General features: G+C 65.7%; 115 protein-coding genes (2 of these 115 cut by a window edge). 55 read left to right on the forward strand and 60 right to left on the reverse strand.

Translation table 11 applies throughout. The annotated features are described in order from the left end of the window. A protein-coding gene (locus MRY80_RS04735) for a phosphatase PAP2 family protein (protein WP_293288559.1) crosses the window boundary here: on the reverse strand, positions 1-119 show its beginning. It extends 652 nt beyond the left edge of the window; 119 of the gene's 771 nt are visible here — the first part of the coding sequence; its start codon is at positions 117-119; its stop codon lies beyond the left edge, outside the window. A 142-nt stretch (positions 120-261) separates the two neighbouring features. On the opposite strand from MRY80_RS04735, the gene uvrB reads away from it, so the two are divergent. The 4 genes from uvrB to MRY80_RS04755 all read left to right on the forward strand — a co-directional run bounded on the left by uvrB (position 262) and on the right by MRY80_RS04755 (position 5,101). Next, entirely contained in the window at positions 262-3,270 is a 3,009-nt protein-coding gene (gene uvrB / locus MRY80_RS04740; RefSeq protein WP_293288561.1) for an excinuclease ABC subunit UvrB, read from the forward strand. 23 nt (positions 3,271-3,293) lie between these two features. Next, positions 3,294-3,875 carry a hypothetical protein gene (locus MRY80_RS04745; RefSeq protein ID WP_293288563.1) on the forward strand — a complete coding sequence of 194 codons (582 nt, stop codon included), beginning with the start codon at positions 3,294-3,296 and terminating at the stop codon, positions 3,873-3,875. Between the two features lie 93 nt (positions 3,876-3,968). Further along, positions 3,969-4,313 carry a hypothetical protein gene (locus MRY80_RS04750; protein ID WP_293288565.1) on the forward strand — a complete coding sequence of 115 codons (345 nt, stop codon included), beginning with the start codon at positions 3,969-3,971 and terminating at the stop codon, positions 4,311-4,313. Between the two features lie 107 nt (positions 4,314-4,420). Further along, the gene (locus MRY80_RS04755; RefSeq protein ID WP_293288567.1) at positions 4,421-5,101 is read left to right on the forward strand and encodes a DUF922 domain-containing protein; all 681 of its coding nucleotides are present in this window, start codon (positions 4,421-4,423) and stop codon (positions 5,099-5,101) included. Positions 5,102-5,832: 731 nt separating this feature from the next. Here the strand turns inward: MRY80_RS04755 and MRY80_RS04760 are convergent. Further along, the gene (locus tag MRY80_RS04760) at positions 5,833-7,098 is read right to left on the reverse strand and encodes a CBASS cGAMP synthase (protein ID WP_293288569.1); all 1,266 of its coding nucleotides are present in this window, start codon (positions 7,096-7,098) and stop codon (positions 5,833-5,835) included. Positions 7,099-8,084: 986 nt separating this feature from the next. On the opposite strand from MRY80_RS04760, the gene MRY80_RS04765 reads away from it, so the two are divergent. Together MRY80_RS04765 and MRY80_RS04770 are read left to right on the forward strand one after the other, a co-directional pair. Continuing rightward, on the forward strand, positions 8,085-8,669 hold the full coding sequence (locus tag MRY80_RS04765) for a hypothetical protein (protein WP_293288571.1): 585 nt from the start codon (positions 8,085-8,087) through the stop codon (positions 8,667-8,669). Positions 8,670-8,971: 302 nt separating this feature from the next. Further along, positions 8,972-9,751, forward strand: a complete 780-nt coding sequence (locus MRY80_RS04770; RefSeq protein WP_293288573.1) for a hypothetical protein — start codon at positions 8,972-8,974, stop codon at positions 9,749-9,751. A 261-nt stretch (positions 9,752-10,012) separates the two neighbouring features. Here the strand turns inward: MRY80_RS04770 and clpS are convergent, their stop codons facing one another. The 3 genes from clpS to MRY80_RS04785 all read right to left on the reverse strand — a co-directional run bounded on the left by clpS (position 10,013) and on the right by MRY80_RS04785 (position 11,396). After that, entirely contained in the window at positions 10,013-10,327 is a 315-nt protein-coding gene (gene clpS, locus MRY80_RS04775; RefSeq protein ID WP_293288575.1) for an ATP-dependent Clp protease adapter ClpS, read from the reverse strand. Between the two features lie 69 nt (positions 10,328-10,396). After that, positions 10,397-11,002, reverse strand: a complete 606-nt coding sequence (locus MRY80_RS04780; RefSeq protein WP_293288577.1) for a rhodanese-like domain-containing protein — start codon at positions 11,000-11,002, stop codon at positions 10,397-10,399. 31 nt (positions 11,003-11,033) lie between these two features. Continuing rightward, on the reverse strand, positions 11,034-11,396 hold the full coding sequence (locus MRY80_RS04785) for a Kazal-type serine protease inhibitor domain-containing protein (RefSeq protein WP_293288579.1): 363 nt from the start codon (positions 11,394-11,396) through the stop codon (positions 11,034-11,036). Between the two features lie 122 nt (positions 11,397-11,518). Between MRY80_RS04785 and MRY80_RS04790 the strand changes: the two genes are divergently transcribed. The 3 genes from MRY80_RS04790 (at position 11,519) to MRY80_RS04800 (ending at position 13,147) form a co-directional block, all read left to right on the forward strand. Further along, on the forward strand, positions 11,519-11,893 hold the full coding sequence (locus MRY80_RS04790; RefSeq protein WP_293288581.1) for a hypothetical protein: 375 nt from the start codon (positions 11,519-11,521) through the stop codon (positions 11,891-11,893). Between the two features lie 304 nt (positions 11,894-12,197). Beyond that, positions 12,198-12,413 carry a cold-shock protein gene (locus tag MRY80_RS04795; RefSeq protein ID WP_293288583.1) on the forward strand — a complete coding sequence of 72 codons (216 nt, stop codon included), beginning with the start codon at positions 12,198-12,200 and terminating at the stop codon, positions 12,411-12,413. Positions 12,414-12,661: 248 nt separating this feature from the next. Further along, on the forward strand, positions 12,662-13,147 hold the full coding sequence (locus MRY80_RS04800) for a BA14K family protein (protein WP_293288585.1): 486 nt from the start codon (positions 12,662-12,664) through the stop codon (positions 13,145-13,147). Between the two features lie 75 nt (positions 13,148-13,222). Here the strand turns inward: MRY80_RS04800 and MRY80_RS04805 are convergent, their stop codons facing one another. Beyond that, positions 13,223-13,867 carry an MBL fold metallo-hydrolase gene (locus tag MRY80_RS04805; RefSeq protein WP_293288587.1) on the reverse strand — a complete coding sequence of 215 codons (645 nt, stop codon included), beginning with the start codon at positions 13,865-13,867 and terminating at the stop codon, positions 13,223-13,225. A 140-nt stretch (positions 13,868-14,007) separates the two neighbouring features. Continuing rightward, the gene (locus MRY80_RS04810; protein WP_293288589.1) at positions 14,008-14,898 is read right to left on the reverse strand and encodes a branched-chain amino acid aminotransferase; all 891 of its coding nucleotides are present in this window, start codon (positions 14,896-14,898) and stop codon (positions 14,008-14,010) included. A 225-nt stretch (positions 14,899-15,123) separates the two neighbouring features. Between MRY80_RS04810 and MRY80_RS04815 the strand changes: the two genes are divergently transcribed. The 5 genes from MRY80_RS04815 (at position 15,124) to MRY80_RS04835 (ending at position 19,071) form a co-directional block, all read left to right on the forward strand. After that, entirely contained in the window at positions 15,124-15,636 is a 513-nt protein-coding gene (locus MRY80_RS04815; RefSeq protein WP_293288591.1) for a MarR family transcriptional regulator, read from the forward strand. A gap of 9 nt (positions 15,637-15,645) precedes the next feature. After that, positions 15,646-16,356 carry a response regulator transcription factor gene (locus MRY80_RS04820; protein WP_293288592.1) on the forward strand — a complete coding sequence of 237 codons (711 nt, stop codon included), beginning with the start codon at positions 15,646-15,648 and terminating at the stop codon, positions 16,354-16,356. Positions 16,357-16,470: 114 nt separating this feature from the next. Continuing rightward, a complete protein-coding gene (locus MRY80_RS04825; protein WP_293289606.1) occupies positions 16,471-17,832 on the forward strand; it encodes an ATP-binding protein in 1,362 nt (453 codons plus the stop codon). Positions 17,833-17,951: 119 nt separating this feature from the next. After that, positions 17,952-18,482, forward strand: a complete 531-nt coding sequence (locus MRY80_RS04830) for a dihydrofolate reductase family protein (protein WP_293288594.1) — start codon at positions 17,952-17,954, stop codon at positions 18,480-18,482. Between the two features lie 94 nt (positions 18,483-18,576). After that, positions 18,577-19,071: a phosphoglycerate mutase family protein gene (locus MRY80_RS04835; RefSeq protein ID WP_293288596.1), complete on the forward strand. Its 495-nt coding sequence runs from the start codon at positions 18,577-18,579 to the stop codon at positions 19,069-19,071. 59 nt (positions 19,072-19,130) lie between these two features. Here the strand turns inward: MRY80_RS04835 and MRY80_RS04840 are convergent, their stop codons facing one another. From MRY80_RS04840 to MRY80_RS04850, 3 genes are all read right to left on the reverse strand, one after another. After that, on the reverse strand, positions 19,131-19,493 hold the full coding sequence (locus MRY80_RS04840; protein ID WP_293288598.1) for a tRNA-binding protein: 363 nt from the start codon (positions 19,491-19,493) through the stop codon (positions 19,131-19,133). 16 nt (positions 19,494-19,509) lie between these two features. Next, positions 19,510-20,010, reverse strand: coding sequence for a YbjN domain-containing protein (locus MRY80_RS04845; protein ID WP_293288600.1), 501 nt, complete (start codon positions 20,008-20,010; stop codon positions 19,510-19,512). Between the two features lie 336 nt (positions 20,011-20,346). Next, positions 20,347-20,604, reverse strand: a complete 258-nt coding sequence (locus MRY80_RS04850; protein ID WP_293288602.1) for an accessory factor UbiK family protein — start codon at positions 20,602-20,604, stop codon at positions 20,347-20,349. 128 nt (positions 20,605-20,732) lie between these two features. On the opposite strand from MRY80_RS04850, the gene lgt reads away from it, so the two are divergent. The 6 genes from lgt (at position 20,733) to MRY80_RS04880 (ending at position 26,381) form a co-directional block, all read left to right on the forward strand. Beyond that, complete coding sequence (gene lgt, locus MRY80_RS04855; RefSeq protein ID WP_346433386.1) at positions 20,733-21,584, forward strand: prolipoprotein diacylglyceryl transferase; 852 nt, start codon at positions 20,733-20,735, stop codon at positions 21,582-21,584. Continuing rightward, the gene (locus MRY80_RS04860; protein ID WP_293288606.1) at positions 21,581-22,669 is read left to right on the forward strand and encodes a class I SAM-dependent methyltransferase; all 1,089 of its coding nucleotides are present in this window, start codon (positions 21,581-21,583) and stop codon (positions 22,667-22,669) included. The genes lgt and MRY80_RS04860 overlap by 4 nt, the downstream gene beginning before the upstream one ends. A gap of 78 nt (positions 22,670-22,747) precedes the next feature. Next, positions 22,748-23,536 (forward strand): peptidoglycan editing factor PgeF, encoded by a 789-nt coding sequence (gene pgeF / locus MRY80_RS04865; protein WP_293289607.1) that lies wholly within the window; start codon positions 22,748-22,750, stop codon positions 23,534-23,536. A gap of 35 nt (positions 23,537-23,571) precedes the next feature. After that, positions 23,572-24,723, forward strand: coding sequence for a Xaa-Pro peptidase family protein (locus tag MRY80_RS04870; RefSeq protein ID WP_293288608.1), 1,152 nt, complete (start codon positions 23,572-23,574; stop codon positions 24,721-24,723). 42 nt (positions 24,724-24,765) lie between these two features. Continuing rightward, positions 24,766-25,308 carry a hypothetical protein gene (locus tag MRY80_RS04875; RefSeq protein ID WP_293288610.1) on the forward strand — a complete coding sequence of 181 codons (543 nt, stop codon included), beginning with the start codon at positions 24,766-24,768 and terminating at the stop codon, positions 25,306-25,308. 134 nt (positions 25,309-25,442) lie between these two features. Continuing rightward, the gene (locus MRY80_RS04880; protein ID WP_293288612.1) at positions 25,443-26,381 is read left to right on the forward strand and encodes a ribose-phosphate pyrophosphokinase; all 939 of its coding nucleotides are present in this window, start codon (positions 25,443-25,445) and stop codon (positions 26,379-26,381) included. Here the strand turns inward: MRY80_RS04880 and chrA are convergent, their stop codons facing one another. After that, positions 26,382-27,713 (reverse strand): chromate efflux transporter, encoded by a 1,332-nt coding sequence (chrA, locus tag MRY80_RS04885; protein ID WP_293289609.1) that lies wholly within the window; start codon positions 27,711-27,713, stop codon positions 26,382-26,384. It abuts the gene before it with no gap. Between the two features lie 201 nt (positions 27,714-27,914). Between chrA and MRY80_RS04890 the strand changes: the two genes are divergently transcribed. From MRY80_RS04890 to ychF, 4 genes are all read left to right on the forward strand, one after another. After that, positions 27,915-28,676: a YHYH protein gene (locus tag MRY80_RS04890; protein WP_293288613.1), complete on the forward strand. Its 762-nt coding sequence runs from the start codon at positions 27,915-27,917 to the stop codon at positions 28,674-28,676. A gap of 150 nt (positions 28,677-28,826) precedes the next feature. Continuing rightward, positions 28,827-29,468 carry a 50S ribosomal protein L25/general stress protein Ctc gene (locus tag MRY80_RS04895; protein WP_293289611.1) on the forward strand — a complete coding sequence of 214 codons (642 nt, stop codon included), beginning with the start codon at positions 28,827-28,829 and terminating at the stop codon, positions 29,466-29,468. Between the two features lie 32 nt (positions 29,469-29,500). Further along, on the forward strand, positions 29,501-30,274 hold the full coding sequence (pth, locus tag MRY80_RS04900; protein ID WP_293288615.1) for an aminoacyl-tRNA hydrolase: 774 nt from the start codon (positions 29,501-29,503) through the stop codon (positions 30,272-30,274). Positions 30,275-30,278: 4 nt separating this feature from the next. Then, complete coding sequence (gene ychF / locus MRY80_RS04905; RefSeq protein ID WP_293288617.1) at positions 30,279-31,382, forward strand: redox-regulated ATPase YchF; 1,104 nt, start codon at positions 30,279-30,281, stop codon at positions 31,380-31,382. Positions 31,383-31,459: 77 nt separating this feature from the next. On the opposite strand, the gene MRY80_RS04910 is transcribed toward ychF, so the two are convergent. The 9 genes from MRY80_RS04910 to MRY80_RS04950 all read right to left on the reverse strand — a co-directional run bounded on the left by MRY80_RS04910 (position 31,460) and on the right by MRY80_RS04950 (position 40,466). Continuing rightward, complete coding sequence (locus MRY80_RS04910; RefSeq protein ID WP_293288619.1) at positions 31,460-31,669, reverse strand: DUF2892 domain-containing protein; 210 nt, start codon at positions 31,667-31,669, stop codon at positions 31,460-31,462. Positions 31,670-31,758: 89 nt separating this feature from the next. Further along, complete coding sequence (locus MRY80_RS04915) at positions 31,759-32,421, reverse strand: Crp/Fnr family transcriptional regulator (RefSeq protein WP_293288621.1); 663 nt, start codon at positions 32,419-32,421, stop codon at positions 31,759-31,761. Positions 32,422-32,446: 25 nt separating this feature from the next. Further along, on the reverse strand, positions 32,447-33,139 hold the full coding sequence (locus MRY80_RS04920) for a DUF599 family protein (RefSeq protein ID WP_293288623.1): 693 nt from the start codon (positions 33,137-33,139) through the stop codon (positions 32,447-32,449). A gap of 17 nt (positions 33,140-33,156) precedes the next feature. Then, positions 33,157-33,696, reverse strand: a complete 540-nt coding sequence (locus MRY80_RS04925; RefSeq protein ID WP_293288625.1) for an adenine phosphoribosyltransferase — start codon at positions 33,694-33,696, stop codon at positions 33,157-33,159. 105 nt (positions 33,697-33,801) lie between these two features. Continuing rightward, a complete protein-coding gene (locus MRY80_RS04930; protein ID WP_293288627.1) occupies positions 33,802-34,656 on the reverse strand; it encodes a cytochrome c1 in 855 nt (284 codons plus the stop codon). 32 nt (positions 34,657-34,688) lie between these two features. After that, positions 34,689-35,972, reverse strand: a complete 1,284-nt coding sequence (locus MRY80_RS04935; protein ID WP_293288629.1) for a cytochrome b N-terminal domain-containing protein — start codon at positions 35,970-35,972, stop codon at positions 34,689-34,691. A gap of 1 nt (position 35,973) precedes the next feature. After that, a complete protein-coding gene (gene petA, locus MRY80_RS04940) occupies positions 35,974-36,519 on the reverse strand; it encodes a ubiquinol-cytochrome c reductase iron-sulfur subunit (RefSeq protein WP_293288631.1) in 546 nt (181 codons plus the stop codon). A gap of 192 nt (positions 36,520-36,711) precedes the next feature. Continuing rightward, positions 36,712-38,622, reverse strand: coding sequence for an ABC transporter ATP-binding protein (locus MRY80_RS04945; protein ID WP_293288633.1), 1,911 nt, complete (start codon positions 38,620-38,622; stop codon positions 36,712-36,714). Beyond that, complete coding sequence (locus tag MRY80_RS04950; protein ID WP_293288635.1) at positions 38,619-40,466, reverse strand: ABC transporter ATP-binding protein; 1,848 nt, start codon at positions 40,464-40,466, stop codon at positions 38,619-38,621. The genes MRY80_RS04945 and MRY80_RS04950 overlap by 4 nt, the downstream gene beginning before the upstream one ends. A 457-nt stretch (positions 40,467-40,923) precedes the next feature. On the opposite strand from MRY80_RS04950, the gene MRY80_RS04955 reads away from it, so the two are divergent. Then, a complete protein-coding gene (locus MRY80_RS04955) occupies positions 40,924-41,388 on the forward strand; it encodes a tRNA (cytidine(34)-2'-O)-methyltransferase (protein ID WP_293288637.1) in 465 nt (154 codons plus the stop codon). A 3-nt stretch (positions 41,389-41,391) separates the two neighbouring features. Here MRY80_RS04955 and MRY80_RS04960 read toward each other — a convergent pair whose 3' ends face one another. Beyond that, entirely contained in the window at positions 41,392-41,835 is a 444-nt protein-coding gene (locus MRY80_RS04960) for a hypothetical protein (protein ID WP_293288639.1), read from the reverse strand. Between the two features lie 72 nt (positions 41,836-41,907). Here MRY80_RS04960 and MRY80_RS04965 point away from each other — a divergent pair, with 72 nt between their 5' ends. Further along, positions 41,908-42,336: a MarR family transcriptional regulator gene (locus MRY80_RS04965; RefSeq protein ID WP_293288641.1), complete on the forward strand. Its 429-nt coding sequence runs from the start codon at positions 41,908-41,910 to the stop codon at positions 42,334-42,336. A gap of 12 nt (positions 42,337-42,348) precedes the next feature. On the opposite strand, the gene MRY80_RS04970 is transcribed toward MRY80_RS04965, so the two are convergent. The 3 genes from MRY80_RS04970 to MRY80_RS04980 all read right to left on the reverse strand — a co-directional run bounded on the left by MRY80_RS04970 (position 42,349) and on the right by MRY80_RS04980 (position 44,011). Continuing rightward, positions 42,349-43,230 carry an AraC family transcriptional regulator gene (locus MRY80_RS04970; RefSeq protein WP_293288643.1) on the reverse strand — a complete coding sequence of 294 codons (882 nt, stop codon included), beginning with the start codon at positions 43,228-43,230 and terminating at the stop codon, positions 42,349-42,351. 84 nt (positions 43,231-43,314) lie between these two features. After that, positions 43,315-43,791 carry a GNAT family N-acetyltransferase gene (locus MRY80_RS04975; RefSeq protein WP_293288645.1) on the reverse strand — a complete coding sequence of 159 codons (477 nt, stop codon included), beginning with the start codon at positions 43,789-43,791 and terminating at the stop codon, positions 43,315-43,317. Positions 43,792-43,801: 10 nt separating this feature from the next. Further along, positions 43,802-44,011, reverse strand: coding sequence for a hypothetical protein (locus tag MRY80_RS04980; RefSeq protein ID WP_293288647.1), 210 nt, complete (start codon positions 44,009-44,011; stop codon positions 43,802-43,804). A 183-nt stretch (positions 44,012-44,194) separates the two neighbouring features. On the opposite strand from MRY80_RS04980, the gene hemF reads away from it, so the two are divergent. Genes hemF through MRY80_RS04995 form a run of 3 tightly spaced genes read left to right on the forward strand, consistent with a single transcriptional unit; the run spans position 44,195 to position 45,851 of the window. Beyond that, the gene (gene hemF / locus MRY80_RS04985) at positions 44,195-45,109 is read left to right on the forward strand and encodes an oxygen-dependent coproporphyrinogen oxidase (RefSeq protein WP_293288649.1); all 915 of its coding nucleotides are present in this window, start codon (positions 44,195-44,197) and stop codon (positions 45,107-45,109) included. Between the two features lie 13 nt (positions 45,110-45,122). Continuing rightward, a complete protein-coding gene (locus tag MRY80_RS04990; RefSeq protein WP_293288651.1) occupies positions 45,123-45,635 on the forward strand; it encodes an MOSC domain-containing protein in 513 nt (170 codons plus the stop codon). Positions 45,636-45,668: 33 nt separating this feature from the next. Further along, on the forward strand, positions 45,669-45,851 hold the full coding sequence (locus tag MRY80_RS04995; RefSeq protein WP_293288653.1) for a DUF1059 domain-containing protein: 183 nt from the start codon (positions 45,669-45,671) through the stop codon (positions 45,849-45,851). Here the strand turns inward: MRY80_RS04995 and MRY80_RS05000 are convergent. Genes MRY80_RS05000 through MRY80_RS05010 form a run of 3 tightly spaced genes read right to left on the reverse strand, consistent with a single transcriptional unit; the run spans position 45,843 to position 48,321 of the window. Next, positions 45,843-47,105: a CCA tRNA nucleotidyltransferase gene (locus tag MRY80_RS05000; protein WP_293288654.1), complete on the reverse strand. Its 1,263-nt coding sequence runs from the start codon at positions 47,103-47,105 to the stop codon at positions 45,843-45,845. The two genes, MRY80_RS04995 and MRY80_RS05000, sit on opposite strands and share 9 nt — an antisense overlap. Continuing rightward, entirely contained in the window at positions 47,102-47,746 is a 645-nt protein-coding gene (locus MRY80_RS05005; protein ID WP_293288656.1) for a CoA pyrophosphatase, read from the reverse strand. The genes MRY80_RS05000 and MRY80_RS05005 overlap by 4 nt, the downstream gene beginning before the upstream one ends. After that, positions 47,743-48,321, reverse strand: coding sequence for a DUF1285 domain-containing protein (locus tag MRY80_RS05010; RefSeq protein ID WP_293289613.1), 579 nt, complete (start codon positions 48,319-48,321; stop codon positions 47,743-47,745). Before MRY80_RS05010 ends, MRY80_RS05005 begins: the two co-directional genes overlap by 4 nt. 197 nt (positions 48,322-48,518) lie before the next feature. On the opposite strand from MRY80_RS05010, the gene MRY80_RS05015 reads away from it, so the two are divergent. The 5 genes from MRY80_RS05015 (at position 48,519) to MRY80_RS05035 (ending at position 56,743) form a co-directional block, all read left to right on the forward strand. Continuing rightward, positions 48,519-49,532 (forward strand): MoxR family ATPase, encoded by a 1,014-nt coding sequence (locus tag MRY80_RS05015; protein ID WP_293288658.1) that lies wholly within the window; start codon positions 48,519-48,521, stop codon positions 49,530-49,532. A 3-nt stretch (positions 49,533-49,535) separates the two neighbouring features. Next, entirely contained in the window at positions 49,536-50,468 is a 933-nt protein-coding gene (locus MRY80_RS05020; RefSeq protein WP_293288660.1) for a DUF58 domain-containing protein, read from the forward strand. Next, a complete protein-coding gene (locus tag MRY80_RS05025) occupies positions 50,468-53,317 on the forward strand; it encodes a DUF4159 domain-containing protein (RefSeq protein ID WP_293288662.1) in 2,850 nt (949 codons plus the stop codon). Before MRY80_RS05020 ends, MRY80_RS05025 begins: the two co-directional genes overlap by 1 nt. Positions 53,318-53,321: 4 nt before the next feature. Continuing rightward, positions 53,322-55,406 carry a hypothetical protein gene (locus MRY80_RS05030; RefSeq protein ID WP_293288664.1) on the forward strand — a complete coding sequence of 695 codons (2,085 nt, stop codon included), beginning with the start codon at positions 53,322-53,324 and terminating at the stop codon, positions 55,404-55,406. A gap of 239 nt (positions 55,407-55,645) precedes the next feature. Continuing rightward, complete coding sequence (locus MRY80_RS05035) at positions 55,646-56,743, forward strand: tRNA-dihydrouridine synthase (protein ID WP_293288666.1); 1,098 nt, start codon at positions 55,646-55,648, stop codon at positions 56,741-56,743. Between the two features lie 18 nt (positions 56,744-56,761). Here the strand turns inward: MRY80_RS05035 and MRY80_RS05040 are convergent, their stop codons facing one another. After that, the gene (locus MRY80_RS05040) at positions 56,762-57,715 is read right to left on the reverse strand and encodes a dienelactone hydrolase (protein WP_293288668.1); all 954 of its coding nucleotides are present in this window, start codon (positions 57,713-57,715) and stop codon (positions 56,762-56,764) included. 59 nt (positions 57,716-57,774) lie between these two features. Continuing rightward, on the reverse strand, positions 57,775-58,533 hold the full coding sequence (locus tag MRY80_RS05045) for an SDR family NAD(P)-dependent oxidoreductase (protein ID WP_293288670.1): 759 nt from the start codon (positions 58,531-58,533) through the stop codon (positions 57,775-57,777). Positions 58,534-58,630: 97 nt separating this feature from the next. Between MRY80_RS05045 and MRY80_RS05050 the strand changes: the two genes are divergently transcribed. Further along, positions 58,631-59,533, forward strand: coding sequence for an AraC family transcriptional regulator (locus MRY80_RS05050; protein ID WP_293288672.1), 903 nt, complete (start codon positions 58,631-58,633; stop codon positions 59,531-59,533). A gap of 13 nt (positions 59,534-59,546) precedes the next feature. Here MRY80_RS05050 and MRY80_RS05055 read toward each other — a convergent pair whose 3' ends face one another. Both MRY80_RS05055 and MRY80_RS05060 read right to left on the reverse strand, forming a co-directional pair. Then, a complete protein-coding gene (locus MRY80_RS05055) occupies positions 59,547-60,173 on the reverse strand; it encodes a LysE family translocator (protein WP_293288674.1) in 627 nt (208 codons plus the stop codon). An 84-nt stretch (positions 60,174-60,257) separates the two neighbouring features. Next, positions 60,258-60,623: a hypothetical protein gene (locus MRY80_RS05060; protein ID WP_293288676.1), complete on the reverse strand. Its 366-nt coding sequence runs from the start codon at positions 60,621-60,623 to the stop codon at positions 60,258-60,260. Between the two features lie 129 nt (positions 60,624-60,752). Between MRY80_RS05060 and MRY80_RS05065 the strand changes: the two genes are divergently transcribed. Continuing rightward, positions 60,753-61,574: a M90 family metallopeptidase gene (locus MRY80_RS05065; protein ID WP_293288678.1), complete on the forward strand. Its 822-nt coding sequence runs from the start codon at positions 60,753-60,755 to the stop codon at positions 61,572-61,574. 47 nt (positions 61,575-61,621) lie between these two features. On the opposite strand, the gene MRY80_RS05070 is transcribed toward MRY80_RS05065, so the two are convergent. From MRY80_RS05070 to MRY80_RS05080, 3 genes are all read right to left on the reverse strand, one after another. Continuing rightward, a complete protein-coding gene (locus MRY80_RS05070; RefSeq protein WP_293288680.1) occupies positions 61,622-62,050 on the reverse strand; it encodes a DUF4345 domain-containing protein in 429 nt (142 codons plus the stop codon). Positions 62,051-62,163: 113 nt separating this feature from the next. Beyond that, positions 62,164-63,207, reverse strand: coding sequence for an AraC family transcriptional regulator (locus tag MRY80_RS05075; RefSeq protein ID WP_293288682.1), 1,044 nt, complete (start codon positions 63,205-63,207; stop codon positions 62,164-62,166). A 44-nt stretch (positions 63,208-63,251) separates the two neighbouring features. Beyond that, positions 63,252-63,767, reverse strand: a complete 516-nt coding sequence (locus MRY80_RS05080) for an N-acetyltransferase (RefSeq protein WP_293288684.1) — start codon at positions 63,765-63,767, stop codon at positions 63,252-63,254. A 257-nt stretch (positions 63,768-64,024) separates the two neighbouring features. On the opposite strand from MRY80_RS05080, the gene MRY80_RS05085 reads away from it, so the two are divergent. Then, positions 64,025-65,065 (forward strand): glutathione S-transferase family protein, encoded by a 1,041-nt coding sequence (locus MRY80_RS05085; protein ID WP_293288685.1) that lies wholly within the window; start codon positions 64,025-64,027, stop codon positions 65,063-65,065. Here MRY80_RS05085 and MRY80_RS05090 read toward each other — a convergent pair. Continuing rightward, on the reverse strand, positions 65,006-65,464 hold the full coding sequence (locus tag MRY80_RS05090; protein WP_293288687.1) for an NUDIX domain-containing protein: 459 nt from the start codon (positions 65,462-65,464) through the stop codon (positions 65,006-65,008). The two genes, MRY80_RS05085 and MRY80_RS05090, sit on opposite strands and share 60 nt — an antisense overlap. A 65-nt stretch (positions 65,465-65,529) precedes the next feature. On the opposite strand from MRY80_RS05090, the gene MRY80_RS05095 reads away from it, so the two are divergent. Further along, positions 65,530-66,432, forward strand: a complete 903-nt coding sequence (locus MRY80_RS05095; RefSeq protein WP_293288689.1) for a metallophosphoesterase — start codon at positions 65,530-65,532, stop codon at positions 66,430-66,432. Positions 66,433-66,464: 32 nt separating this feature from the next. On the opposite strand, the gene MRY80_RS27270 is transcribed toward MRY80_RS05095, so the two are convergent. The 5 genes from MRY80_RS27270 to MRY80_RS05120 form a co-directional block, all read right to left on the reverse strand. Continuing rightward, positions 66,465-67,247: a hypothetical protein gene (locus MRY80_RS27270; RefSeq protein WP_346433382.1), complete on the reverse strand. Its 783-nt coding sequence runs from the start codon at positions 67,245-67,247 to the stop codon at positions 66,465-66,467. A gap of 120 nt (positions 67,248-67,367) precedes the next feature. Beyond that, positions 67,368-68,159 carry an alpha/beta fold hydrolase gene (locus MRY80_RS05105; RefSeq protein ID WP_293288691.1) on the reverse strand — a complete coding sequence of 264 codons (792 nt, stop codon included), beginning with the start codon at positions 68,157-68,159 and terminating at the stop codon, positions 67,368-67,370. After that, the gene (locus MRY80_RS05110) at positions 68,149-69,906 is read right to left on the reverse strand and encodes a hypothetical protein (protein ID WP_293288692.1); all 1,758 of its coding nucleotides are present in this window, start codon (positions 69,904-69,906) and stop codon (positions 68,149-68,151) included. Before MRY80_RS05110 ends, MRY80_RS05105 begins: the two co-directional genes overlap by 11 nt. Positions 69,907-70,099: 193 nt before the next feature. After that, positions 70,100-71,791, reverse strand: coding sequence for a 2-isopropylmalate synthase (leuA, locus tag MRY80_RS05115; protein WP_293288694.1), 1,692 nt, complete (start codon positions 71,789-71,791; stop codon positions 70,100-70,102). A 336-nt stretch (positions 71,792-72,127) separates the two neighbouring features. Then, the gene (locus tag MRY80_RS05120) at positions 72,128-72,850 is read right to left on the reverse strand and encodes a helix-turn-helix domain-containing protein (RefSeq protein WP_293288696.1); all 723 of its coding nucleotides are present in this window, start codon (positions 72,848-72,850) and stop codon (positions 72,128-72,130) included. Positions 72,851-72,994: 144 nt separating this feature from the next. Here MRY80_RS05120 and MRY80_RS05125 point away from each other — a divergent pair, with 144 nt between their 5' ends. Then, a complete protein-coding gene (locus MRY80_RS05125; protein ID WP_293288698.1) occupies positions 72,995-73,270 on the forward strand; it encodes a DUF4242 domain-containing protein in 276 nt (91 codons plus the stop codon). Positions 73,271-73,281: 11 nt separating this feature from the next. Continuing rightward, entirely contained in the window at positions 73,282-73,923 is a 642-nt protein-coding gene (locus tag MRY80_RS05130; RefSeq protein WP_293288700.1) for an MSMEG_1061 family FMN-dependent PPOX-type flavoprotein, read from the forward strand. Between the two features lie 33 nt (positions 73,924-73,956). Here the strand turns inward: MRY80_RS05130 and MRY80_RS05135 are convergent, their stop codons facing one another. Continuing rightward, complete coding sequence (locus tag MRY80_RS05135; protein WP_293288702.1) at positions 73,957-74,181, reverse strand: hypothetical protein; 225 nt, start codon at positions 74,179-74,181, stop codon at positions 73,957-73,959. Positions 74,182-74,323: 142 nt separating this feature from the next. On the opposite strand from MRY80_RS05135, the gene MRY80_RS05140 reads away from it, so the two are divergent. After that, complete coding sequence (locus MRY80_RS05140; protein ID WP_293288704.1) at positions 74,324-76,435, forward strand: BTAD domain-containing putative transcriptional regulator; 2,112 nt, start codon at positions 74,324-74,326, stop codon at positions 76,433-76,435. 17 nt (positions 76,436-76,452) lie between these two features. Here MRY80_RS05140 and MRY80_RS05145 read toward each other — a convergent pair whose 3' ends face one another. After that, positions 76,453-77,694, reverse strand: coding sequence for a hypothetical protein (locus MRY80_RS05145; RefSeq protein ID WP_293288706.1), 1,242 nt, complete (start codon positions 77,692-77,694; stop codon positions 76,453-76,455). Between the two features lie 130 nt (positions 77,695-77,824). After that, the gene (locus MRY80_RS05150; RefSeq protein WP_293288708.1) at positions 77,825-78,289 is read right to left on the reverse strand and encodes a very short patch repair endonuclease; all 465 of its coding nucleotides are present in this window, start codon (positions 78,287-78,289) and stop codon (positions 77,825-77,827) included. Positions 78,290-78,452: 163 nt separating this feature from the next. Between MRY80_RS05150 and MRY80_RS05155 the strand changes: the two genes are divergently transcribed. The 4 genes from MRY80_RS05155 to MRY80_RS05170 all read left to right on the forward strand — a co-directional run bounded on the left by MRY80_RS05155 (position 78,453) and on the right by MRY80_RS05170 (position 82,232). After that, positions 78,453-79,676 (forward strand): DNA cytosine methyltransferase, encoded by a 1,224-nt coding sequence (locus tag MRY80_RS05155; protein WP_293288710.1) that lies wholly within the window; start codon positions 78,453-78,455, stop codon positions 79,674-79,676. Positions 79,677-79,679: 3 nt separating this feature from the next. Continuing rightward, positions 79,680-80,597: a XamI family restriction endonuclease gene (locus MRY80_RS05160; protein WP_293288711.1), complete on the forward strand. Its 918-nt coding sequence runs from the start codon at positions 79,680-79,682 to the stop codon at positions 80,595-80,597. Positions 80,598-80,758: 161 nt separating this feature from the next. Further along, positions 80,759-81,094 (forward strand): STAS domain-containing protein, encoded by a 336-nt coding sequence (locus MRY80_RS05165; RefSeq protein WP_293288713.1) that lies wholly within the window; start codon positions 80,759-80,761, stop codon positions 81,092-81,094. Between the two features lie 151 nt (positions 81,095-81,245). Next, a complete protein-coding gene (locus MRY80_RS05170) occupies positions 81,246-82,232 on the forward strand; it encodes a hypothetical protein (protein ID WP_293288715.1) in 987 nt (328 codons plus the stop codon). A gap of 220 nt (positions 82,233-82,452) precedes the next feature. On the opposite strand, the gene MRY80_RS05175 is transcribed toward MRY80_RS05170, so the two are convergent. Together MRY80_RS05175 and MRY80_RS05180 are read right to left on the reverse strand one after the other, a co-directional pair. Then, positions 82,453-83,352, reverse strand: a complete 900-nt coding sequence (locus tag MRY80_RS05175) for a cation diffusion facilitator family transporter (protein WP_293288716.1) — start codon at positions 83,350-83,352, stop codon at positions 82,453-82,455. A gap of 21 nt (positions 83,353-83,373) precedes the next feature. After that, positions 83,374-85,581: an anthranilate synthase gene (locus MRY80_RS05180; protein WP_293288717.1), complete on the reverse strand. Its 2,208-nt coding sequence runs from the start codon at positions 85,579-85,581 to the stop codon at positions 83,374-83,376. Positions 85,582-85,857: 276 nt separating this feature from the next. Here MRY80_RS05180 and MRY80_RS05185 point away from each other — a divergent pair, with 276 nt between their 5' ends. The 3 genes from MRY80_RS05185 (at position 85,858) to MRY80_RS05195 (ending at position 88,764) form a co-directional block, all read left to right on the forward strand. Further along, on the forward strand, positions 85,858-86,640 hold the full coding sequence (locus MRY80_RS05185; RefSeq protein WP_293288719.1) for an extensin family protein: 783 nt from the start codon (positions 85,858-85,860) through the stop codon (positions 86,638-86,640). A gap of 110 nt (positions 86,641-86,750) precedes the next feature. After that, on the forward strand, positions 86,751-87,065 hold the full coding sequence (locus MRY80_RS05190; RefSeq protein ID WP_293288721.1) for a DUF4342 domain-containing protein: 315 nt from the start codon (positions 86,751-86,753) through the stop codon (positions 87,063-87,065). A 121-nt stretch (positions 87,066-87,186) separates the two neighbouring features. Next, complete coding sequence (locus MRY80_RS05195) at positions 87,187-88,764, forward strand: pyruvate kinase (RefSeq protein ID WP_293288723.1); 1,578 nt, start codon at positions 87,187-87,189, stop codon at positions 88,762-88,764. Here MRY80_RS05195 and MRY80_RS05200 read toward each other — a convergent pair. The 12 genes from MRY80_RS05200 to MRY80_RS05255 all read right to left on the reverse strand — a co-directional run bounded on the left by MRY80_RS05200 (position 88,761) and on the right by MRY80_RS05255 (position 102,530). Beyond that, on the reverse strand, positions 88,761-90,440 hold the full coding sequence (locus MRY80_RS05200; RefSeq protein WP_293288725.1) for a formate--tetrahydrofolate ligase: 1,680 nt from the start codon (positions 90,438-90,440) through the stop codon (positions 88,761-88,763). The genes MRY80_RS05195 and MRY80_RS05200 overlap by 4 nt on opposite strands. Positions 90,441-90,656: 216 nt before the next feature. After that, complete coding sequence (locus tag MRY80_RS05205) at positions 90,657-93,377, reverse strand: CHAT domain-containing tetratricopeptide repeat protein (RefSeq protein ID WP_293288727.1); 2,721 nt, start codon at positions 93,375-93,377, stop codon at positions 90,657-90,659. Between the two features lie 21 nt (positions 93,378-93,398). Beyond that, on the reverse strand, positions 93,399-94,511 hold the full coding sequence (locus MRY80_RS05210) for a DUF2333 family protein (protein WP_293288729.1): 1,113 nt from the start codon (positions 94,509-94,511) through the stop codon (positions 93,399-93,401). A gap of 23 nt (positions 94,512-94,534) precedes the next feature. After that, on the reverse strand, positions 94,535-95,815 hold the full coding sequence (locus tag MRY80_RS05215) for a DUF6638 family protein (protein WP_293288731.1): 1,281 nt from the start codon (positions 95,813-95,815) through the stop codon (positions 94,535-94,537). Beyond that, positions 95,812-97,728, reverse strand: coding sequence for an AAA family ATPase (locus MRY80_RS05220; RefSeq protein ID WP_293288733.1), 1,917 nt, complete (start codon positions 97,726-97,728; stop codon positions 95,812-95,814). The genes MRY80_RS05215 and MRY80_RS05220 overlap by 4 nt, the downstream gene beginning before the upstream one ends. Before the next feature lie 28 nt (positions 97,729-97,756). Continuing rightward, entirely contained in the window at positions 97,757-97,972 is a 216-nt protein-coding gene (locus MRY80_RS05225; protein ID WP_293288735.1) for a hypothetical protein, read from the reverse strand. Further along, positions 97,965-99,107 (reverse strand): hypothetical protein, encoded by a 1,143-nt coding sequence (locus MRY80_RS05230; RefSeq protein WP_293289615.1) that lies wholly within the window; start codon positions 99,105-99,107, stop codon positions 97,965-97,967. Before MRY80_RS05230 ends, MRY80_RS05225 begins: the two co-directional genes overlap by 8 nt. A 37-nt stretch (positions 99,108-99,144) precedes the next feature. Further along, a complete protein-coding gene (locus MRY80_RS05235; RefSeq protein WP_293288737.1) occupies positions 99,145-100,233 on the reverse strand; it encodes a hypothetical protein in 1,089 nt (362 codons plus the stop codon). Between the two features lie 131 nt (positions 100,234-100,364). Continuing rightward, entirely contained in the window at positions 100,365-100,910 is a 546-nt protein-coding gene (locus MRY80_RS05240; RefSeq protein WP_293288739.1) for a LuxR C-terminal-related transcriptional regulator, read from the reverse strand. Beyond that, complete coding sequence (locus tag MRY80_RS05245) at positions 100,907-101,482, reverse strand: cytochrome b/b6 domain-containing protein (protein ID WP_293288741.1); 576 nt, start codon at positions 101,480-101,482, stop codon at positions 100,907-100,909. Before MRY80_RS05245 ends, MRY80_RS05240 begins: the two co-directional genes overlap by 4 nt. Positions 101,483-101,489: 7 nt before the next feature. Further along, positions 101,490-101,744 carry a PepSY domain-containing protein gene (locus tag MRY80_RS05250; protein WP_293288743.1) on the reverse strand — a complete coding sequence of 85 codons (255 nt, stop codon included), beginning with the start codon at positions 101,742-101,744 and terminating at the stop codon, positions 101,490-101,492. Positions 101,745-101,915: 171 nt separating this feature from the next. Then, a complete protein-coding gene (locus MRY80_RS05255; protein ID WP_293288745.1) occupies positions 101,916-102,530 on the reverse strand; it encodes a thymidine kinase in 615 nt (204 codons plus the stop codon). A gap of 107 nt (positions 102,531-102,637) precedes the next feature. Here MRY80_RS05255 and MRY80_RS05260 point away from each other — a divergent pair, with 107 nt between their 5' ends. The 4 genes from MRY80_RS05260 to MRY80_RS05275 are packed head-to-tail and all read left to right on the forward strand — an operon-like array spanning position 102,638 to position 105,606. Next, on the forward strand, positions 102,638-103,426 hold the full coding sequence (locus MRY80_RS05260) for a HugZ family protein (protein ID WP_293288747.1): 789 nt from the start codon (positions 102,638-102,640) through the stop codon (positions 103,424-103,426). After that, positions 103,426-103,977 carry an AAA family ATPase gene (locus MRY80_RS05265; RefSeq protein WP_293288749.1) on the forward strand — a complete coding sequence of 184 codons (552 nt, stop codon included), beginning with the start codon at positions 103,426-103,428 and terminating at the stop codon, positions 103,975-103,977. Before MRY80_RS05260 ends, MRY80_RS05265 begins: the two co-directional genes overlap by 1 nt. Then, positions 103,974-104,810, forward strand: a complete 837-nt coding sequence (locus tag MRY80_RS05270; protein WP_293288750.1) for an isocitrate lyase/phosphoenolpyruvate mutase family protein — start codon at positions 103,974-103,976, stop codon at positions 104,808-104,810. The genes MRY80_RS05265 and MRY80_RS05270 overlap by 4 nt, the downstream gene beginning before the upstream one ends. After that, positions 104,800-105,606, forward strand: coding sequence for an RNA methyltransferase (locus tag MRY80_RS05275; protein WP_293288752.1), 807 nt, complete (start codon positions 104,800-104,802; stop codon positions 105,604-105,606). Before MRY80_RS05270 ends, MRY80_RS05275 begins: the two co-directional genes overlap by 11 nt. A 15-nt stretch (positions 105,607-105,621) precedes the next feature. Here MRY80_RS05275 and MRY80_RS05280 read toward each other — a convergent pair whose 3' ends face one another. Beyond that, on the reverse strand, positions 105,622-106,878 hold the full coding sequence (locus tag MRY80_RS05280) for a hypothetical protein (protein WP_293288754.1): 1,257 nt from the start codon (positions 106,876-106,878) through the stop codon (positions 105,622-105,624). A gap of 113 nt (positions 106,879-106,991) precedes the next feature. Then, positions 106,992-107,507, reverse strand: coding sequence for an EipA family protein (locus MRY80_RS05285; protein ID WP_293289617.1), 516 nt, complete (start codon positions 107,505-107,507; stop codon positions 106,992-106,994). A 310-nt stretch (positions 107,508-107,817) separates the two neighbouring features. Here MRY80_RS05285 and MRY80_RS05290 point away from each other — a divergent pair, with 310 nt between their 5' ends. Next, positions 107,818-108,459, forward strand: coding sequence for a histidine phosphotransferase family protein (locus MRY80_RS05290; RefSeq protein WP_293288756.1), 642 nt, complete (start codon positions 107,818-107,820; stop codon positions 108,457-108,459). 145 nt (positions 108,460-108,604) lie between these two features. Further along, positions 108,605-108,973, forward strand: coding sequence for a response regulator (locus MRY80_RS05295; protein WP_293288758.1), 369 nt, complete (start codon positions 108,605-108,607; stop codon positions 108,971-108,973). 115 nt (positions 108,974-109,088) lie between these two features. Here the strand turns inward: MRY80_RS05295 and ctrA are convergent, their stop codons facing one another. Then, positions 109,089-109,790, reverse strand: a complete 702-nt coding sequence (ctrA, locus tag MRY80_RS05300) for a cell cycle two-component system response regulator CtrA (protein ID WP_293288760.1) — start codon at positions 109,788-109,790, stop codon at positions 109,089-109,091. A gap of 418 nt (positions 109,791-110,208) precedes the next feature. Between ctrA and MRY80_RS05305 the strand changes: the two genes are divergently transcribed. Beyond that, positions 110,209-110,219, forward strand: the beginning of a protein-coding gene (locus tag MRY80_RS05305) for a flagellar export protein FliJ (RefSeq protein ID WP_293288762.1). 376 nt of this gene lie beyond the right edge of the window; only the first 11 of its 387 coding nucleotides appear in the window; its start codon is at positions 110,209-110,211; the stop codon falls past the right edge of the window.

Raw genomic sequence — 110,219 nt, forward strand, 5'->3', positions numbered from 1 at the left:
GCGCCCCAGAGCACGGCGAGCGGCGGGTGATTGTGATACGGGTCGAGCCGGGATCGCAGCCGCGCCGTCTGCGCGCGCGCCTTCTCCGGCCTCGTGAATGCATTGTCAGTGTTCGCCATCCATGACCCAACGACAGCGCGGCGCTTTGGTTCCCTGCTTCGCCCCGCCGCACGCCCCTCCTGACAGCGCGCTGTCAGCAGCGCCCGGCATTGTTTCCGCGATCCCCTTCCCTTCGCGCCCGGCTTTTCCCATATTGGCCGCATGGCCAAATCCCCACCGAAAAAGACCGGCAAGCCGTCCGCGCTCGCGCCAAGTGGCGACAACGCGCGCAACGGATTCCAGGAAGCACCGCAGGCCCCGTTCGAAGGTGCGCCGCTATCCGGCGGCGTGGAGGAATGGGTGCGCCAGCTTGAGGCCGAAGCCGAGCGCGACGCGCGCGACACCGAGATGCGCGAGATCCGGTCGAAAGCGGGAAAGCACCGCCGGAAGGCCCAGGGGCCCGGCAGCGACGAGCTCCGCGAGGAGCTCAAGGCCGGGACAAAGAAGCGCCGCTCCGCCGGCAACGAGCAAAGCGAGGCGCTTAAGGGCGGAGCGAAAAGCAAGAAAGAAGACCGCATCTACACGGTCGGCGACAAGCGCACCGGCGGCGGCGCCTCCATCGGCGGCTCCAACGATCCGCGCGAGCGTGCCGCGGCGGGCCTGATGCCGGTCGCCGGCCTCGACGTCTCGCTGGAAGACGCCTCCAAGCTCGCCTCCACCACCGGCGTCACCGCCACGGTCGAGGCACTGAAGGCGCTGATCGACACGGGCAACCCGCTGTTCAAGGACGGGAAGATGTGGGTGCCGCACCGCCCCGAGCGGCCGGACAAGTCCGAGGGCGGCATCGAGATCGTCATGAAGTCGGCCTACGAGCCGGCCGGCGACCAGCCTGCCGCCATCGCCGACCTCACCGCCGGCCTCGGCGACGGCGACCGCTCGCAGACGCTGCTCGGCGTCACCGGTTCGGGCAAGACCTTCACCATGGCCAAGGTGATCGAGGAGACGCAGCGCCCGGCGCTGATCCTGGCGCCCAACAAGACGCTCGCCGCGCAGCTCTATGGCGAGTTCAAGAACTTCTTCCCGGACAACGCGGTCGAGTATTTCGTCTCCTATTACGACTACTACCAGCCCGAGGCCTACGTCCCGCGCACCGACACCTACATCGAGAAGGAGAGCTCCATCAACGAGCAGATCGACCGCATGCGCCACTCGGCGACGCGCGCGCTGCTCGAACGCGACGACGTCATCATCGTCGCCTCGGTCTCCTGCATCTACGGTATCGGCTCGGTCGAGACCTACACGGCGATGACCTTCAAGATGGAGATCGGCGACCGCATCGACCAGCGCCAGCTCCTCGCCGACCTCGTCGCCCAGCAATACAAGCGCGCCGACATCAATTTCGTCCGCGGCTCGTTTCGCGTGAAGGGCGACACGATCGACATCTTCCCGGCCCACCTGGAAGACCGCGCCTGGCGTATCTCGCTGTTCGGCGACGAGATCGAGGCGATCGACGAGTTCGACCCGCTGACCGGCAAGAAGACCGACGCGCTGAAGACGGTCAAGATCTACGCCAACTCGCACTACGTCACCCCGCGCCCGACCTTGAATCAGGCTGTGAAGTCCATCAAGGAAGAGCTCAAGCACCGCCTGCAAGAGCTTGAAAACGCTGGCCGTCTGCTGGAGGCGCAGCGGCTCGAACAGCGCACGCAATACGACCTTGAGATGCTCGAGGCCACCGGCTCCTGCGCCGGCATCGAGAACTATTCGCGCTACCTGACCGGCCGCAATCCCGGCGAGCCGCCGCCGACCCTTTTCGAATATGTCCCCGACAACGCCATCGTCTTCATCGACGAAAGCCACGTCACCATCCCGCAGATCGGCGGCATGTATCGCGGCGACTTCCGCCGCAAGGCGACGCTCGCCGAATACGGTTTCCGCCTGCCGTCATGCATGGACAACCGCCCGCTGCGCTTCGAGGAATGGGACGCGATGCGGCCGCAGACGGTCGCGGTCTCGGCCACCCCCGGCGAGTGGGAACTGGAACAGTCCGGCGGCGTCTTCGCCGAGCAGGTCATCCGCCCCACCGGCCTCGTCGATCCGCCCGTCGAGGTGCGCCCGGCCAAGAGCCAGGTCGACGACGTGCTCGACGAAATCCACCAGGTCACGAAGGCCGGCTACCGCACGCTGGTCACCGTGCTCACCAAGCGCATGGCCGAGGACCTGACGGAATATCTGCACGAGCAGGGCGTCAAGGTCCGCTACATGCACTCCGACATCGACACGCTGGAGCGCATCGAGATCATCCGCGACCTGCGCCTCGGCGCGTTCGACGTGCTGGTCGGCATCAACCTCCTGCGCGAGGGCCTCGACATTCCCGAATGCGGCTTCGTCGCCATTCTCGACGCCGACAAGGAGGGCTTCCTGCGCTCCGAGACCTCGCTGATCCAGACCATCGGCCGCGCCGCGCGCAACGTCGACGGCAAGGTGATCCTCTATGCCGACCACGTCACCGGCTCGATGGCGCGCGCGATGGAGGAGACCGAGCGCCGCCGCGAGAAGCAGCTCGCCTGGAACGAGGAGCACGGCATCACGCCGCAGTCGGTCAAGGCCAACATCGCCGACATCCTCGACTCGGTCTACGAACGCGACCACGTTCGCGCCGACATCACCGGCGCCAAGGGGGCCGCGAAAGACGAGGGCGCCCTCATCGGCGCCAATCTGGAAGCGCATCTCAAGGCGCTGGAAGGCCAGATGCGCGACGCCGCCGCCGATCTCGACTTCGAGACCGCCGCGCGCCTGCGCGACGAGATCAAGCGCCTCAAGGCCACCGAACTCGCCGTCATGGACGACGCGCTCGCCCGCGACACCGGCGTGGAGAACACGAAGGCGTCCAGAAAGGCCAAAGCGACAGGCCGTAAAACTCCACCGTCATCCTCGGACTTGTCCCAAGACAAGCACAGCGACGTCGTTGCAAGAGGACCCATTCCGGAGACGGACGCGCCATCCGCCGGATTCAAGAAACCCGATCTCGACGAGATGGGCTCCGACGGCGTCTCCTATTTCCGCAAGAACACGCTGGACGAAATGACGGTCGGCCGCACCGAGAAGCCGGTGGGATCGGACGTGCAGCCCGTCAAGCGCCACAAGGTGGGCGCCGGCTCCTACGAAGACCCCGCCGACGAACGCGCCCGCAAGCGCAAGCCCGGCAAGACGGGCCGGCCGGGACGCTAGGCCGGCAGGAGAGGTCACGAACCATGGATGCGCTGCCGCCGGATATCGAACAGGTGATCGTCGCGGCCAGGGACGTCTATCTGGAGCAGTTCCGCTCCGAGATCGCGGATCTGCGGGGCAAGGCGTTCATTCTGGAGCCGGTGCTTCTGGGGCCGGACGGAACCCCGGCGGTCGAAGCCCAAGGCCTCCTGCCACTGCCGAACCGGCTGGACTATCTGGACCTGACGGCCAATGCCGGGGGCATGGTCGCGTCGAAGGGTGTCGTGCGCTTCGAGCCCTTCTCCTTCCCGTATGGGAACACCGAAGTCACCCTGTCGCCGTTCATCTGGGATTCCATTTTCGTCACGGTCGGCGATGCCTGGTCGCAAGCCTACGCGACCGCGCTTTCGGACTGGTATGGCGTGGCCTTCGGAAAGGACGAAGGCGATGACAACACGGCCATGCAGAACGCCGTGCATTTCATCAGCGAGCCGATCGTCGACCCGACGGGATTCACGATCAATATCGACTTCGGCACCGCGCCCGCATCCGCGGTCGCGGACTTGCTGGAGGCACTCGAAAGCCGGGGCGCGCCGCAGGTGTCGCTGGCCACGCCGCTTGAGTGAACGCCGCGCCCCGCGCCACGGCAACATGTGAGCATCCCGCCTTTCGCCACTCCATGTTACCCTGCGTGAGGGGCGACAGGCGAGGAGGCGCTTATGAAAGGCGACGACAACCCCCATTGCCACGGCGTCGTGACCGAGCGGCGCGAGGGCGACACGTCCACCTACACGCTCACCTGCACCGGCGATTGCGAAAAGGGCGAATGCCGGGTCCGCAGCGAGAAGGACCATCACGGCACGGTCACCGAATGGTGCGCCTGCGACGATGGCGAGCGCGGCTGCAACATCTACATCTCCACCGACGCACGCGGGAAACAGCGCATCGACTGCTTCACGCTCGGCTGCGACGAGGGCTATGAATGCCGCCTGGTCGAGCTCGACAGCGCCGAAAGCGAAGGCGTCAAGATCATCCGCTGGGTGTGCGCCTGCGTGAAGGTGTGATACGCCGATCCGGCGAGAATGGCCCCTTCGCGTGACGCGGCCCCGCCGGGCGGCGATGTCCGGCGCCGGACATGCGCGCGCCGGGCCGCGACAGGCCGGAGGTTCGGGTGGCGACAGGCAAGCATCCAGGCGCGCGGCGCGCGCTCGGCCCCGCACAAGGCGGCGCGGGTGACATCGCACGGGCCGCCCTGCCCGGCGCGCTCGCCCTTGCCGCCTGCCTCGCTCTTCTAACCTGCCTTGTCCTGCCCGCCCGCGCGGCCGACATCCGGCCGAAGGTGGTCGAGACCCGCTATGCGATTGCCGGCACGACGGGCGCGGCGCTCTACGCCTCCATCGGCGAGCGCGGCCCGCGCATTCGCGGCGGCGCGTCGAGCGCGGTCGCCAAGACGGATTTCGACCTGAAATGGGGCCGCGACTATGTGCGCGACGGCAAGGATTGCGTACTCGCCGCCGCGCGGCCCTTCCTGACGATCACCTACACGCTGCCCGAACCGGCGGCCCCGCTCCCGCCGGCCGTCGCCGCCCGCTGGAACACCTTCATCACCGCCATCCGCGCGCATGAGGCCGTGCATGGCCGCTACGTGCGCGAGATGGCCGAGGAGATCTACGACACCACGGTCGGCTTCCGGCAGCCGAACGATCCCGGCTGCAAGACCATCCGCCAGGCGATCCAGACCCCGCTCAAGGCCGCCTATGCCCGCTACAAGGCGAAGAATTCCGATTTCGAACGCCGCGAAATGGCCCAGGGCGGCCCCATCCACCAGCTGATCCTCGACCTGGTGCGGTGATCCGGCGGCCCGGCGCTTTGCCCCGCGCAGCCACGACCCCGGCCCCGCCGAACACGCCCAACTCTTCGCATTTCAGGAGAGATTCCAGACGGTGAGAACGATCGAGACTACTTTCGATGAAAGAATCTCCGCTGACTATCGTACCTTTTCACCTTCAGCCTGCCCTTGGAGTGAGTTCAACTTCTCGAGCATTTCCGCAGCCTGCCATTTCGATACCCGATTTGAAGGTACCTCGCCGTTAACGAGCTTTCTAAGCCTTCGCATCACGCGGGAGCTCCTATTCGGAACAAGAAGAATTTGAGAATAAGCCTTATAAATTCCCGTTAACCCATGATCCCAATCAAATAGATAGCTTCCATTTTCATCAAAATATATCTGGGAGATAAAAAAGTCCCTTACTGCTCTCTGTAAGAATTCCTCAATTCCATATCCATTGAAAATTACCCAGTGATGCCAGATGCATATACAACAATCCCCATTTGGATATATATGCCGATCAACCTTAAAAGGAAAATACTCTTCAAGAAGTCTAACTATTGGCTCACATCTAAAATCAGAAAACAAAATCAAACGAATTCGATAGCCCGCAATTCTATTGCTCCCTACTTGCAGATGATACACGCCCGCGAATTCACAGAAACGCTCTTCCAAGCTAATGAGCATCAAGTCTGGCTGGCACTTCTTCACCAGCCTTATGCGACTTTCAAACACCTTGTGTGAATTCATGAGACCTAAACTTGATAATAGGGTCTCGTTCCAGTTCCCGCTTTTGCAACACGTTCTGTTTCAGATATTGCTCTTTCTTTGAAGCCTTCCGAAGCATACACTGGCGCTGACAATCCCTTTATTTCCTCGGCCTGTTTGACCAAAACCCTGTTAGAATCCAGAGGAACACGGCGCCCAAGCGCGCTCCGTAAATCGACTATTATTTCTTTTGCGCTCAGATTTAGACTGAGGCAACGATTCAACAACATTGAAAAATCTCGAGCAGCTGTGACAAAAACTTCACGCTCATCAGCGCTCCAATTTTGGTCGAGATAAGCCCCCTCCACTCTCGGGTTCGGTATCCTGTTGGAAAGTGTATTGGGCAATTTATCGACTACTTCGGCAATCAGAGAATCATATCTACTCTCCGTCAACTCAGCACCATTTTCACAACTATCAACAACCGCGTACATCAGCGCCACTGATGCCAGCCTCTCGCAACCCTTGGAGCAATCACGCCAAACCTTCAATATACGAGACACAACACGCACGTGGTCGCCGAAAGTCGCCACTGCCTCCTTAAACCAATCTTCGAGTAAGCGCGGATCAGAGGCTATCCAACCGCTTTCACGCGTCGCCAACCGAATTTCATCTTCGCTGATAGATTCATACGCACTCTCATCAAGTGAGAAACTCGGCGGTCTCTCGTCAAGAACCCCTTCCTTAGCAACTTTCTCAATGAGCAATTCGAACTCGCGGTCCGGCACGGCATAAAGCGCGATGTCTAGGTGAGCGTTATCCGGCAGCTTGATCCGTACACAGGAGTCCTTATTCGTTACAAGCTCCCATCCATTCGCCTCACAAAGGGGCGATAAAGCCGCTTCTGTTATTCTGAATACCAAATCGCTCGCGATTTGGGGATTGGTACTCCCATTCATGGCGACATAAGAAACAGGCAGGAACATGCCGTCATCTATGTCGATTTCTTGCGGCGGCGAAGTTTCTGGTTCTACGTGGGTATGGTAAGAAAAGCTCCCCTGAGTCCGAAACTTGGGTTTCACAAGTTCGCTCGCTGTTCTGACGTCGGCTTCATCAATAAGCACGGCAACATCCTTCTGAAAGCGCGCCGCCTCATAAGCCTCTGCGGCACCCTTGCCGAAAAAACTCCTTATTGCTTCACGAGCCTCGTCTCGCGCGGTCCTCAAAGCAGCTTCAACACTCTTTGAAACAAGTGCTGCATTGTATAGTGAGCCGTCAGTCGAATCATATAAAATGCGAGAAAAGTCGTTCATGGAGACCTCCGTTTCTCAAAAGATGGTCATCGACCCAAAGAGCTACAAGACATGATTCGTTTTCTTCCATCAAATTGGATCGTAATTCTCGCGTTGACGTGCGGAGGGATCACAATTCTTGTCGGCAGTACGACAGGGACGCTTCCGATCCCCGACACGATTTCTAGCGACAGCCCCAACCAAAATATTACAACGACCCTTAGTTGGCTACTCAAGGTCGCCAGATATTCATTGGTCGGCTCAGCGATCGTCTTATGGCTGCTTTCAATCCCTCCGGTCTGGAAACTCGTGTGGTGGATTTGCTCAAAATTTGAGTTGATGTACCCTTATATAAATGGGCGATATGAAATATATATGAGTTCAAACTGGGAAGTGATCGAACACATAACGGCAAAGAGTCAATCCTTTGACGATTGCTCGATCAAAATTACAGAACCGAAACCCACAAATCTAATCTGCGATATCGATATAGGCTTATTTCGGTACAAATTGCGGATATTGCAAAGCGACGAAGCCGGAAACGTTATTCAGTGGTCCCGCGCAATTTCAATTGACCTTATTTGGCCATGCGATGGGCTTCCTCACAGACTTACATATACCTACAATCAAGAAAACAAACCCAGCGCAATGAAGAGGACAGATGTTGAAAGCTTTTATGGCTCTGCGATAATCAATGTGTTTTCCAGCACGGAAATGCGGGGCCGATACTGGACAAACAGGAATTGGTACCGCGGTCTGAATACGGCTGGCGAGATTGTTTTCCGTCGCGAGACGGTGCCTTCCCCCAAGAAGGTACAATAAATCTCTTGAATTACTTCGTTCACACCACCCTCGCTCCAATGTGACAGACTGATCGACCTCGAGAAACAGGTTATCCTGCACAGCAGAGATGCATCTTCCAACAACCGATTCACGGACGGTTGCGCGTTGAGCGGCGGTGTGAAGCAACCCTTGCACACGCTCCTCGCTTCACCTACCTGCGTCCCATGGACACCCTCCCCCCGCAATTCATCGAAATCGTCGAGGCCGTGCGCGAGCTTTATGTCGGGCAGTTCGCCGACACCGTGGCCGGGTTTTCCGAGGAGACCCATGTGGTCGAGCCGGTGCTCTTGGACGCCGCCGGCGACGTCGCGACGGAAGGGCCGATGCGGCTGCCGTTTCGCGCCGACTACGCCTCGCTGGAGACCGGCCGGCTGGAATCCTTCGCCGCGCCGCGGGAGATCCGCTTCGAGCCCTTTTCCTTCATGGTCGGCGGCGCCGAGATCGTCGTCGCGCCGTTTGCCTGGGACTATGCCACCGTGCGCGTCTCCGGTGACTGGGACGCGCTGTCGAAGCGCCTCTTCGCCGACTGGCACCGCCGCGCCTTCGGCGACGAGGACGCCGAGGACAGCGTCAGCCTGCACAATGTCATCCACACGGCGACGACGCCGGAAGTGACCGACACCGGCTACGCCTTCGAGGCCGATTTCGGCACCGCCCCCGCCTCCACCATGAGCGACCTGCTGCTCGCCCTTCTCGCCAACGCGCCGCAGCGCATCGAGATCGGCATGGCCGACGAGCCCTCCGCCTAGCCGCGCGGGGCGCCTCGCCCCCGCGTTCGGCCCGCCGCGCCGCCGGCGTCCCTCGCCCTCCATCCCGCCCCGGAAAGGGGGTTTTTCGACACCCGCCCGGGTCGATGGCGTCGAAGAACGGCCGTGTTTCGGGGCCGCGTCTGGCCCGTTCGAGGCCGGATCGCGCGGTGCCCGCGCCCCCGTCGAGCCGCCCGCTCCGGTCCGCAAGCCTTCGCCCGCACGCCCCGTGCCGCCGCCTGCGGGCTTGACCGCGCGCGCCGATCGGCGAAGGTGGCGGCAGGCATGACGGGGGGAGCGCGCAGATGGGCATTCGGGTATACGGCCGGTCGTTCCGGTTCTGGCTCGGCGCGCTTGTCCTCGGCGCCGTCCTCGTCAATGTGGTGCTCTGGCTTGTCGGGCTCGTCGTGGCGACGCAGGGCGAGATCGCGGCGGGCGATTGCGGCGCGGCGCCGCTGGTGCGCTGCATCGACAACGCGCCGATCCCGCTCTGGGCGCAGACGGTGCTCAACTGGCCGGCCCACCTCTACGCGGGCGCACTCGACGCGGTGACGCTGGGGCGCAAAGGGCTGACCGCCGCCGCATGGGCCGCCGGCATCCTCGTCGCCGTCGCGTATTTCCTGAAGCTCGTCTTCGAGCAGGCGCCCGCCCCGCGGCCGCCCGCCGACCCGGACGCGCCCTCCTTCTGGACGACGGAGAGCTTCGCCGGCAACCTCCTCGTCGCCGCGCTGATCGTCGTCGGCCTCGTCATGGCGATCAGCCTGCTCGGCGCGATGCTGTTTCCGCGCGGCGGCGGCGGGCTGTTCTACCCGACCTGCTTCCGCTCGGGCCTGTTCTCCGTCGTCAAGTGCCCCGGCCTGCCCTTCGGCGTCGTGGTGGAGTTCGTCTTCGCCATCCCCCTGGTCGCCTTCTTCGCCCTCCTCACCCTCGTCGAGCCCAACCTCGGCACCGCCATCTCCATCGGCACGTTCTTCGCCATCATCGCCATCGTCGCCACACTCCTAACCCACCGCGCCAAAATCATTCGCCGGCGGCGCGAGGCCCGCACGGCATCATCGACGCCTGGTGGCGAAGATCCCGCGTGATCGCCGTGTCCCGTTGATGCACGTCATCGCGCGCGGCCCCGCACCGGGTTTTGGTGCGGTGAAGGGCGTGAAAGGAAACGGTCATGGGGAAAATCAACGCCGAATGGCACAGGGCGCACAAGATGCCGAAGAACCCGACGCGCGCGCAGCGCATCGCCTGGCACCGCGAGCATGCCGCCCATTGCAGCTGCCGCGCGATGCCCGACAGCATCCGCAGGATGATCGAGGAGGATGACCGGGAAAGAGCGGCGGCGGGCGCCCCTAGTCCTCCGGCTCGGTCGTGAACATCAGCGGGAAGCCGAATTTCTGGCCGTGTTCGCTCGCCCGCGTCGCCTTCGTCTCGGCGACGTCCTTCTGATAGACGGCGACCACGCAGACGCCGCGCTGATGCGCCGTGATCATCACCTTGGCGGCGCGATCCTCGCCCATGCCGAATTCGGCCTTCAGCACCATCACGACGAATTCGCGCGGCGTGTAGTCGTCGTTGATCAGGATGACCTTGTGCAGCTTCGGTCGCTCGACCTTCGGCGTCGTCCTGGTCTTCGGGGATTCATTCTTGACTGGATTGTCCACCATGCGAGCCTCTTCCAAGGGGCCGGGTAAGGTGGTCTACATAGGGCAAAAGCCGCGGCGGGGAAAGGTCGTCTACCCCTCTTCGCCCGTCACGGTCAGGCCCAGCATGCGCCAGCTCTGCATGCCGCCACGGTAGTAGAAGATGCGCTCGGCGGGATAGCCGGCGGCGATCATGGCGCGGATGGCGGTCGGCGACTGGCCGCACCACAGCCCGTTGCAGAACAACGCGACGCGGCTTGCTTCCGTGCAGTCCCAGCCGTCGAAATCCGGCTCGCAGCCCAAGTCGGACAGCCGGTCGCCGACTTCGGTGTAGGGCAGGCTGATCGCGCCGGGGATCGAGCCGCCCTGGTGCCAATCGACCGTGCGGCTGTCGACGACGATCGAATCGGGATCCTGCAGCATGGCGATCAGTTCCACCTCGCCGATCGTCGTCACGCCCGGCGCGGGAACCATCGGCTGGATGCAGAAGGGCGGGCAGGCGCGCGACGTCAGCGCGAATTCGCCGCTGATCTCGTGATCGGTGTCCTGGATACGGCGGATTTCCCGCGGCCCGTCCTTCGTCTCCACCGTCACGCTGCCCATGTCGCGCGTGATCCCGACCTTCAATTCCTCGGCCTGGCCGCGAGCGGTGTAGCCGAGCAGAACCGCGAAGGCGGCAAACAGAATGGTGCGGATCATGTTCTCCTCCCGATCGCGCAATTCATCGTCGTCAGCACGCTCCCTGCCGCACCACCCGTGCGCCCTCGGCGCCGGCCACGCAGTCATTGGTGTAGGTCGCCAGCCGCCCGCCGATCTGGGCACACACCGGCTGGTGAATCTGCGGACAGACGCGGTCGGACCGGAGCTTGTCGCAGGCGCCCGGCGAATAGGCGCGATAGCCCTCCGCCACCGCCGAGCAGGCATTGGGATAGGTGCGCTGCTGACCGTTCTCGATCCGCGCGCAAACGGGCTGGTAGACATTCGGACAGAGCCCCGCATCGGCCGGCGGCGGCGAGATCGTCGCGTCGCATCCGGCAAGCGCGAATGTCGCCGCCAGCGCAGCCGTCGCAAGAACATGTCGGATGCGGGTCATCTCGGTCCTCCGTGTGAGTCTCAGTCTACGCGCCGCCTCGCCTCCTGTCACCGGCGCAACTTTGTCACATTTCCTGGGGCGAAGGGTGGTATCGTGACGCAGGGGCAATGGGGGTCAGACCGATGACGCATCTGCATGTTCGCACCGCCGCAAGGATCATCCTTCTGCTTTCGGCGTCGCTTTTCAGCCTCGCTCCAACCGCGGCGCAAAACTGGAACGCGCGCTGCGCGGCCTATCGCGGCGAGACGCTGCTCGAGCAGAACGACTGCAACCGCATCGTCGTGCAGAGCGGCGCGTCGGAAGACCCGACGAAGGAGAGCGGCGAGTGGGTGATCCGTTACGAGTGGGCCAGCGGCGGCTCCACCGTCACGCAGAACGCCGAGGAGAGCTTCGTCATCAACGGCCGAACCGGCGAAGTGGTCGGAATTCCGGGGACCGACTGGTCGATCTGCGTCCGCAACAGCGCCTCCGGCAACACCTTCTGCACGAAATTCTGACGCCCCTGAAGCAAGCTTTGCAGACCATGCGGTGGGCCACTTCACAAAAGTTTCGCTTTACTTCCGCGCCGAAATGACGCAACGCTTGGGGTGTTCGGGCAATTTGCGAACAAACGGAAGCTGGAATTACCGCGCGCCGGCACGCTGAAGAACAAGCCGGGCGTCAGCCTTTTGGGCGACGCGAGAACTGGTCCCTTTCCCTGCATTCGACAACTGCCTGCCCCTGTCCGTGCGCATGAAGCGCGCGGTGAAGAAGTGCGGCAGAATGGGGCGGTCGCTTGGTCAAAGGAAAAGGATCCAATCCATGGCCCAGACTGGCACAGTCAAGTTTTTCAACACCGACAAGGGCTTCGGCTTCATCAAGCCGGACAATGGCGGCGCGGACATCTTCGTCCACATCTCCGCCCTGCAGGCTTCCGGCCTGACCACCCTGGTCGAAAACCAGAAGGTCTCCTTCGAGACCGAGCCGGACCGTCGCGGCAAGGGCCCGAAGGCCGTCGATCTTTCGATCGCCGAGTAATCCGGCCTCAAGGCGGCGTCAAACCGTCGCCTTTTTCATCTGATTTCATGGCGCGGACCGGTCACCGGTTCGCGCCATTGCTTATTCAGGGCAGCGCTCAGGGGCCGGAACGCCGGCGTGGCTGTCGTTCAGGTGACGTTCAGCTTGGCCATGCGAGTATGGGATCACGCGTTCGGACGCTTCGGCGTCCCGACTGAGCCGGCAAGCCCCCGGCACGTCCCCCAACGACGCGAATGGAGCATGGAACGATGAAACGCATCTCGAAATCACGGTCGCTGACCTCCCTCCTCGCCGTCGGCGCGATCGCCGCCAGCGCGATGTCGCCGATCACGGCCGCGCCCGCCGCCGCCGATGGCTGGCACCGTGGCGCGCCGCCTTGCGGCTATTACAAGGGAAAGCGCCGGTGCGGCCCGCAATATGGCCGTCCCTACCATCATCACAACGACAATGACGGCGTCGCGGCCGCGATCATCGGCCTGGCCGGTGTCGCGATCATCGCCGGCGCCCTGTCGCAGGCCAACCAGCCGCCGACCTACGAATATTACGAAGCGCCAAACGCCTATCCGCCGGCACCGGCAGCATCCGGTCCGCAGGTGATCACCTATGAGAGCTCGCTGCAGCCCTGGACGGCCGGCTGGTACCAGTGGTGCGACGCGCGCTACCAGACCTTCAATCCGCAGACCGGCACCTATCACGGATATGACGGTCTCGACCATTTCTGCGTCCCGAAATGACCTCCGACGCATGAAAGAAAGGCCCGGTCGGCACTGTCGCCCGGGCCTTTTATTTTGCGTGGCGCCGTAAACGCGTCAGGTCAGGAACGGATTGTTGCGCCGTTCCTCGCCGAACCGGCCGCCGGGCCCATGGCCGCAGATGAAGCCTATATCGTCGCCGAGCGGAAACAGCTTTTCCTTGATCGAGGCGATCAGCGTGGCGTGGTCGCCGCCGGGCAGGTCGGTGCGCCCGATCGAGCCGCGAAACAGAACATCGCCCACATGCGCGAAATTCGCCGCGCGATTGTAGAACACCACGTGGCCGGGCGCGTGCCCTGGACAATGCAGCACCTCGAATTCATGCCCGGCGAACGACACGACGTCGCCCTCTTCCAGCCACCGGTCCGGGGTCACGTTGCGCACCGCCCCCTCGAGGCCGAACATGCGCGCCTGGTCCTCAAGCTTGTCGAGCAGCATCTTGTCGGCCTTCTGCGGGCCGATGATCTCGACGTCGAGCGCGTCCTTCAAATCCATCGCGCCGCCGGCGTGGTCGATATGGCCGTGGGTCAGCCAGATGGCCTCGACCGTGACGCCGTTCTTGTCCAGCGCCTCGCGGATGTGATCGACATCCCCGCCCGGATCGACCACGACCCCGCGCTTGGTCTCGGTGTCGAACATGACCGTGCAATTCTGCTGGAATGCGGTCACTGGAATGATCAGTGCGTTGAGCGTCGCGGTCATGAAGCGTTCCCGTTTTCGTCTCTTGTCGGTCTTGGCCCTGCCCGCTACCTGCCGCGTATCTTCCGGCTCTTCAAGGGCGATAAGACAAGGGCGGCCCCAAGGAGCCGCCCCGAACTGTCTCGATGTTGGCGTCGTGCGGCCTATTCGGCGGCTTCGGCGCGCGGGTGGACCGCCTCGGTGTAGTCGCTCATCAACGTGGTCGTGATCTCGCCGACCTCGAAGGAGTAGGGGCCGATTTCGGAAACCGGCGTCACTTCCGCGGCAGTGCCCGTCAGGAAGCACTGCTCGAAACCTTCCAGTTCCTCCGGCATGATCGCCCGCTGCACCACCTCGTAGCCGCGCTTCTCGGCAAGGCCGATCACCGTGCGCCGCGTGATGCCGTCCAGGAAGCAGTCCGGCGTCGGCGTGTGGATGACGCCGTCCTTGACGAAGAACACGTTGGCGCCCGTCGCCTCGGCGATCCGGCCGCGCCAGTCGAGCATCATCGCGTCGGCATAGCCCTTGGCTTCCGCCGCGTGCTTGGAGAGCGTGCAGATCATGTAGAGACCGGCGGCCTTCGATTTCGACGGCGCCGTGCGCGGATCGGGCCGGCGATATTCCGCGATGTCGAGGCGAATGCCCTTCAGGCGCTGTTCCGGATCGAAATAGCTCGGCCACTGCCAGATCGCGATGGCGAGGTTGATGCGGTTCTTCTGCGCCGAGACGCCCATCATCTCCGAACCGCGCCAGGCGATCGGGCGCACATAGGCGTCCTGGAAACCCTGCTTGCGCAGCAATTCGTTGCAGGCGTCGTCGATCTCCTTGACCGAGTAGGGAATCTTGAAGCCGAGGATGTCGGCCGATGCGTGCAGCCGCTCGGTGTGCTCCGTCAGCTTGAAAATCTCACCGCCATAGGCCCGCTCGCCCTCGAACACCGCGCTGGCATAATGCAACCCGTGCGTGAGGACGTGGATCTTCGCGTCCTTCCACTGCACGAATTCTCCGTTCATCCAGATGTGGCCGTCTAGCTGGTCAAAGGGGACTTCAGCCATTGGGATCCTCCGTTCTTCCGTCGTGACTTTTCTCTGTGCCTTGTTATGTGAGGGACAGTATGAACCCATCGCGACGCAACAACCATGAAAATCCCGATGGCGGGCCTTTTCGAATGCTGCGCGGCACATGCCGAACCCTTGAAAGAAATTATCTGTCGTGGAAAAATATGTCAACATGACTGACATAACCAACATCACGATCTCCGGCCCCTGTCCCAGCCTTCCATGAAACCGAAAACCGCCCCCCTGCCCGCCTCCGAACTGATCGAACTCCTGTTCTTCGCCTATCGGGATTTCATCTCCGATCCCGACACAATCCTCCAGGACATCGGCTTCGGTCGCGCCCATCACCGGGTGATGCACTTCGTCGATCGTAAGCCCGGCCTGACGGTCGCCGAACTGCTCGACCTGCTGAAGATCACCAAGCAGAGCCTCGCCCGGGTGCTCAAGCAACTGGTCGATGCGGGCTATGTCGAGCAGAAGCCGGGACCCGAGGACCGCCGGCAGCGCGAGCTCTACCTGACCGGCAAGGGCCAGGGCCTGATCCGCGACCTGCGCGAGCCACAGTCTCGCCGCATAATGGCGGCATTGGAGCAGTCCGGCTGCTCGCAGGACGAGATCGCGCGCTTCTTGCTGGCCATGCTGACCGGGAACGCCAAGGAGCAGATCACCATGCTCAACGCGGCCCGGGGCGGCACCGGCTCCGCGACGGCGGATGGCGACGGTGAGTTGAGTTGATGAGGACCGATGTCAGACAGTGTTGAAGACGGCATCCCCGACGACGCCCCCCACATTCTGATCGTCGACGACGACACCCGGATTCGAACTCTCCTGACCGAATATCTGTGCCAGCACGGCTACCGTGTCACCAGCGCGGCGACGGCGGAGGAAGCGCGGCGCAAGATCGCCGGCCTCGAATTCGACCTGCTGGTGCTCGACGTGATGATGCCGGGCGAGAGCGGCGTGTCGCTGGCGCAGAGCCTGCGCGAAGAGGACCGCCAGGTTCCGATTCTCATGCTCACCGCCCGCTCCGAGACCGAACATCGCATCGAGGGCCTGGAGGCGGGCGCAGACGACTACCTGCCCAAGCCCTTCGACCCGCGCGAATTGCTGCTGCGCATCGGCAACATCGTCCGGCGCGGCGCGCCGACCTCCCAGCCCAAGATCGAGCAGATCGTCTTCGGTCCCTTCACCTTCGTGATCGCGCGGCGTGAATTGAAGCGCAATGGCGAGCCCGTGCACCTGACCGACCGCGAACAGGAGATCATGGTCCGATTCGCCGAGAGCGCCGGCGAGACCATTCCGCGCCACGAGATGTTCGCCGACAGCGCCGGCATCGGCGAGCGCACGATCGACGTCCAGATCAACCGGCTGCGCCGCAAGATCGAAGCCGACCCGGCCAATCCCCGTTACCTTCAAACGGTGCGCGGAATAGGCTACCGTCTGTCCATCGAATAACGGCAAAGGGCGGGAGCAGATATCCGCCCGAAACGGCAGACGGGCGACATGGCCACCACGGATTTCGGCCAAAACCGCACAAGACGAAACCGGATGCGCTTGCTGAGCCTGCGCATGCGCCGGATTCTGCGCGCCATCTCCTTTCCGACGCGCCGCCTGACGGGCCGGCTCACCGAGCACATGCCGCGCGGCCTCTACGCCCGTTCGCTGATCATCATCATCGCGCCGATGGTGCTGCTGCAGTCCGTGGTCGCCTTCGTCTTCATGGAGCGCCACTGGCAGACGGTCACGCAGCGCCTGTCCACTGCCGTCACCCGCGACATCGCCGCCCTGATCGATATCATCGAGACCTATCCCCACGACGCGGATTATTCGCAGGTCGTGCAACTGGCCAACCAGCGCCTCGCCCTGAACATCGCCATCCTGCCGCCCGACCCGCTGCCCGCGCCCGCGCCGAAACCCTTCTTCTCCATCCTCGACCGCATCCTGTCGGAGGAGATCACCAAGCGCATCGGCCGCCCCTTCTGGATCGACACGGTCGGCAACTCCAAGCTGGTCGAGATCCGCATCCAGCTCGACGGCAAGGTGCTGCGCGTGCTGGCGCGGCGCAGCCAGGCCTACGCGTCCAACACCCACATCTTCCTCCTGTGGATGGTCGGCACGTCGCTCGTCCTGCTGTTCATCGCCATCCTGTTCCTGCGCAACCAGATCCGGCCGATCCAGAAGCTCGCCGAGGCGGCCGAAAGCTTCGGCAAGGGCCGGCCGCTTCCCGTCGATTTCCGCCCGCGCGGCGCCATCGAGGTCCGCCGCGCCAGCCTCGCCTTCATCCAGATGCGCGAGCGCATCGAAAAGCAGATCGAGCAGCGCACCACCATGCTGTCCGGCGTCAGCCACGACTTGCGCACCATCCTGACGCGCTTCAAGCTGCAACTGGCGCTGTCGAAAGACAGCAAGCTCAACGAGGCGCTCGGCAAGGACGTCGACGACATGCAGTCGATGCTGGAGGGCTACCTCTCCTTCGCCAAGGGCGAGGCCCGCGAGGAAACGGGCGAACTGAACCTGCAGGAGGTGCTCGGACAGATCACCGCGGACGGCCGGCTGGCCGGCAAGAAGGTGAAGACGAGCCTGTTCGGCCGGCCCGACATCGTCGTGCGCCCGGGCGCCTTCCGCCGGCTGGTCACCAACCTCACCTCGAACGCGTTCCGCTATGCCGACCGCGTCGAGATCGTCGCGCGCAACGCCAAGGGGTGGCTGACCCTGACGATCGACGACGACGGTCCGGGCATTCCGACGAACCGCCGCGAGGACGTGTTCCGTCCCTTCTACCGCCTGGACGAGGCCCGCAATCTCAACGAAAGCGGCACCGGCCTCGGCCTGTCGATTGCCCGCGACATCGCCCGCAGCCACGGCGGCGACATCGTGCTCGACGATAGCCCGATGGGCGGCCTGCGCGCGGAATTGCGCCTTCCGGTCTGATCGCGATCGCCCACGACCGGATGGAACCAACGCCTGTGGCCCGGGTTGTGTGGATCAGCAACGCTGATCTGTACGCGGTCGAACCGACCGGCAACATGAACCGCAAAGGATTTCTCGGCATGGCCAGACTGGTTTTCGGAATGAACGTCTCGCTCGACGGCTATGTTGACTTCGACAAATTCGCCCCCGGCCCCCAACTCTTCGGTCACTGGATCGAAAACACGCGCGGCCTTGCCGCCAGCCTTTATGGCCGCACGCTCTACGAGATCATGCGCTACTGGGAACAGGACGATCCGAATTGGACACCGGCCGAACGCGATTTCGCGGATGCCTGGCTGGCCATGCCGAAATGGGTCGCGTCGCGCACGCTGTCCTCGATCGGCCCCAACGCCACCCTGATCAGCGACGACCTCGAGGGCGCCGTCCGCAGGCTGAAAAACGAACTGGCCGGGGAAATCGATGTCGGCGGGCCGAGACTGGCACACAGCCTCGGCGAGCTCGGCCTCATCGACGAATATCGGCTCTATTTCCACCCGGTCGTCCTCGGCGGCGGCGATCCGTTCTTTCGCGGCGCCCTTCCGCCTCTCCGGCTCGTTTCCAACGACAGCGTCGGCGACAATGTGATCCGGCTGACCTACGTCCCGGCCTGAACGGGCGACCGGCGCGCGACAGCGTACCTGCAATTTGGCCGGAAGGGCCTTCCGTGGCAGTCTCGTTCTTCCAGGGCAGGAAGTGGAGGCTATCATGCTGCGTATCGTGGTCGCCGCAGCGATTTCGGCGGCGGCAACCCATCCCGTTCCGGTCCATACCCAGGAAGCGGTCTACATCATTCGCCATGCGGAGAAGGAAACCGCCGACCAGGATCCGCCGCTGACCGCGGAAGGGCGCGACCGCGCCGCGAAATGGGCGCAGATGTTGCGGCGTGCAGACATCGATGTCGTGATCACCAGCGACGCCAGGCGAACGCGTGAAACCGGCGGCATCATCGCCGAAGAGCTGGATGTCCCGCAAACGCGACTGCCGGCGAATGACGTATCGGGGCTGGTCGACCTGATCCAGTTCGATCACGAGGAGGATACCGTCCTCGTCGTCGGACACGCGGAGATCATTCCCTCGATTGTGTCTGCACTGGGCGTGGCGGAGCCGGTCGTCGTCAGCCAGGACGACTTTGCCAACCTTTTCGTCGTCACGGGCAACGCCGAAGGCATGCCGCGAATGATCAGGCTGATCATGCCCTAGCGCGCGTCGTGCTCGTCCTTGTGTGAAAAAGAACCGGCCGGCCCCGTCGGCGTCCGGGTCTAGAGCAATCGCCGGCCGTTCGGCACGGTGTGTCCCGGCCCGGCCAGCACCACCGCGCCATCCTCGTCGTGGAAGCCGAGCGTCAGCACCTCCGAACGGATCGGCCCGATCTGGCGAGGCGGAAAATTCACCACCGCCATGACCTGCCTGCCGATCAGATCCTCCGGATTGTAGTGCACGGTGATCTGCGCCGACGATTTCTTCACCCCGATCTCGGGGCCGAAATCGATCATCATCTTGATCGCCGGCTTGCGCGCTTCTGGAAACGGCTCCGCCTCGACGATCGTGCCGGTGCGGATATCGACCTTCAGATAGTCGTCAAAGGAAATCTCGGGCGCAAGCGCCTCAAAATCCGTCGCCACGATCCGTCTCCCCGCGTCAGGCTTCGCCGACCGTCTCGAACATGGTGCTGTCGAGAGCTTCCCGCGCGGTCGCGCCCGACCACAGCACGAACTGGAAAGCCTGGTAATAGGCCTCGCAGGTCTCGATGGCGCTCGACAGCATCACTTCCACCTGCGCTTCCGTCGCCTCGGCGCCGCCGGCCAGCAGCAGCGAGTGACGGAACATCACGGCGCCTTCCTGCTCCCAGAGGTCGAAATGCCCCATCAGCAACTGTTCGTTGATCAGCGACAGAAGACGCATCAGTTCGGCGAAGCGGCTCTCATGCACCTTCACGTCGAAGCCGCAGGCGAAATGAAGCGACTCGAAGTCCTCCATCCACGCATAGGAGATGTGATAGTTGGTCCAGTGCCCCTCGACCGCCACGGCGATCTCGTCGTCGCCCGTGCGTTCGAAATTCCAGTCATTCACATGAGCGACCTGCTCGATCACATCCACGGGATGTGCGGCACGGTAGTAGTCCAGCTCAATCAGGCTCATTGCCAATCCTATTCCGTTTTCCGTCCCGGCGGACGGCGCTTCAAACCGTTCATTACGCGACACGGCGACGATGAAGGCGAACGAGTGCTGCAACGGACTGACGCGGCTGCGCTAAACTTTCATTCGCTGATACGAATCACTCAATGAATTCAGTCTATTGATCCGTGAATCAGAGGAAACCCCCTTGGTTAACAAAGGGTAAATATCGGGTGTGGATATCTTTGGCCGCTCACCGGACGCGACGGCGTAAGCGACTCTGAACGCTCGATTTTTCGTCAGAAAAAAGTTCGGCGCAGGGCTGTGAAGTTTTTGTGAATTGCGGCTCGCGACCGCAAATCAGGCCTGGTCGGCGAGCTTGCGCTCCAGCTCCGCGAGACGCGCGGCCAGCGCTTCGTTCTCGTCGCGCGCCTTGATGGCCATCTCGCGCACCGCCTCGAACTCCTCGCGCTTCACCAGATCCATGCCCGAAAGCATCTTCTCGGCCTGGTGCTGGAAGGCCGTCTCGACCTCGCGCCGCATGCCTTGCGCCGTGCCCGCCATGTCGGTCATCAAACGGGCGAAATCGTCCATAAACTTGTTGGGGCCAGTTGTCATCGCGGCGACTCCCGTGTTCTAGAGCTTCACCCATAGCTATTGCCGCGCCGCATGCTTTACAAGGCGGCGTGCGACCGATCGCCGGCCGGCCGGCGCGACGCCTTTCCGCAACGAGCCCGAAAACGATGCTGTCCCCCGTCTTCAGTCAACTCGCCATCGCCTTCCCGCAGATCGATCCGGTCATCTTTCAAATCGGACCGCTGGCGATCCGCTGGTACTCGCTGTCCTACATCGCCGGCATCGTGCTCGGCTGGCTCTACGCGCGCCGCATCGTGCGCAACGACCGTCTGTGGGGCGGCAAGTCGCCGGTGTCCGTCACCGACCTGGACGATTTCCTGCTCTGGGCGACGATCGGCATCGTCGTCGGCGGCCGGCTGGGCTTCGTCCTCTTCTACGACCTCGGCCTCTACCTGCAGGAACCCGCCAGGATCTTCGCCACATGGCAGGGCGGCATGTCCTTCCACGGCGGCCTGATCGGCACGACGATCGCCATGTTCGCCTTCGCGTGGCGGCGCAAGCTGCCCGTCTGGAGCCTCATCGACATCGTCTCGGCGGTCGTGCCGACGGGGCTGTTCTTCGGCCGCGTCGCCAATTTCATCAATTCCGAACTCTGGGGCCGCCCGACCGACGTGCCCTGGGCCGTGGTGTTTCCGACTGGCGGCGACGTTCCCCGCCATCCGAGCCAGCTCTACGAGGCCGCGCTGGAGGGCATCGCCCTGCTGCTCGTCTTGCGGCTGTGCACGCACGGCTTCCTGAAGCTGAAGACGCCCCGCTTCGTCACCGGCGTCTTCATCGGCGGCTACGGGACCGCGCGCATCTTCGTCGAGTTCTTCCGCGAGCCGGACTACCAGATCGGCTATCTGTTTGGCGGCTGGCTCACCATGGGCATGGTGCTCTCGCTCCCGATGGTCGTTCTCGGCGTTATCCTCGCCGCCTCGGCGAAACCCCGCCCGGAAACGACCGCCGCGCCGCAGGAATGACGACGCCGCTCGAAACGCGCATCCGCCGGCTGATCGCGACGACCGGCCCCCTGCCGGTCTCAGACTACATGGCCATGTGCCTGTTCGATCCGCAGGACGGCTATTACACCACGCGCGAGCCCTTCGGCGCCGATGGCGACTTCGTCACCGCACCGGAAATCAGCCAGATGTTCGGCGAGATCGTCGCCGCCTGGCTCGTTCATGCCTGGCGCCTCCTCGGCCGCCCCGCCCCCTTCGCGCTGGTCGAGATGGGCCCCGGACGCGGCACGCTGATGCGCGACATCCTGCGAACCGCGCGTGTGGACCCGGCCTTCCGGGCCGCGGCGAAAACCTGCCTCGTCGAAACAAGCGGCCGCCTGCGCGCCGTTCAGCGCGAGACGCTCGGAGCGGACGCGGCGGAATGCGCATGGCTCGAAGATCTGTCAGCATTGCCCGCCCTGCCCCTTCTCTTCGTAGCCAACGAACTGTTCGACGCCGTCCCCGTTCGCCAGATCGTCAAGACGCCGAACGGCTGGTGCGAGCGCCTTGTCGGGCTGCACGACGAGGACGGTCTCGCCTTCGTCGCCGGCCCACCGCTCGCCGAACGGTCTGTCCTGCCCGCCGGCGCCGACAGCCAACCAGATGGTGCCGTCTTCGAATATGCGCCTGCCCGCGAGGCGATCGCTACGCAGTTGGGCGCACATCTGGCGGCACAGGGCGGCGCGGCGCTGCTGATCGACTACGGCCACGCCCGTTCCGGCTTCGCCGACACGCTGCAGGCGGTGCGCGACCATCGCCCCGTTTCCGTATTCGAGACGCCCGGCGCGGCGGACCTGACCAGCCATGTCGATTTCGAGGCACTGGCCGGCGCGGCCCGCGCTTCGGGCGCTTCGGCCCACCCCGTCGCCACCCAGGGCGCGTTCCTGCTGGCCCTCGGTCTCGCCGAGCGGGCCGGCGCGCTGGGCCACGCCAAGGACGAAAAGACCCAGGCCGAAATCCGCGCCGCTGCCGAACGCCTCGCCGGAACGCGCGACGGCGAGATGGGCGATTTGTTCAAGGTCCTGTGCCTGACGGGCGCGCCCATGGCGCTCCCGCCTTTCGCGTGAATTGCGAAATCGAGCTTGTTGACATGGTCATGAAGCTGCAACAGGCTGGTGGCGATGGAGTAGATGCTTCCCATGAACATTGAACACCGGAACGCAGTGCGCCCGATACAGTCGGACCACCTGGCCGGCATGCGGAGTGTCCGCCACGGCTTCTTCACGCGTGAAGGCGGCGTCTCTTCCGGCATCTATTCGGGCCTGAATGTCGGCCTCGGCTCGGATGACGAGCCGGCCCGCATCCACGAGAATCGCGCCCGTGTGGCCGCGTGGCTCGGCCGTCCGGACCAGCCCCTGTCCACGCCGCATCAGGTCCATTCCCCGGACGCCGTCACGATATCGGAGCCGCTGGCCGAATCGGCCCGCCCGAAGGCCGACGCCGTCGTCACGGCCACGCCCGGCGTCATCATCGGCGTGTTGACCGCCGATTGCGGGCCGATCCTGTTCGCCGACGAGGAAAACGGCGTCGTCGCCGCGGCCCACGCCGGCTGGAAGGGTGCCTTCGGCGGCGTCATCGAGAACACGATCGAGGCGATGATCGCGGCCGGCGCCCGCCGCGAGGCGATTCGCGCCGTGCTCGGCCCGTCGATCAGCCAGGACAGCTACGAGGTCGGGCCCGAGTTCCAGGCCCGCTTCGTCGAGGCCGATGCAGGCCATGCACGCTTCTTTTCCCCGTCGCAGCGCGAGGGCCATTTCCTGTTCGATCTGCCGGCCTATGTTGTGGAACGTCTGCAAAAGGCCGGGGTCGACGCCACTTGGACCGGCCATTGCACCTATCGCGACGAGGGCCGCTTCTATTCCTATCGACGGACGACGCACAGGAACGAGCCCGACTACGGCCGGCAGATTTCCGCGATCGTACTGGGCGACTGATTTTCACCGATTGCAGGCAGTGAGGAGACGCGAAAATGGCATTGCATTTTGACGCGCAGGAATTCGAGGACCGCAAGAACCGCCTTCTTGCCGAAATGAAGACCGCGAAATACGACGCCATGCTGCTCTTCGCCCAGGAGAGCATGTACTGGCTCACCGGCTACGACACGTTCGGCTTCTGCTTCTTCCAGTGCATGATCGTCGAGAAAACGGGCGAGGTGACGCTGCTGACCCGCTCGGCCGACCTGCGCCAGGCCCGCCACACCTCCAATGTCGAGACGATCGTCGTCTGGGAAGACCGCGCCCAGGCCAATCCGGCTCGCGAACTGCGCGACCTCCTCTCTGACCGCGACCTGCTCGGCGCGCGCATCGGCGTCGAATATGACACGCCGGGCCTGACCGCCTTCAACGGCCGCCGCATCGACGACGCGCTGAGCACCTTCGCCACCTTGGACGACGCCTCCACCCTCGTCACCCGCCTCCGCGCGATCAAGTCGGATGCCGAGATCGCCTATGTCCGCAAGGCGGGGGCGCTCGCCGACGACGCGCTGACCGCGGCCATTCCGCTGATCAAGCGCGACGCGGACGAGAGCATGATCCTGGCCGCGATGCAGGGCGCCGTCTTCGAGGGCGGCGGCGACTATGCCGGCAACGAGTTCATCATCGGCTCCGGCGAGGATGCGCTTCTGTGCCGCTACAAGTCCGGCCGCCGCACCCTGTCGGAAAACGACCAGCTGACGCTCGAATGGGCCGGTGCTTACCGGCGCTATCACGTCGCGATGATGCGCACCGCCGTCACCGGCACCCCGACGCCCCGTCATCTCGAACTCTACGAGGCCGCCTGTTCGGCGCTGGCCGCCTGCGAGGCCGTGATGAAGCCGGGTCACACCTTCGGCGACGTGTTCGACGCCCATGCCAGGGCGATGGCCGCCGCCGACCTCACCCGCCACCGGCTGAACGCCTGCGGCTATTCGCTCGGCGCGCATTTCACCCCGTGCTGGATGGACAGGCCGATGTTCTACGCGGGCAACCCCGTCGCCATCGAGCCGAACATGGTCCTGTTCGCCCACATGATCATCGCCGATTCCGACACCGGCACCGCGATGACCCTGGGGCAGAGCTACCTCACCACAACCGAAGGGCCCGAATGCCTGTCGCGTCACAACCTTGATTTGATCGTGGGTTAAGGTAATTTCGATGCGGATGCGGGAGATGCGGGAAGGGGCAACATGACGCATATTCTGGCTCGGCTGGCCGGCATTTTGATGCCGCTCGCACTGGTCGCCGCTTGCAGCGTCTCCGACCTCGGCTTTGGCGGCAAGCAGAACGAATCCGAAGCGCAGTTCCCGAATGTCAACAACGCGCCCGCGTCGACGCCGGCTGCCGCGCCCGCCGCGACGACGGCGAGAAGCGCGACGGTCTATTACGCGCCGATCGTCGGCGCGCCGGTCAATCTGGTCGCCGCCCTGTCGAAGCGCCTCGTCGAGGTCGGCCGGGCGAACGGCATCCAGCCGGCGCCGGCCAACACGCAGGGCCTCAACCACGAGATCAAGGGCTATTTCTCCGCCTTCACCGAGAACGGCTCGACGACGATTGTCCATGTCTGGGACATCGTGACCCCGAGCGGCCAGCGCGTGCACCGCATCCAGGGCGAGCATTCCGTGCCCGGCGCGACGGCCGATCCGTGGCAATCCGTGACGCCGCAGGCCATGGAAGCGATCGCCACGACGGTCATGACCCAATATGTCACCTGGCTCAAAAGCGGCGCCTAGAAGGCCCGCCGCTACCATCCGGAAACGCTGATTCGAGTTTTTGCACTGCGAAAGCGGCCTGACGCCTTGCAAAGCAAGGCGATGGCTGTAAAACCCGCGCCAAACTATCCTCAGCATGCACCGGCAGGGCGGCAATGAAACTATTCGCTGGCAACTCCAACCGCCAACTGGCCGAGTCCGTTGCGAAATACCTGGGAACGGGCGTCGGCAGGGCCAGCGTCCGCCGCTTCGCCGACGAGGAGATCTTCGTCGAGATCCAGGAAAACGTGCGCGGCGAGGACGTCTTCATCCTCCAGTCGACGGCCTATCCGGCCAACGACCACCTGATGGAACTGCTGATCATGATCGATGCGTTCCGCCGCTCGTCGGCGCGCCGCATCACGGCCGTGGTCCCCTATTTCGGCTATGCCCGCCAGGACCGCCGCATGTCCGGCCGCACGCCGATCTCCGCCAAGCTGGTCGCCAACCTGATCACCCGCGCCGGCGCCGACCGCGTCCTGACGCTTGACCTGCATGCCGGCCAGATCCAGGGCTTCTTCGACATCCCGACCGACAACCTCTTCGCCGTGCCGGTGATGGCGCGCGACATTCGCGCCAAGCACAAGGACCTGTCGAGCGTGATGGTCGTCTCGCCCGACGTCGGCGGCGTGGTGCGCGCCCGCGCCCTGTCGAAGCGCCTCGACGACACGCTGCTCGCCATCGTCGACAAGCGCCGCGAGAAGCCCGGCGAATCGGAAGTGATGAACGTCATCGGCGACATCGAGGGCAAGGCCTGCTTCCTGATCGACGACATCATCGACTCCGGCGGCACGCTCTGCAACGCCGCCGAGGCGCTCCTGGAAAAGGGCGCGCAGAGCGTCACCGCCTACATCACCCATGGCGTCCTGTCGGGCGGCGCAGTCAACCGCATCATGGCCTCCAAACTGACCGAACTGGTCATCACCGATTCCATCCAGCCGACCGCTGCCGTGGAATCCGCGCCGAACATCCGCGTCCTGTCGATCACCGACCTGATCGGCGAAGCGATCGCGCGCACCTCGCACGAGCAATCCGTCTCCAGCCTGTTCGACTGATCAGCCGGCGACAAGGCGCATCGCAAGGCCCGCCCCAGCTGCGGCGGCCAGCACCGCCAGCATGTTCGCTCGCCGGCGGATCAGCGCCAAACCCGCGATCACGGCGATCGCCAGCGCGAACGCATCGAGATCGCCCAGTCGCGGCGCCGGCAGGCTGAGCGGACCGAGACGCAGGTCGGCATGGTCGCCGAACAGCACATGCAGCCCGAACCAGACCGCCAGATTGGCGATCACCCCGACCACCGCCGCCGTGATCGTCGCGAGACCGGCGGCGAGCCAGCGCACATGGCGCAACGCCTCCACATGTGGCGCGCCGGCAAAGATCCAGAGGAAGCACGGCGCGAAGGTGAAGAACGCCGCCACCATGCCGCCCGCCAGCCCGCCGGCAAGCGGCGAAAGCCCCTCGATGCCGGTCCCGGCCAGAAAGCCGACAAAGACGAGCACCAGCACCAGCGGTCCGAGCGTCGTTTCGGCGAGCCCCAGCCCCGCCAGCATCTCGTCCGGTTTCAGCCAGCCATACAGCTCCACCGCCTGCTGGCCGACATAGGCGAGCACGGCATAGGCCCCGCCAAAGGTCACCACCGCCGTCCGCGAGAAGAACAGCGCCGCATCCGCCAGCACATGCCCGCGACCGAAGATGGTAACCAGCGTCGCAAGCGGGATCAGCCAGACGGCGATCCACATCGCCGTGGTCGCCAGCGCGCCTCCCCGCCGCCGGTCGCCCCGGGGCTTGATCGCTCCCTCTCCATCGGCCGACGCGACGGTTGGCAGAAGCCCCGGCGCAAAGCGTGAGAACGCGATGCCGAGCAGCCCGGCACCGATGACGATCAGCGGAAACGGCGCCTTGAAGAAGGCGATCGCGACGAATCCGGCGCCCGCGACCGCCACCATCAGCCGGGTCTTGAGCGCCTTGCGGGAAACCTTGATCAGCGCCTCGGCGACGATCGCCAGCACTGCCGCCTTGACGCCGTAGAGCAGCCCCGCAACCGCCGGGACGTCGCCATAGAGGACGAACACCGCCGACAGCGCCAGCATCATCGCCAGTCCGGGCAGGATGAAGAGCAGCCCCGCCGCCAGCCCGCCGCGCACCCCATGCATCAGCCAGCCGGAATAGGTGGCGAGCTGCATCGCCTCCGGCCCGGGCAGCAGCATGCAGAAATTCAAGGCGTGCAGGAACTGCGCCTCGCCCAGCCATTTCTTCTCCTCGACCAGGATACGATGCATCACGGCGATCTGCGCGGCCGGCCCGCCGAAGGACAACAGCCCGATGCGGGCGAAAGCCCGTGCGGCCTCCGCCTCGCTGATCGCTGGCGCGATGTGTCGGTCGGGCATCGTCATCCTGCTTTCCGGATCGGTATGGCTCCCTATCGTCATGTCTTGTGACAGGCCCATGTCACAAGGCAAGGCGTCATGCCGCTGCCGGCCGGTTGCGGAACCGAACATGAAGAAAGGTTAAGTTGTAGCGCCGGTCCGCCTTTCCTACCCTGCCGCTCGTCATGGGGATGACAAAGGCTCGCAGGAGGAACGGAGCTCATGAAACGCCTGACACCCATCATGCTGTCGTCCATGCTCGTGGCAACGACGACGCAAGGCGCATTCGCCCACGACAACGAGGTCTCGATCACACGGCAGAACGGCCAGGCCTGCATCGCCACCAACGGCCTGCCGAACCATGCCACCGGACGTTTCCCCAATCGCGGCAATCCCAACCGGATCAGCGCCCAGCACGTCCGCTATTGCGTCACGCAGAATCCGGTCAAGGGCCGGTCCGCCCATTGGCAGCGCGGCTCCGTCGGCGTGGCCCTCAACGGCGTCGCGATCCGCCCGGGCACGGCCGACTACTGGGATCCGCGATCACCGCGCGGCTTCAGCCGCGACCGATCGTCGGGCTGGAACCTGGAGGGGATCGGCGCCTCCGACAAGCTCGGCATGGACGCCAACAACGCCCATGTCGACGAGCGCGGCCTCTATCACTATCACGGCGTGCCGACCGGCTATCTGAAGACCGCGTCCGACACGCTGATCGGCTACGCCGCCGACGGCTTCGAGATCCACTATGTCGGCGCCGGGGCACGATCGGGCTGGACGCTGAAGACGGGCGCCCGCCCGAGCGGCCCCGGCCAGCGCTATGACGGCACCTACAACCAGGACTGGGAATACACAGGCGGCGCAGGCACGCTCGACCAGTGCAACGGCGGCACGCTCAACGGCGAATTCGTCTATTTCGCCACCGACACCTATCCCTTCTATCCGCGCTGCCTGTGGGGACGCCCCAGCGCCGATTTCCGCCGCTGACCGCGGCTGCTTGCGCGTGCCGGCGCATTGCGCTATAGGCACGCGCATCCGCGCAGACACCCTTGGAGGCAGCGCGGGCGAAGCCGGGTGACCGGCTTTGGTTTTTCTGGAAACAGCAAAACACTCCATATGTCCTCGAAAGGAAACGCCATGAGCGAGACTTACGTGCTCAAGGCCGAGGCGCGCGAACGGGTCGGTAAGGGGTCCGCCCGAGCAATTCGCCGCGACGGCAAAATTCCGGCTGTCATCTATGGTGACAACCAGTCCCCCCTGTCCATCACGCTTCCGCTGAAGGAAGTGACGATGAAGATCCACGACGGCGGTTTCATGACCACCGTGGCCGACATCGAGCTTGACGGCACCAAGCACCACGTGCTGCCGAAGGCTTACGAACTGCACCCCGTGAAAGACACGGTGATGCATGTCGATTTCCTGCGCGTTTCGGCGAAAACCGACGTCGTCGTCGAGATCCCGGTGCACTTCATCAATGAAGAGACCTGCCCCGGCCTCAAGAAGGGCGGCGTTCTCAACATCGTCCGTCACGAAGTCGAAGTGCATTGCCCGGCCGGCTCGATCCCGGAATACTTCACCGTCGATCTCTCCGGTTTCGGCCTGGGCGACGCCATCAAGATCTCGTCTGTGGATCTGCCGGCGAAGGTCACCCCGACCATCACCGATCGTGACTTCACCATCGCCACCATCGCGGCTCCGGCCGGCCTGAAGAGCGAAAGTGGCGGCGAAGGCGAGGACGAAGGTCAGGCAGAAGCCGAGGTCGAGGCCGGCGAGGAGTAATCCCGCGCCTCGAGGCGTAACGGAACGGACCCATGCTCGTCTTGGCAGGCCTTGGCAATCCCGGACCGAAATACGCCGCAAATCGGCACAATATCGGCTTCATGGCGGCGGACGCGATCGTCCGCCGCCATTCGTCTTTCGGGCCCTGGCAGAAGAAGTTCAACGCCGAGATCTGCGAAGGCCGGCTGGAGGGCGAGAAGGTCCTGCTGATCAAGCCGCAGACCTTCATGAACGTTTCCGGCCAGGCGATCGGCGAGGCGCTGCGCTTCTACAAGCTCGGCCCTGAAGACCTGATCGTCTTCTACGACGAACTCGACCTCGCCCCCGGCAAGGTCCGCATCAAGACGGGCGGCGGTTCCGGCGGCCACAACGGCATCAAGTCCATCGACGCCCATTGCGGCAAGGACTACAGGCGCGTGCGCCTGGGCATCGGCCACCCCGGCGCCAAGGAGCGCGTCCACGGCCACGTGCTGGGCGATTTCGCCAAGGCCGACCAGGCCTGGCTCGATCCCCTGCTCGACGCCGTCGGCGAGCATGCCGGTCTCATCGTCAAGGGCGACGACTCCGGTTTCATGAACAAGATCGCGCTTGCCTTGGGAGACACCGCCATGCCGGCCGCCAGGAAGAAACCGTCACAGGCGACCCCTGCCGGCCAGAAGCCGGGCAACAATTCTGGCAAGAATCCTGGCAAGAACCTCGGCAAGAAACAAAGCCATATCCGCCAGGCGCGCGACACCGCGCCGAAGATGCCCGCCAGCGGGCCGATGGCGGACATGCTGAACAAGCTGTTTGGAAAGAAGGACTGACCCTATGGGTTTCAAATGCGGCATCGTCGGCCTGCCCAATGTCGGCAAGTCGACGCTCTTCAACGCGCTGACCAAGACCGCCGCCGCACAGGCCGCGAACTATCCGTTCTGCACCATCGAGCCGAACACCGGCGAGGTCGCCGTCCCCGACAGCCGCCTCGACAAGATCGCCAAGGCGGCCGGATCGAAGGAAATCATCCCGACCCGCATCAGCTTCGTCGACATCGCCGGCCTCGTGCGCGGCGCGTCGAAGGGCGAAGGCCTCGGCAACCAGTTCCTCGCCAACATTCGCGAGGTCGATGCGATCGTGCACGTGCTGCGCTGCTTCGAGGATGACGACATCACCCATGTCGAGGGCCGCATCGACCCGGTGTCGGATGCCGAAACCGTCGAGACGGAACTGATGCTCGCCGACCTGGAGAGCCTGGAACGCCGCATCGTCCAGATCCGCAAACGCGCCACCGGCAAGGACAAGGAAGCGACGACCCTTCTGCCCGTGATGGAGCAGGCGCTCGCGCTGCTGCAGGACTCCAGGCCCGTCCGCCTGATGCTCGACGGCATCGCCGCCGAGGACCTCGCCATCCTGAAGAGCCTCAACCTGCTGACCTCCAAGCCGGTCCTCTATGTCTGCAACGTCGAGGAGGCCGCTGCGCCGACCGGCAACGCGCATTCGCAAGCCGTCGCCGCGATGGCGGAAAGCCAGGGCGCGCGCACCGTCGTCATCTCGGCGGCGATCGAATCGGAGATCGCGCAGCTCGACGACGCCGAGGCGCAGGAATATCTCGACACGATGGGTCTCGAGGAACCCGGCCTCGACCGGCTGATCCGCGAGGGCTACGGCCTGCTCGACCTGATCACCTTCTTCACCGCCGGACCGAAGGAAACCCGCGCCTGGACCGTGCGCAAGGGCGCCAAGGCGCCGCAGGCCGCAGGCGTCATCCACACGGACTTCGAAAAGGGCTTCATCCGCGCCCAGACCATCGCCTATGACGACTACGTCACGCTGGGCGGCGAAGTCCCGGCCAAGGAGGCCGGCAAGGCGCGCGACGAAGGCAAGGAATACGTCGTCCATGACGGCGACGTGCTGCTCTTCAAGTTCAACGTCTGATCACGCCTCGACAGCGGGCCGCTTCCGTGGCCCGCCGGTCGGATCGTGCAAAGCCTTCCGGCACGTGCTGCAGGCCGTCAGCCCTTCTTGCCTTCGGTGTTGATGCCGAGCAGCGTGTAGGGCGGGCACCAGCGCAGTACGGCCGTCGCCAGCAGCACGAAGCCCACGATCAGGGCGATCCAGCCCAGAACGCCGGTCACGTTGCCCGTGAAGTAGAGCGCGATCAGAATGACGGCGATGATCGCGCGGATGGCGCGGTCCGTGGTGCCCATATTGTGCTTGAACATGTCAGTATCCTCTCGATGGTTCTCCCGGTGAGAACCATACAGCAGAATATCCCGGCGTCTTCAGTGACCTTGTCACCAAATCTTGCAGTCTACTGGCCCTCGCCCGCGGCCAGACGCCGAAGACCCTCGCCTGCGATGATCTGCACGGCGCCCCGCTCAAGCGAGACGATGCCGCGTCCAGACAACGCTTCCAGCCGCCGCGAGACCACCTCGCGCGCCGATCCTATGGCCGCCGCGATCTCGGCATGCGTCGCCCGGACGACACCTTCTTCCCCCGCATTGTCGAGCAGCCACTGCGCCAGCCGCTGCTCCACCTTCACGAAGGCGACCATCTCCAGGAGATGCGTGATCTCGCCCATGCGCTCGGCGAAGGCGGCGAAGACGAAGCGGCGGAACGCGCCCGATTCGGTGATCAACCGCTCGAAGGGCGCCGGCGGGACGACCACCGCCACCACATCCGTCTCCGCGATCGCCTCGCCGCTATAGACCTGCGAACCGAGCATGCCGAGCGTCGTCTGCACGCAGGTATCACCGGGATCGATGGAGTAGAGAAGCAGGTCGCGCCCGGTGCGGCTGTTGAGAAACACGTTGATGCGCCCCGAAAGCGTCAGCACGAAGCCGAAGGGCGCGTCGCCCGGCCGAAACAGCACGGAGCCTGCCCGGAACAATTGCGGCGTCAGCCCGTCCAGCATCGACCGTGACGTATCGTCGAAGACGGCGTCATAGGCCGTGCCGGCGATCCAGGCGCTCATCCGGCAATCCTCCCCCGCCACGCAATCATTCGATCAGGATCTGCCGGGCCCGGGAGAAATACTGCCGGCGCGCCAGAACCCCGATGACGAACACCGTCGTGAACACCAGCGCCGCCGGCCCCAGGAACCAGCCCAGATAGGCCAGCCCGAAGAAGATTGCGCGCATGCCGGCCGTGAAGTGTCGGCTGGCGACGATGTTCATCTCCGCGGCCCGCAGCGCGGATGCCTTGCGCTCCTCGAACGGGGCGTCCTGCGTGTGGCGGACGCCGCCGATCAGGATCGAGCAGTAGTTGAACAGCCGATAGGCCCAGCCGAACTTGAAGAAGGCGTAGACGAAGATCGTCGTCAGCCCGAACACCTTCAGTTCGAACAGCCCGCGCGGCGCCGGCTCGATGAAGGGGATGTCGCGGAAGATCTGCAGCACCGCGTCGGTCGAGCCGAACAGCGCGAAGCAGCCGCCGATCGCCAGAATGCTGGCCGACCCGAAGAAGGCCGAGCCCTGCTGCAGGCCGGTGACGATCGCGGTGTCGATCATCCTCAGATCGCGCTCCACAAGCGTCAGCATCCATTCGCGCCGCCTAATCGCCATCAGGCCCGACAGGCTCTTGCGGTTGAGCGGAGTGCGATCCACCACCACCTCGAAAGCGAGCCATGCGACGGCGAAGAAGGCGAGCGCGAGGAGGTCTCTGCCGCCGGCGATGGAAAGGACGGACTCCATGGCTGCCCGCCCCGACCCTAGTCGCCTTCGAACTCGATGAGGGTGCGCACCGGAACGCCGAGCGCCTCGATCTTCTTGCGCCCGCCGAGATCCGGCAGGTCCACGACGAAGCAGGCGGCGACGACTTCGGCGCCCATCTGCTGCAGGAGCTTGACCGCCCCTTCCGCCGTGCCGCCGGTGGCGATCAGGTCGTCGACGAGGATGACGCGCTCGCCGGTCTTCACCGCGTCCTTGTGCATCTCCATCTCGTCGACGCCATATTCCAGGCTGTAGGCGATGCGCACGGTGTCGTAGGGCAGCTTGCCCTTCTTGCGGATCGGCACGAAGCCGGCCGACAGCTGGTGCGACATCGCACCGCCGAGGATGAAGCCGCGCGCTTCCACGCCGGCGATCTTGTCGATCTTGGTGCCGGCATAGGGATGCACGAGTTCGTCCACCGAGCGGCGGAACGCGCGCGCGTCACCCAGAAGCGTGGTGATGTCGCGGAACATGATCCCCGGCTTCGGATAGTCCGGAATCGTGCGGATCGCCGCTTCGAGATTGTCGCGCAAGCTCATGGTTTGCCCCTTCTGCCCTGCCGGGTTTTGCCGGATCATGTCCTGATCGTTCCCAAAAGAAAAGGGCGCAAGAGCGCCCTTTCCGAAGCCTTGATTGTAAGGAGGTCAGTGCGCGACGCGCGACCAGACCTGCCTCTTGGCGATGTAGAGGAATGCGGCGAAGACGATCAGGAAGATCATCACCCGGAACCCCATTTCCTTGCGCTCGACGAGGTGCGGCTCGGCGGCCCACATCAGGAATGCGGCGATGTCGCGCGCTTCCTGATCGAGCGTGGCGACGGTGCCGTCGTCATACTCGACGTCCTCGCCATAGAGCGGCTGCGCCATGGCCAGAGCCGTGCCCGCGTTGAAATACGGGTTGTAGTGCAGGTCGCCCGGCACCTCGACATGCGCCGGCGGCTCTTCGCCATACCCGGTCAGCAGCGAGTAGATGTAGTCCGGCCCGGCCTCGTTGTACTGGGTGAAGACGTCGAAGATGAAGCGCGGGAAGCCGCGCTCCACCGCCCGCGCCTTGGCGATCAGCGAGAAGTCCGGCGGCAGCGCGCCGTTGTTGACCATCTTGGCTTCCGCGTCATTGGCGTAGGGTCCGGGGAAGTGGTCGGTCGGCAGGGCCGCCCGGGTGAACATCTCACCGTCCTCGTTCGGGCCGTCCTCGACCTCGTACTGGGCGGCGAAGGACTTCACCTGCTCTTCGGAGTAGCCGAGGTCTTCCAGGGTGCGGAAGGCCACGCGCTTCATCGAGTGGCAGCTCGAGCAGACATTGGCGTAGATCTTCAGGCCCCGCTGCAGCTGCGCCTTGTCATAGGTGCCGAACGGGCCGGCAAAGCTCCAGCTCTGCTCATGCGGATGTTCAAGAGGATAATGGACCGTGCCCCCTTCTTCCTCCGCCGCTTGCGCGCCGGGCAGGACGAGCGTCATGGCAAGGGCCGCGGCGCCGATCGTGGCAATGATGTGTTTCATTGTTTCGTTCCCGTATGTTTGCGCCCGACGGCTCAGTCCTTGGCTTCCGACGATGCAGAGGCGCGATTGCGCTCGAGCACCGCTTCCGTGATGGAATTCGGCAACCGGCGCGGCGTCTCGATCAGTCCGAGAAGCGGCAGGATGATGATGAAGAAGCCGAAGTAGTAGGCGGTCGCAATCTGCGCCAGCGTCGTGTAGACGCCTTCCGCCGGCTTCGAGCCCAGCCATCCGAGCAGGATCGCGTTGGCGACGAAGATCCAGAAGAACAGCTTGTACCAGGGCCGGTAGACCGCCGAGCGGACCTTCGACGTGTCGAGCCACGGCATCACGAACAGCACGGCGATCGAGCCGAACATGGCGAGCACGCCGCCCAGCTTGGAGTCGATCGGGCCGATGTCGAAGGTGATGGCGCGCAGGATCGCGTAGAACGGCAGGTAGTACCATTCGGGCACGATGTGGGCCGGCGTCACCAGCGGGTTGGCTTCGATATAGTTGTCCGGGTGGCCGAGGAAGTTCGGCATGTAGAAGACGAAGTAGGCGAACACGACGAAGAAAACCATCATCGCGAAGGCGTCCTTGATCGTCGCGTAGGGGGTGAAAGCGACGGTGTCGGTCTTCGACTTCACTTCGATCCCGGTCGGGTTCGTCTGGCCGGTCACGTGCAGCGCCCACACATGCAGGACGACGACGCCGGCGATCATGAAGGGCAGCAGGTAGTGCAGCGAGAAGAAGCGGTTGAGCGTCGGGTTGTCGACCGCGAAGCCGCCGAGCAGAAGCTGCTGGATCGGCTCGCCGACTACCGGGAAGGCGGTGAAGAAGCCGGTGATCACGGTCGCGCCCCAGAAGGACATCTGACCCCAGGGCAGAACGTAGCCCATGAAGCCCGTCGCCATCATCAGCAGATAGATGATGCAGCCCAGGATCCACAGCAGTTCGCGCGGCGCCTTGTAGGAGCCGTAATACATGCCGCGGAAGATGTGCAGGTAGACGGCGATGAAGAAGAACGACGCGCCGTTGGCGTGCATGTAGCGGATCAGCCAGCCGGAGTTGACGTCGCGCATGATGTGCTCGACGCTCGAGAAGGCGAGGCCCGTCGAGGCGGCGTAGTGCATCGCGAGCACGACGCCGGTCAGGATCTGCGCGACCAGCATCAGCGAAAGGATGCCGCCGAAGGTGTAGGCGTAGTTCAGGTTGCGCGGAACCGGATAGGCGACGAAGGAATCATACATCAGCCGCGGCAGGGGCATGCGCGCGTCGATCCACTTTTCGATTCCGGTGTTCGGCGTGTAGGTGCCGTGATGTTCGAGCTGGCTCATCTTAGGCTCCTGCGGTGTCCGTGCCGATCACAAGGGTGGTGTCGCTCGCGAACACATGCGGCGGGCTCGGCAGATTGATGGCGGCCGGTCCGCGCAGAATGCGGCCGGTCATGTCGAACACCGAACCGTGGCAGGGGCAGGCCCAGCCTTCCGGCGCGTTCTCGACGGTCTTGGGGATGCAGCCCAGATGCGTGCAGTTGGCGGACACGACGATCCAGCCGGAATCGGCGCCTTCGACCTCGTCGATGCGCTCGTCGGCCGGCTGCCAGTCCTTCATGTCGCCCGCGGTCAGGGCGCCTGCGGCGGTGACTTCCTCTTCCGTCAGGCGGCGCACGAAATAGGGCTTTCCGCGCCACGTGACGGTGATCACCTGGCCCGGTTCCACGGCGGAAATGTCGATTTCGACCGGCAGGCCGGCGGCGCGGGTCACCGCATCCGGGCGCATCTGGTCGATGAACGGCCAAGCCAGACCGGCGGCGCCGACGACGGCCATCATTCCGGTGGCGACCATAATGAAGTCGCGGCGCGTCGGCTCATCGGAAGTCATTGTTTCTTCGCTCACAGGAGCAATCCTTTCAGGTACAGTCACTGTGACGGCAGCCAGTCCGGACAAGCGCACCCCACGCCCGCGTCCGCAGCCGCGTCCCCGCGATCCCTTATGTCGGATGCAGGCACTTGTCCAGCCTCGACCATGGGATGACGGCAACATGTCGCGCGGGATTGTCGTGGAAAAGCAGGCCTATTCCGCAGCCTCGCCGAGAGCGAGGAAACCGCCGGACTGACGCGCCCACAAACGGGCGTAAAGACCGTCCGGTTTCTTCACCAGTTCGGCATGGCTGCCCATCTCGACGACCCGGCCGCGATCCATGACGATCAGCCGGTCCATTTCGGCGATCGTCGACAGGCGATGCGCGATCGCGACCACCGTCTTGCCGGCCATCAGCCCCTGCAGGTTCTCCTGGATCGCCGCCTCGATGTCGGAATCGAGCGCCGAGGTCGCCTCGTCGAGGATCAGCACCGGCGCGTCCTTCAGCATGACGCGCGCGATGGCGACGCGCTGGCGCTGGCCGCCCGACAATTTGATGCCGCGTTCGCCGACATGGGCGTCATAGCCGCGCCGGCCCTTCGGGTCCTCAACGCCGAGGATGAAGTCGTGCGCATGCGCCTTCTTCGCCGCCTCGATGATCTGCGCGTCGGTCGCGTCCGGGCGGCCGTAGGCGATGTTGTCGCGCAGCGAGCGGTGCATCAGCGACGGCTCCTGGCTGACCACGCCGAACTGGTCGCGCAACGAGGCCTGCGTCACCGCGCGGATGTCGTGCCCGTCGAGCAGGATCCGCCCGCCCTCGACGTCGAACAGGCGCAGCATCAGGTTGACGAAGGTCGACTTGCCGGCCCCCGACGGCCCGACAAGCCCGACGCGCTCGCCCGGCTGGATCTCCACCGACAGCCGGTCGAACAGTTCGCCGTTCTTCTTGCCATAGTGGAAGGTCACCTCGTCGAAGCGGATATGGCCGCTGGAGGTCGGGATTTCGATCGCGTCCGGCCGGTCGCGGATCGTCGGCACCACCGAGATCGTCTCGGTGGCGTCCTGTACAGTGGAGTAGGAACGGATCAAGCCATTGATGTTGAACATCATCCAGCCCGACATCTGGTTCAGCCGGAAGACCAGCCCCATCGTCGCCGCGATCGCGCCGGTCGACATGGCGCCGCTCGTCCAGGCCATGACCGCAAGCGCCCCGACGGCCGTCATCATGAAGCCGTTCAGGATCGCCACGCAGCCGCGCACGGTCGTGATCATGCGCGTCAGATGCGTCACCGCGCTCAGATAGTTGGTCAGCGCTTGGCGGATGCCGCCGTCCTCGCGCCGCCCGTTGTCGAACAGCTTGACCGACAGGATGTTGGTGAAGATGTCGACCATGCGGCCGTTGAGCACGGCGCGCTCATTGGCGTTTTCCTTGCCCGCCCGGCGCAGCCGCGGCAGCAGGAAGCGGATGATCAGCGCGTAGCCCGCGCCCCAGATCGCCACGACCACGCCCATGCGCCAGTCGAGCGTCGACAGGATCGAGGTCGTCAGCACCACGAAGGTCAGGAACGACCACATCGCCTGCAGCGAGGTGACGATGAAGTCGCCGGTCGATTCGCCGGCCTGCATGACCTTGGTGGCGATCCGGCCCGCGAAATCGTTCTGGTAGAAGGTGTAGGGCTGCTCGATCACGCGGCGGAAGGATTGCCAGCGGATCATCGTGTAGAAGCGCGGCGTGATCACCTGCTGCTCGATCACCGCCGCCCCGATCATCACCACGGCGCGCACGACCAGCAGCAGCACCCCCAGGCCGAGCAACTCGTGCCAATGGTCCTGCAACAGCGTCGCAGGGGTCGAATTGTCGAGGATGTCGATCAGCCAGCCGACGGACCAGTAGAGCGCCGCGTCGATCGCGCCGACAAGGCCGCCCACCACCAGCAGGAGGATGAACGGCCCGCGTGCCTGGTTGGCAAAATGCAGGATGAAGCGCCATGCCGTCTGCGGCAGGAGGTCGCGGTCCGTCTCCGGAAACGGCTCGATGAACCGTTCCACCCGGTTCCACACCGGGTGGTCCATGTTGCGAAGGCGCGATTCGGGCTCCTGACCCGGCCTGAAGCGATTGCTCATTCCGCTGCGACCGCCTCCCCTGCATCGATGAAGCCGCCCGACTGGCGCGCCCAGAGCTGCGCGTAGAGCCCGTCGGACGAGCTGAGCGTCTCATGCGTGCCTTCCTCGACGATGGCGCCCTTGTCGAGCACCACCAGCCGGTCGAGACTGGAGATCGTGGACAGGCGGTGCGCGATGGCGATCACGGTCTTTCCTTCCATCAGGGCGTTGAGGTTGTCCTGGATCGCCGCCTCGACTTCCGAATCGAGCGCCGACGTCGCCTCGTCGAGCACGAGGATCGGCGCATTCTTCAGGAAGACGCGCGCGATCGCAATGCGCTGCCGCTGCCCGCCGGACAGCTTCACGCCGCGCTCGCCGACATGGGCGTCATAGCCGGTGCGCCCCTGCGGATCGACCAGGTCGAGGATGTAGTCATGCGCGTTGGCCCGCTTCGCCGCCGCCACGACCTCCGCGTCGGTCGCGTCCGGCATGCCGTAGGCGATGTTGTCGCGCACGGAGCGGTGCAGCAGCGACGTGTCCTGGGTGACGACGCCGATCTGCGAGCGCAGCGAATCCTGTGTCACGCCGGCGATGTCCTGGCCGTCGACCAGGATCCGCCCGCCTTCGAGGTCGTAGAGCCGCAGGAGCAGGTTCATGAGCGTCGACTTGCCGGCGCCCGACCGGCCGACAAGGCCGACCTTCTCGCCGGGCTGCACCGTCAGGCTCAGATCCTCGATCACGCCGCCCTCCTTGCCGTAGTGGAAGCGGATGGCCTCGAAATCGATGCGGCCCTTGTCGACCGACAGCGACTTGGCGCCGGGCGCGTCCTGCACGGCGCGCGCCCTGGAGAGCATCCCCATGCCGTCCTCGGCCATGCCGAGATTCTCGAACACGCTGGCCATTTCCCACATCACCCAGTGCGACATGCCTTCCAGGCGGAACACCACGCCGACGGCGACCGCGATGGCGCCCACCGAGGCCGCGCCGCCCGCCCACGACCAGATGCCGAGGCCCGCGACCGAGAACAGCAGCAGGATGTTGCTGATGTCGAGCAGCATGTTGAGGCTCGACGCCAGCCGCATCTGCGGATGCACCGTGTCGAGGAACTCGTCCATCGCGTCGCGCGCATAGGCTTCCTCGCGCCTGGAATGGGCGAAGAGCTTCACGGTCATGATGTTGGTGTAGCTGTCCACCACCCGGCCGGTCATCGTCGACCGCGCGTTCGACTGGATTTCCGAGATCCGCCGCATCCGCGGCAGGAAATTGCGCAGCAGCAGCACGTAGACGCACAGCCAGGCGATGAAGGGCAGCATCATCCACAGGTCGAGCGTCGCCACCAGCACCAGCGCACCGGCGAAATAGACGACCACATAGACCAGCACGTCGAGGATCTTCGTCACCGTCTCGCGCACGCCAAGCGCGGTCTGCATCATCTTGGTGGCGACGCGCCCGGCGAACTCGTCCTGGTAGAAGGAGAAGCTCTGGCCGAGCAGGTAGCGGTGCGCCTTCCAGCGGATCAGCATCGGGTAGTTGCCGAAGACGGTCTGGTGCATCAGCAGCGTATGCAGCGCCGAGCAGACGGGAAGCGCGACCAGCAGCACGAAGGCCATCCAGAACAGCCGCCACCCCTCCGTCGCCAGAAAGGTGGACGGGTCCGCGCCCGCCAGCCAGTCGACGATGTTGCCGAGGAAACTGAACAGCAGCACCTGGAAGATGGAGATCGCCGCCGTCAGCACGGAGATCAACGCCAGCCAGGGCCAGATGTCCTTCGTGTAGTGCCAGCAAAAGGCGACGAGCGTCGACGGCGGCTGGGCCGGCGTCTCGGCGGGAAAGGGATCGATGCGATTTTCAAACCACGAGAACATGGCGAACCTCTTGGGGGTCAATATGGTGTCCGATCGCGGATCGGCCAGAAGACGGGGCGGAAGCGGCGTCTGCGCGGATCAGGCCCGCGCCGGACGCGTCCGGTTTTGAAAGCGGCGCGCAAGACGGCGCGCGAATGAAGAATTCAAGGCAATGGAACATGACCGTAATCCGTCCTGGTTGAACCAAAACGCGGTCACGACAAAATGCGACGAATGCTGTCCTTGAACCGCTGGTTGGCTAGCTGCGCGATGCGCCGGCTGGAAGTGGCGCCATGAGGACGCCCCAGGGGAGCACGACGCGCAAACGCATGATGATTGTGTCCATCGGTCGCCTCCTGAATTGCGGTTGACGCCGGCTTCATATACCGACCGGGCGTCCGCAGCTAGTGCGGATCGGCAACACTTGCCGGCAAGGCCGCCCTCTCCTGTCAGATGCTGACGCCCGGATCCGGTGACGATGACGCTGCAAATCGCCCTTTTTCAGCCCGACATTCCCGGCAACACCGGGTCGATCCTGCGGCTGGCCGCCTGTCTCGGCGCGACGGTGCATGTGATCGAGCCGGCCGGCTTCGACATGTCCGACCGTGCGCTGAAGCGCGCCGGCATGGACTATGTCGAGATGGCCGCACTCACCCGCCACCTCAACTGGGACGCCTTCGAAGCATGGCGCAACGCCGAGGCCCGCCGCCTCGTCCTGCTGACGACGAAAGCCGAAACGCCCTACACGGCGCATCACTTCCGGCGCGACGACGTCCTGCTCTTCGGCCGCGAGAGCGCCGGCGCGCCCGACCACGTCCACGACGCCGCCGACGCGCGCCTGACCATCCCCATGGCCAAAGGCGCGCGCAGCCTCAACCTCGCCCTGTCCGCGGCCATGGTCGCCGGCGAAGCGATGCGTCAGACGGGGTGGGCCGCCCCCTGACGATCACGCCGCCTTGCGCTTCGGCCGGCGCATCGCCATCCCGTCGCGCATGTTGAGCGCCAGGAGCGTGATGTTCGACGCCCCGGCGATCAGTTCGATGCCCTGCACGACCATGAACGCCGTGTCGAACGCGCCCTGCCCCGCCTTCATCGCCAGGAAGATCGCGCTCGGGACAAGCACCAGGAGCCCGGTCGCGGCGATGATCTTCATGCGCGTCTTCTTGGCGGAGACGACCGGGCCGCGCCAATTCGCGCCCAGCGAAAAGCCCGAGCCGCCGGCGAATGCCATGGCGGGGATCAGCACCGCGAAACTGTAGAGCACCGCCGTCTTGACCGCCGCGACCTGGTCCGGCGAACCGAACAGCTCGGCTGTCACGGTCGATGTCCAGAACGCGACGATGGTCACAAGCGCGATCGCGCCGGATACGGCATGGATGGTCTTCTTCATGTCAGCCTCCAATTATATAGCTTGCTATCTAAATAGGTTTGAATAGCCTGCTATGCAATGCTAATTTTCGGCATGACCTTCAAGAAATCCGAATCGGCCGGCTATCTGGCCAACCACATGGCGCGGCTCTTCGCGCTCGCCCTGCACGAGCGCATCAGGCCGCTCGGCCTCGCCCCGGCGCAGTTCATGACGCTTCTGGAATTGTGGAACGAGGACGGGCTGACCCAGAAGGACCTCGTCCAGCGCATCGACGTCGAACAGGCCACCATGGCCAACACGCTGAAGCGGATGGAGCGCGACGGCCTCGTCACCCGGCATGAAAACCCGGACGACCGCCGCGCCCAGCTCGTCCGCCTGACCGACAAGGGCAAGGGCCTGAAGGACGACGCGACGGCCGCCGCCGCCGCCGTCAACGAGGAGGCGCTGTCCGGCTTCAGCGAGGAGGAACGCCGCGCCTTCCTCGCGATGATGACCCGCGTCATCGCCGCGCTGCGCGGCTGACCTGCCGATCCGCTATTTGAGCGGCAGGAACAGGTCCGCCACAGTCTCGTGCTCCGCCACTTCCGGGAAGAAGCGCAGCCGCTGGCAATAGAGCGGGAAGTCGCGCGTTTCCTCGCCGCTTTCGGGCAGCCAGTCGCGATAGAGATAGAGCGCGGCCGGCTCCAGATTGTCGGTGTTGCCGACGACCCGCAGCACCGCGCAGCGCCCGCCGGGGATCTCGCCGGGTCTGACCGCCTCCCCCTTCGCGTCGATCGGCGTCTCCGTCCCGACGCACAGGTCCACGCTGTAATCGGCCGGCGACGCGGGCCGTTTCTCCGACCGCCAGACATTGAAGGTCGGATGCGTGCGCGGATGCAGCCCGCAGGCCTGCCGCCACGCGATGAAGCGCTGGATGGTCGCCCCCAGCGTCGCCGGGTCGCCCCGGTGTTCCATGATGGCTACCGGCGTCGGGTCCACGTCGCGGATCGTCACGTCGTCAGCGGTGAAGGTCTTCTGCATCAGCTTGCTCCTTGCGGTTTCGAGAGGCTCCAGGGCGGCAAGCCACGGCTCCCATTCGGGAGATTTTCGAAACGACGAAGGCGTCTGCCCGAACCGTTGCCGAAAGGCGCGGGCGAAGGCGTCCGGCGCGTCATAGCCGGCATCCATCGCGACTTCGGTGACGCTCAAGGCGTCCCGATAAGCCAGCTGGTGCGAGGCCCGCTTCATGCGGGCAAGCTGGACATAGCGATGCACGGACAGCCCGAAGGCCGCCGCGAACTGCCGGTGGAAATGGAATTTCGAGAAAGCCGCGACGCGGCTCACCGTCTCCAGGTCCAGATCGTCGTCGAGATGCCGGTCGATGAAGTCCAGCGCGCGCCGCATCCGCTCATGATAGTGTCGAAGCGCCGGCTTCATCGTCCAATCTCCGTGGCGACCTCAGCTAGCCTCTCACCCCTGTCGCGCGCTCGACCGATCTTGCGGTTCTTGCCGGATCGCCCGTCAGGACCGCGAGAGCCGCTCCGACACGTCGCGCGGCTCCGCCCGCATGTCGCAATGCGCGATCCCCGCCTCGAAATAGTCCGGCGAGCAGATTGCAAACCCCAGCCGCTCGTAGAAAGGGGCCGCCTGCGACTGGCTCGACAGGAAGAAATGCCGGCCTTCATTGTCGGGGTCGGCGCCCAGATCGCCCATCATGAAGCGCATCAGCGCCTCGCCGATCCGCCGGCCGCGCATGTCCTTCAGGACCGCCACCCGCTCGATCTTGATCCTGTCGTCCAGCAGGCGCGCCCGCGCCGCCGCCACGGGCCGGCCATCGAGTTCGGCCAGATAATGGATCGCCTCGCCCTCGCGCCCGTCGCGCTCGATCGCCGGATCGACGGCCTGCTCGTGCTGGAACACGGTCTCGCGGATCGCCAGGCAGGCGTCCATGTCTTCGCGCGTTCCGGCGCGCCGGCAGATGGGGCGTTTCTCGGTCATGGTGTCGGGCTCAGTCGGCCGTCGGCAGGCGGCGCATGGTGAATTCGATCACGTCGCCGTCGAGCACCCGCCAGCTTTCCACCTGCGTCCAGTAGGCGGCCTTGGGGTAACGGTCGAACCATTCGCGGGCCTTCAGGCGGGCGGCGGGGCGTCCAAGTCGGTAGGTTTCACGCACGAAGCTGTCGTTTCGCGCCGTCGCGATTTCGCGGCTCTTCGCCATTTGTCGGCCAACGGCCGATCGGGGTGGCTTGGGTGGAAGCATGATTCTGTCCCCGCAGTGATGTGAAGTTTAGATGGTAACGCCCCCCTGTCAATTCTAGCGTGCATGACGTTGGGTCACCCTTGGCAGCACCTTGCCGAATCGGTAACCCCTGTTGGCAGTGAGCAATATCGAGAGTCTGCCATGCAGCAACGCCCTGACCTGCCCTTCGGCCTGCCGCAGGACATCGAGGAAAAGAAGGCCCGGGCGAGCGTGTGGTTCGAGACCCTGCGCGACCATATCTGCGCCGCCTTCGAGCAGATCGAGGACGAACTGAGCGGCCCCTTCTCCGATTATGCGCCCGGCCGTTTCGAGCGCCGCCCGTGGCAGCGCCACGAAGGCGCGGGCGGCGGCGGCGTGATGTCGATGCTCTATGGCCGAGTCTTCGAGAAGGTCGGCGTCCACACCTCAACGGTCTATGGCGAGTTCTCGCCCGAATTCCGCGGCCAGATCCCCGGCGCGCAGGAAGACCCCCGTTTCTGGGCCTCCGGCATTTCGCTGATCGCCCATCCGCAGAACCCCAACGTGCCGGCCGTGCACATGAACACCCGCATGGTCGTCACCACGAGCTGGTGGTTCGGCGGCGGTGCCGACCTGACGCCGGTGCTCGACCGGCGGCGCAGCCAGAACGACGGCGACGCCGTCGCCTTCCACAAGTCCTTCCAGCTCGCCTGCTCCAAGCACGCCGTCGCGGACTACCCGAAATTCAAGCGGTGGTGCGACGACTATTTCTACCTGCCGCATCGCGACGAGCCGCGCGGCATCGGCGGCATCTTCTACGACTGGCAGCATTCCGACGACGCCGACGGCGGCTGGAACGCCGATTTCGCCCTCACCCAGGATGTCGGGCGCACCTTCCTGATCGTCTATCCGCATCTGGTGCGCAAGAATTTCAACACGCCCTGGACCGAGGACGACCGCGAGGAGCAGCTCATCCGCCGCGGACGCTATGTCGAGTTCAACCTGCTCTACGACCGCGGCACGCTGTTCGGCCTGAAGACCGGCGGCAATGTCGATTCCATCCTCTCCTCCATGCCACCCGCGGTGAAATGGCCGTAAGCGGCCCGATGCCGTGACCGAAACGATCGCCGAACTGACCGCCCGTTTCCCGAGACCCGGGACGGTGACGTGGATCGGGGTTCGCCCCGAGCGCAAGGCGCCGCTGGTCCCGGTCTCCTCGGTCGCGATCACCGAAAACGGCCTCGCCGGCGATCACCGCAAGCGGCCAGGCAAGCGCGCGGTCACGCTCATCCAGGCCGAACATCTGCCGGCCGTCGCGTCGCTGGCCGGGCTGGAAACGCTCGATCCGGCGATCCTGCGCCGCAACGTCGTCGTCAGCGGCATCAACCTGATCGCCCTTCGCAACCGCACGTTCCGGCTCGGCGGCGCCGTGCTGCGCGGCACCGGCCTCTGCGCGCCCTGCAGCCGCATGGAACAGGCACTCGGCCCCGGCGGCTACAACGCCATGCGCGGCCATGGCGGCATCACCGCCGAGGTCGTCGCCCCCGGCGAACTGGCGCTCGGCGACGCATTGACATGGGACAATGCGGATGCCGCGCACATTGGCGACACTTCCTCGCGTTAAGGCAACCGTGCCTGCAATGGAGGAGGAGAACCCATGAAACAGTACGATTGCATCGTTCCGGGCTGCGACTGGAAGACCCACACCGAGGAGGAAGCCGAGATCGTGCGCCGTGCGTCCGAGCACATGCGCCAGGCCCATGAGGAAGCGTCCATCCGCCCCAACATGGTCGAACAGATCAAGGCGCATATCCGCGACGAAGACGCCCAGTCAGCCTGATTTGGCCGCGTCGCCGACGGCGTCCAGCAACGTCTGACGGTCGAGGCGGAAGCCGCTTTCGACCCAGCGGTCCTCGAGATCGCGCAGCACCCGGCCCATTTCGGGGCCGGGTTTCATGCCGGCAGCCTTCAGGTCGGCGCCGGCGAGCGGAAAGGCCGGCTTTTTCCAGTTTTCCGAAAACCGCGCCAGCCGCGCATAGCCGGCGACCGTTTCCAGCCATGACGGATTGGCGTCCGCCTTGCTGCGGGCCAGCGCCAGCGCCAGCCGCACGCGGTCGCTGACCGCCTCGGCCTTCGACCGGTAGAGCAGTTTCGCGAATGCGCCCTCCGAGAGATCGGGCCGGGCTTCCGGCGCGGCGGCCCATTCGGTCAGCCGGTCGCGATCCGCATTCGCCATCTTCCAGCGCGTCGCCACGGCCTTCGCCTCCGCCGCGCGATGCGGGATCATCGAGGCCAGCCGCAGCATCGGGTCCCCCGGCCAGCCGAAGGCCTTTTCGGTGGCGATCAGCCCCGGCAGCGCGTCGGTGCCCCATTTTTCCGATTCCGGCAGCACCCGGCTCAACACGCCCGTCTGGCGCATCCACAGGATCGCCCGCGACGGATCGGGCGCGGCGAGCAGCCGGCGCATCTCGGTCCAGACGCGTTCCATAGAGAGGCCGTCCAGCCCGTCTTTCAGCCGCGCGCAGGCCAGCAGCCCGTGCGAATCCGGCCGTCCCGCCCCGTACCAGGCGAAGAAACGGAAGAAGCGCAGAATCCTCAGATAGTCCTCGCGAATGCGCTCCTCCGGCTCGCCGATGAAGCGGATCGTCTTGGAGGGAATGTCGTCGAGCCCGCCGATCAGGTCGACGATCGTGCCGTCCGCCTCGCAATAGAGCGCGTTGACGGTGAAGTCGCGCCGTCGCGCATCGGCCTCCCAGTCGCGGCCGAACCGCACCTTGGCGCGCCGCCCGTCCGTTTCGACATCCTCACGCAGCGTCGTCGCCTCGAAACCGTGATGCGCCGCGACGATGATCACCGTGCCGTGCTCGATGCCGGACGGCACCGTCTTCAGGCCCGCCGCCTCGGCCCGCCGCACGGTCTCTTCCGGCAGGCAGGTGGTGGCGATGTCCACGTCGCCGATCGGTTCGCCAAGCAGGTGGTTGCGCACCGCACCGCCGACGATGCGCGCCTCCTCCCCGTCCCGTCCGAGCACGGACAGGATGGTCTGGAGGCTTTCGTCATGCAGCCAGTCGGCCTCGATCCTGGTCGCGGTCACGAATAGAGCCTCTGATACATCAGGTGGATGATGCCGGCGGTGACGCCCCAGATATACCAGTCGCCATAGGGCATCTCGAAATAGTTCCGCTTGTGGCCGGCCACCACGCTGGTGCCGCGGCGGTGATTGGCCTCGTCCATGAGGAAGGCGAGCGGCACCTCGAACACCGCGTCCACCTCGTGCGGGTTGGGTCGCACCTGATAGCCGGGCGTCAGCACCGACAGCACCGGTGCGATCCGGAACCCGGACCCGGTCATGTAGTCCGGCAGCCGCCCGACGATCTCGACATGGTCCGCCCCGATGCCGGTCTCCTCCTCGCATTCGCGCAGCGCTGCAGCCTCGGCGTCAACGTCCTCGGGATCGATCCGCCCGCCCGGAAAGGCGATCTGGCCGGAATGGGTGCGCAGGCTCGCGGCGCGCTGCGTCAGCAGCACCGAGGGCGCGTCGGCATGGTCGATCACCGGAATGAGCACCGCTGCCGCGCGCAGCGTCCGCGCCCGCAGGTCCTCGGTGATAGTCGGATTGAGGTGATGGTCGCCGAAATCGTCGGCGTCCGGATGCCAGCCGCGCTCGACCGCCCGCGAGCGGAAATCGTCCACCGTGAAGGCCCGATCCGGGAAAATGGCGCCCGCCGCCGTCATCGCGACGCCCTTTCCAGTTCGTCGGCCGGCATGACGGCGAAGGTCTCGCCGCCCGAGCGCACCGCGAACACCTCGCCTCCGCCCGTCTCGACCGTATCGCCCAGTTCCACGAGGTCGTACATCACCGCCCGGCTCACCAGCGCTTCCAGGCGGCCGCGCACATGCAGATAGGGCTTCAGCCCGTCGCTGCCTTCTTCCGCCTCGAAGCGCAGCTCATGGTCAGGCCCCGCCTCCACCACGTCGCCGACATTGGTGCGAAACGTCAGCACCTGGTCCGGCCCGCGATTGGAGACATGCATCTCGACCGCCAGGAACGGCGCGTCCTCCACCGTGATCTCGATCTTCTCGACCGGCGTGACGAGATAGGTCTTGCCGTCGGCGTCCTTGCGCAGGACCGTCGAGAACAGCCGCACAAGCGGCGCCCGGCCGATCGGCGTGCCGAGATAGAACCAGGTTCCGTCGGCGCGGATCCGCATGTCGATCGCGCCGCAATCGGGCGGATTCCACTTGTCGACGGGCGGCAGGCCCTTCACGCCCTGTGTCGCCCGCGACAGAAGCGCCTGCAGCCCGCCCATGTCGCGCGGCGCATCGCTCTTGGCAGGCGCGCTCTTTGCCGCATCCCCTGCCTTGCCGCTGCCCGAATTTGTCACTTTGTTTGTCATGCGCCCAAATCGGCGTGGAAAACCGTTTCAGTCACGAATTAGTCAGTCATTGGCGGCTTGTCAGCACCCCAGACTGAATTACCTTCTGACAGGATAGGACGGAGAGGCCCATGAGCATCGAGACTGCCGGCGAAACGCTGAACGAATCCGAGGTGATCGAAAAGGCCGAGGCCGCGCTCGCCGACATCAGGTCGATGCGCGCCGAAATCGGCAAGGTGATCTTCGGGCAGGAACAGGTGGTCGAGAACGCCATCGTCGCCATCCTGTCCGGCGGCCACGCCCTTCTCGTGGGCGTTCCGGGCCTCGCCAAGACCAAGCTGGTCGACACGCTGGGCACGGTTCTCGGCATCTCCGCCGGCCGCATTCAGTTCACGCCGGACCTGATGCCCTCCGACATCCTCGGCTCCGAGGTGCTGGAGCAGTCCGAGGACGGCAAGCGCTCCTTCCGCTTCGTCAAGGGGCCGATCTTCACCCAGCTGCTGATGGCCGACGAGATCAACCGCGCCTCGCCCCGCACCCAGTCGGCGCTGCTGCAGGCGATGCAGGAATATCACGTCACCTTCGGCGGCGAGCGCCACGACCTGCCGGCCCCCTTCCACGTGCTGGCGACCCAGAACCCGCTCGAGCAGGAGGGCACCTATCCCCTGCCCGAAGCCCAGCTCGACCGCTTCCTCTTGCAGATCGACGTCGATTACCCGTCGCTGGACGCCGAACGGAAGATCCTGCTGGAGACCACCGGCACGCAGGAACAGACCGCCGAGGCCGTCTTCACCAGCGAGAAGCTCTCCGAACTGCAGCAGCTCGTGCGCCGCATGCCGGTGCCCGAAAGCGTCGTCAACGCCATCCTCGAACTCGTCCGCTCGGCCCGCCCCGGCACCGGCCACGCCGCCACCGACGCGCATGTCGCCTGGGGTCCGGGTCCGCGCGCCAGCCAGGCGCTGATGCTGTGCTCGCGCGCCCGCGCCCTCTATGACGGCCGCTTCGCGCCGTCGATCGACGACGTGAAGGCCCTGGCCGAGCCCGTGCTCCAGCACCGCATGGCGCTCACCTTCGCGGCGCGCGCCGAGGGCGTCAGCGTGCGCGACGTGATCGCCGATCTCGTCCGGTCGCTGGACCAGGCCTGACGCATGGCGACGGTCGGCGCGCGTCACTCACCGGAGGATCGCAGCGACGCGCTGGCGCGCGCCCGCCTGCGCGCCGCACTCGTGCCCGATCTCCTGATCGAGGCGCGCCGCATCGTCACCACCGTGATTGCCGGCTGGCACGGCCGCCGCAAGCGCGGCATCGGCGAGACCTTCTGGCAGTTCCGCCCCTATGTCGCCGGCGAGACGCTCGCCAAGATCGACTGGCGGCGTTCGGCGCGTGACGACCACACCTATGTCCGCGATATGGAGTGGGAGGCCGCCCACACGGTGTGGCTGTGGGCCGATCCGAGCGAATCCATGCTGTTCAAGTCGCGCGCCGCCACCGTGTCGAAGGAATCGCGCGCGCTTGTCCTCACCCTGGCGCTGGCCGAACTCCTGTCGCGCTCCGGCGAACGCATCGGCTATCCCGGCCTGCTGAAACCCGTCGCCGCGCGCAACGGCGCCGAGCGTCTGGCCATGGCGCTCGCCAGCTCCCACGCGCTCACCCTGCCCGACAAGCCGCAGCTCGACATGGTCAAGCGCTACAGCGACGTCGTGCTCGTCAGCGACTTCCTCGATCCGCCGGAAGAAACGCTCGCCGATCTCGACGCCATCGCCAAGCGCGGCGCGCGCATGCACCTGCTCGAGGTCGCCGATCCGGCCGAGGAGGTCTTCCCCTATGCCGGCCGCACCGAGTTCGAGGACCCCGAAACCGGCGTCCGCCTCACCGCCGGCCGGGCCGAACATTGGGGCGAGGCCTATCAGACCATCTATCACGCCCGCCGCGAGGCGCTGCGCGACTATTGCCGCCGGCTCGACTGGAGCTTCGCCGTCAACCGCACCGACCGACTCGCCTCCGAAGCGCTCGTTTCCCTGCATGGCCGCCTGACCGGCCAGCCCGCCGCCAGACAGACAACCGCGAGAGGCGCCGCCTGATGCTCGGTCTCCCCCTCTCCTTTGCCGCGCCCGCCATCCTGTTCGGCCTCGCCGCCCTGCCGGTCATCTGGTGGCTCCTGCGGCTGACGCCGCCCAAGCCCCGCACCGAGATCTTCCCGCCGCTGCGCCTCCTCGCGCAGGTGATGAAGCACGAGGAAACGCCGGCGCGCAGCCCGTGGTGGCTGACGCTGCTGCGCCTCCTGATGGCGACGCTCGTCATCCTCGCGCTCGCCCGCCCCGTGCTCAATCCGGTCGCCGACATCGCCACCGGCGACGGCCCGCTCGCCCTTCTGGTCGACAATGGCTGGTCCACCGGCCGCGACTGGGATGCGCGCATGGCGCAGGCCGCGCAACTCGTCGAAAAGGCCCACGAGGCCGGCCGCACAGTGGCGCTGGCCTTCACCGTCGCGCCCGACAACGCCCAGGTCGCGCTCGCCAAGCCGACCGACCTGCTGCCCGTCCTCGCCGCCGCGACGCCGATCGCGGCGAAACCGGACCGGGTCGCTGCCGTCAACCGCCTCGCAGCCGCCCTCGCCGACGCGCCGCCGGCCTCGCTCGCATGGCTCTCCGACGGGCTTGCCGCGAGCGAACGCGACGAAACGCTCTCGGCGATCAATGCGCTCGATCTCTCGGAAGTCCTGCTCTTCGACGCCGGCATCGACGATCTGCGCGCCATTCGCGGCGTCGACAACACGCCGACCGGCTTCAACGTGCGCGTCCAGGGGCCCGACGGGCTCTCCACCGGCGCCGATCCGGTTCCTGTCTCCGCCTTCGACGAGAAGGGCCGGCTTCTGGCCGAGACCGCGGCGCTGTTCGAGGACGGCAGTGCCGAGGCCACGGCCCGTTTCGAGGTGCCGTTCGAATTGCGCAACGATTTCGCGACGATCCGCATCGCCGGCCAGCAACAGGCCGGCGGCGTCTGGCTGGTGGACGAGAATTCCCGCCGCCGCCGCGTCGGCCTCCTGACCGGCCAGGCCGGCGATCTCGACCAGCCGCTCCTCTCGCCGCTCTATTACATCCAGCGCGCGCTGCAGCCCTTCGCCGATCTGGTCGAGGGCAAGACCGGCGACCTTTCCGTCGACGTGCCCGCGCTCCTCGAACAGGGCCCGGCGATGATCGTCATGGCCGATATCGGCGTGCTGCCCGAGGCCGCGTCGCAGGCGCTGGCGGAATGGGTCGAGGACGGCGGCACGCTCGTGCGCTTCGCCGGCCCGCGCCTTGCCGCGACCGCCGGCGACGATCCGCTCCTGCCCGTCGAGATGCGCCTCGGCGAACGCACGCTCGGCGGCTCCTTGTCCTGGACCGAACCGCAGCCCGTCGCCGCCTTTCCCGGCAACGGCCCCTTCGGCGGATTGGAAGCCCCGCGCGAGGTCACCGTCAACCGGCAGGTGCTGGCCGAGCCCGGCCTCGATCTCGCGGCCCGCACCTGGGCCAATCTCGCCGACGGCACGCCGCTGGTCACCGGGGCCGCGCGCGGCGACGGCACGCTCGTCCTGTTCCACGTCACCGCCGAGGCGACATGGTCCAACCTGCCGATCTCCGGCTCCTTCGTGGAGATGCTGCGCCGCATCGCCAACCTGTCGCGTAACACCGGCGCCATCCAGCCCGGCAATTCCGGCGTCGAGGCGGAGGCCCTTGCGCCCTATCGCATCCTGGGCGCCGACGGCGAACTGACCACGCCGCCGTCCCATGTCCGCCCGCTCGACGCAGCGGCGTCTGCGACGCCTGCGAGCTACACCCACCCGGCGGGGCTCTACGGCACGGCCGACGGCTTCGTCGCGCGCAACGTGCTCGTCGCCGACGACACGCTCTCCCCGCTCGGCACGCCCGCCTTCCAGGCGGCCAGCACGGTCTTCGCCTATGACAGCGGCGAGGAAAGCGACCTGCGCGGCCCGCTCTTCCTGATCGCGCTCGCTCTGCTCGCCCTCGACACGCTGGCGGTCCTGTGGATCAACGGCCGCCTGCGGCTTTTCGGCAAGGGCCGCGTCGGCATGCGCGAGACCGGGCACGTCGCCGCGGCGCTCGCCCTGGCCGTCGTCGCCGTCGCGCTCACCGTCGCCATGCCCGCCCTCGCCCAGGAGAGCGACGAGCGGCCGGGCGACGCCGAGATCGTCGAACTTCTGGAGACGACGCGGCTCGCCTATGTGAAATCCGGCAATCCCGACACCGACGACGTCAGCGCCGCCGGCCTGTGGGGCCTGACGCGTTATCTGGAAAGCCGCACCGCGCTGGAGCCGGCCGAACCCGTCGGCCTCGACCTGGAGACCGACGAACTCACCTTCTATCCGCTGATCTATTTCCCGATCGACATCACCGCGCCGATGCCGTCGGAGGCCGCCATTTCGCGGCTCGACGCCTTCATGCAGGGCGGCGGAACCGTGCTGTTCGACACGCGGGACCAGCTGACAGCCTCCTTCGCGGGCGCCGCGTCGTCGCCGGAAAACGAGCGCCTGCGCGACATTCTGCGCGGCCTCAACATCCCGCCGCTGGAGCCCGTCCCGCCGGACCACGTCCTGACGAAGGCCTTCTACATCCTCGACCGGTTTCCGGGCCGCTATGACGGCTCGCCGCTCTGGGTGGAGGCGTCAGCCACGCAGGAGACGGTCGAGGACCGCCCGGTGCGCAGCGGCGACGGCGTGACGCCGATCATGATCACCGGCAACGACCTCGCCGCCGCATGGGCGCTGGACGAAAGCGGCCGGCCCGTCTTCCCGACCATGTCGTCGGACCCGCTGCAGCGCATCTATGCCTTCCGCGCCGGGGTGAACATCATGATGTACATGCTCACCGGCAACTACAAGGCCGACCAGGTCCACGTGCCGGCGCTGCTGGAAAGGCTGGGGCAGTGACGCGATGACCAGCTTCTCCCTCGATTTCGCGCCGCTCACCGCGTGGTGGCTTCTCGCCGTCGTCTGCCTGCCCGTCGTCGCGCTGGTCGGCTGGGCGCTCGTCTCGCGCAGCCGCGGCGCCGTGGTGCGCGCCGGCGCCGGTGCGGCGCTCGCGCTCGCCATCGCCAATCCGGTCGTCAACGAGGAGGAGCGCGCGCCGCTCACCACCGTCGTCCCGCTCGTCGTCGACCGCAGCCAGAGCCAGAAGCTCGGCGGCCGCATCGAGACCGCCGACAGCGCGCTCGAGACGCTGAAGGAACGCCTCGCCCGCTTCCCGCAATTCGAGGTCCGCGAGGTCGAGGCCGGAACCGGCGCCGCCGAGGGCGCGCAGACCGAAACGCGGCTGTTCGAGGCGCTCGCCGCTGCCATCCGCGACGTTCCGCCGTCGCGCCTCGGCGGCGCGATCATGATCACCGACGGCCAGGTCCACGACGTGCCGCAGGGCGAGACCGGCCTGCCGCCGAACACGCCGCTGCATGTGCTGACCACCGGCGCGCCCGGCGAATATGACCGCAAGATCGAGTTCACCCAGGCGCCGCGCTTCTCCATCACCGGCCAGCCGACCGAGATGATGTATCACGTCGTCGATTCCGGCGACGGCGAGGCGGCGGCCACGGTCACCGTCGAGATCTTCCTGAACGGCGAGCGCGTCGGCAGCGAGACCGCCGTTCCCGGCGTCGAGACGCCGCTGGACCTGACGCTCGACCGCGCCGGCGCCAACATCATCGAACTGGCGGTGGAGGAATGGCCTGGCGAACTGACGCTCGCCAACAACCGCACCGTCGCCGAGATGCAGGGCATCCGCGAGAATCTGCGCGTCCTGCTCGTCTCCGGCGAGCCGCATTCGGGCGAGCGCACCTGGCGCAACCTGCTGAAGTCCGACGCCTCCGTCGATCTCGTCCATTTCACCATCCTGCGCCCGCCGGAGAAACAGGACGGCACGCCGATCAACGAATTGTCGCTCATCGCCTTCCCGACGCGCGAACTCTTCGTTGAGAAGATCGACGATTTCGACCTGATCATCTTCGACCGCTACCAGTACCGAAACGTGCTGCCGTCGCTCTATTACGACTACATCGCCGAATATGTGCGCGGCGGCGGTGCGTTGCTCGTGGCCGCCGGTCCGGAATATGCCGGCGAGACCTCGATCGCCGAAACCCCGCTCGTCGCCGCCCTGCCCGCCCGTCCGACCGGCGTGGTCACCGCGCAGGGCTATTTCCCGCGCATTTCCGACGAGGGCAAGCGCCACCCCGTCACCCGCACGCTGGAAGGCGGCCAGAGCGAGCCGCCAAATTGGGGCCGCTGGTTCCGCACCATCGACGTCGATCCGCCGGAAGGCATCGTCGCCATGCAGGGCCCGGACGATCGGCCGCTCCTGGTGCTCAACCGCTTCGGCGAAGGCCGCGTCGGCATGATCCTGTCCGACCATGGCTGGCTTTGGGCGCGCGGCTTCGAGGGCGGCGGCCCGCATGTCGGCCTCTATCGCCGGGTCGCGCACTGGCTGATGAAGGAGCCGGAGCTGGAGGAAGAGGCGCTGACCGCGTCGAGCGACGGGCAGACGCTGACCATCCGCCGCCAGACCATGGCCGACGAGGTCGAACCGGCCCGCCTGCGCTCGCCGACCGGCGTCGAAACCGAGGTCGAATTGCAGGACAACGGCAACGGCGTCTTCTCCGCCCGTATAGAGGCCGACGAGGTCGGTCTCTACGAGATCGTCCAGGGCGAATTCAACACCCTCGCCCATGCCGGCCCGGTCGACGCGCCCGAATACCGCTCCATGATCTCCACCACCGAGCTGCTGGAACCGGTCACCGACGCCAGCGGCGGCTCCATCCGCCGCCTCCTAGCCACGTCGGGCGCGCTGCGCGTCCCCAACATCCTGCCCGTGCGCGCCAATGCCGGCGCCTCGGGAACGGACTGGATCGGCCTGCGCACCACCGACGAGACCGAGTTGCTCGGCGTCACCCGCTACTCCCTCTTCTCCGGTTTCCTCGGCCTGGCGCTGCTGCTGATGGTGCTCGCCGGAACCTGGGTGCGCGAGGGGCGCTAGGGCGAAGGGCAGCTCGCCGGGAATACCGTCACGAAACCCGTCCGAGTGCGCCAGCGACCGTTCGAAACGTCGCGCCGGCCGTTTTCGACAACGCCGTCTATGAAGCCTTTCTGCCCATCTTTTGAGCAGAAAGCGCCACGTCTTGCCTCGGCTTCACATCGGCATGGCCGGGCGCCGAAAAAAATGTTGACTGATTGATAAAATTTTCGGTCCTATGGAGCCCAACCCGGGAGCGCCCCATGACGAGCAAGCTTGCAACACACTTCACTGGCCTCGAGTTCGTGAACCCCTTTGTCCTGGCCTCCGCGCCGCCGACGGAAAGCAAGGCCAAGATCCTCAAGGCCTTCGACGCCGGCTGGGGCGGTGTCGTGACGAAGACGATCGGCCTGCACCCGGTCGAGAACGTCGCCGGCCCCAAGACGATCTATCAGCGCGCCAGCGAGACGAAACCCTATGTCTCCCGCTACAAGCGGCCCGACACCGTTTCTCACTCCTCCTGGAACTGGGAGCTCATCTCCGACCAGCCGCTCGATCTGTGGCTCCCGGACCTGGAAGAGATCAAGACGACCTATCCGGACCGGATGCTCATCGCCTCGATCATGGCCGGGGCCGGCTCCGAGGAGGAGATGGAGAACTGGCGCAAGCTCGCACGCGCCTGCGTGAACGCCGGATGCGATGCGATCGAGCTGAACATGTCCTGCCCCCACATGGACCGCAAGGACATGGGCGCGCATATCGCCAATGACGAGGAGATCATCACGACGATCCTCAACGCGGTCACCGAGGCGGTCAGCGTTCCGATCTGGGTGAAGCTGACGCCGTCCGGGTCCAGCCTCGTCGACGGGGCCGGCGCCGCCTACGCAGCCGGAGCGGCGTCGATCTCGATCTGCAACACCTTTCCGTCTCTTCCGCTCATGGACCCCGAGACCCTGAAATTCGAGGTCGAGGTCGACGGGCTGGTCACGTCCGGGGGCCTCGGCGGGCTGGCGATCCTGCACCAGGCGCTGCAGCGCGTCTCGGATGTGTCGCGGGCCTTCCCGAACGAATCGATTTCCGGCATCGGCGGGATCAAGGGCTTCCGCGAAGCCTTCAACTTCATCGTCCATGGCGCCGGAAACCTGCAGGTCTGCACGGCTGCGATGGAGGAGAAGGGTAGTGGTGGCGTCGGCGTCAACCTCATCCGCGAGCTGACCGGCGATCTCGCCGATTACCTGCAGGACAAGGGCTATTCGTCGATCGAGGACTTCCGGGGGATCGCACGCGACAGGGTCGTCGAACACGCGCGAATCCGCCGGAAGAGCGAAGCCTATAACGGCGGCTACGCCAAGTCGGCGTAGAGCGGCGGATCGCCGCGATCAGCTTCCAACGCCCTTGCGCGTCGTGACCCGGGCGAGCGCCGATGCCGGCCCGGCAAGCGCGCCGCTGGCCGTCGTCCAGGCGTCGGGTTCGACGCCGAGCGCGGTGCGCAGCCAGGCGAGCGTCAGCCGCTTGGTGGCCTCCAGAACGTCGGGCGCTTCGGTTTCGGTCTCGCGCGCGTCGAGCGAGGCGATGCCGCCGAGCCCGTGGCCGACGCCGCGCATGGACAGGAACGCCTCGGCGCCGGGGCCGTCCTCAAACGCGTCGGCATGCCACTCCGGGCCGCGCGGCGTGAAATGCGGATCGTCCGCGTCCCCGCCGACCACGAGGGTGCGTGTGACGAGCGTGGAGAAATCGACGTCGAAGAACGGGAACCGCTCGGCGCTTTCCGGCGTCAGGTCGCTGCCGCCGCGCCCCGGCGCCGTCAGCATCATCCCGGCCGCAAGGCGCGGATCACGGAAATCCTCGCCATGCAGATTGGCGCCCAGCAGCAGGCCGACGGTGTATCCGCCGAAGGAATGGCCCGCCGCCGCCACGCGGGCATGGTCCAGCCGTCCGGCCAGCGCCGGCGCCTGCCCCTCGATCTCGTCGAGGCGGTCGAGGACGGCCTTCATCTCCGCCACCCTTTCGCGCCAGAAGAACGGCGCGCCCTCGGCGTCCGCCGGCAGGCCGCCGACGCGGGAACTGGCATGGGTCGGCTGGATCACGGCGATCCCGCGCTCGGCCCAGAACTGCGCCAGATGCGCGTAGCCGTCCTTCGACGGAATGTAGTTCGACGGGCCGTGCCCGTGCGAGAAAACGACGACGGGAATGTCCGTGCCCGCGGCGGGCGCGGTGACGCGCAGTTCCAGCGGCTGGCGGCCCTCCATCGCAAGGACAACAGGCGTGTAGGCCACGGTCAGCGCAGGCTCGGGCGTGGGGATATGTCGGGCAAGGTCGATCAGGTTGTTCATGGTCGGTCTCCGGAAAACGGGAGGGAAAGGCCGCCGCCGGACGGGCGGCGGCACGCGGGTCATGCGGCGGGCAGGCCGGCCTCCTTGAACCAGCTCACGGCGTCGGCGCCTGCGGGGGTCTTCATCGGCGTGTCCGGCTCGGTCACCGCGCGCCAGACGGCCTGCGCCACGTCTTCCGGCACGGTCACCTCGGCCGCGCCGCGCAGTTCGCCCAGATAGCCCATGACGAAGGCCTCGTAGGGTTCGGGGATCTCCAGCCCCATCCGGGCCATGGCGTTCGGGGCGAAACTCGTGCTGGGTGACGAGCCGGGCAGCACGAGCCGCACCCGCACGCCGACCTGCGCCGCCTCCAGCGCGAAGCTTTCGCTGAAGGCGTTGAGCGCGGCCTTGCTGGCGGTGTAGGCCGCCAGCGCGGGCAGCGGCTTGACGGTGACGCTGGAGCTGACATTGACGATCGTGCCCGCGCCCCGCGACCGAAACTGCGGCATCACCGCCTTCATGAGCGCGATCGCGCCGAGCGTGTTGGTCTCGAACACGGCGCGCATGTTCTCCATCGTGGCGCCTTCCAGCACGTTCAAGAGGCCGACGCCGGCATTGTTGACCAGCGCGTCGAGCGGGCCGGCCTGCGCGACCGCCGCGGCGACGCTGTCGGCGTCGGTCACGTCGACCGGCAGAACGGTCAGCCGGTCATGCGCCGGCAGCACGTCCTGGCCGGTATTGCGCATGGTGGCGACCACCTCCCAGCCTTCGGTCAGAAAGCGCTGCGCGATCGCGAGGCCGAAGCCGCTCGAACAGCCGGTGATGAGGATCCTGGGCATGGCATTGTCTCCTGTTGTGGGCTGAACAGGAGATGGATGGGCGTCTCCGGACTTTCTATCACTGGATATCCGGAATTATTTCGCATATGTCCGAAGCATGAGCGATCCTCTCGCAGACATCGTGAGCCTCCTGAAGCCCGCCCCGTCGATCTCCAAGCTGGTGACCGCCGGCGGGCAATGGATCGTGGAGCGCACCGAGATGGGCAGCCCCTTCTACTGCGCGGTGGTCGAAGGGGGCTGCCTGCTGACGGTTTCGGGCCGCGCGCCGATCGGGCTTGAGGCGGGCGATTTCGTGCTGGTGCCCGAGATTTTCAGTTTCACCGTCTCGAGCCCGGTGTCCCCGGGCCGAGGCGCGATCCGGCAGCCGCTGGAGGTCAGCCCCGGCGTCATCCGCCTCGGCGAAGCCGACGCGCCGTCCGACGTGGTCATGCTGGTCGGGCATTGCGATTTCGCCACGCCCGACCGGAACCTGCTGGTCGCGCTCCTGCCCGAGGTCGTCCATGTCCGCGGCGAGGGCCGGCTGATCGCGCTGATGAAGCTCATCCATGACGAGACGCGCGCCGGCCGCGTGGCGCGCGAGATGGTGCTCGGCCACCTGCTGGAAGTCCTGCTGATCGAGGCGCTGCGCTCGACGGCGGAAACGGGGGCCGCGCCCGGCCTGCTGCGCGGTCTGGCGGATCCGCGGCTCGGCGCGGCCTTGCGCCGGATCCACGCCCATCCCGACCGCCCCCATTCGGTCGCGGCCTTGGCGAAAGCCGCCGCCATGTCGCGCTCGACCTTCTACGAGCACTTCCGGCGCGAGATCGGCACCGCGCCGATGGAATATGTCACGACGTGGCGCATGGCGCTGGCCAAGGACATGCTGGTCCGCCGCGAGGCCCCGATCGCCGACATCGCGCGCCGCATCGGCTACGGCTCCGCCAGCGCCTTCAGCGTCGCCTTCGCCCGCCATGTCGGCCTGCCCCCGGGCGCCTTCGCGGCGAATGGCCGGCAGGGTTGAAGGCCGGCCCCGCCTATCGCTCCTGCAGCGCCAGGCGCGCGCCGAGCGCGCAATATATGCCGCCGACCACCTTGCCCTGCCATTTCAGCACGGTGGGGTTGCGGCGCAGGAAATTGCCGAGGCCGCCCGCCGCCAGGGAATAGACGATCGTGCTGAAGAAGCCGATGAAGGCGAACAGCACGCCGAGCAGCGTCAGCTGCGCGACGACATGGCCGTTCGCCGGCACGACGAATTGCGGCAGGAACGCCAGGAAGAACAGCGCAGTCTTCGGGTTGAGCACTTCGGCCAGGATCGCCTGGCGGAACGCCTGCGGCGCGGTAATCGGTACGCGGCCCTGCCCGAGATCGACCGGCGCCTTTTCGAGGATCGCCTTGATGCCGAGAAAGACCAGGTAGCCGGCGCCCAGATATTTCACGATGCTGAACAGGGTCGCCGAGGTCGCGATGATCGCCGAGATGCCGACGACGGCCATCACGGTGTGGATGATGTCGCCGGCGGTGATGCCCGCGCCCGTCGCGATCCCCACTCTCACCCCCGACGTCGTCGCCCGCGCGACCGTCAAAAGCGTCGCGGGCCCGGGAATGAACACGAACCCGAGCACGATCAGCGCATAGGTTATCAAGCTGGCTTGGTCGATCATGGCAGCCCTCCTCCAGTCGTCCGAGCCGCCAGCAATCCACATCCGGTTTTCAAACACAAGCCCGAAGGCAGGACGTCGCCGCGCCTACGGAAACTGGACGATCACCGCCTCGAAATCGTCCGGGCTGGTAACGCAGGTGTGGTGGCCTTTGCCGGAAACGTCTTCCATGTGCCAGATGTCGCCGACGCCGATATCGCGCGTCGTGCCGTCGCTTGCCGTCACCCGGACGCTGCCGGCGACGCAGATCAGCTTCTGGCGCACCGGCGTCGGGTGCACCGGCTCGTCCCAGCCGGCGCGCAGCCTCAGAAACGCCATCTGCCGGGCCGGCTCGGGTTCGGAGATCTCGATGCGCTGCGCGGGCGGCGCGAAGACCCGTTCGGCCAGCGCCACCTCGACGTCTTCCCAGTGGCTTTCGCCGTCTGCATCGCAGAAAAGCCTGTGAAACCTCATCGCGTCCTCCCCCCGCAACTCGCCGGCCTGGACGATACCGCCGCCCGACACCGCCTCCAAGGGAAATCAGGCGCGTGCCGGGCAAGCATCCCGCTTTTCCCGGCCGCCCCGCATACCTACTTACAGGCCATGTCGACGGGCCAACTCATCCTCCTCCTGCTGCTTCTGACCGGCGCCGGCGCCTATGTCTTGCGCTACCTGACGCGGAAGAGACGGCGCAGGCGGCTGCTCGCCTCGCACCTGTCCGACCGGCAGCGCGCGATCGTCGAAAAGGCGGTGCCGATCGTGCGAAAGCTCCCGCCCGAACTGCGCCGCAAGCTGGAAGGCAAGATCAGGCTCTTCCTCCACCAGATCAGTTTCGTCGGCCTCGGCGAACTGGAGATGACGGACGACATCCGGCTGTCGGTCGCCGCCCAGGCCTGCCTGCTCGTCGTCAACACCGACACCTGGTACGAGAACCTCTACACCGTCCTCGTCTATCCCGACGCGTTCACGTCGCGGCTCAAGGAACAGGACGGCTATGTGGTGACGGAACGCAATGTCGGCCGCCTGGGCGAGAGCTGGTCGCGCGGCCCCGTCGTCCTGTCCTGGGCAGACGTGGAACACGGCGCCGCCGACACGCGGGACGGTCAGAATGTCGTCTTCCACGAATTCGCCCACCAGATCGACGACCTGTCGGGCCACACCAACGCCATTCCCATCCTCGCGAAGGGTCAGAAATTCGTCGACTGGGAGCGCGCCTTCGTCACCGCCTATGACAGGCATGTCCGCAATGTCGAGCACGGCGCGAGAACGGTCTTCGACGCCTATGGCGCGACCAGCCATGTGGAATTCTTCGCGGTCGCAGTCGAGGTCTTCTTCGAAAGGCCTGCGGCGTTGAAGCACGAAGCGCCCGACGTCTACACCCAGCTCGCGATCCTCTTCAGGCTGGATCCGGTGAGCTGGGCGTGAACACGGGGCCGGCCCCAAGCTCCAACCCGAACGCCTGGCTGGCAGGATCACCCGGCCGCGTTCGCCTGCCGGGGAGCGGGAACGGAGATCGCGCCGCGACGGCCGAAGGCGGCGAACAGCAGCGCGGCGATCACGAGTTCGACCGCCAGCGCCGCGAGAATGCCGCCCGCCGGCACGCCGTCCACGATCAGGCCGACGACCCGCCCCGCCGGAAAGGCGAGGAACACGACGAACGCGGCGGCGATCGCCGGATGCGTCCAGGTCGGCCGCACCAGCCCGGCCAGCATCAAGAGCCCCAGCCCGAAAAGGCAGGCCGCCGGCGCGCGGATCTCGCTCAACAGCGTCGGATCGGCGCCAAGCGTGATGCCGTAGCCGGCATAGAATGCCTGCGGCGCGGTCAGGATGAAGCCCCCGATACAGGCGGCCGTGACGCCCGCGAGACCGAGAACGATTTTCTGGAAACGGTTGAGAACCATCGGTGTCTCCCCTGGTTGAACGAACACCGGTCCGTTAGCGGCGAGAGGCCGGCCGCGTCTGTGCGCCGGGCGCCAATGCCTGTGCGCGCCATGCCAAACACGACGAGGAGGCGTCAGAGCGCCTGTTGCGCCGCGCGCCGATAGCCCGCCGGCGTCGTCCCGTTCCACCTCTTGAAGGCGCGCGAGAAGGTGCTCTGGTCGGAAAACCCGGTCAGGAAGGCGACCTCCGCCAGCGCGTACTCGGTGCGCGACAGCAGTTGCTCGGCCAGCGCCCGGCGCGCCTCCGTGACGAGGTCCTGATAGGCCTTGTCGTCGGCGGCCAGCCGCCGCTGCAACGTCCGGCTGCTCATGCCGATGCGGCCGGCGGTCTGCGCCAGCGTCGGCGCGCCCTCGCTCAGGACTTCGAGAATGGCCTCGCGCACGCGCGTCCCGAACCCCGCCGGCTCGGCGAAACCAGCCAGCTCGCCGTCGAGATGCGTGTCGAAGAACGCCGAAATGCTCCGGTCGCCGAGCCGGTTGGGCTTCGCCAGGCGCTCAACCGGCGCCACCAGCGCGTCGCGCGGGGCGTCGTGGAGGATCGGACACCGGAAATGCGCCTGCTGCACGCTGTCGTCGTCCGGCGCGCTGTGCATGAATTCCACCCGCGTCGGCGTGAAATCGCCGCCGGAGACTTCGCGGGCGAGCGCGACGGCGGCCGCGACCGCGATCTCGTTGGTCATGGTCAGGCCGAGCCGCTGCTCGCGGCCCGGGATCACCTCCATCGCCGCCTCCGCGTCGCCGATCACCAGGCGAAAATTGGCGATCGACGTGACGATCCGCCCGTAGCGCTCCACCCGTCGGAACGAACCGCCGAGATCCGTCGCCGACTTGAAGGCGAGGCCGAAGGCGCCGTAATCGTCGCAGCGCATCGACGCGCCGATCAGCACAGGCACCGCCCGTCCGCCGCCCGGCGCGCCGGCGATGCGTTCCATCAGCGCAAAGAACCGGTCGTCGGCGACCATGCGTTTCGGATCGACAGGATCGTCCGGATCGATCCCGGCAATGCCGAACAGCGCGCGCATGTCGGCGTCGGCCAATGGAGAACGGCCAGACATGCGAGAGCGGCCGGACAAGGCTTCGATGGCCTTGTGCACGAAAACGACCGAAATCCATCCCATGCGCGGACTTTAGAAGTGGCGTCCGGCGATGTCGAGCGGCGGGTTCAGGCCGGCTTGCCGGCCCAGCGCACCATGCCGCCGATCGCGTCTGCGGCCTCCGGCTGCAGCGCGCAGACGAGGAACCGCGCCGGGTCGACCGGACCCGGCATCTGCACCCTGCCCCGCGAGATCGTCTCGAAGCCGAACGGCCAGTAATAGGGCTTGTCGCCGACCAGCAGGATGTAGGGCGCGCCCGCCTCCCGCGCCGCGTCGACCGACCGGCGCAGAAGCGCCTTGCCGATCCCCTGGCCCTTCAGCCCGTCCTTGACCGCCAGCGGCCCGAGCAGCAGGCCCTTCGCGCCCGTCGCCGCGGTCTCGATCCAGGTCAGCCGCACCGAGCCGAGCAGCGTCTCGCCGTCCTCGGCCAGCGAGACGAAGGACAGCGCCGGGTCATGCGGCCCCTGCTCGCGCACGCGAAACGCCGCGCGCGAATAGCGGCCCGGCCCGAAGGCTTCGGCATGCAGGGCGTCGATGTCGGAATGATGGGCACCCGTTTCGGGCGCGATGGCGAAGGCAGTCATGATGGCACCAGGCGAAGAAAAGCGATGAACATGCGGAAACGGCCGCTCACGGCCAGACCGTGTCGGTTCATCGTCGCTGGAAAATCGCCTTGCCTTTGCTGCTCATGCACGCCGCGTAGCATCGCAATGCGCCCCGGTCCATCGGTTTTTACGCGCCAGGCGCGTCAACCGTTCCGTTTACGCACCGTTTCACGCTTGTGGCCTGCCGCCCGCGCCGGGAGCGTCTAAATGAGGGCCATGAACAAAGGAGCAATTTCATGGGCCTTCTGATCGACGGCGAATGGCACACGCAATGGTACGACACGAAATCCACCGATGGGCGCTTCGTGCGCACGGACGCGAAATTCCGCAACTGGATCACCGCCGACGGTGAAGCCGGCCCGTCCGGCGAAGGCGGCTTCAAGGCCGAGCCGGACCGCTACCACCTCTACGTCTCCCTCGCCTGCCCCTGGGCGCATCGCGCGCTCATCATGCGCAGGCTGAAGAAGCTGGAAAAGCTGATCCCGGTCTCCGTCGTCTCGCATTTCATGGGAGAGGACGGCTGGACCTTCGACAAGCGGACCGGTTCGACCGGCGACGGCCTCTACAACCTCGCCTATCTGCGTGACCTCTACCGCCGCGCCGACCCGACATTCACCGGCCGCGTCACCGTGCCGGTGCTGTGGGACAAGAAGCGCGAGACGATCGTCTCCAACGAATCCTCCGAGATCATCCGCATGTTCAACACGGCCTTCAATGGCCTGACCGGCGACGACGCCGACTATTACCCGGCCGAGCTGCGCGCCGAGATCGACGCCGTCAACGAGCGCGTCTACGCGACCGTCAACAACGGCGTCTACCGCGCCGGCTTCGCCACCACCCAGGAGGCTTACGAAGAGGCCGTCGCCGACGTCTTCTCCACGCTCGACGCGCTGGAGGACCGGCTGTCGCGGCAGCGCTACCTGGCCGGCGACCGCATCACCGAGGCCGACTGGCGGCTGTTCACCACGCTGGTGCGCTTCGACCCGGTCTACGTCGGCCACTTCAAGTGCAACCTGCGCCGCATCGCCGACTACCCCAACCTGTCGAACTATCTGCGCGACCTCTACCAGCAGCCGGGCGTCGCCGGCACGGTCGACTTGCACCACATCAAGCAGCATTATTACGGCAGCCACGAGAGCATCAATCCGACGCGCATCGTGCCGGCCGGCCCGGTGATCGACTATGCCGCGCCGCATGATCGCGGCCGCTTCACGCCCCTACCAAAGGGGGTCGGGGGCGGCAGCCTCCCCAAATTCGCGAATGCGGCGCAGCGTTGACGCGGTGACGCCGTCCGGCAGCGCGTCGAGCGGGAAGAACTCCGCCTCCAGGATCTCCCGGTCGGCGCGCTTCGGCTCCGTCTGGCGCACGTCCTCGCACAGATAGACGACCACGTGGTCGCGCTTCGACATGCGCCGGTTGAAATGCACCGAGAGAAGACGCGGCGGCTGGCCGAGCTGGGTGTTGGCCTCCTCGTCCAGTTCCTTGGCGAGCGCGTCCAGCACGCTCTCGCCCGGTTCCACCCCGCCGCCGGGCAGGTACCAGCCCGGCACGTAGCTGTGTTTGACCAGCAGGATCCGCCCTTGCGAATCGAAGGCCATCGCCCGCACGCCGAGTGTCATCGGCCGCGACAGAAGGAACCAGAAGTGGAAGAACCGCATTCTTAATTTGGCTGCCATGCGTTTCGGCGTCCCGGTGGCGTTTCTCCGGTTGTATTCCGCCGATCGCAGCTTACGAAAGGGTGATGGTGTTCAAACTCGCACATATTTCCGACGTTCATCTCGGGCCGCTGCCCAAGGTGCGCGCCATCGAACTCGTCTCCAAGCGCATCACCGGCTACATCAACTGGAAACGCAACCGCGCCGCCCACATGCAGGGCGACACCCTGTCCCGGCTGGTCACGGCCATGCAGGGCGCGGGCCCCGACCACATCGCGGTGACCGGCGACCTGACCAATCTCGCCCTTGACGACGAGATCGCCGCCGCCGCCCTCTGGCTCGGAACGCTCGGCCCCGGCGAAGACGTCAGCGCGGTGCCCGGCAATCACGACGCCTATGTGCCCGGCGCGCTCGCCCGCGCGGTCTCGGCGTGGCGGGCCTTCATGACCACCGAGGTCGCCGACGTCCCGACCACCAAGCACGGCTATCCCTACATGCGCACGCGCGGCCCCGTCGCGCTCATCGGCGTCAACAGCGCGGTGGCGACCGGCCCCTTCATGGCCTCCGGCATTCTCAGTTCCAAGCAGGCGAAAAGCATGGCGACGCTGCTGCGCCGCGCGCGCGAGAAGGGCCTGTTCCGCGTCGTGATGATCCACCATCCGCCGGTCCGCCGGGCGGCCGCGCCGCAAAAGCGCCTCTTCGGCATCCGGCTCTTCCAGTCGGTCATCCGCGCCGAGGGCGCGGAACTCGTCCTGCACGGCCACACCCACCTGCCCCAGCGCCACGAGATCGACGGCCGCGACGGCGCCACCGTGCCCGTGATCGGCGTCCCCGCCGCGGGCCAGGCGCCCGGCGGCCACAGGCCGGCCGCGGCCTTCAACATGTTCGAGATCGGCGGAGAGCCCGGCGCATGGCAATGCCGGCTCCACCAGCACGCCCTGACCGGCAAGACCGGCGGCGCGACGGTCACGGAAACCCGCGACCTCTAAACCTGCTGTGGCTGGATTGAGCCAGGGCGGCTCTAGCGCTGGATCAGCAGGTTCTGGAAGGCGAGCAGCAGCGTGCCCGCGCCGATGACGATGCCGAGCAGCACCCAGACAACCGCGTTTGCGATCGACTGCGCCTGCCCCATCACGGTCTTCTGCGCGGCCGGCGCCGCGGCTTCCTCGCGCTCGGGCACGCGGTCCGGGACGGTCTGGGCGGAGCCGTAGGCGTCGAACGCGCTCGACGTGCCCGGCATGCGCCGCTCGCGCACGCCCGCCTCGCTGCGCATCGTCGCAAGCGCGTCGTTGATGCGGTCAAGCGGCCGCTGTTCGGGGGCCGCCCGCCGGCCATTGTCCTCGCGCGCGGCCGAACGGCCCGTCGCCATGTCGCGATAGGAGGTCACCTCGCCCGCCAGCGCCAGGTCGCGCTCGTGGATGCGCATCGCGACATAGGTGACGATCCGCTCGACGATCACCGAGCGGTCGGTCGATTCCGCCAGCACCACCCGCCCCAGCCGCGTGTCGCGCACGAAGCGGTAGGTGCGCCGGTCGGGGCCCATCATCACATGCGCCGTGGCGTCGATCCAGAAACGCGGCTGCAGGCCGGACGTCAGCGCGAAGTCGAAACGCTCGTCGTCGGCCGGCACATCGGCGATCACCGCGTGCAAATCCTCGGCCAGCAATTCAAGCCGCGTGCGCGTGGCTTCGCGCATCTCCACCACCACGTCGTTGCGATCGGCGGCGGCGACCCGCATCTGCCGGACGGCATCGACCAATTTGCTCGTGACAGGATGACCCGGCTTGTCCTGATCGTGACTCATTCACTGCTCCGACAGGATAATATTCATGATTTGTTAACAGTATTCCGGACGTCAGGCGACTCTTTTCAGGCGCCCTCGCCGGGGTTTGAAAGACTTTTCAGGCAGTCGTGGCGGCGATGGTTAACCCGCGATCGCGGCGTTGAGGGTGGCCGCCACGGCATCGCTCGCCTCGTCGGTGAGCATGTGTCCCGCGCCTTCGATCACGCGGCACGAAAACTGCGGCGCGAGCCCCTCGCTCTGCGTCACCGGCAGCACCGGATCGGCGCTTCCCCAGACCAACTGCACGGGACAGGCGATCCGTCCCAGCATCTCGCGCGGGATCTCGCCCTGCCGCATCTCCGGCGTGATCAGCGCGGCAATCGCCACCAGTTCGGCGACCAGCGCCGCGTTCGCACGCTCCTCTTCCAGGCAGTCGAGCGCGGCCTCCGGTATCGGCGCGCCCGGGGCGAACATGGCGGAAAGCGCCGCGCGCAACTCCGTCCGGCTGCGCGCTGCCGCGAAGTCGCGCAGCGTCTGCGCGGCGATTTGCGGGCCGAACCCGCCCGGCGCCAGAAGCGTCAGCGAGGCTACCCGCTCCGGCGCCTGCAGCGCGAGAAGGCAGGCGACGGCGCCGCCCATGGAGAACCCGCCCAGATGGAACCGGTCGCAGCCGATCCGGTCGAGCGTCGCGAGCACCGCGGCCGCTGCGGCTCGCGGATGGCGCGACCCGCCGCTGGCAAACGAGCGCCCGTGGCCGGGCAGGTCGGGAAGGATCACACGTATGGATGGGTCGAGCCCGCCAAGGACGGGATCGTAACTGCGGCCCGACCCGCCGAAACCATGCAGGAGCACCAGCGCGTCGCCGTCGCCGGACCCGGCTTCAGACCACGCAAGCAGATTGTCGTTTGACGCCGGATCGCTCCTAGCCGCCATGCGCGCCCCCGACCATCAGGCCGGCCTCGCGCAACGCCGCCACCAGCTTGTCGGCGGCCGCCTGCGGCATCATCCGGCCGTAGAAGGCGGCCGGGTCGCTGACGAAACCCTCGTGCCGCTTGTCGATGGCCGAAAGCATCCTGTCGCGCAGGTCGTCATTGCCTTCCAGGCTCGCCGCGATCAGCCGCGCGGCGCAGTAATGCGACCGCTCGTGCCCGACGAGATTGCGGCTGGTCAGCGAGACGAGGTCGTAACGGCCGACCTGGAACGCCGCCAGGAAGGTGGTGAAATCCCACCAAGTCGGGTGAACGGGCGCCGCCTTCAGCACGTCTTCCATGATGTCGACGGCCTTCTGGAAGTCGCCCATCTTCACCAGGATGCCGGCATAGCTGGCGCTGACGCTCAGGTCGTAGGGGTTCAGCACGCTCGCCGCGCGGGTGAGGTCCAGCGAGGCGGCGTCCTCGCCGGCGATCTGCATCGCCCAGGCGAGCGACCGGTAGGCCTCCGGCGAGCCCGGCGACAGCTGGATCGCGCGGCGCCCATAGGCGATCGCCTCATCCAGACCGATGTCGAACGGGTTGTCGTAGCCGTCGGTCACATACTCCACCGACAGGGAGGCGAGGTCTGAGAAGACCAGCCCGGAATTGATGCCCCTGTCGACGAGGTCTTCGCCGCAATGATAGGCGGCGACGTGCTTTTCGGCGGACTGGTTGGTGAAATAGGAATTCGCCAGCACGAGGCACTCGGTCAGCGCGTTCAGCCGCCCGTCCGTCTCCAGAAAGGCGTAGATCTGCCCGCCGACAGACAGGAAGCGGCTGGCGATGCGCGACACGTGCCGCCGAATGGTCGGTGGGTCCGCATCGCTCGGCGCCTGGTCCGTGCCGATCAGGATCCCGCTCTCGCGATGGTAGAACTGGATGTTGCTGGAATGCTCGCTGACCGGCACCACGCGAATGTAGAAATCCGACTTCGGTGCGCCGGCCGACGATTCGCCGACCGTCTTGTAGACCACGCTGCCGAAACGCGGGATTGCGTCTTCCAGCGCCACCCGCAACGGCCCGTCGGGGGCCTGCTCGATGGAGATGGAGGGCAGATAGGCGGTCGCCGACAACAGGCCGTGCTCTTCCTCGACCTCCACCGGCTGCTCGGATGCGACCAGCGCGGCGTTGCGGTCGAGCGTGCTCGTCACCAGCATCCAGGCGTTGCCGGCCAGAAGCAGGAACAGGAGCGACAGGCCGAGCCAGATCAGGCGGATGTCGGCCGCGAAGACGCGGCGCGGCGCCGCCCGCGGCCGGGAAGCCGGGATCGTGCGCTGCGGCAGCAGCGGTGCCGGGACAGCCGGGGTGACGACGGACTGCGCCTCGTCCTCGCCGTCGTCCTCGGTCTCCCGATCGGCCGTTTCCTCGTAGGCCGGCACGTAGGAACCGCGCGGTATCGAGATGCGGATCGGGTCGTCCACGCCCTCGTCAGCATAATAGGTGGCGAGAAGGTCGCGCAGGCGCCCGGCCTGAACGCGCACCACGGCGTCTGTGGAAGGGTCGAAATTGTCTTCGCGGTCGAAGACGTCGAGGGCGATGGAGAAGCCCTTCAGCCGGTCGGCCTCACCATTGAGATCGCGTTCGACAATGTAGCTCAGCAACTCTCGCGACCGTTCGGACCGCGCGAAGGTCTCGCTCTTCACTATTCGATCGAGCTCGGCCTGGATAACAGCCGGATCGAACTGCTCCGCTTGTGAGATCGCCGCCAAGTGCCCTGGGCCTCTCTATGCCTACAGATCGCATCATACGTTACCGTACGTAACGTATACATGACAATATTTAGCAGGTATGCAACGCTTTAATCGCGCATTCCAAGCTTCCATCAGTAAATTTTTGAAAACCTGGTCCTGCCTGTATCAAAGTCGGCCGGTTGGCAGCGGCTTACCGACCGACTCTGCTTCATTATGACGCAAGTTTGCGGTTCACCGCAGAAATAATCGCGCCGAGCGACGCCGCGACGATATTCTTGTTGATAGCCGCGCCGAAGACGCGCTCGCCGTCGATGTCGATCTCCATGTAGCAGATGGCGGCCGCGTCGGAGCCGCGCTGCAGGGAATGCTCGGCATAGTCGATGACCGAGACTTTCTGGCCCAGATGCCGGGACAGCGCGTCCAGGAACCCGTCGATCGGCCCGGTTCCGCGTCCCTCGACCGTCACCTGCTCGTTGCCGTCGATGATGACGGCCTCGACGGTGCGCATGCCGTTCTCCTCGGCCCGGCTGGAATGGTTGACGAATCGCAACCGCCGGTCGGGAAGCTCGACATAGGTGGCGATGAACTCGTCATAGATGCGCTTCGAGGTCAGCTCGCGCCCCTCGCGGTCGGTGATCTTCTGGATCACGTCGCGAAACTCCACCTGCAGCGCGCGCGGCAGGTTCAGCCCGTGATCGGCCTCCAGAATGTATGCAATCCCGCCCTTGCCCGACTGCGAGTTGATCCGGATGATCGCCTCGTAGGTGCGCCCGACATCCTCCGGATCGATCGGCAGATACGGCACTTCCCACATCGGCGCCTCGGACGCCTTCAGCGCCTTCATGCCCTTGTTGATCGCGTCCTGGTGCGAACCGGAAAACGCGGTGTAGACCAGTTCGCCGACATAGGGGTGGCGCTCCGGGATGGCGAGCTGGTTGCAATGCTCGTAGACGTCGCGGATGCGGTTGATGTCGTGGATGTCCAGCGCCGGATCGACGCCTTGCGTGAACATGTTGAGCGCCAGCGTGACGACGTCGACATTGCCGGTGCGCTCGCCATTGCCGAACAGCGTGCCTTCCACGCGGTCGGCGCCGGCCATCAGCCCCAGTTCGGTCGCCGCGATGCCGGTGCCGCGGTCATTGTGCGGATGCAGCGAGACGATCAGGTTCTCGCGATTGTCGAGGTTGCGGCACATCCACTCGATCTGGTCGGCATGGATGTTCGGCGTCGACATCTCCACCGTCGCCGGCAGGTTGATGATCAGCTTGTTGTCCGGCGTCGGCCGCACCACCTCGGCGACCGCGTTGCAGATCTCCAGCGCCACCTCCAGTTCGGTGCCGGTGAAGCTCTCCGGCGAATACTGGAAGCGGAACCCGCCGCCGGCCTTTTCCGCCATGTCGGTGATCATCTTGGCCGCGTCCACCGCGATCTGCTTGATCCCGGCGACGTCCTTGCCGAACACCACCCGGCGCTGCAATTCGCTGGTTGAATTGTAGAAATGCACGATCGGCCGATGCGCGCCCTCCAGCGCCTCGAAGGTCCGCGTGATCAGTTCCGGCCGGCACTGCACCAGCACCTGCATCGACACGTCCTCGGGCACCTCGCCTTCTTCCACGCACCAGCGCGCGAAGTCGAAATCCGTCTGCGAGGCGGACGGGAAGCCGATCTCGATTTCCTTGAAGCCCATGTCGAGCAGCAGGCCGAACATCCGCGTCTTGCGCTCCGGGCCCATCGGGTCGACGAGCGCCTGGTTGCCGTCGCGCAGGTCGACGGAGCACCAGATCGGCGCTTGCGTGATCGTCTTCGACGGCCAGGTCCGGTCCGGCAAATCGACGGTCGGATAGGGTCGGTACTTGGTGGAAGCTTCGGGCATGCCGCGCGTGGCGGGCGAATGAACAGTCATGGCGTCGGTCTCTTGTCCTGTCCGCCGCGGCCCGTCATTGACGGCGCTCAACGGCGCAGACCTTCTAAGGTCTTTCAAATTGCGATGTAAAGCGTGGAGAGGAGCTCGGGCCGACGGGCCAGACCGGCCGCCGGGCGCTCCTCAAGGGACCCGGCAACCGCGAGTAAGAAGAAGCGGCAGCGCGCGCAGAAGCATCCTGGCCAAAGCGGCCGGCGCGATGCGAGCAAGGGTGCGCGACGTGTTCATGGCCGGAAGGGATACAGGCAGGGGGGAGTTGAGGTCAAGTCCGCGCATGGTGATTGAGCGACCGGCGCCGCTGTCCGCCCGGCACGGCAGTCAGGAAAGCGGCCGCAACACCCTGAGTTCCGGCGGGCGCTTGGGGATCGACGACACCGAGCTCAGTCCGAGCCATGTTGCGACGTCGCGCGTGTAGCGTGGCGGCCCGTCCACATGCAGCCGGCCCTCGTCCTGCGCCCGTCGAAGCGTCAGCCATCCCATCCAGACACGCGTGAAATCCTTCACGCTGGCCTCGATGCGCACGTCGATATCGTGGCCGGGATCGATGTAGCAGACATCGACGTCACCCGCCTCGACGACGAGCCAGTGGTCGGTCTTGCCGTCCGGACCGTCCGGAAAATGAAAATGCAACACGAAGCGCGCCGGCAGGTCCGTCGGCACCCGCAGGTTCCTGCGCACGTCCCACATCAGGAAATCGGTGTCCACGTCCTCGAGCGACGGTTCGGTGTCGATCCACTCCTGGCCCCATTCGGCCACGCTGCGGATGATCGGGCCGAGCGACCGGCCGGCCTCGGACAGGCGGTAATGCGTCGGCCGCCCCCGGCCGCCGGCGTCCCGCGTGACGAGGCCGGCCTGCTCCAGTTCCCGCAGCCGCTTCGACAGCATGCTCCTCGACATGAGCGGAACGCCGCGGGCGATGTCGTTGAACTGCGTCGATCCCTCCAGCAGCTCTCGCAGGAGCAGCATCGTCCAACGCGTTCCGAGAATTTCCGCGGCCATCGAGAGCGGACAGTACTGCCCGTAATGGGGTCGCCTCTGCATGCTGCAACTCCTTGGTCGTGCCGTGACCCTACCACGCGATATTCGGCAAACCAGTTCGAAAACCGGACTGGATGCCCATGCGTCACTTCGACTGAGATGGGTTCCGTGAGCTGCCGGCGGTCGGCAGCGTGTCAGGAGGACGTCATGAAGAAATACGTGATCGAACGAGACATTCCCGGCGCCGGCGCCATGACCGACGCCGAGGCCGTCGCCGCGGCGCGCAACTCCAACGCGGCGCTGGCCCAGCTCGCCCCGACGGTCCAATGGCAGCACAGCCACGTGGCGGGCGACAAGATCTTCTGCGTCTATCTGGCCGACGACGAAGAGGCGATCCGCAAGCATTCCGAGATCAGCGGCATCCCGATCACCGCGATCTTCCAGGTCGATCGCCTCATGGATCCGGCCTCGGCGCTGACGTGAGGACGCGCGCAATGGCCGACGTCTTCGGAATTCCCGTCGAGGAAGAGATCACCGGACAGGCGGCGCTGCGCCAGTACCGCAAGCCGCCATCGCGCTTCGTGTCGCACAAGGTGATCGACCATGTCGACGACCTGGCGGCCCGCTTCATCGCCGCGTCGTCGATGGTCGTGCTCGCCACGCGCCGTGCCGACGGCGGCGTCGATCTGACGCCGCGCGGCGATCCGGCCGGCTTCGTCCAGGTGTTGAACGAGCGGGTCATCGCCCTGCCCGACCGCCCCGGAAACAACCGGGTCGACGCCTTCGAGAACATCCTGCGCGACCCCGGCGTCGGGCTGTTCTTCATCATCCCCGGCCATCGCGACAGCCTGCGGATTTCGGGAACCGCGCGGATCGTGCGCGACCGGACCCTCATGCAGCGCATGGCAATGCGCGGGCACGTCCCCGATCTCGCGCTTCTCGTGCGGGTTGAGCGACTTCTCAGCCATTGCCCCAAGGCCTTCATCCGCGCCGCCCTGTGGGACAGCGACGCTTGGCCGGACGCGACCGGCGTCCCCTCGGCGGGCGAATTCCTGAAAGCCCATGGGAACCTGCCCGATCCGGTCGCCGACGTCGATGCGGTCGTGGCCCGGGACCGCGAGACGCGCCTCTACTGACGCCTCCGGCCGGGGCAATCGCCGCGGCCGGTCTCAAAAACCGTGCGGATGAAAACCGCCAGCCGAGCGGGGATCCATCGAAGCCAGGCTCCTGCGCGGCAGGCCCAGATCCGCGCGATCGCGCTCGCCAAGCGCATCGACATGCATGCGCCGGCGGCGCGTCAGCACGGCCAGCGCCTGCCGCAACCGGCGCCAGTTGATCGTCGGCAGGATCCGCCCGGCCGCACTGGCGGGAGCGTGGATGGTTTCCTCGGACATAGCGGCATCTCCTCTCGGTTTCGATGCGCCAAGCATGTCCGCGCCCCGTCAGCGCCGCGGCAAAGCCGCGTGACAGGAACGGCAAAAACACGTTAAATCCGGGCCATATGGTTCCATTCGTGGTGCGAGGGCCTCGGACGTCATGTCCGCCTATGAACTCCGGACATTGGGCGATCTGTCGCTGCGCGACGCCGCCGGCGCAGCGGTCAGGCTCAAGGCGCGCAAGAGCCTTCTGCTGCTCGCCTGCCTCGCCGCCGCGCCCGACCGGCGCTCGACGCGCGAACGCCTTGCCGCCATGCTCTGGCCGGATCGCGGCGAGGAACAGGCCCGCAACAGCCTGCGCACCGCCCTGTCCGACATCCGCCGCGAACTCGGCGACGCCGTCGAAACCGACGGCGACACCCTCGTTCTCGCCCTCTCGGTCGTCGATACCGACATCGCCCGCCTCCGCCAGCGCGCCCGCGACGCCGATGCCCATGCCGATGCCGATGACGGACGCCCCCTCGGCGATTTCTTCGCCGGCGACTTCCTGGCGGGAGAGGATTTCGGCGATGCCGACGACGGCTGGCTCACCGCCCGGCGCTCGGAATTCGCGGAGCTCGCCGCTGTCATCCTGCAGCGCCGCATCGACCGGCTGCGCGAGGCCGGCGACTTCGCCCGCGCCGTCGCCGACGCCCGCGATCTCCTGTCCCTCGATCCGTTCCGCGAGGAGAGCCACCGCCTCCTGATGCGCCTCTATGCGCAGAACGGCGAGCGCTCCCGCGCCATCGCCCAGTTCCGGACCTGCCGCGCCATCCTGCGCGCCGAACTCGACGTCGAACCGTCGCCGGAAACCGCGGCGCTCGCCGACGAGATCGCCCTCTCCACCCAGTCGCCCGCCGCCGCGCTCCACCGCCTCTCAGCCGACGCGGCCGCAAGCAGCAGCGCCCGCGACACGGGCCGGCCGCCGGCCGCGGCGGACCCCTCCATCGCCGTCCTGCCCTTCACCAATCTGAGCGGCGACGCGGAGCAGGACTTTCTGGCTGCCGGCATCGCCGAGGACATTCTGACCGATCTCTCCTGCGTGTCAGGCCTCTCCGTCACCTCGACCGGATCGACGGCCATGTATCGCAACGCGGTGGCGCGTCCCGACGAGGTCGCCGCCCAGCTCGGCGTCAGCTACGTGCTGGAGGGCAGCCTGCGCCGGTCGGGCGAGACGATCCGCGTCACCGCCAAATTGGTGGAAGGCCGCACCAACCGCCTGATCTGGGCCCAGCGCTACGACCGCGCCCTGGTCGAGATGTTCGAACTGCAAAGCGAGATCGCCGAAAGCGTCGCCGCGGCGCTGCAGTTGCGGCTGTCGTCCCGCCCTGGCACCGTGCTCGGCGTGCGCGGCACCCGCAGCATCGAGGCGCATGAACACTACCTGCGCGGACGCGCCTATCTCAGGGAGATGACGCGGCGCAGCGTCGATCTGTCGAGGCGCTCCTTCGAGGCCGCCATCGCGCTCGATCCGGATTACGCGCACGCCTATGCCGGCCTCGCCGAGAGCCTGACCATGCTCGGTTTCCACTACCAGCTTCCCCGGGAGGAACTGGACGAGGCGCCCGAATTCAGCCGCCGCGCGCTACGCCTCGATCCCGGCCTCGCCGAGGCCCATTGTTCGCTCGGGCGCTACCATTCGCTGTTCCTGCGCCCGAACGAGGCGGACACCGCCTTTCTGCGCGCGATCGAACTGTCGCCGGACCTGCAGGAAGCGCATGTCTATCGCGGCGGCATGTTCATGTCGCTCGGCCGGATGGAGGAGGGCTACGCCTGCTTCCGCCGCGCCTACGAGATCGACCCCCGCGACCTGCATTCCTGCATGATGCTCTTGTCCAGCCAGACCGCGACCGGCCGCACGCAGGAGGCGCGCGCCACCGCGCGCCGCGTCCACGCGCTCACCCAGACGCGCATCGGCCTCAACCCCTATGACGACCGCGCCGTCTATGTGGGCGCCATGGCGCTCGTCGCGCTTGGCGACACCGCCGAGGCGCGCCGCTGGGCCGACACGGCGGCGGCGTTCGAGATCGAGGATCCGCGCACGACCTACAACATCGCCTGTCTCTTCGGCCTGCTCGGCGCCCGCGACGACGCCCTCCGCTTCCTGCGCCGCACCCTGTCCCTCGGCGTGTCACCCTCCAAGACCGCCTGGATGCGCGACCACGACCCCGACCTCGCCGCCATCCGCAACGACCCGCAATTCCGCCAGGCCTTCGAGGCCCACGGGGCGTAGGCGGGAGGCCTTGCCCCCTACCCCCCAATCCTAAACCGCGCCCTGCCCACCATCGCGTGCAGGCAGGCCTTGCCGTCCTTGATCGGGGTGCCCCAGCGGGCGGCGTCGCCTTGCGGGATGCAGGATTGATCCGAGACCTCGCCGAAGGCGGTGTAGAAGACGTCGAGGTGATCGCCGGCGAAGATCACGCTCGGCGCCATCACGCCCCACTCGGAAAAGGGCTGGTCATGGGTGACGAGCGTCCTGCCCTTCCGCCAGCGCAGCCCGTCGTCCGACCAGGCGTAGCGGATTTCCTGGTCCCGGTGGAACTCGCCGTCGCCGAGCGTCGTGTAGAAGGCGTGGTAGCCGCCGTCGTCGTGATAGACCTCCTGGATGTTCAGCGGCAGCGACGCGGCCCGCAGATCCAGCGACCATGGCAGATTGGCGAGATCGAGCGCGTTGACGGTCTCGATCTCGGGATCGGCCAGTCGCGTGTCGGCGAAGGTCGCCCGCATCAGCGCGATCCCGTCGAGATCGTCGCCCGTGCCTGAGCGCGGATCCTTCAGCCGCAGCGCGGTGTAGTAGAGTTCGACCGCGCCGTCCCGCCTGACGACGACGCTCGGTTCCTGCACGCTGTTTCCATAGGCGCGGGCGTCGGCGACATAGTCGAGGACGGGCGTCTCCCGAACCTTCTCGAACACCGCATTGTCGCGCATCAGCGCCTGCCGGATCGTCCGGCCCGCAAGGTGGACCTTCGCGGCCCCGATCGCGTAGCGCGCCGGCACGAACCCCGCCTCGCCGTGATGTCCGGTGGCGCTGTAGAAGAGATGCAGCGCGCCGTCGATCACGACGGGAAACGCCGTCTCCACCTTCTCGCTGTCATAGGTGCCCGCTTCCGGCGCGAGCGCCGGAAGCGGGCGGAAGCGCCATGTCCGGCCCTCGTCGTCGCTGTGGGCATAGAAGATCGCCGCCCCCTGCCGGTGCCGCGGCCCGTCCGGATCGAAACAGCGTTCGACCGTCGTCTCCGGATCGAACAGGTACTCGTCCCCGTCGAACGCCCCGTCGCCGTCGCGATCGCAGACATGGTTCGTCACGAAGAGATGATAGCCGCTCTCATCCGCGATCACCCCGGGATCCGCCAGAAACGCCGGCATCCCCGCCCTGCCGGTGTCGACAACCTTCGCGTTCTCCACCATCTCCAGCAAAAGCGGCTCCGCCGCGGTCACGGGCGCGAAGGACAGGGCGAAGAGGATCGCCAGTTGCGCGATGCGAGCTCTCAAGACCATCTCTCCTTCGACGCGTCGGGCTGGACATGGCGCATTGGCGAGCCCGGGCGGGCTTGCAGGTGAGTTCGAGGCGTTTGGTTGCCTCGAAGGGCAGGTGTTCAGACCGGTCGCACGACCGCGAGACCTAAGGGATCTCGTCGGAGCGCGAACCTGAAAGTATCCAATCCGCGACACGTTTGACAGTTTCCGGAGCACGGCCTTTCGTCAGCGCGCACTCCCAGACCACGAGGTTCCTCCAACCGGCCTCTTCGGCCTCTTCGAGGTTCTGCGCGTCACGTCGCTTGTTGCGTTCGAATTTCGCCGCCCAATAGGCTCGGTTCGTCTGCGGGACTCGAGCCTTCGCGCAGCCGTGCCCGTGCCAGAAGCAGCCATTCACCCAAATGAGGGCACGATGCTTCCTGAGACAGAGGTCCGGCTTCCCCTTGACGCCCTTGCAATGAAGCGAATAGCGGAATCCGAGCGCGTGCAGCCCGCGCCGGACGACCATTTCGGGCGCTGTGTCTTCCCGCCTTACGGCTGCCATCACCTTGCTGCGTTTCTCTGGAGGAAAGATGTCCATCCGCACGCAATAGGAATGAAAGAGGCCCATTCGGTGGCCAGGCCGTCCGCTTGGCGGTTCTTTCGCCGGCAAGTTGACACTTGCAATCTTTGTTCCCTTAATGTTCTGATAGCGGCACGATGCTTGGCCAAGTTTGGCGTGCAAAACCCGTCGCGGAACTCGGCGGAAATCGAGAATCGGTTATGAGGTAGGTATGGCGCACTTCATTTCACTTTTTTCCGGGGCCGGCGGCCTAGATTTGGGTCTTGAGATGGCCGGCTGGCAATGCCGCTACGCCTCGGACATCGACCCTGACGCCGTCGCGACGATCGAAGCGAACAGAGCTGCGAAGTTGCGATGCGGCGCGCATTTGGCGTTCGCCGACGCCCATGTCGAGAAGGCCGACGTCACGAAGTTGCACGGCGCGGACATTCTTGCGTCCGCCGGCGCCAAGCGCGGCGAAATCCCGCTGATTGCAGGAGGGCCGCCTTGCCAGTCCTGGAGCAGCGCCGGTCACCAGCTCGGCTTCGACGATCCGAGAGGGCGCCTTTGGTCGGACTTTGTCAGGATCGCAGAGGAAATCGACGCCCGCTGGCTCGTGTTTGAAAACGTTCGCGGATTGCTCACGGCCCGTGGAGCGGACGGCGTGCCCGGCTCCGCGCTGGCGACGATACGGAAGAATCTGCTGCATGCGGGCTTTCAGACCACTGTCGCACTGCTTAACGCCGCGGATTTCGGCGTTCCTCAACGACGCGTCAGACTGTTCATTGTCGGCTACAGGGCGGGTGACGCGCCTGCGTTCCCGTCACCGACCCATACGAAGAACGGCGATGAGGCGCAGGGACTGTCCCCATGGGTTTCTCTTGGGGACTGCCTGTCGGAGATAGCGCCCGTCTCGGATCAGGAGATCATCAGGCCGACGGGGAAGATGGCCCTGGAATTGGCCGGAATCCCGCCGGGCTCCGGCGTCAAGAGCATGGGAAAAGTGGAATCGACGCGGCCTGGCGGGCATTGGGGCTACAAGCAGGGAGCCTTCGTCGCCGATCCTGCGCTCCCGTCGCGGACGGTCACTGCGAGTTCCCAGCAAGATTGGCTGAGGGATCCGATGCTCGGATTGAGGCGGCTGTCTCCGCGCGAATGCGCCGCTTTGCAGACATTTCCGGAAACGTTCGTCTGGGCAGCCCGGCGTAGCGCGCAGTATCGCTTGATAGGAAACTCAGTGCCCCCCAGGCTGGCCGCCGCCATCGGCTCGCAGCTGTTGGGCGCCGTCGCTGGTCTGGAAAGGCCGGTCTCCGAACCGCATGAAGGTCTTTCTCCCTTGCCGCCTGAGCTGCAGGCCGCGATCAACTACACCGCGAGAGAAGAAAGGGCGAACGGCCATTCCCGCAGGCTTGCCCCGAGCCGACGAAAGAGACGCGCGCCCGTCGCGAATGTGTGAGCCATGCCGACCCCCGAACAAATCGCGGAAAACGAACGAAACTGCGCGATTGCTCGAGGAATCTATTTCAACAGTCGAGACGCCGAGGTGTCACGATCGGACTGGCACGCCGCGCTGAAAGACGCGCGCGGGACGATCGCGGACGCGCTCAGAGCTTCGGACTATCTGCGGAACCCGTCAGCCGCCCTTCAACGAAGCGGCTTCCACATGGCGGCGTTCCGCAACCTCCTCGCACCCCCATGCAGCCAGGACCAGTTCCGCATCCTTTGCGGGTCTTGGCCGAAAGCGAGCGAAAAGTCCGGGAGCCCCCTGAAATCCGAGACCGCGGACGAGGTCGAGGCCGTGCTCAAGGAGTGGTTCGACCCCGCTGCAGCTCCCTGGATCGCCCACGACCGAAATCCGACGAGACCGGAATTGCGCACCGCGCTTCAAAGGGCGTCCGCCTTCATCGCCTTGCAACGCTTTCAAACGGTCCAGAGGAGCCGTATCTCCGAGCAGCAGGAATCTGCCGTGATCGGACTGTTGACTTCGCTTGGTTGGACGAAGCTGCCAAGCAGAATGATCGACACCCGCGCCGCGGTCGACAAGAAAACGTTCATGCACAAGACCAGGTTTGCGACCGCGACGACCACCTCGCAGGAAGTGGACATCGCTTGCGGGTTGGGAGGCACCGTCGTCGCGGCGATCGAGTGCAAGGTGACGAACGACGAAACCAACTCGGTCAAACGGATAAACGACGTCTTGAAGAAAGCTGCCGCGTGGCACGCGCATTGGGGCAGTTTCGTGGAGACCGTGGCGGTCTTGCAGGGCGTGATCGCTCCCAAGGACGTGCACAGGCTCTCGGACGAACGCGTGCACGTCTTCTGGTCGCACGATCTGGAGCACTTCAGCAGTTGGATTGAAAAAAGGCTGGCAAGCTGACGGCCACGGCCAAGTCCCCGGCCGCCCGCACTGATCCTCGCCCTCAGTGCCGCTCCCCCCGAAACATCTGAAACACTCCGCCCCGCCCGCCGAAATCGGGCTGAAACGCCCGCATGGGAAACCGTCTTCATCGGCAAACGCCATCGGAAAAGGACAGACCCATGAACATCACCGAACAGATCCTCGGCGACCGCACCGTCAAGCTCCTGCTGCAGGGCCTTCTCGACCGTGACGGCGCGCAGGTGGCCGGGCCGCGCCTGGCGCGGGCCGCGGCGGACAACGACACCACGGTCGTCGACCTGAAGGGCGTTCCGGCCGTCGGCGCGGCCGGGCTGCGCGTCCTCGTCGAGACCGCCATGTCGGCGGACCGCAACCGCACCCGCGTGGTCGCGGTCAACACGCCGGAAGCGGCGCGCCGGGTCATGTACACGACCGGCCTCGACGACATCGTCGACATCGCCGACGACGACCACACAGGTTTTCCCGACGCCGCCTGACCTTTCTCGCTGACCTCCCCCGGCGACGCGCGCGGCGGCCACCTCCTCCCGGTGGACAGCCGCGCGCGACTTTCCCTTTGGTCGCAGTCACTTCGGCGTTTTCGCGCCGCAAACTGTCCACCGCCACGCCGCCGCGCCCATGCTGGCCCGCATGACGGATTACGTGAAGGACAGGCTGGACCAGGCGATTGCGCGCAACCGCGCGGCGCTCTCGCGCATCGTCGCGGCGCTGTTCGTGCGCGCCGGGCTGGACGAGGGCGGCGCCGACACGCTGCCGCGCCATGTCTGGCGGACGATCCTCGCCGTGCTGTTGCCCGCCGAATCCGCCACCCGCCGCCTCGTCGCCATCGCCGCCCACGACATCGCGGTGCGGCTGCGCCATCGCGCCGGCCGCCCCGTCTCCCGCAGAAAAGCCCGCCCCGTCCCGGCAGCAAGCCCAGCGAAGCCTGCGGCCCGGACGCCAACCTCGCCCGAGGCTCCGGCGACCACCACCGCATGGATCACGCCGCCTGCCCCGCCCCGGCCGGTCACGCGCACCGGCGTCTTCTGGCAGGGCCGCCTCGTGCGTCCGGGCGAGACGCCATGGGCGCCGAAAGCGCGCAAGAGCGACAACGGTTTCACGCGCTCGCCGGCCTTCCCGCTCTTCGATCCGCCGCGCCGCTTCTTCGACAATCTGGGATCCGCCGCGGGGACACCCCGCGTGCGGTTCCTGTCCGCCGTACCGCTGCCGGTCTATCTGCGCGTGGTGCCGCCGCCGGAGGAGCCGGAACCGGACGACACGGGCGAGATCGACGCGGCGCGCCTCTGCCGCCGGCTGGTCGCGCTGCGGTCCGCCCTCGACGACCTGCCCGGCCTTGCGCTGCGCTTCGCCCGCCGCAAGGCCCGGCGCGACTGGACGCTGGCGCGCCTCGCCGCGCCCCGCGAGGCCGCCGACAGCCGGCCGTCGCTTCACGGGTCAGCACCGCGGACCGACGCCCGCACTGTCTGTCGCCAGATCGCGGCGCTCGGCCCGCCGCTCAGGCGCGGCCATCCGCCGGGGCTGCGAAAACGGAGCCGCCACCCGATCGACGACATCTTGAGGGAATGCCACCACATCGCGCTGGACGCCGCGCGATGCCGCCCCGCCATGGCCGGCTGACACAGGGGCCCGCCAGCAAGGACGAAGCCCGCAGCTTGAGGGCGGGACACCAGGGGCCCGCCAGCAAGGGCGAAGCCCGCAGCTTAAAGGCGGGAAAAAGACTCACGGGAAAGAGACTTGCCTGCCCCGGCAGCGACGAATGCAATGAGGAGCTTAAGGCCGGGGCGTCAGGGGCCCGCCAGCAAGGGCGAAGCCCGTAGCTTAAGGGCGGGAAAGAGATCTAGATTCTTACGCGAATCCCGTGGGCCTTCTCGCCCTGCGGCTCGACATGGATGGCGATGGAGGCGCCGGGCACGAAATCGCGGATCGCGTCCTCCAGCCGGTCGCAGATCTCATGCGCCGCGCCGACGCTCATGGTCTTCGGCACGACGAGGTGGAAATCGATGAAGGTCGCCGGGCCGGCGACGCGGGTCCGCAGATCGTGCACGTCGATCGAGCCCTCGGCATTGGCGGCGATGATCTCCTTGATCCGCACCTCGTCGGCCGGTTCGACGGCCCGGTCCATCAGCGCGTTGACGGAGGTCGAGATCACCTTCCAGCCCTGCCAGAGGATGTTGATCGCGACCGCGATCGCCAACAGCGGATCGAGGATCGCATATCCGGTGACCAGCGCCAGGACGAGGCCGATGAAGACGCCGATCGAGGTCACCACGTCGGAGAAGATGTGATGGCCGTCGGCGACGAGCGCCGGCGACCGCTTTTGCCGCCCGACCCGGATCAGGAGATAGGCCCAGACGCCGTTGATCGCCGAGGCGAAGAGGTTGATCGCAAGGCCGAGCCCCGGCGCGGCGGGCAGCGCCGGGTTGGCAAGCGCGCCGACCGCCTGCTGCACGATCAGAAGTGCGGCGACCACGATCAGCACGCCCTCCAGCACGGCGGAGAAATACTCCGCCTTGTGGTGGCCGAACTGGTGGTCGGCATCCGCCGGCCGCTGGGCGTAGGTGATCGCGGCCAGCGCGATCACGGCGGCGATCACGTTGACGGTCGATTCCAGCCCATCGGACAGAAGCGCCACCGACCCGGTGACATACCAGGCGACGAGCTTCAGGCCCATCACGCCGATCGCGACGGCAATGGACCACGTCGCCAGCCGCTTCACGGCCGGATCGAATTCCGTCATCGGGCCTTCGCCCTCCTTGCGTCAGGCGGCCGCGGTCCGGCTGCGTTTGTCCTTCAGGTCGACCAGATGCGCGACCACGTTCTCGATCATCCGCATCCCGGCATTGCCGCCGAGCGTCATGATCGATTCGGGGTGGAACTGCACGGCGGCCACCGGCTCGCTCTCGTGCTCGATCCCCATCACCACGCCGTCCTCGGTTTCCGCCGTGACGACGAACCCGTCCGGCAGGCGCGACGGATCGGCGAAGATCGAGTGATAGCGTCCGACCGTCACGTTTTTCGGCAGGCCCGAAAACACCTTGCCGGGGTGGTTGATGCGAATGCGCGACGGCTTGCCGTGCATTGGCAGGCTGAGTTGCCTGAGATTGCCGCCATAGGCCTCGGTCAGCGCCTGCAACCCGAGGCAGACCCCGAAGATCGGCAGGTCGCGCTCGCGCGCCTTGCGGATCGTCGCCTTGCAGTCGAAATCCGACGGCATGCCCGGCCCGGGCGACAGCACCACGAGGTCCGGCTGGTAGGTCTCGAAGACACTGTCCGGCACGGGCGAGCGCACGGTGCGCACCTCCGCCCCGGTCTGGCGGAAATAGTTGGCGAGCGTGTGGACGAAACTGTCCTCGTGATCGACCAGCAGGATCTTCACGCCGATGCCGACCTTGGCCGTTTCGCGCGCCTTGGAGCCGTCATTGGCTTTCTTGGCCTCGCGGATCGCGGCCAGCATCGCCGAGGCCTTCAATTCGGTCTCGGCCTCCTCGTCCTCCGGCACGGAATCGAACAGCAGCGTCGCCCCGGCCCGCACCGACGCGATCCCGTCGCGCACATGGATCGTGCGCAGCGTCAGCCCGGTGTTCATGTCGCCGTCGAACTTGACCATGCCGATCGCCCCGCCATACCAGGCGCGCGGGCTCTTCTCGTTGGCCTCGATGAAGCGCATCGCCCAGAGTTTCGGCGCCCCGGTCACGGTCACCGCCCAGGCGTGGCTCAAGAACCCGTCGAAGGCGTCCATGCCCTCGCGCAGCCGGCCCTCCACATGGTCGACCGTGTGGATCAGCCGCGAATACATCTCGATCTGCCGGCGTCCGATCACCCGCACCGAACCCGGCTCGCAAACGCGGCTCTTGTCGTTGCGGTCGACGTCAGAACACATGGTCAGTTCGGATTCGTCCTTCTTGGAGTTGAGCAGCTTCAGGATCTGCTCGGAATCCGAGATCGCGTCCTCGCCGCGCTTGATCGTGCCGGAGATCGGGCAGGTCTCGATGCGCCGCCCGGTCACGCGCACGAACATCTCCGGCGACGCACCCACCAGGAACTCGTTGCGGGTCAGGTTCATGAAGAAGGAATAGGGCGCGGGGTTGGTCTGTTTCAGCCGTCGCGCGATCGCCGAAGGCGCGGTCTCGCAGCGCTCGTGGAAGATCTGGCCCGGCACGACCTCGAACAGGTCGCCGCGCGCGAATTTCTCCTTCGCCTTCCCGACCAGGCGCGCATATTCGCCCGGCTCGTGATCGCCGCGCGGCGGGATCGTGTCGCTCTTGACGAAGGGATGCGGCGCCACCGTGCCGTCGAGCCCGTCGGTGGTCAGCTCACCGTCGCTGAATTCGTAGCGGTCGATCCAGGCCTTGGCCGCGTGGTTATCGACCACCAGGATCTCGTCGGGAAAGAACAGCGCCAGGTCGCGCTGGCCGGTGTCGCGCTGCATCACCTGCTGGATCGGGTCGAACTGGAAGGCGATGTCGTAGCCGAAGGCCCCGTAAAGCGCGAGGTCGTTGTCCTCGCCGGAATGGAAGTGATCCACGATCGCCCGCAGCGCCGAGAAAACGCTCGCCGCCCGGGTCCGGTCCTCTTCCATGATCACGCCCGCCGCCTCGGCGATCTCGACGGCCAGCGTGCCGTCGCCCGCGTCCAGACCGGCAATGTGCTCGGCCCCGGTCAGCGCCTTCTCGATCATCTTGACGAGCGGCTTGCCGCGCTCCGACAGCGCCTCGATGGTCATCGATCGCTGATGCGCGGAAATCAGCACCGGCGGATTGACGATCGCCGTGTCCCACCGCGTGTAGCGGCCCGGATATTCGTAGTTGGAGGAAAGGATGACGCCCGGCTGGGTATCGAGCATGTCGGTGTAGTCGGATATCGCGGTGCGATAGTCGGCGTCGCGCCGGTATCGTCGCACGGTGACGCCACCGCGCGTGACATAGGTAAGATCGGGCTCGCCCGCAGATCCTTCGAATTCCGTCATCGTTCCTGTCCCTTTTTACGCGCCGGACAGCAAAAAACCGCCAGCGCTCGTCTGCACTTGGCGGTTTGTGAATTCTGGCACGCAGCCGTGGTCAGTCACCGCCTAGGAGCGGAGCCACCACCAAAGTTTCGTCGTTGCGCTACGGTATGCCATGGCCGGACCATAGTCCGGGCGGTTTTTCCGCGCAATCCAAAAAATCGGACTTGCGATCGGCGCTTTCACCGTGACGATGGAACGACTGCCCGCCCCGCACGTTCCGTCCAGGACATGAGATCCGTGACCGCCAGACCCCTCATCGCCCTCCTGTCGGCCCTGTGCGCGACCGCCATCGCCGTGGCCGAGCCTGTCGATGCCGAGCAGGACCCGATCCCCGTCCCCGTCGAAAACCCCCGCCGCCACGCCGATACCGACCAGCCGGAGAAACCCGGCACGCCGGATGCGACGCCCGCCGAAGAGGCGAAGGAGGAGGAGCCGCCGCCGGATCCGCCCCCGCCCGCGCCCGACGAAGCCGCGCTCGCCCGCTGCGAGACCGAACTGCGCGCGCTCGGCGCGGTCTTCGAGCGCGAGGATGCGATCGACGGTCCCGGCGCATGCGGGCTCGCCGCCTCCTATCAGGTCAGCCAGATCGTGACCGGCGTCTCCCTGGCGCCCGCGACCGAGATGCGCTGCGCCACCGCGCTCGCGACCGCCCGGTGGATCTCGACCGTGGTCAGGCCGGCCGCGCACGTCTTCGGCGACGAGGTCCGCCTGACCGGCATTCGCCATGCCTCCACTTATGTCTGCCGCACCCGCAACAGCCAGCCCGGCGCCAAGATGTCGGAGCATGCCCTCGGAAACGCCATCGACATCCGCCGCTTCGAGTTCGACGGTCACGACCCCCTCGAGATCAAGCCCCGCAAGCGGACCGGATCGCGCGAGGAAAGTTTCCAGAAGGCGGTCCAGGCAGGCGCCTGCCTGCACTTCACAACCGTCCTCGGCCCCGGCTCCGACGCCTTCCATGACGACCACATCCATCTCGATCTCGCCAGCAGGACCAGGGGGTACCGGCTGTGCCAATAGCGCCTCGAACGCTCGGCGCGCCGCTGTTTGACGGGCGTCAACGCAGGCCCCGCGCCAAGCTGCTACGCCGCCTGACATCCCGAAAGGAACCACAGCGCGGAGGCCGTCCCATGGATACCGAAGACCAGCAGGGCAAGAAGAAGACCTTTACCGAGGAAATCGAGATCGCGGGCGATCAGCTCGTCGAGCGCGTCAAGGAAATCGTCAAGGAAGGCAATGTCCGCCAGCTCCGCCTCAAGGCGTCCGACGGCGACATCGTCCTCGAAACCCCGCTGACGATCGGCGTCGTCGCGGGCGGCGTGCTCGCGCTTGCCGCGCCATGGCTCGCGGTCCTCGGCGTGATCGCGGCACTCGTCACCCATGTGACCGTGGAAGTCGTCCGCGAGGTCGAAGACGAGGACGATGCCGGCCCCGGCGCAAGCTGACCGCTTCGCCCGGCGTCATCAGGCTGTCATGCAGGTCGACAAAGACTGCGGTCTCACGCAAACCCGATACGCCCGCCGGAACCGTCGCGTTGCCGGCTGGCCAGGATGAGATGCCAGACAGATGAGTGACGTCGGCCCCGGCAACCCCTCGGCGGATGCCGCCGACCCGGCAACGCAAGCCGCCCGAGTTCAGGCCTCGCGCACGCTTCTCCGGCGGCTGATGGCCGAGATCGGCGAGGACGCCGCGCAGATGTGCGCGACCTGGGACCCGGAAATCGAACGCGAGGCGTTTCGCGCCGGCGCCGAAAACCTGGCCTACTACCTCGCGTCCCGCCAGCGCGACCTCACCGAATTGCAGGCCGGCCTTTCGGCGCTTGGCCTCTCGTCGCTCGGCCGCTCGGAATCCCATCCGCGCCAGACCATGGCGGCCGTCGCCGCAACCCTCGACGGCCTGACCGGCCACGCCGCCAACTGGCCGTCGCCCGAGGAACTGGCGGCCGGCCTTGAAAACATCACCCGTGACCAGGACCTGTTCTTCGGCGATTTTCCGGGCGGCCGCAAAACCCGCATCATGGTCACTGTTCCCGAAGAAGGCGCCGACGATGCGTCGCTGGTCGAAAGCCTCGTCGAGGCCGGCGCGAGCTGCTTCCGCATCAATTGCGCCCATGACGGTCCGCAGGCCTGGACCAGGATGATCGCCCATATTCGCGCCGCCGCGGAAAAAGCCGGCCGCACCTGCCCGATCGTCATGGACATCGCCGGCCCGAAATGCCGCATCGAAACCGCGGATCTCGCCGGCCGCAAGCGCGTCTTCCGCGGCGACCGCTTCCACCTCTTCGCCGAGCCGCCGACCGCGCGCAACGACCTGCCCTATGTCACGATCAGCTTTCCCGAGGTGGTCAAACGCGTCCAGCCCGGCATGCTGGTCTGGATCGATGACGGCAAGATCGGCGCCCGCGTCATTGAAACGAGCGAAGGCGGCGCGCTTCTGGAAGTCACGGTCGCCCGCGACAAGGGCGAGAAGCTGCGGCTGGAAAAGGGCGTCAACTTCCCGAGCGTCGATCTCGACATGCCGCTTCTGACGCCGAAGGACGCGGCCGATCTCGCCTTCGTCGCCGAGCATGCCGACGTCGTCGGCTGCTCCTTCGTCCAGCGGACCGGCGACGTGCGCCTGATCTCCGCCGAACTCGGCAGGCATCGCGGCGACCGCCCGCCCCAGCCTTTGCTTCTGAAGATCGAGACCGGCCTGGCGGTGCGCAACCTGCCCCGCCTCATCGTCCAGGCAGGCGCCCGCCATCCCGTCGCAGTGATGATCGCGCGCGGCGATCTCGCCATGGAAGTCGGCACGGAACGCCTGTCGGAAGTGCAGGAGGAAATTCTCTGGCTCTGCGAGGCGGCCCACATTCCCGTCGTCTGGGCGACGCAGGTTCTCGAAACCCTGATCAAGAGCGGCGCGCCCTCACGCGCCGAGGTCACCGATGCGGCGATGGGTCAGCGCGCCGAATGCGTGATGCTGAACAAGGGTCCCTATGTGGTCGAGACCATCCGCTTCCTGGCCGGCATTCTGCGGCGCATGGACCGCCACCAATTCAAAAAAACGCCCCGCCTTTCGGCGCTGACGTCTTGGCACGGCCCGCAGCCGCTGCGCGAGAAGGAAGAGGAGAGCGCCGGCGAGGCGCCCTCCTCCCATCCTGCCTAGAACAGGCCTTCGACATTGCCCTCGTCGTTGAGGCGGATCACCTCGGCGGAGGGTTTGCGGGGAAGGCCCGGCATGGTCATGATCTCACCGCAGATCGCGACGATGAAACCGGCACCGGCCGAAAGCCGCACTTCGCGCACCGGCACCGAATGGCCCGTCGGCGCGCCGCGCAGGTTCGGATCGGTCGAGAAGGAATACTGCGTCTTGGCCATGCAGACCGGCAGATGGCCGTACCCGGCCTCTTCCCAGGTCTTGAGCTGAGCGCGCACCGCCTTGTCGGCGATCACCTCGTCGGCGTGATAGATGCGCTTGGCGACCGTCTCGATCTTCTGGAACAGACCCATCTCGTCCGGATAGAGCGGCGCGAAGTGGGCGGCGCCGCTTTCAGCCAGCGCGACCACCTTGTTGGCGAGATCCTCGATACCCGCCGAACCGTCGGCCCAGTGCTTGCAGAGGATCGCCTCGGCGCCCTGTGCGGCGACGTAATCCTTGACGGCCTGGATCTCGGCGTCGGTGTCGGAGACGAAGTGGTTGATCGCGACCACGACCGGCACGCCGAAGCTCTTCACATTGCCGATGTGGCGGCCGAGATTCGGGCAGCCCTTCTGCACGGCCTCGACGTTCTCGGCACCGAGATCTTCCTTCTTGACGCCGCCATTCATCTTCATCGCGCGAACCGTCGCGACGATCACCGCGGCGGCCGGCTTCAGGCCCGCCTTGCGGCACTTGATGTCGAAGAACTTCTCGGCCCCGAGATCGGCGCCGAAACCGGCTTCGGTCACCACGTAGTCGGCCAGCTTCAGAGCCGTGGTCGTCGCGATCACCGAGTTGCAGCCATGCGCGATGTTGGCGAACGGTCCGCCATGCACGAAGGCCGGGTTGTTTTCCAGCGTCTGCACGAGGTTCGGCTGCATCGCGTCCTTGAGCAGCACGGTCATCGCGCCGTCGGCATTGACGTCCCGGCAATAGACCGGCGTCTTGTCGCGGCGATAGGCGATGACGATGTCGCCGAGGCGCTTCTGCAGGTCGGCGAGGTCCTTGGCCAGGCACAGGATCGCCATGACTTCCGAAGCCACCGTGATGTCGAAACCCGTCTGACGCGGAAAACCGTTGGCGACGCCGCCGAGCGACACCACGATGTCGCGCAGCGCCCGATCGTTCATGTCCATCACGCGACGCCAGCTCACGCGCCGCTCGTCGATGCCGAGCTCGTTGCCCCAGTAGATGTGATTGTCGATCATCGCCGACAGAAGATTGTGCGCCGACGTGATCGCGTGGAAGTCGCCGGTGAAGTGAAGGTTCATCTCCTCCATCGGCACCACCTGCGCATAGCCGCCGCCGGCCGCCCCGCCCTTCATGCCGAAATTCGGCCCGAGCGACGCTTCACGTATACATATCGCGGTCTTCTTGCCGATCCGGTTGAGCCCGTCGCCGAGGCCCACGGTCGTCGTCGTCTTGCCCTCGCCTGCCGGCGTCGGGTTGATCGCGGTCACCAGAATGAGCTTGCCGTCCGGACGGCCCTGCAGCGATTTGATGAATTCCGCCGAGACCTTCGCCTTGTCGTGTCCATAGGGAAGCAGGTGTTCCGAGGGAATATCCAGCTTGGCGCCGATCTCCTGGATCGGCTTCTTGTTCGCAGCGCGTGCGATCTCGATGTCAGTCTTGAATTCGGCCATGATGCTCTCCGCTTGGTCCTCCCGGCAGAGCCATCTGCCGATGCGCAATGTATACACGCAGGCCTATCGGGTTTGGCAACCCGAAATCAGCCTTTCGATGCGCAGTTTGCGACAATCGCGCCTGTCCGGACCTGTCTGCTTGCGATACGCCATGCCGCGATTGCGCAGATCGGCTGCCCGACTTGCGGTCGAATGCGTGCGGTTCGGGAGAGCGTTTCAGCCGCGGTCCGGCACGCCGACAAGGATGAAAGGCGCCCAATAGGCCGGATGCGACCATTCCGGTCGCCCGCCTCCGTCGAGGATGGAGAGGATCGCCTGGCGCTGCGCCTCGGCACCGCGCATCTGCGGGTGCTGCGCGCGCAGGCTGAACAGTTCCGTCATCAGGTATACGGCCGAATGGCTCTCCACCGGCCAATGGCTGACCATGAGGGCGCGCGCGCCTGCATACATGAAGGCCCGCGCGAGGCCCGACAACGGCTCCGCGCCTGGTGTCTCGCCAACCGCCGTGTTGCATGCCGACAGAACCACCCAGTCGGCCGAAAGCCGCATCTGCGAAATCTCCGATGCCGTCAGAAACCCGTCCTCGCCGCCGCCGGCGGTCAACGCCAAGGCCGGTTCGGAGAGCGGCGCGCCGTCGGTGCCGGCGATGTCGCCCGCGACGAGGCCATGCGTGGCGAAATAGAGAACCCGATAGTCGTCCAGACTGGCTGCCTTCAGCGCCGCCTCGCTGGCGTCGACACCAAGCCTCGCCGCGGATTGCGGTGCGCCGAAAGCGGCGACGACCGAACCCGCCTCGTCTGCGGTCTCGGGCAGCGGAGCAAGCGCGCTCCTGAGCGTCGCCGGCGCGGCCTGCGCGACGTCGAAGACGGGATCGGCGAAAGCCAGGATGGAGTGAGATGGCGACGCCGCACCGGCGAGCGCTGCCGTCCTTAACGACGAGATCGACGGCAGGACCGTCACCGAATAGTGGCGGATGAGCCAGTCGGTCGGAACGTCGTCCCCGGCGGGGGGCGCCACGACGAGCAGTTGCGGCGGGAGCGCCGTCATCGCGCCGCGCAGGTCGAAATAGAGGTGCTTCTTGCCTTCCAGCAATTCCGCCCCTGGCGCGATCAACACCTCGTAGAGGCCATGGGCGAATTCGACCGGAAACGCGCCTGCGGCTTGTCGCTTGTGTTTGGGCGCGGCCGACCGCACGCCGAGCGTGAGCTCGACCGACGTGCGGATCGCTTCCACCGCCTGCTGCATCTGCGACGCGGTGGCCGAGATCGAGTACCACATGGCGTCGTCGCGGGTGATCACCATCGCCATCGGCTGCCCATCAAGCGCGCCGGTTTCCAGGATCACCAGCGCCTCGTCATCGCCGAGATGGCTCTGGATCTCCTCCTTGGACAAAGACCCCTGCCCGCTGACCGCGGCGAGGGACGGGAACTCCGTGTCGATCCGCTGCCTGATCGCGCTGACCGCGTCCTGGAGCGCGCCCAGCTCCGTGCGCAGCGTCCGCTCCTCGGCCTCGTCTCTCGCTTCGAGCGGCAGTCCCATCACGGCGGATAGGCGCTGCTGATAGTCGTGAACGGCGGCTTGGTTGTCGGACAGGTCGCGCAGGATCGACGCGGCCTCGCCGGTACCGGCCAAAAGCCTCTCGTTCAGTTGCGCCTGGGCGCGCGCCGCCCCGAAGCCCTGGATCGTCTGCAGATAGTCGAGCACGCTGTTGCCGGCGCGCGTCGCGTCCCACACGCCTTCCTTGGCTGCGAGCGCAAGCGCGTAGAGATAGTAGTCGCCGCGCGGCAGCGCACCGCCTTCCAGTGTGCGGCTGAACATGTCCAGCCCTTCGCCGGGCCGGTCGTTGCGGGCCAGCATGAAGCCCAGCATGTCGCGCGCCTCGACGAGATCAGCGTCGGACGGGCTGCGTTCGGCCGCCCAGATGGCCTCGACCTCCCGCATGAGGTCGATCGCCTGCCGGACGTCCTCGGGCTTGTCCTCGTCATAGAGTGCCAGCGACCGGATGCTGGCGAACACCGCCCAACGCGAACTGGAACGGCCATAGACCTCTTCGACGCGCGCCAGGATCGGCTGGACGAAGGCGTCCGTCTCGTCGTAGCGGTCCAGCGCCCAGAGCACCTTGGCCTTCACCGCCGAGGCTTCGAGAATATCCGGCTGCAGATCCGGATGCTTCAAGACGCTGTAGATGGTCAGATAGTCCGCGATGGACGCGTCGAGCGAGACCAACGCCTCCTGCAGCTTGCCGTGCGCCGCCTGCATGTAGCCCAGTTCGCCGAGGGCGGTGGCGCGAAGCTGGGTCATCCGCGGATCCGCCTGCCCGGCGGTCTGTTCCGCGATGCGCGCAAAATGGGCCTCGGCGACGTCGGACTGTCCGAGCGAGCGCGCCGCGCGCGCCAGCTGAAGCCGGGTCCCGATGGTCAGATAATGGCTCTCGCCGAGACGCTGTTCGGCTTCGGCCAGAACATTCGTCGCCAGCGATTGCGCCTCGGCGGCGTCGCCGCTCTGCGTATGGGCCTGGATCAGCTGGTTGAGGGACTGCCAGAGCAGCTCGTCATCGGTCTCCAGGAGCCGGTTTGCGCGCGACGCCACCGTTCGAGCCAGCTCCAGCGCCTCGTCATAGTGGCCCTGCCGTATCACGGCGTCGGTGATCAGGTATTCGACTTCGATGACTTCGCGGGCGTCCTGCCCGAAGCTCGCCACCGCGAGCTTCCAGGTCTGCCGGGCGTATTTCTCGATCGCGCCATGTTCGGCGGAACCCGCCATCCAGGCCTTCAGATCGATCATCAGATCCTGGAACTCTTCAGGCGTCAGCAGACCGTCGGAAGCCTGCGCATCCGCCTGCTCGGCGGCCTCCGGTCGCTCCTGCGCGACCGCAAGCTCCGCTGTCGGCGCATGGACTGCGATCAGAAACAGGACTGGGAGCACACGCCTCAGCATGCCCGTTGACCGGCCTCCGGATTACCGCTCGAGAATGTCCCGCATCTCGACGAGGTTGGAGCGCACCCGCAACAGGTAGAAGCCCATGGTCGCCAGATGCGACGGCATGATCCAGCTCGACTCGTTGCCGTTGGAGATGATGAAGGGATGCATGTCGAGCGAAGCGCGCAACTGATCTTCCGTACGCTCCCAGACGGCTGTCAGCCGCCGGTCATCATAGACGTCTCGGAAATCGGCCTGTGTGGCTTCCAGGATGCCGTAATAGGCATAGAGCTGCCCGTAGGTGAACCAGAACCGGTCGTCGGCGCGCGGGTCGAACCATCCCAGATCGCTCGCCTCCATGCGCTGGCGCAGGATGTCGGAGGTCGAGCCGATGTCGCCCGTGATCCGGTCCAGAAACTGCATGAGGTTGTCGGTGCGCGCGTCGAACTGGCCTTCGCAGGCCGTCAGTTCCTGGTTGAAACGGTCGAGCGCGCGCTTGGCGTCGCGCTGCCGTTCCGCCGTGGTCGGCTGCACGAAGGGCGCCGAGAAGGTCAGCCACCACGCATCCTCGGTATAGGCCATGTCCTGGCGCGCTTCCTGCAGGTTCTGGTTGATCTGCGAGGTTCCGCGCACGCGGCCCAGCCGGTCGACGAGCTCGACCGTCGTGCGGCGCAGGACCTGGTTCATCCCGAGCAGGAAGGCGGCCTTGTTGTCGAGGAACGGCGTGTTCTTCCAGGCCATGCCGAAAAGGCCCGCCTTGGAGAGCGGATGCTGCGGCACCCAGTAATTCTGGTTGACGCTGAAATCGATGAGGTCGCTGGTGACCTGTACGATCGCCGACGGTGCGCATTGCGTCACGGAGCCCTCCGGCAGCGCCTCGCCGGGCGTGACCGTCAAGCTGGCGAAATCGTACCGGTCCACATAGTCCTGGTCCCAGTTCACCCAGCGTTCGGCGACCCAGAAGAAGTGGCCGTAGCCGATCACGATGGCGAGCACGATGGCGATGATCGGCGTCTTGATGATCCAGCCGCGGCGATTGTACCAGCGGCCGAACGCCATGAAGGGCCACAACAGCCAGGCGATGAAGGTCCCGATCCCGCGCCCGATCATTTCGAAGACGCGCGAGAAGAAGGCGATAATCGGATCCAGCATGGTTCAAAACCCCTCGTGGCAGGTCAAAGACCGTAGAGCCGCTTTCGGAAAGCCGCCTTGTCGGTCAGGTAAGTGGTCTTCAGCGTGTCAACAACATGCTGCCGGTAATTCTCGTCATAGCCGGCATAGTCTTCATAGAAGCCCTGTTTGTTGAAAACATAACGCGACACGAAGTCGCTCGGCACATATTCGGTGATCAGCCGGTTGGTCAGCCAGGCGTCCTTGTGATCCGGCTTGGCGCGCGCCAGCAGGAAGCGGAACCGGTCCCGGACGTCGCGAATGTCGACATGCCCGGACTGGGCGATGTCGCGCTTGACCGAATTCAGGAACGGATAGGCGCCGTCCTCATTGATGAGGCTGACATTGCGGTGCATCCAGGTCTGCAGCCAGACCGCGTCCATGCGGCTGAGGTCGGTCTCCGGCGCGGCCTTCCGCAACAGCCCGCGAATGGCCATCTGGGCGCGGTGCTCCAGGAAGCCCGACGGCTCCAGCCAGGAAGCGCGCGGCGGGTCGAGCCGGCCCGTCTCGGCGAGAAAGGCGTAGACCCGCGACGCGTCGCCGATCGGGATATAGGCGACCTGCCACGGCCGCGACCGGCGAAAGCCCGGAGCCTCCGGATCGCAGATCACCGTCGTCGTCCGCTCGTCATTGAAGACGTAGCAGCCGCCGAAATGGCTGGTCCAGAAGGCGTCGTGCCGGAACACCACCTTGTCGGGCACCAGCCGGTTTTCACGGATGTCGCCGGCGACCTTGGAAAGGTCGACCATCCGGTTGAGCATGGCGTCGTCGCGCCATGCGTTCGGTTCCGTCTTCAGCCGATCGACCAGAACCCGCAATTCGGCCGCCTTGCCGAGCACGTCGTCGGCCGACAGCACCTTGAACTCGACCTGCTCGATCGACAGCAGGTCCTCGATGTCCTCGACCGTGGTGACGTTGTCCTCGATCTCGCCATAGATCACGTCCTTGATCGTCAGCGCCTGGATGGCGCGCGAATTGGCGTTGTAGAACTCGTAGACCAGCGCCTCGGTGTTGGAGAAGCAGGTGTGGACCACCGGCAGCGTCGCCTGCGCCGGCGTCAGGATGATGAAACGGCGATTGATGCCGTTCGGATCGAGATAGTCCGGATCGCCGAACTCTTCGGCGACCTGCGGCGAGAACCCGGTCTTGTCGATCTCGAACAGTTCCAGATGCGTCTCCGGCAGCCCGAACGCCTTCAGCGCCTTGTTGTAGCGCTCGATCAGATGCGGCTGGGAGACGGCGAGAAGCCGGCCGTAGATCAGTTCGGTGTCGTAGAGGCGTTTCATGATGCGCCGTTCCACAGCCCCCTCGCCTTCAACGCGGCGATCTCCTTCGCGGCCCGCTCGCGCAAGCGCTCGTTGCGGATCATCGTATCGACGGCGGCCTGGTCCGACTTGTCGGTGTAGCGGAACTCCGAGTCGGCGTAGCGGTTGATCTCCTGCATCACCATCGCCATCGTGAACGGACCGCGCAGTTCCTCAATCATCGCTTTCTTGTCGTCATAGGACTTGTGCATGAAGGCGTCGGGCGTCTCGAACCACTCGTCCGGCAGGTCGATGTCCATCGCCCGCATCTTGATCGCGTCGGTGATGTTCTTGATCGCGCGGCCGGTAAAGCGCGGCTCGGCCACCTTGATGCGGTGCAGATAGTCCCCGACATCGGCCATGGTTGTCGGTTCGCCGCGCTCTTCCATGAAACGCTCGTAGACGGCGAGCAGGCCGTCCTCCTTCGGCCGGTCATGGCCTTCATAGGCGGCGGTGACGGCCTTCTTGATCGCCTGCGCCGCATAGAGTTCATGGTCGCCGAGCGGGATCGAATGATTCTTGCCGGCGAGAAGCACGAAGATGTCGACATAGTCGTCCTCGCTCTGCGGCCCGTCCACCAGCCAGCGCGCCCCGGCCCGCTGACGCAACGCGTCATCGACGTTCTCGGGATAGTTGGAGAACATGCCGAAGGAGCAATTGCCGCGCACCACGGTCGTCGCGCCGGCGAAACTCTCCATCAGCACGGCCGTCACCTCGTGCTGGCCCGCGGACGCGCGGTCGTCGGACCGTTTCGCCGCCACCTGGTCTATGTCGTCCACCGTCCCGAAGCCGATCGCCTTCGGGTTGACGATCGTGTTGACGAACTCTTTGCAGTTCTGGCCCGACTTGCCCTGGTAGGAGGAGATCTGATCGACGCCGAAATTCTCGTAGTGGAACGGATAGCCGGCGATCGTGCAGTAGTCGTTGATCAGCCCGGCGATCATCTGGATCAGGATCGTCTTGCCGGTGCCCGGCGCGCCGTCGCCGATGAAGGTGAACAGGAATCCGCCCAGATCGACGAAGGGATTGAGCTGCCTTTCGAAGTCATAGGCGACCAGCATCTTGGCGAGCTTGGTCGCCTGGTATTTGGCGATGTGGTTGCCGATGATCTCGTTGGGCTTCTTGAACTGCATCACCAGCGGCTTGCGGCGCTGACCGGGCGCGACATCGAAACCGTTGATGGTGAAGTCGTCGGCCTCGATGCGGATATGGCTGTCCTCGAAGGCGCCGAGACCCGTGAAGCGGCCACGCCGTCCGAGCAGTCCGTCAACGGCGACTCGCGCGAAGGCCTTCGCCCGCTGCAGCATGGTCGTCTCGTCGGCAGCCCCGTCGATCGACTTCGCAAGCCCGGCAACCAGCGATTTCACCGCGTCCTGCGCCGTGTCGAAGAGGAAATCAGGCTCTTCGGGATCGCTGACCGGTTCCGTGCCGCCATCCAGCATCTGCAGGAGATAGGCGGCCAGCGTGAAAGCGGAGATATAGGCCGAGGCGTTGATCAACGCCTTGAAGCGCACCGCCTCGTCACCCTGCAGCGGCGACGAAAGGTTCCGCGCCTGAAGCGTCTCCAATTCGGTCTGCCGCGCAAAGACCTCCGCGACGGCCAGGGCGATCGCGATTCCGCGCCGGGTCCGGAAGAGCAAATTGTGCTGCACCGGCGTCAGCATCGGATCGTCCGGGCGGATCGCGCCGATCTGTTTTGCCAGCTCCACCTCGCGCGTGCGCCGCATCCCCCCGGTCGAGACCGTGGAGACGAAGCGCCGCCCGGTTCCCGCCAGCGCGGTGTCTGACCGCCCGCCGGCCTCCTCCATCACGATGATGCGCGTGACGAGCGACTGCGCCGTCGCGCGATGCCGCGCGATATCCTCCTCGTCGATGCGTGTCAGGCCGATATCCATCACTCGCTCCTACCGCCGCCTCGTTGCGTCACTCGCCCGGTCCCGCTTGCGCGTCAGCCCCGCCATTCTCACCGTCCGCATCGTCCTCGACGGGCACCGCCCGAAACGCTGCCGTCTTCCGGCTCGCGAAGCGCGGGATGCCGTTATGTTCTTCTGCCAGCAGATCCGGCGTGACGTCGCTGCAGCTAAATCCTGCCCGCACCGCGCCATACATCATCAGATCGGCATCGCACTTGTCACACATCGCTGATCACCTCTCCGCCGGAGATGATGTGCGTCTGGTAACCGGCGAACACGCTTTCCGTCTCGCCCGCCGCATAGAGCGCCTGATAGGATTCATGCGGGATCAGCGCGTGTTTTTCGTAGGCCGATACGCCGGTCCGCGCCGCTTCGAGGTCGTCCGTCTCGATGTGGAATTCCTCGCGCGCCGGCTCCGACGACCACAGCCCCCTGCGCGCCGGCCGTTCGGTCTTGGAATAGATGTCCTGGATCGTCCATGTCAGCAGCCAGGCATTGGCCGGGTTGGCGACCTTCTCCAGCACGTCGTTCACCCGCCGATTGTGTTCCGTGATGCCCGCCGAATAGAAGGGCCCCAAGACGATGCGACGCAACTGCTTGGGGTGCAGTTCGTCGAAGTCCTTGTCCATGTTCGTGGCGATCGTCGACGGCGACAGCGAATAGGCGGAATTGCGCTCGACGAAGGCGTCGAAACTGCGCGCCAGCGTCGGGTTCAAAAGCCCGCCCACGGGCAGCGGTATGTTGACCGAACCGTTCAGCTTGCCGTCCTTAGTCACCAGCATCTTGACGATGTCCGGCGACGAATCCTCGACCATCACGGTGTAGACGAGCGGCAGGTTGGAGGAGCCGTCGAAGGCACCCCAATGGACCATGTAATAGGGCCGCATGGTCTTCGGATTGACCGAGACCTTGATCGTCTCGGGCAGCACCAGCGGCGAAAAGACGTTCCCCTCCTGCACCCGCTCCAGATAGAGCCGTTCGGCCATGGATTGCTGCAGGTCCTTCGGAAAGGCCTTGTGGCGCAGGATGAAGTCCGCCATCTCCTCGCGCAGCGTGTCCGCCTCGGGGATCTCGGCAAGCCGCGCCTTGGCGGTCCGCCGGTCGTTCTCCAGCTCCAGGACGTTCTGGAACACCGGAAACCCGCTTTCCGCACGCGAGATGCGGAAAGACTTGGCGTAGTCAAGATGATTGCGCCAGCAGGCGAAGGACGCCTCAAGCCGCTCCACATAGCCGCTGACGACTTGCGCGACGAGCGCGTGGCGATAGAGCGGCGACCGGTCGTCGCGCAGGAAGATGTCGAGCCCGTCGAGCGCGGCGCGAATCGAGGCGAAATAGCGATCGACAGGCGTGTCCTGCGGCATCGTCGTCATGGTCGCTCAGCCGTCCCGCGAGCCGCGGTCACTGGCGCACGTAGTTGGCGGAGTCGTGCTTCTGCATCACCTCGTCGAAGCGCCGCGCGAAGGCCTCGTCGGCCAGCTTCTTGCGCCGCTGGATGTCCTGGGTGGCGACCATGTTCTTCTCGTGCATCTCGAGAAGGTCGGCGATGTGCGACTGCGACGCCGCGCCGATGCCGGCCATCGTCGTCTCGGCCGCGGTATCGACCTGGCTACCCAGCGTGTTGATCTTGTGGGCAACATCCTGCTGGGCGGCCGTCTTCAGCGAATCCTCCAGCGACTTGTAGAGAACGATGCGCTGTTCGGTGTCGATGGTGAGCTTGTTGATCAGCGTCTGCTGGGCGGCGATCTGGTTGTTCAGCGAATCGACGAAGGTCTGGAACATGGAGGTGTAGCGTTCCAGCGTCTGGCTCTCGGCCAGCAGCGTCTGCTCCTTGGCCTGCTTCTCGTTGTATTCGGTCGCAAGCTGGGAACGCTCGCCCTCCAGTTCCGTGCGATCCTTCTGGTTGGTGGAAGCCGCGATCTTGTTTTCCAGATCGAGCAGCATCGGGTTCAGTTCCTCGATGCGCTTCTGCGTGGCCTCCAGCTCCTCCATCGTCGACTTGCGCCGTTCGATCACGTTGCGCAGGCTCTCCTCGGAGGTTGCGTAGCGCGTGTCCAGAATGTCCTTCTGGTTGCTCAGAATGCCGACGATCATGTCGGACTTCGCCAGCAGTTCCTGCAGATTGCCCGCCAACGACATGTTGCGGACGCGCTCGGTGCGCATACGCTGCATCCGCTGCTTCGAGAACATGCCGATCAGCTTCTCGACGCCGGAATAGGATTTCATCGATTCGAACTCGGAACCGAAGACGTTCGTCGCGTCCTCCAACCCGATGATCAGGTCGGCGATGTTGCCCTCCATCACCTTCTGCTGTTTCAGGACGTCCTGAATGCGGGCATTCTCGATGTCGAAATCGGCGTCGCCGATGGCCTTGTCGGCCTTGGCGAACTTGTCGAGGACAGTGCCGGACTGCTCGATCTTCGAGCGCATCTCGTCAACGACCTGCTTCGTCTTCTCGATCTCGGCGTCAAAATTCTGCAAAGTCGCCATCAAAGCCTCTCCTTCAGCCCGGCCCAAACGTCCGTCCTGCCGTCCACGGACCCATCGGATATAGACTCTGACTGTTTCGATTTGAAGTATTGCATTGCACGGACAGACGCAGCGGAAGCACCGCAGCGCGATCAGGCCACCTGCAAGGCCCCGGCATCGCCGCGTTTCGCCAGCGGCTCGCCGAGCAGTTCCTCCATGAAGACGCTCATCAATTGCGACCGCCCGTCGACCCCCGCCTTGGCGTAGATGCGCGCGCATTGCGCCCGGACGGTGCCGCTCGCGGTCCCGCGGATCGAGGCGATCGAATCATTGTCGAGCCCCTTGAGCAACAGGAGCGCGACGTCGCGCTCGGCATCCGAAAGGCGCCATTCGGAAAAGAAGCCGTCGATCAGGGCCTGCATGTCGCCGCGTGCGGCGCGCAGGCCGATTTCCATCGACGCGTTGCGCTGCAGAATCCTGCGCAACTCGAACAGCATGAACCCCGTTCCGACGACAAGGACGATGGCCGCCACGGCTTCGACCATCAGATGCGAGGCCTCGCCGCTGCCGAAGGATTCGATATCGGCAATGACATCCATGGCGAAGAAGACGGTGCACATCACATTCGCCACGATGAGAACGGCGAGCATGTAAGCCCGCCGTTTGCTCTGAAGTCCGATCAAGCCGATGCTGCTCATTCCGTCTCCCGGCCCGCCGGCACCCGTTTGCGTCCGTCGATCATCGCACGCACCAGCGGAACGCCGCTCATCCAGGTCTCGGCGAAGACGCCGATCAGGTGCAAGGCGACGGATGCCATCAGCCACGAGAACGCGACTTCATGCACCTCCTTCACCCAATCCAGTCCGAAAAAGCGGATCGTTCCCATCATGATGCCCGTGGCGCAGAGCACAAGGACGGTCGCCCAGATATTGTAGACCATCAAAGCGCCCAGCGGATTGTGCGACAGATGCAGAAGATTACGGCCGGAAACCGTGTCGCGAATGTGACGCAGCGCCGCAACCGGATTTGGTGGAAAAGCCGTGAACCGGGCGTGACGCGGCCCGATCAGCCCCCAGACCAATCGAAGCACGACAAGCCCGAGCGCGGCATAGCCGACATATTCATGCAGCCTGTTTTCGGGATCGGTGACGAAACCGTTCAGGACGATCACCGCGACCAGCGACCAGTGGATCATCCGGACCAGAGGATCCCAGACCGGAATGACCTGGATGCCGGCATCGCCGGCACCCCGTGTTGATGTGGCGTCCATCACCGGCTCACTTCATGCTGAGCTTGGTGATCTTGCCGGAGGCGCCGTCGACATAGACCTCGCCCATAGTCTTGTCCTTGACGAAATAGACTTCGATCATGCCGTCCTCCATTTCGCCCTTGCGAACCTCGTAGCCCATTTCGACGAGCTTCGCTTTGACCTGGTCGAGGTCGTGGCCAAGCATGTCGCCCTGCATCAGGCCTTGCGCGAAAGCGGGCATGGCGACGAGGACGGCGGCGGCGGTGAGGATGATCTTGCGCATTCGGTATTTCCTTCCATGGTTTGAAGTGCGGCGCGACGGACGCTCCGTCGGCACGCGGGGAAGGATGTCGCCGGGAAAGCAGCGCTTCGAAACGGGCTTTCGGCTTATCGGTTCGGATATAAGCGGGCGCTTACGCGCGCAAAACAGGGCCATGAGGCCCGGGCGGCAGGCCTATCGCTTGGCGAAGCCGATCAGGTCTTCGGCATCCACGCGGCCCATCTCCTCCTCCCAGTGCCGCCGGCAGAGCGAGACATAGGCGTCCTTGCCGATGGCCACCTGGTCGCCCTGACGCGCGACCTTGCCGTCCGGTCCGATGCGCACGACCATCGTCGCCTTGCGCCCGCAGCGGCAGATCGTGCGCACCTCGCGCAATTCGTCGGCGAGCGCCAGCAGCGCCTGCGAACCGGAGAAGAGGTTGCCCTGGAAATCCGTGCGCAGCCCGTAGCACATGACCGGGATGTCGAGGCGGTCGACCACCCGTGCCAGCTGCCAGACCTGCTCGTCCTGGAGGAACTGCGCCTCGTCGACGAAGACGCATTGCGTGGTCCTGGAGCGATGATGCTCGTCGATCCGGCCGAAAAGGTCGTCGCCGTCGCGGAACATCTCGGCGTCCGATTCGAGCCCGACACGCGAGGAGATGTAGCCGAGATCGCTCTCCTTGCGATAATGGCCGGCCACGAACAAGAGCGTGTGCATACCCCGCTCGCGGTAATTGTGGGACGCCTGCAGCAGCATGGTCGACTTGCCGGCGTTCATCGTCGCGTAGTGGAAATAGAGTTTGGCCATGGCGCTCCGGCCCGCCTTTCGCTGTCCCGATTTCGATGACATAACCGCATTCGGCGCAAGCGGCCATGCGCCGGACCGAGCAATCAACAGATCAAGGACCGAACGTCATGGACGCCCCACAACCGGCCGCAGACAAGCCGAAGCAGGTTATCCGCGAGACCGACGCCGAGGCTATCCGCCTCGCCAGGACCCTCATCGCCACCAACCGCTACGGCGCCCTGGCCGTCATCAACCACGAAACCGGTTTTCCCGGCGCGAGCCGCGTGGCGCTGGCGACGGATTACGACGGAACCCCGCTGGTCCTGGTTTCCGCCCTGTCCGGCCACACCAAACCGATGCTGGACGATCCGCGCAGCTCGCTGCTTGTCGGCGAGGCCGGCAAGGGCGATCCACTCGCCCATCCGCGCATCACGCTCTTCACCCGCGCCCGCCGGCTCGACCGGGAGACGGACGAAGGCAAGCGCGCGCGCCGACGCTATCTGGCGCGCCAGCCCAAGGCCGCGCTCTATGCCGATTTCGGCGATTTCGCCTTCTTCCGCCTCGAGATCGAACGCGCCAGCCTGAATGGCGGGTTCGGCAAGGCCTATGAGCTGACGGCCGAAGATCTCGCACCGCTCGGAGACACCACCGGCGTGGCTGCGATCGAGGAAAGTGCCGCCGCCCACATGAACGAGGATCACGCAGAGGCGATCGCGCTCTACGCCGAGGTCTTCGGCAAGGCCGGCGCGGGCAAATGGCGCCTTGCTACGCTCGATACGGAAGGCATGGACCTTGTCGATGGCGACCGGACGAGCCGGGTGTGGTTTCCGGCGCCACTCATGGATGCAGGCGAACTGCGCCGGGCTCTTGTCGATCTGGCGCGCGAGGCGCGTGCAACGGCGGCGCAGACCGACTGATGCTGATCGTCCTCAACGGCCCGCCCGGCGTGGGCAAGCTCACGGTCGCGCGCGAACTTGCGCCCATCCTGCGCGCCAAACTGCTCGATGCCCACACAGTCTACAATGTCGCCTTCGCCCTGACCGAGTTCAGAAGTCCGGCGTTCTACGCGACAGTGCGCGCAGTCGAGGCAATCGCGCATGAACGTGTCCGTGCGCTGCCGGCCGAGACGCCGATGATCATGACGACGGCTGCGTTCGAGGGATCGGAGTGGGCGGACGAGAGCTGGGGCCGCCTGACTGCGCTGGCGGCGGACCGGAACGGGATGGCGATCGTGCTTCTGCGCTGCTCCCTTGAGGAGAACGAAAGGCGGATCGCGAGCGAAGGTCGCGGCGCCAAGCGCAAACCGCAGGACCGGGAGATGGCGCGCCGAAACCAGGAGCGGCAGGATCGCCTCATGAAGCGTGGTGCCCACCGCACGCTCGCGATCGACACGACGGGATTCTCTGCGCAGGAAACGGCTCGGCAAATCGCCGAGTGGATGAACGAGCCACGGGAGATCAGCCAATGACAACCCTTGCATTGCGGCACCAGCAGTTCGAGGCGCTGCACAAGCGCGGCTGCTTCGTCATTCCCAATCCGTGGGACATCGGCTCTGCCCGCGTCATGGCGGCGCTGGGCGCGCAGGCGCTGGCGACCACCAGCGCAGGCTACGCTTTCACCCTCGGCCGTCCCGACATGGGCCATGTGACGCGCGAAGAGGCGCTGATCCATGCCGGCACCATCGTCGCCGCGACCACAGTTCCGGTCTCGGCCGATTTCGAGAACGGCTTCGCTGACGACCCGGACGGTGTCGCCGAAACGGTCCGGCTGGCTGGCGAAGTCGGCCTCTCCGGCTGCTCGATCGAGGACACGATGATGATCGACGGCAGCCCGGCCTATCCCTTCCAGCAGGCGGTGGACCGGGTGGCGGCGGCCGCTGATGCGGCGCGTTCTCTCGGCCGACCCTTTGTCTTCTGCGCGCGCGCCGACGGCGTCATGAACGGCGCCTATGACGTCGATGAAGCCATCCGCCGCATCCGTGCCTTCGAGGCCGCGGGTGCCGATCTCCTCTACGTGCCCCTGCCCCCGACAATGGAGAGCCTCGTCCAGATCGTGAAGAGCGTGTCGAAGCCGGTCAACGCACTCGCCGCCGGCCGCTTCGCGCGCTACTCGAAGTCCGATTTCGAGGCTGCGGGCGTACGCCGGATCAGCGTCGGCTCGGCGATCGCCCGCGCCACGCAACAGGTGCTGGTGGACGCCACGACCGCCATGCTGGACGACGGCGATTTCTCACCGTTGACCAAGGCAGCGTCCGGCAAGGCGATCGATTTCATGCTGCAAGCAGGGCGCGATGCAGGCTGACACCCGGATCGTGCCGGTCACCGATCCCGCCGATGAGAGGATCGAAATCTATCGCGACATTCGCGAGCGCGACCTGATCCGCCGGCACGGGCATTTCATCGCCGAAGGCAAGACCGTGCTGCAGGTGCTGGCCAGGCAGGACCGCTTCCCTGTCCATTCGCTGCTCGTGCTGGAAAATCGCCTCACAGGCATCGCCGACCTGATCGAAAGCCTGCCCGAGACCGTCCCCGTCTATTGCGCGGCACAGCCGGTCATGGATGCGATCGCGGGATTTCACATGCATCGCGGCGTTCTCGCGATCGCGCAGGTGCCGGGCGAGATCACCGCCCTGCCGACCACCTTCCCCGCATCGTGGACCACGGTGCTGCTCCTTTCGGCCATCGCCAATCATGACAATATGGGCGCGATCTTCCGCAATGCCGCCGCCTTCGGCGTCGATGCCGTCATCTGCGACGAGCGCTGCTGCGATCCGCTCTACCGCAAGGCAGTGCGTGTGTCGGTCGGCGGCGTCTTGCGCGTGCCGTTCTTTCGGATGCCCTCGATGCAGGAGGCTGTGTCCGCCCTCGGCGACAACGGCTTTGCTGTCGCCGCATTGTCACCGGCTGGCCGCACCGATATCGCGCATTGGCGACCAGCGAGGCGCCAGGCGCTGGTTCTGGGCAGCGAAGGCCACGGGCTGGACGACGCCTGGCTCGAACGGCTCGAAACGCTGTCCATCGCGATGGCACCGGATTTCGACAGCCTTAACGTCGCGACGGCCGGCGCGATCGCGCTTCACCGCCGCTTCTCGGCTTGAATGAGGAAATGAGGGTCAGGCGCGATTGCGCTGTTCGTTCGTGGCGTCCTGCAACGCCTTGATGCGTTCGGCGAGGCTGATCACCTTGCCCTGAGGGGAAGAGCCTTCGCTCTGCAGAAGCGCCGGGATCGGCGATCCGGGCCCTTCGAGCCGCGCCGCCATGGCAACGACCTCGGCGGCCAGTTCGTTGAGCTTCTCGCGCAAGACGTCGTCGCCACCTTCAAAACCCGCCGCCGTCCCGAAGCTGGCCGCAGCGAGTTCGACCTTCATCGCGTCGCGTTCGGTTTCCAGCGCCGAGATCTCGGCTGCCTGACGCACCACCTGCTCCTGCAAGGCCTCGACGTTCTCGTTCGGGCGCTCGTCGCCAAGTTGTTCGGCCATGCCGTCGAGGCGACCCGTCATTTGCTGCAACTGTTGCTCAAGCTCGGCCTTCGCCGCTTCCGCTGCCTCCGCGCGCTCTTCCATGCGGCGCAGTTCGGTGTCGATCTCGCCCTCGTGCTGGCGCAACGTCTTGCGATCCTCGTTGCTGTTCTGCAGCTTTTCCTGCAGCGTCGCGATTTCGGCGGTCAGGCCTTCCAGCTTCGCTTCGGCCTTCGCTGCCCGCTTGCGCTCAATCGTCAGCGCGTCGCCGATCGTCTGACCGTCCTCGTTGGACTCATGCACTTCGCGCTTAAGGTCCTGACCCGTGGCCTTCAATTCGCCGATCGTGTCGTAGAGCGCTTCGATCTGCGTCTCGCGATCGTTCAGCATCTCGTTGAGTTCGCGCAGTTCTGCCGAAGCGTCTTCCAACTGCGCCGTCACATATGCGCGCTCCCGCTCGGTCGCCTTCAACTCGCCGCCGCGCAGTTCGAGTTCGCTGCGCGTCGATTCCAGGAGCACGGAGGTCTCCGACAATTCGGTCACCCGCTCGTCGCTGCGCGTCGACGTTTCCTCGACCTGGCGCTGCAATTCCTCCCGGCGCGCCGTGACCTCCGCCAGGGTCTTTTCCAAGGTCTTGATGCGGTCGGTCTGCGCCTCGACGAGCAGTTTCTCGCTGGCCCCCACTTCGCGCGTGTCCTTCAGACGCAATTCCAGGCGCCGCATCGCCATGGCGTGCTCGGCGCGCAGCGCGTCCTTCTCCGCATTCAGTTCGTTGATTGTCAGCGGCAGGGCCGCCTCGATGCGCTTGCGCGTCAGATAGACGGCACGCCGCCAGATCGCGGGAGCCGCGACCAAGGCCAGTAGCGAGGCAGCCAGAAAACCAAGCGTGAATATGAGGACCGACTGGAGCAAGAACCCTGTTCCCTTGGCGGAAAGCTAGCATCTGCCACGGAACCGGCCAACAATCCAGTCCCAACGGGCGTTTCGCGCGCCGCCGGGACCGGACGGATCCGTCGCGTTTCGGCTTAGAAGGGGTTCCAGGTCGGCATCGGCGTGACCTTCAGATAGCCGACGGAGACACCCAACCGCGCACCAAGGCCTGTGCGCACCGGCACCAGCAGAACGTTGCCGCGCCGTAGGACGTTGAACCCTGCCCCGGCCAGCAGATAGGCCGATCCGGCAACGCCGCCATAACGGCCGTAAAGGCCTGAAATGCTGTCGAGATCATAGACCAGCATCATGGTGCGTGTGCCGTCGGCGCCGAAGTCCCAGCCGACCGAGGGGCCCTGCCAGAACACCGTGTGGTCACCGGCATTCTTCGTGTAGAGCGTGCCTTCACCGTAGGTCAGGCCGCCGACGAATGCGCCCGCGCCCTCCTGCCCGAGGACGTAGCCGTTCGGCAGGCCGTAACGCGAGAAAATCTGTTCAACGACGGAGGCGATTCCGCCTGACGTCGCGCCGAAGAAGGTGTGGCCGGCGTCGATGATCTCCTGGACGGAATAGGTGTCGGCCGCCTGCGCGCGCGCCTTGACCGGCGTCATCGTCGCCAGGATCGCGAAGACGAGCGCCACGATGGCGGCATGGATCGCCGCCAGCCCCAGGCCGCGCGTTTTCGACGCCGTGTCGATATGTTCAGTCATGACGGTTCCTTTCGACGCTGATTGCGTTTCACCACCGCCGCTTCGTTCGCCGCCATCGCCTGTTTTGCACACCGGTCCGTTTTCCGGACACTTCTGGATTTCCTGGCAGATTACACAGCGAGAGTTTACGCACCATTAAGGCCTTTTGGAGGTAAACAGGGGCCGTGCAGTCGAACCAACCGAATCGCCGCGACACATCGGAGAGAGCAACATGTCGTCCATCTTCACGCTGACCCCCTCCGATCTTGCTGCGCTGCTGAGCAGCAAGGTTTGCCACGACATCATCTCCCCGGTCGGAGCGATCAACAACGGCCTGGAATTGCTGGACGAAGGCGGCGCCGACGAGGCTGCGATGGACCTGGTCAAGACCAGCGCTCGCAACGCCTCCGCACGGCTTCAATTCGCCCGCATCGCCTACGGCGCCGCCGGCTCGGCAGGCGTGCAGATCGACACCGGAGACGCGGAAGGCGTGGCGCGCGAATACATTCGCGGCGAAAAGCCGGAATTCACCTGGACCGGCGAACGGGCCTTTCTGCCGAAGAACAAGGTCAAGCTGCTGCTCAACCTGATCCTGATCGCCAACGGATCCATCCCGCGTGGCGGCACGCTCGACGTGACGCTGGAAAACCTCGAGGAATCGCCGGTTCTGCGGATCGCGGTGGCCGGCAAGATGCTGCGCGTGTCGCCGAAGTTCGACGAGCTCTACACGGCGATGAAGTACGGAGCGCCCCTTGACGAACCGATTGACGCCCACTCGGTTCAGGCCTACTACACGCTGCTCCTGGCCAATGAGGCCGGCATGACGATCGACATCGACGAGAACGCGGACAGGATCATCTTCACCGCCTCCTGATCGCAGCCGGTTATCCTTTCCGAAATCTTAACGCAGAAGTTGCAAACGGCGCGTTCGGCTTCCGACTTCGTTCAGGTCTTTCTGTTAGCCTGCATCCGGGTTAAGGGGAATCCTCGCATCGTCGGGGATCGGAAAGGAAGCGTCCATGCCACGCTATCTGATCGTTGATGCGTCAGCCATCGTCAGAAAGGTCGCCAAGCGGATTCTGACGTCGTTGCAGGACAAGGTGATCGGTGCCGAAAGCGGCAGCGCCGGTCTCGGTGCGCTCGGCACGGAGGCACCGGACATCGTCCTGGTCGATGCCGAACTTCCGGATATCGACGTGACGGATTTCATCCGCAGCATTCGCGAGATGCGCGACGTGACGCAGCCCATCATCATCGTCATGATGACGGAAATGAATCTTGCTCAGATGACGAAGGCGAAGCGTGCCGGCGCGGACGATTTCATGCTCAAGCCGTTCGACCGGCTGCAGCTCACACGCTCGCTCCTGGAATTCCGCACGGCGGCATAGCCCGGCCCGGTCAAGGGAATCCGGGCTTTCAGTTTCAATGCAGCCCCCGCACACGTGAAAATGCCCGGCCGAAACGACCGGGCTTTTTTCTTTGACGAAACGAAGGGGCGAGCCGTCAGGCGCTCGCGGCCATGGAAACGTCGTCGGGTTCGCGCAACACATAGCCGCGACCCCAGACGGTCTCGATGTAGTTGATCCCGCCGGATGCGGCGTCGAGCTTCTTGCGCAGCTTGCAGATAAAGACGTCGATGATCTTCAGTTCCGGCTCGTCCATGCCACCATAGAGATGGTTCAGGAACATCTCCTTGGTCAGGGTCGTGCCCTTGCGCAGCGAGAGCAACTCCAGCATCTGGTATTCCTTGCCGGTCAGATGCACGCGCTGGCCGCCGACTTCCACGGTCTTGGCGTCAAGATTGACCACCAGGTCGCCGGTCGTGATCACGGACTGGGCATGGCCCTTCGAGCGGCGCACGATCGCGTGGATGCGGGCCACCAGCTCGTCCTTGTGGAACGGCTTGGTCATGTAATCGTCGGCGCCGAAGCCAAGACCGCGAACCTTGTCCTCAATGCCGGCCATGCCGGACAGGATCAGGATCGGTGTCTTGATCTTGGACAGACGCAGCGTGCGGAGCACCTCGTAACCCGACATGTCGGGGAGATTCAGATCGAGAAGAATGATGTCGTAGTCGTAGAGCTTGCCGAGATCGACGCCCTCCTCCCCGAGATCCGTGGAGTAGACATTGAAGCTTTCCGACTTCAGCATCAGTTCGATGCTTTGGGCGATCGCGCTATCGTCCTCGATGAGCAAAACCCGCATTTCTATCCCCTTCTCCTGCGCCCGGCAAACCAGTGTGTCCGATCCCGGGGCAGAATCAAAACTGCCCGCGAATAGGCTGGCACGGAATGGTTAACAAAACATATTCCGCTTCGGCAAGATTTCATACCCTATTAATCCGTTCCCTCAGGCATTTGAAATTACGACGCTTTCCCATCCAAATTTCCGGAATCAGAACATTAAGAAACCGAGCTAAGCGACTCAAATGACTCGCCGAATTCGGCACTGTGGAAAGGCGCTCGGGGTTTACCCTGCCTTAAAGGTTACGGCCTATCATTAACGGAGGACGTAAACGAAGTGTTACCACGGGGCGGAATCGGCCCCGCGCTTACAAATCGTTCATCAACGTCTGCATATTGTAAGTGGCCGGCAGCGTTTTCCGGACTTGGGAGTATTGCGTATGAAAGCACG

It is taken from the genome of Oricola sp. (assembly GCF_022763245.1).
GTDB lineage: Bacteria > Pseudomonadota > Alphaproteobacteria > Rhizobiales > Rhizobiaceae > Oricola.

What these genes read in the sequence shown, in the direction of transcription:
- uvrB (WP_293288561.1), top strand. Translation starts at nt 262, where the DNA reads ATGGCCAAATCCCCACCGAAAAAGACCGGCAAGCCGTCCGCGCTCGCG.
- MRY80_RS04745 (WP_293288563.1), top strand. Translation starts at nt 3,294, where the DNA reads ATGGATGCGCTGCCGCCGGATATCGAACAGGTGATCGTCGCGGCCAGG.
- MRY80_RS04750 (WP_293288565.1), top strand. Translation starts at nt 3,969, where the DNA reads ATGAAAGGCGACGACAACCCCCATTGCCACGGCGTCGTGACCGAGCGG.
- MRY80_RS04760 (WP_293288569.1), bottom strand. Translation starts at nt 7,098, where the DNA reads ATGAACGACTTTTCTCGCATTTTATATGATTCGACTGACGGCTCACTA.
- MRY80_RS04765 (WP_293288571.1), top strand. Translation starts at nt 8,085, where the DNA reads ATGGACACCCTCCCCCCGCAATTCATCGAAATCGTCGAGGCCGTGCGC.
- MRY80_RS04770 (WP_293288573.1), top strand. Translation starts at nt 8,972, where the DNA reads ATGGGCATTCGGGTATACGGCCGGTCGTTCCGGTTCTGGCTCGGCGCG.
- clpS (WP_293288575.1), bottom strand. Translation starts at nt 10,327, where the DNA reads ATGGTGGACAATCCAGTCAAGAATGAATCCCCGAAGACCAGGACGACG.
- MRY80_RS04780 (WP_293288577.1), bottom strand. Translation starts at nt 11,002, where the DNA reads ATGATCCGCACCATTCTGTTTGCCGCCTTCGCGGTTCTGCTCGGCTAC.
- MRY80_RS04785 (WP_293288579.1), bottom strand. Translation starts at nt 11,396, where the DNA reads ATGACCCGCATCCGACATGTTCTTGCGACGGCTGCGCTGGCGGCGACA.
- MRY80_RS04790 (WP_293288581.1), top strand. Translation starts at nt 11,519, where the DNA reads ATGACGCATCTGCATGTTCGCACCGCCGCAAGGATCATCCTTCTGCTT.
- MRY80_RS04795 (WP_293288583.1), top strand. Translation starts at nt 12,198, where the DNA reads ATGGCCCAGACTGGCACAGTCAAGTTTTTCAACACCGACAAGGGCTTC.
- MRY80_RS04800 (WP_293288585.1), top strand. Translation starts at nt 12,662, where the DNA reads ATGAAACGCATCTCGAAATCACGGTCGCTGACCTCCCTCCTCGCCGTC.
- MRY80_RS04805 (WP_293288587.1), bottom strand. Translation starts at nt 13,867, where the DNA reads ATGACCGCGACGCTCAACGCACTGATCATTCCAGTGACCGCATTCCAG.
- MRY80_RS04810 (WP_293288589.1), bottom strand. Translation starts at nt 14,898, where the DNA reads ATGGCTGAAGTCCCCTTTGACCAGCTAGACGGCCACATCTGGATGAAC.
- MRY80_RS04815 (WP_293288591.1), top strand. Translation starts at nt 15,124, where the DNA reads ATGAAACCGAAAACCGCCCCCCTGCCCGCCTCCGAACTGATCGAACTC.
- MRY80_RS04820 (WP_293288592.1), top strand. Translation starts at nt 15,646, where the DNA reads ATGTCAGACAGTGTTGAAGACGGCATCCCCGACGACGCCCCCCACATT.
- MRY80_RS04825 (WP_293289606.1), top strand. Translation starts at nt 16,471, where the DNA reads ATGCGCCGGATTCTGCGCGCCATCTCCTTTCCGACGCGCCGCCTGACG.
- MRY80_RS04830 (WP_293288594.1), top strand. Translation starts at nt 17,952, where the DNA reads ATGGCCAGACTGGTTTTCGGAATGAACGTCTCGCTCGACGGCTATGTT.
- MRY80_RS04835 (WP_293288596.1), top strand. Translation starts at nt 18,577, where the DNA reads ATGCTGCGTATCGTGGTCGCCGCAGCGATTTCGGCGGCGGCAACCCAT.
- MRY80_RS04845 (WP_293288600.1), bottom strand. Translation starts at nt 20,010, where the DNA reads ATGAGCCTGATTGAGCTGGACTACTACCGTGCCGCACATCCCGTGGAT.
- MRY80_RS04850 (WP_293288602.1), bottom strand. Translation starts at nt 20,604, where the DNA reads ATGACAACTGGCCCCAACAAGTTTATGGACGATTTCGCCCGTTTGATG.
- MRY80_RS04860 (WP_293288606.1), top strand. Translation starts at nt 21,581, where the DNA reads ATGACGACGCCGCTCGAAACGCGCATCCGCCGGCTGATCGCGACGACC.
- MRY80_RS04870 (WP_293288608.1), top strand. Translation starts at nt 23,572, where the DNA reads ATGGCATTGCATTTTGACGCGCAGGAATTCGAGGACCGCAAGAACCGC.
- MRY80_RS04875 (WP_293288610.1), top strand. Translation starts at nt 24,766, where the DNA reads ATGACGCATATTCTGGCTCGGCTGGCCGGCATTTTGATGCCGCTCGCA.
- MRY80_RS04880 (WP_293288612.1), top strand. Translation starts at nt 25,443, where the DNA reads ATGAAACTATTCGCTGGCAACTCCAACCGCCAACTGGCCGAGTCCGTT.
- chrA (WP_293289609.1), bottom strand. Translation starts at nt 27,713, where the DNA reads ATGCCCGACCGACACATCGCGCCAGCGATCAGCGAGGCGGAGGCCGCA.
- MRY80_RS04890 (WP_293288613.1), top strand. Translation starts at nt 27,915, where the DNA reads ATGAAACGCCTGACACCCATCATGCTGTCGTCCATGCTCGTGGCAACG.
- MRY80_RS04895 (WP_293289611.1), top strand. Translation starts at nt 28,827, where the DNA reads ATGAGCGAGACTTACGTGCTCAAGGCCGAGGCGCGCGAACGGGTCGGT.
- pth (WP_293288615.1), top strand. Translation starts at nt 29,501, where the DNA reads ATGCTCGTCTTGGCAGGCCTTGGCAATCCCGGACCGAAATACGCCGCA.
- ychF (WP_293288617.1), top strand. Translation starts at nt 30,279, where the DNA reads ATGGGTTTCAAATGCGGCATCGTCGGCCTGCCCAATGTCGGCAAGTCG.
- MRY80_RS04910 (WP_293288619.1), bottom strand. Translation starts at nt 31,669, where the DNA reads ATGTTCAAGCACAATATGGGCACCACGGACCGCGCCATCCGCGCGATC.
- MRY80_RS04915 (WP_293288621.1), bottom strand. Translation starts at nt 32,421, where the DNA reads ATGAGCGCCTGGATCGCCGGCACGGCCTATGACGCCGTCTTCGACGAT.
- MRY80_RS04920 (WP_293288623.1), bottom strand. Translation starts at nt 33,139, where the DNA reads ATGGAGTCCGTCCTTTCCATCGCCGGCGGCAGAGACCTCCTCGCGCTC.
- MRY80_RS04925 (WP_293288625.1), bottom strand. Translation starts at nt 33,696, where the DNA reads ATGAGCTTGCGCGACAATCTCGAAGCGGCGATCCGCACGATTCCGGAC.
- MRY80_RS04930 (WP_293288627.1), bottom strand. Translation starts at nt 34,656, where the DNA reads ATGAAACACATCATTGCCACGATCGGCGCCGCGGCCCTTGCCATGACG.
- MRY80_RS04935 (WP_293288629.1), bottom strand. Translation starts at nt 35,972, where the DNA reads ATGAGCCAGCTCGAACATCACGGCACCTACACGCCGAACACCGGAATC.
- petA (WP_293288631.1), bottom strand. Translation starts at nt 36,519, where the DNA reads ATGACTTCCGATGAGCCGACGCGCCGCGACTTCATTATGGTCGCCACC.
- MRY80_RS04945 (WP_293288633.1), bottom strand. Translation starts at nt 38,622, where the DNA reads ATGAGCAATCGCTTCAGGCCGGGTCAGGAGCCCGAATCGCGCCTTCGC.
- MRY80_RS04950 (WP_293288635.1), bottom strand. Translation starts at nt 40,466, where the DNA reads ATGTTCTCGTGGTTTGAAAATCGCATCGATCCCTTTCCCGCCGAGACG.
- MRY80_RS04955 (WP_293288637.1), top strand. Translation starts at nt 40,924, where the DNA reads ATGACGCTGCAAATCGCCCTTTTTCAGCCCGACATTCCCGGCAACACC.
- MRY80_RS04960 (WP_293288639.1), bottom strand. Translation starts at nt 41,835, where the DNA reads ATGAAGAAGACCATCCATGCCGTATCCGGCGCGATCGCGCTTGTGACC.
- MRY80_RS04965 (WP_293288641.1), top strand. Translation starts at nt 41,908, where the DNA reads ATGACCTTCAAGAAATCCGAATCGGCCGGCTATCTGGCCAACCACATG.
- MRY80_RS04970 (WP_293288643.1), bottom strand. Translation starts at nt 43,230, where the DNA reads ATGAAGCCGGCGCTTCGACACTATCATGAGCGGATGCGGCGCGCGCTG.
- MRY80_RS04975 (WP_293288645.1), bottom strand. Translation starts at nt 43,791, where the DNA reads ATGACCGAGAAACGCCCCATCTGCCGGCGCGCCGGAACGCGCGAAGAC.
- MRY80_RS04980 (WP_293288647.1), bottom strand. Translation starts at nt 44,011, where the DNA reads ATGGCGAAGAGCCGCGAAATCGCGACGGCGCGAAACGACAGCTTCGTG.
- hemF (WP_293288649.1), top strand. Translation starts at nt 44,195, where the DNA reads ATGCAGCAACGCCCTGACCTGCCCTTCGGCCTGCCGCAGGACATCGAG.
- MRY80_RS04995 (WP_293288653.1), top strand. Translation starts at nt 45,669, where the DNA reads ATGAAACAGTACGATTGCATCGTTCCGGGCTGCGACTGGAAGACCCAC.
- MRY80_RS05005 (WP_293288656.1), bottom strand. Translation starts at nt 47,746, where the DNA reads ATGACGGCGGCGGGCGCCATTTTCCCGGATCGGGCCTTCACGGTGGAC.
- MRY80_RS05010 (WP_293289613.1), bottom strand. Translation starts at nt 48,321, where the DNA reads ATGGGCGGGCTGCAGGCGCTTCTGTCGCGGGCGACACAGGGCGTGAAG.
- MRY80_RS05015 (WP_293288658.1), top strand. Translation starts at nt 48,519, where the DNA reads ATGAGCATCGAGACTGCCGGCGAAACGCTGAACGAATCCGAGGTGATC.
- MRY80_RS05020 (WP_293288660.1), top strand. Translation starts at nt 49,536, where the DNA reads ATGGCGACGGTCGGCGCGCGTCACTCACCGGAGGATCGCAGCGACGCG.
- MRY80_RS05025 (WP_293288662.1), top strand. Translation starts at nt 50,468, where the DNA reads ATGCTCGGTCTCCCCCTCTCCTTTGCCGCGCCCGCCATCCTGTTCGGC.
- MRY80_RS05030 (WP_293288664.1), top strand. Translation starts at nt 53,322, where the DNA reads ATGACCAGCTTCTCCCTCGATTTCGCGCCGCTCACCGCGTGGTGGCTT.
- MRY80_RS05035 (WP_293288666.1), top strand. Translation starts at nt 55,646, where the DNA reads ATGACGAGCAAGCTTGCAACACACTTCACTGGCCTCGAGTTCGTGAAC.
- MRY80_RS05040 (WP_293288668.1), bottom strand. Translation starts at nt 57,715, where the DNA reads ATGAACAACCTGATCGACCTTGCCCGACATATCCCCACGCCCGAGCCT.
- MRY80_RS05045 (WP_293288670.1), bottom strand. Translation starts at nt 58,533, where the DNA reads ATGCCCAGGATCCTCATCACCGGCTGTTCGAGCGGCTTCGGCCTCGCG.
- MRY80_RS05050 (WP_293288672.1), top strand. Translation starts at nt 58,631, where the DNA reads ATGAGCGATCCTCTCGCAGACATCGTGAGCCTCCTGAAGCCCGCCCCG.
- MRY80_RS05055 (WP_293288674.1), bottom strand. Translation starts at nt 60,173, where the DNA reads ATGATCGACCAAGCCAGCTTGATAACCTATGCGCTGATCGTGCTCGGG.
- MRY80_RS05060 (WP_293288676.1), bottom strand. Translation starts at nt 60,623, where the DNA reads ATGAGGTTTCACAGGCTTTTCTGCGATGCAGACGGCGAAAGCCACTGG.
- MRY80_RS05065 (WP_293288678.1), top strand. Translation starts at nt 60,753, where the DNA reads ATGTCGACGGGCCAACTCATCCTCCTCCTGCTGCTTCTGACCGGCGCC.
- MRY80_RS05070 (WP_293288680.1), bottom strand. Translation starts at nt 62,050, where the DNA reads ATGGTTCTCAACCGTTTCCAGAAAATCGTTCTCGGTCTCGCGGGCGTC.
- MRY80_RS05075 (WP_293288682.1), bottom strand. Translation starts at nt 63,207, where the DNA reads ATGGGATGGATTTCGGTCGTTTTCGTGCACAAGGCCATCGAAGCCTTG.
- MRY80_RS05080 (WP_293288684.1), bottom strand. Translation starts at nt 63,767, where the DNA reads ATGACTGCCTTCGCCATCGCGCCCGAAACGGGTGCCCATCATTCCGAC.
- MRY80_RS05085 (WP_293288685.1), top strand. Translation starts at nt 64,025, where the DNA reads ATGGGCCTTCTGATCGACGGCGAATGGCACACGCAATGGTACGACACG.
- MRY80_RS05090 (WP_293288687.1), bottom strand. Translation starts at nt 65,464, where the DNA reads ATGGCAGCCAAATTAAGAATGCGGTTCTTCCACTTCTGGTTCCTTCTG.
- MRY80_RS05095 (WP_293288689.1), top strand. Translation starts at nt 65,530, where the DNA reads ATGGTGTTCAAACTCGCACATATTTCCGACGTTCATCTCGGGCCGCTG.
- MRY80_RS27270 (WP_346433382.1), bottom strand. Translation starts at nt 67,247, where the DNA reads ATGAGTCACGATCAGGACAAGCCGGGTCATCCTGTCACGAGCAAATTG.
- MRY80_RS05105 (WP_293288691.1), bottom strand. Translation starts at nt 68,159, where the DNA reads ATGGCGGCTAGGAGCGATCCGGCGTCAAACGACAATCTGCTTGCGTGG.
- leuA (WP_293288694.1), bottom strand. Translation starts at nt 71,791, where the DNA reads ATGACTGTTCATTCGCCCGCCACGCGCGGCATGCCCGAAGCTTCCACC.
- MRY80_RS05120 (WP_293288696.1), bottom strand. Translation starts at nt 72,850, where the DNA reads ATGCAGAGGCGACCCCATTACGGGCAGTACTGTCCGCTCTCGATGGCC.
- MRY80_RS05125 (WP_293288698.1), top strand. Translation starts at nt 72,995, where the DNA reads ATGAAGAAATACGTGATCGAACGAGACATTCCCGGCGCCGGCGCCATG.
- MRY80_RS05130 (WP_293288700.1), top strand. Translation starts at nt 73,282, where the DNA reads ATGGCCGACGTCTTCGGAATTCCCGTCGAGGAAGAGATCACCGGACAG.
- MRY80_RS05135 (WP_293288702.1), bottom strand. Translation starts at nt 74,181, where the DNA reads ATGTCCGAGGAAACCATCCACGCTCCCGCCAGTGCGGCCGGGCGGATC.
- MRY80_RS05140 (WP_293288704.1), top strand. Translation starts at nt 74,324, where the DNA reads ATGTCCGCCTATGAACTCCGGACATTGGGCGATCTGTCGCTGCGCGAC.
- MRY80_RS05150 (WP_293288708.1), bottom strand. Translation starts at nt 78,289, where the DNA reads ATGGGCCTCTTTCATTCCTATTGCGTGCGGATGGACATCTTTCCTCCA.
- MRY80_RS05155 (WP_293288710.1), top strand. Translation starts at nt 78,453, where the DNA reads ATGGCGCACTTCATTTCACTTTTTTCCGGGGCCGGCGGCCTAGATTTG.
- MRY80_RS05160 (WP_293288711.1), top strand. Translation starts at nt 79,680, where the DNA reads ATGCCGACCCCCGAACAAATCGCGGAAAACGAACGAAACTGCGCGATT.
- MRY80_RS05165 (WP_293288713.1), top strand. Translation starts at nt 80,759, where the DNA reads ATGAACATCACCGAACAGATCCTCGGCGACCGCACCGTCAAGCTCCTG.
- MRY80_RS05170 (WP_293288715.1), top strand. Translation starts at nt 81,246, where the DNA reads ATGACGGATTACGTGAAGGACAGGCTGGACCAGGCGATTGCGCGCAAC.
- MRY80_RS05175 (WP_293288716.1), bottom strand. Translation starts at nt 83,352, where the DNA reads ATGACGGAATTCGATCCGGCCGTGAAGCGGCTGGCGACGTGGTCCATT.
- MRY80_RS05180 (WP_293288717.1), bottom strand. Translation starts at nt 85,581, where the DNA reads ATGACGGAATTCGAAGGATCTGCGGGCGAGCCCGATCTTACCTATGTC.
- MRY80_RS05190 (WP_293288721.1), top strand. Translation starts at nt 86,751, where the DNA reads ATGGATACCGAAGACCAGCAGGGCAAGAAGAAGACCTTTACCGAGGAA.
- MRY80_RS05195 (WP_293288723.1), top strand. Translation starts at nt 87,187, where the DNA reads ATGAGTGACGTCGGCCCCGGCAACCCCTCGGCGGATGCCGCCGACCCG.
- MRY80_RS05200 (WP_293288725.1), bottom strand. Translation starts at nt 90,440, where the DNA reads ATGGCCGAATTCAAGACTGACATCGAGATCGCACGCGCTGCGAACAAG.
- MRY80_RS05205 (WP_293288727.1), bottom strand. Translation starts at nt 93,377, where the DNA reads ATGCTGAGGCGTGTGCTCCCAGTCCTGTTTCTGATCGCAGTCCATGCG.
- MRY80_RS05210 (WP_293288729.1), bottom strand. Translation starts at nt 94,511, where the DNA reads ATGCTGGATCCGATTATCGCCTTCTTCTCGCGCGTCTTCGAAATGATC.
- MRY80_RS05215 (WP_293288731.1), bottom strand. Translation starts at nt 95,815, where the DNA reads ATGAAACGCCTCTACGACACCGAACTGATCTACGGCCGGCTTCTCGCC.
- MRY80_RS05220 (WP_293288733.1), bottom strand. Translation starts at nt 97,728, where the DNA reads ATGGATATCGGCCTGACACGCATCGACGAGGAGGATATCGCGCGGCAT.
- MRY80_RS05225 (WP_293288735.1), bottom strand. Translation starts at nt 97,972, where the DNA reads ATGTGTGACAAGTGCGATGCCGATCTGATGATGTATGGCGCGGTGCGG.
- MRY80_RS05230 (WP_293289615.1), bottom strand. Translation starts at nt 99,107, where the DNA reads ATGCCGCAGGACACGCCTGTCGATCGCTATTTCGCCTCGATTCGCGCC.
- MRY80_RS05235 (WP_293288737.1), bottom strand. Translation starts at nt 100,233, where the DNA reads ATGGCGACTTTGCAGAATTTTGACGCCGAGATCGAGAAGACGAAGCAG.
- MRY80_RS05240 (WP_293288739.1), bottom strand. Translation starts at nt 100,910, where the DNA reads ATGAGCAGCATCGGCTTGATCGGACTTCAGAGCAAACGGCGGGCTTAC.
- MRY80_RS05245 (WP_293288741.1), bottom strand. Translation starts at nt 101,482, where the DNA reads ATGGACGCCACATCAACACGGGGTGCCGGCGATGCCGGCATCCAGGTC.
- MRY80_RS05250 (WP_293288743.1), bottom strand. Translation starts at nt 101,744, where the DNA reads ATGCGCAAGATCATCCTCACCGCCGCCGCCGTCCTCGTCGCCATGCCC.
- MRY80_RS05255 (WP_293288745.1), bottom strand. Translation starts at nt 102,530, where the DNA reads ATGGCCAAACTCTATTTCCACTACGCGACGATGAACGCCGGCAAGTCG.
- MRY80_RS05260 (WP_293288747.1), top strand. Translation starts at nt 102,638, where the DNA reads ATGGACGCCCCACAACCGGCCGCAGACAAGCCGAAGCAGGTTATCCGC.
- MRY80_RS05265 (WP_293288749.1), top strand. Translation starts at nt 103,426, where the DNA reads ATGCTGATCGTCCTCAACGGCCCGCCCGGCGTGGGCAAGCTCACGGTC.
- MRY80_RS05270 (WP_293288750.1), top strand. Translation starts at nt 103,974, where the DNA reads ATGACAACCCTTGCATTGCGGCACCAGCAGTTCGAGGCGCTGCACAAG.
- MRY80_RS05275 (WP_293288752.1), top strand. Translation starts at nt 104,800, where the DNA reads ATGCAGGCTGACACCCGGATCGTGCCGGTCACCGATCCCGCCGATGAG.
- MRY80_RS05285 (WP_293289617.1), bottom strand. Translation starts at nt 107,507, where the DNA reads ATGACGCCGGTCAAGGCGCGCGCGCAGGCGGCCGACACCTATTCCGTC.
- MRY80_RS05290 (WP_293288756.1), top strand. Translation starts at nt 107,818, where the DNA reads ATGTCGTCCATCTTCACGCTGACCCCCTCCGATCTTGCTGCGCTGCTG.
- MRY80_RS05295 (WP_293288758.1), top strand. Translation starts at nt 108,605, where the DNA reads ATGCCACGCTATCTGATCGTTGATGCGTCAGCCATCGTCAGAAAGGTC.
- ctrA (WP_293288760.1), bottom strand. Translation starts at nt 109,790, where the DNA reads ATGCGGGTTTTGCTCATCGAGGACGATAGCGCGATCGCCCAAAGCATC.